At 61.3% G+C, this 115,343-nt stretch carries 99 protein-coding genes and 8 pseudogenes (1 of these 107 running past the window's edge); 75 read left to right on the top strand and 32 right to left on the bottom strand.

Annotated elements, in window-relative coordinates:
- From AC0L25_RS05205 to AC0L25_RS05185, 5 genes are all read left to right on the top strand, one after another.
- On the top strand, positions 1 to 1,196 hold the 3' portion of the coding sequence (locus tag AC0L25_RS05205) for a MacB family efflux pump subunit (protein ID WP_473594496.1). It extends 796 nt beyond the left edge of the window; only the last 1,196 of its 1,992 coding nucleotides appear in the window; its start codon lies beyond the left edge, outside the window; it ends in the stop codon at positions 1,194 to 1,196.
- Between the two features lie 606 nt (positions 1,197 to 1,802).
- Entirely contained in the window at positions 1,803 to 2,879 is a 1,077-nt protein-coding gene (locus AC0L25_RS05200) for a sigma 54-interacting transcriptional regulator (RefSeq protein WP_473594495.1), read from the top strand.
- A gap of 222 nt (positions 2,880 to 3,101) precedes the next feature.
- Positions 3,102 to 4,421, top strand: coding sequence for an ABC transporter substrate-binding protein (locus AC0L25_RS05195; protein WP_473594494.1), 1,320 nt, complete (start codon positions 3,102 to 3,104; stop codon positions 4,419 to 4,421).
- A 147-nt stretch (positions 4,422 to 4,568) separates the two neighbouring features.
- On the top strand, positions 4,569 to 6,281 hold the full coding sequence (locus tag AC0L25_RS05190) for an ABC transporter permease (RefSeq protein WP_473594546.1): 1,713 nt from the start codon (positions 4,569 to 4,571) through the stop codon (positions 6,279 to 6,281).
- A gap of 13 nt (positions 6,282 to 6,294) precedes the next feature.
- Positions 6,295 to 7,392, top strand: a complete 1,098-nt coding sequence (locus tag AC0L25_RS05185) for an ABC transporter ATP-binding protein (protein ID WP_473594493.1) — start codon at positions 6,295 to 6,297, stop codon at positions 7,390 to 7,392.
- A 388-nt stretch (positions 7,393 to 7,780) separates the two neighbouring features.
- On the opposite strand, the gene nadC is transcribed toward AC0L25_RS05185, so the two are convergent.
- The 4 genes from nadC to AC0L25_RS05165 all read right to left on the bottom strand — a co-directional run bounded on the left by nadC (position 7,781) and on the right by AC0L25_RS05165 (position 12,180).
- Positions 7,781 to 8,635 carry a carboxylating nicotinate-nucleotide diphosphorylase gene (gene nadC, locus AC0L25_RS05180; protein WP_473594492.1) on the bottom strand — a complete coding sequence of 285 codons (855 nt, stop codon included), beginning with the start codon at positions 8,633 to 8,635 and terminating at the stop codon, positions 7,781 to 7,783.
- Position 8,636: 1 nt separating this feature from the next.
- The gene (locus AC0L25_RS05175) at positions 8,637 to 10,184 is read right to left on the bottom strand and encodes an L-aspartate oxidase (protein ID WP_473594491.1); all 1,548 of its coding nucleotides are present in this window, start codon (positions 10,182 to 10,184) and stop codon (positions 8,637 to 8,639) included.
- Positions 10,181 to 11,155 carry a quinolinate synthase NadA gene (nadA, locus tag AC0L25_RS05170; protein WP_473594545.1) on the bottom strand — a complete coding sequence of 325 codons (975 nt, stop codon included), beginning with the start codon at positions 11,153 to 11,155 and terminating at the stop codon, positions 10,181 to 10,183. The genes AC0L25_RS05175 and nadA overlap by 4 nt, the downstream gene beginning before the upstream one ends.
- 65 nt (positions 11,156 to 11,220) lie before the next feature.
- Positions 11,221 to 12,180: an NUDIX hydrolase gene (locus tag AC0L25_RS05165; protein WP_473594544.1), complete on the bottom strand. Its 960-nt coding sequence runs from the start codon at positions 12,178 to 12,180 to the stop codon at positions 11,221 to 11,223.
- A gap of 23 nt (positions 12,181 to 12,203) precedes the next feature.
- Here AC0L25_RS05165 and AC0L25_RS05160 point away from each other — a divergent pair, with 23 nt between their 5' ends.
- Positions 12,204 to 12,575, top strand: a complete 372-nt coding sequence (locus AC0L25_RS05160; protein WP_473594490.1) for a hypothetical protein — start codon at positions 12,204 to 12,206, stop codon at positions 12,573 to 12,575.
- A gap of 3 nt (positions 12,576 to 12,578) precedes the next feature.
- Here the strand turns inward: AC0L25_RS05160 and AC0L25_RS05155 are convergent, their stop codons facing one another.
- Entirely contained in the window at positions 12,579 to 12,863 is a 285-nt protein-coding gene (locus AC0L25_RS05155) for a DUF982 domain-containing protein (RefSeq protein WP_473594489.1), read from the bottom strand.
- 56 nt (positions 12,864 to 12,919) lie between these two features.
- Between AC0L25_RS05155 and AC0L25_RS05150 the strand changes: the two genes are divergently transcribed.
- From AC0L25_RS05150 to AC0L25_RS05125, 6 genes are all read left to right on the top strand, one after another.
- Positions 12,920 to 13,084 carry a hypothetical protein gene (locus AC0L25_RS05150; RefSeq protein ID WP_473594488.1) on the top strand — a complete coding sequence of 55 codons (165 nt, stop codon included), beginning with the start codon at positions 12,920 to 12,922 and terminating at the stop codon, positions 13,082 to 13,084.
- Between the two features lie 567 nt (positions 13,085 to 13,651).
- A complete protein-coding gene (locus tag AC0L25_RS05145) occupies positions 13,652 to 14,524 on the top strand; it encodes a 5'-3' exonuclease (RefSeq protein WP_473594487.1) in 873 nt (290 codons plus the stop codon).
- Positions 14,525 to 14,917: 393 nt separating this feature from the next.
- Complete coding sequence (locus AC0L25_RS05140; protein ID WP_473594486.1) at positions 14,918 to 15,205, top strand: hypothetical protein; 288 nt, start codon at positions 14,918 to 14,920, stop codon at positions 15,203 to 15,205.
- A gap of 680 nt (positions 15,206 to 15,885) precedes the next feature.
- Positions 15,886 to 16,116 (top strand): hypothetical protein, encoded by a 231-nt coding sequence (locus AC0L25_RS05135; protein WP_473594485.1) that lies wholly within the window; start codon positions 15,886 to 15,888, stop codon positions 16,114 to 16,116.
- A 275-nt stretch (positions 16,117 to 16,391) separates the two neighbouring features.
- Positions 16,392 to 16,574: a hypothetical protein gene (locus tag AC0L25_RS05130; RefSeq protein WP_473594484.1), complete on the top strand. Its 183-nt coding sequence runs from the start codon at positions 16,392 to 16,394 to the stop codon at positions 16,572 to 16,574.
- Between the two features lie 73 nt (positions 16,575 to 16,647).
- The gene (locus tag AC0L25_RS05125; RefSeq protein WP_473594483.1) at positions 16,648 to 20,076 is read left to right on the top strand and encodes an acyl-[ACP]--phospholipid O-acyltransferase; all 3,429 of its coding nucleotides are present in this window, start codon (positions 16,648 to 16,650) and stop codon (positions 20,074 to 20,076) included.
- A 48-nt stretch (positions 20,077 to 20,124) separates the two neighbouring features.
- Here the strand turns inward: AC0L25_RS05125 and AC0L25_RS05120 are convergent, their stop codons facing one another.
- The 3 genes from AC0L25_RS05120 to AC0L25_RS05110 all read right to left on the bottom strand — a co-directional run bounded on the left by AC0L25_RS05120 (position 20,125) and on the right by AC0L25_RS05110 (position 21,551).
- Positions 20,125 to 20,370: a hypothetical protein gene (locus tag AC0L25_RS05120; RefSeq protein ID WP_473594482.1), complete on the bottom strand. Its 246-nt coding sequence runs from the start codon at positions 20,368 to 20,370 to the stop codon at positions 20,125 to 20,127.
- A 12-nt stretch (positions 20,371 to 20,382) separates the two neighbouring features.
- Positions 20,383 to 20,616: a hypothetical protein gene (locus AC0L25_RS05115; protein WP_473594481.1), complete on the bottom strand. Its 234-nt coding sequence runs from the start codon at positions 20,614 to 20,616 to the stop codon at positions 20,383 to 20,385.
- A gap of 242 nt (positions 20,617 to 20,858) precedes the next feature.
- Positions 20,859 to 21,551, bottom strand: a complete 693-nt coding sequence (locus AC0L25_RS05110) for a cytochrome P450 (protein ID WP_473594480.1) — start codon at positions 21,549 to 21,551, stop codon at positions 20,859 to 20,861.
- Between the two features lie 613 nt (positions 21,552 to 22,164).
- Here AC0L25_RS05110 and AC0L25_RS05105 point away from each other — a divergent pair.
- Together AC0L25_RS05105 and AC0L25_RS05100 are read left to right on the top strand one after the other, a co-directional pair.
- Positions 22,165 to 22,285 (top strand): annotated as a pseudogene (locus AC0L25_RS05105) (transposase); the annotation flags it as partial.
- Positions 22,286 to 22,440: 155 nt separating this feature from the next.
- Positions 22,441 to 22,863, top strand: a complete 423-nt coding sequence (locus tag AC0L25_RS05100; RefSeq protein WP_473594479.1) for a hypothetical protein — start codon at positions 22,441 to 22,443, stop codon at positions 22,861 to 22,863.
- Positions 22,864 to 23,183: 320 nt separating this feature from the next.
- Here the strand turns inward: AC0L25_RS05100 and AC0L25_RS05095 are convergent, their stop codons facing one another.
- Positions 23,184 to 23,366: a hypothetical protein gene (locus AC0L25_RS05095; RefSeq protein ID WP_473594478.1), complete on the bottom strand. Its 183-nt coding sequence runs from the start codon at positions 23,364 to 23,366 to the stop codon at positions 23,184 to 23,186.
- A 131-nt stretch (positions 23,367 to 23,497) separates the two neighbouring features.
- Here AC0L25_RS05095 and AC0L25_RS05090 point away from each other — a divergent pair, with 131 nt between their 5' ends.
- Together AC0L25_RS05090 and AC0L25_RS05085 are read left to right on the top strand one after the other, a co-directional pair.
- A complete protein-coding gene (locus AC0L25_RS05090) occupies positions 23,498 to 23,644 on the top strand; it encodes a DUF3072 domain-containing protein (protein ID WP_473594477.1) in 147 nt (48 codons plus the stop codon).
- A gap of 22 nt (positions 23,645 to 23,666) precedes the next feature.
- Positions 23,667 to 23,711: pseudogene (locus AC0L25_RS05085) on the top strand (hypothetical protein); the annotation flags it as partial.
- Positions 23,712 to 24,383: 672 nt separating this feature from the next.
- Here AC0L25_RS05085 and AC0L25_RS05080 read toward each other — a convergent pair.
- Positions 24,384 to 24,989 carry a TetR/AcrR family transcriptional regulator gene (locus AC0L25_RS05080; RefSeq protein WP_473594476.1) on the bottom strand — a complete coding sequence of 202 codons (606 nt, stop codon included), beginning with the start codon at positions 24,987 to 24,989 and terminating at the stop codon, positions 24,384 to 24,386.
- Positions 24,990 to 25,076: 87 nt separating this feature from the next.
- On the opposite strand from AC0L25_RS05080, the gene AC0L25_RS05075 reads away from it, so the two are divergent.
- Positions 25,077 to 25,574 (top strand): cupin domain-containing protein, encoded by a 498-nt coding sequence (locus AC0L25_RS05075; RefSeq protein ID WP_473594475.1) that lies wholly within the window; start codon positions 25,077 to 25,079, stop codon positions 25,572 to 25,574.
- A gap of 2 nt (positions 25,575 to 25,576) precedes the next feature.
- Here the strand turns inward: AC0L25_RS05075 and AC0L25_RS05070 are convergent.
- A pseudogene (locus tag AC0L25_RS05070) lies at positions 25,577 to 26,136 on the bottom strand (helix-turn-helix domain-containing protein); the annotation flags it as partial.
- A 442-nt stretch (positions 26,137 to 26,578) separates the two neighbouring features.
- Between AC0L25_RS05070 and AC0L25_RS05065 the strand changes: the two are divergent.
- On the top strand, positions 26,579 to 27,484 hold the full coding sequence (locus tag AC0L25_RS05065) for an alpha/beta hydrolase (RefSeq protein WP_473594474.1): 906 nt from the start codon (positions 26,579 to 26,581) through the stop codon (positions 27,482 to 27,484).
- A 357-nt stretch (positions 27,485 to 27,841) separates the two neighbouring features.
- Positions 27,842 to 29,728 (top strand): adenylate/guanylate cyclase domain-containing protein, encoded by a 1,887-nt coding sequence (locus AC0L25_RS05060; RefSeq protein WP_473594473.1) that lies wholly within the window; start codon positions 27,842 to 27,844, stop codon positions 29,726 to 29,728.
- A gap of 225 nt (positions 29,729 to 29,953) precedes the next feature.
- On the opposite strand, the gene AC0L25_RS05055 is transcribed toward AC0L25_RS05060, so the two are convergent.
- The 4 genes from AC0L25_RS05055 to AC0L25_RS05040 all read right to left on the bottom strand — a co-directional run bounded on the left by AC0L25_RS05055 (position 29,954) and on the right by AC0L25_RS05040 (position 34,527).
- Positions 29,954 to 31,153: a mandelate racemase/muconate lactonizing enzyme family protein gene (locus AC0L25_RS05055; RefSeq protein ID WP_473594472.1), complete on the bottom strand. Its 1,200-nt coding sequence runs from the start codon at positions 31,151 to 31,153 to the stop codon at positions 29,954 to 29,956.
- Between the two features lie 17 nt (positions 31,154 to 31,170).
- Positions 31,171 to 32,532, bottom strand: coding sequence for a mandelate racemase/muconate lactonizing enzyme family protein (locus AC0L25_RS05050; RefSeq protein WP_473594471.1), 1,362 nt, complete (start codon positions 32,530 to 32,532; stop codon positions 31,171 to 31,173).
- A gap of 62 nt (positions 32,533 to 32,594) precedes the next feature.
- Complete coding sequence (locus AC0L25_RS05045; protein WP_473594543.1) at positions 32,595 to 33,761, bottom strand: mandelate racemase/muconate lactonizing enzyme family protein; 1,167 nt, start codon at positions 33,759 to 33,761, stop codon at positions 32,595 to 32,597.
- 58 nt (positions 33,762 to 33,819) lie between these two features.
- On the bottom strand, positions 33,820 to 34,527 hold the full coding sequence (locus AC0L25_RS05040) for a GntR family transcriptional regulator (RefSeq protein WP_473594470.1): 708 nt from the start codon (positions 34,525 to 34,527) through the stop codon (positions 33,820 to 33,822).
- 213 nt (positions 34,528 to 34,740) lie between these two features.
- On the opposite strand from AC0L25_RS05040, the gene AC0L25_RS05035 reads away from it, so the two are divergent.
- The 6 genes from AC0L25_RS05035 (at position 34,741) to AC0L25_RS05010 (ending at position 41,202) form a co-directional block, all read left to right on the top strand.
- A complete protein-coding gene (locus AC0L25_RS05035) occupies positions 34,741 to 36,219 on the top strand; it encodes an ABC transporter substrate-binding protein (protein WP_473594469.1) in 1,479 nt (492 codons plus the stop codon).
- A gap of 67 nt (positions 36,220 to 36,286) precedes the next feature.
- Positions 36,287 to 37,246, top strand: coding sequence for a carbohydrate ABC transporter permease (locus AC0L25_RS05030; protein ID WP_473594468.1), 960 nt, complete (start codon positions 36,287 to 36,289; stop codon positions 37,244 to 37,246).
- Positions 37,243 to 38,133 carry a carbohydrate ABC transporter permease gene (locus AC0L25_RS05025; protein ID WP_473594467.1) on the top strand — a complete coding sequence of 297 codons (891 nt, stop codon included), beginning with the start codon at positions 37,243 to 37,245 and terminating at the stop codon, positions 38,131 to 38,133. The genes AC0L25_RS05030 and AC0L25_RS05025 overlap by 4 nt, the downstream gene beginning before the upstream one ends.
- Before the next feature lie 10 nt (positions 38,134 to 38,143).
- Complete coding sequence (locus AC0L25_RS05020) at positions 38,144 to 39,241, top strand: ABC transporter ATP-binding protein (protein ID WP_473594466.1); 1,098 nt, start codon at positions 38,144 to 38,146, stop codon at positions 39,239 to 39,241.
- A 24-nt stretch (positions 39,242 to 39,265) separates the two neighbouring features.
- A complete protein-coding gene (locus tag AC0L25_RS05015) occupies positions 39,266 to 40,429 on the top strand; it encodes a mandelate racemase/muconate lactonizing enzyme family protein (RefSeq protein ID WP_473594465.1) in 1,164 nt (387 codons plus the stop codon).
- 23 nt (positions 40,430 to 40,452) lie between these two features.
- Positions 40,453 to 41,202 (top strand): ribonuclease activity regulator RraA, encoded by a 750-nt coding sequence (locus AC0L25_RS05010; protein WP_473594464.1) that lies wholly within the window; start codon positions 40,453 to 40,455, stop codon positions 41,200 to 41,202.
- 369 nt (positions 41,203 to 41,571) lie between these two features.
- Here AC0L25_RS05010 and AC0L25_RS05005 read toward each other — a convergent pair whose 3' ends face one another.
- On the bottom strand, positions 41,572 to 42,450 hold the full coding sequence (locus AC0L25_RS05005) for a GNAT family N-acetyltransferase (RefSeq protein WP_473594463.1): 879 nt from the start codon (positions 42,448 to 42,450) through the stop codon (positions 41,572 to 41,574).
- A 250-nt stretch (positions 42,451 to 42,700) separates the two neighbouring features.
- On the opposite strand from AC0L25_RS05005, the gene argE reads away from it, so the two are divergent.
- The 5 genes from argE to AC0L25_RS04980 all read left to right on the top strand — a co-directional run bounded on the left by argE (position 42,701) and on the right by AC0L25_RS04980 (position 47,845).
- Positions 42,701 to 43,825 (top strand): acetylornithine deacetylase, encoded by a 1,125-nt coding sequence (argE, locus tag AC0L25_RS05000; protein WP_473594462.1) that lies wholly within the window; start codon positions 42,701 to 42,703, stop codon positions 43,823 to 43,825.
- A gap of 17 nt (positions 43,826 to 43,842) precedes the next feature.
- The gene (locus AC0L25_RS04995) at positions 43,843 to 44,766 is read left to right on the top strand and encodes a 2-hydroxyacid dehydrogenase (protein WP_473594461.1); all 924 of its coding nucleotides are present in this window, start codon (positions 43,843 to 43,845) and stop codon (positions 44,764 to 44,766) included.
- Between the two features lie 14 nt (positions 44,767 to 44,780).
- The gene (locus AC0L25_RS04990; RefSeq protein WP_473594460.1) at positions 44,781 to 45,137 is read left to right on the top strand and encodes a cupin domain-containing protein; all 357 of its coding nucleotides are present in this window, start codon (positions 44,781 to 44,783) and stop codon (positions 45,135 to 45,137) included.
- 168 nt (positions 45,138 to 45,305) lie between these two features.
- Entirely contained in the window at positions 45,306 to 46,349 is a 1,044-nt protein-coding gene (locus tag AC0L25_RS04985; protein WP_473594459.1) for a tartrate dehydrogenase, read from the top strand.
- A gap of 20 nt (positions 46,350 to 46,369) precedes the next feature.
- A complete protein-coding gene (locus AC0L25_RS04980; protein ID WP_473594458.1) occupies positions 46,370 to 47,845 on the top strand; it encodes an NAD-dependent succinate-semialdehyde dehydrogenase in 1,476 nt (491 codons plus the stop codon).
- Positions 47,846 to 47,955: 110 nt separating this feature from the next.
- Here AC0L25_RS04980 and AC0L25_RS04975 read toward each other — a convergent pair whose 3' ends face one another.
- On the bottom strand, positions 47,956 to 48,645 hold the full coding sequence (locus AC0L25_RS04975) for a haloacid dehalogenase type II (protein WP_473594457.1): 690 nt from the start codon (positions 48,643 to 48,645) through the stop codon (positions 47,956 to 47,958).
- 319 nt (positions 48,646 to 48,964) lie between these two features.
- On the opposite strand from AC0L25_RS04975, the gene AC0L25_RS04970 reads away from it, so the two are divergent.
- Positions 48,965 to 49,807, top strand: coding sequence for a GNAT family N-acetyltransferase (locus tag AC0L25_RS04970; protein ID WP_473594456.1), 843 nt, complete (start codon positions 48,965 to 48,967; stop codon positions 49,805 to 49,807).
- A 13-nt stretch (positions 49,808 to 49,820) separates the two neighbouring features.
- Complete coding sequence (locus AC0L25_RS04965; protein WP_473594455.1) at positions 49,821 to 51,197, top strand: aminotransferase class III-fold pyridoxal phosphate-dependent enzyme; 1,377 nt, start codon at positions 49,821 to 49,823, stop codon at positions 51,195 to 51,197.
- 40 nt (positions 51,198 to 51,237) lie between these two features.
- On the opposite strand, the gene AC0L25_RS04960 is transcribed toward AC0L25_RS04965, so the two are convergent.
- From AC0L25_RS04960 to AC0L25_RS04950, 3 genes are all read right to left on the bottom strand, one after another.
- A complete protein-coding gene (locus AC0L25_RS04960) occupies positions 51,238 to 51,714 on the bottom strand; it encodes an Lrp/AsnC family transcriptional regulator (protein ID WP_473594454.1) in 477 nt (158 codons plus the stop codon).
- Between the two features lie 10 nt (positions 51,715 to 51,724).
- Positions 51,725 to 52,798: a tartrate dehydrogenase gene (locus tag AC0L25_RS04955; RefSeq protein ID WP_473594453.1), complete on the bottom strand. Its 1,074-nt coding sequence runs from the start codon at positions 52,796 to 52,798 to the stop codon at positions 51,725 to 51,727.
- Between the two features lie 83 nt (positions 52,799 to 52,881).
- Positions 52,882 to 54,207, bottom strand: coding sequence for an NAD(P)/FAD-dependent oxidoreductase (locus AC0L25_RS04950; protein ID WP_473594452.1), 1,326 nt, complete (start codon positions 54,205 to 54,207; stop codon positions 52,882 to 52,884).
- Positions 54,208 to 54,367: 160 nt separating this feature from the next.
- On the opposite strand from AC0L25_RS04950, the gene AC0L25_RS04945 reads away from it, so the two are divergent.
- From AC0L25_RS04945 to AC0L25_RS04910, 8 genes and pseudogenes are all read left to right on the top strand, one after another.
- Positions 54,368 to 54,556 carry a hypothetical protein gene (locus AC0L25_RS04945; protein ID WP_473594451.1) on the top strand — a complete coding sequence of 63 codons (189 nt, stop codon included), beginning with the start codon at positions 54,368 to 54,370 and terminating at the stop codon, positions 54,554 to 54,556.
- Between the two features lie 418 nt (positions 54,557 to 54,974).
- Positions 54,975 to 56,639, top strand: coding sequence for an ABC transporter ATP-binding protein (locus AC0L25_RS04940; protein ID WP_473594450.1), 1,665 nt, complete (start codon positions 54,975 to 54,977; stop codon positions 56,637 to 56,639).
- Between the two features lie 38 nt (positions 56,640 to 56,677).
- A complete protein-coding gene (locus AC0L25_RS04935) occupies positions 56,678 to 58,348 on the top strand; it encodes a peptide ABC transporter substrate-binding protein (RefSeq protein WP_473594449.1) in 1,671 nt (556 codons plus the stop codon).
- Between the two features lie 66 nt (positions 58,349 to 58,414).
- Complete coding sequence (locus AC0L25_RS04930) at positions 58,415 to 59,365, top strand: ABC transporter permease (protein WP_473594448.1); 951 nt, start codon at positions 58,415 to 58,417, stop codon at positions 59,363 to 59,365.
- Between the two features lie 35 nt (positions 59,366 to 59,400).
- Positions 59,401 to 60,279: an ABC transporter permease gene (locus tag AC0L25_RS04925; RefSeq protein ID WP_473594447.1), complete on the top strand. Its 879-nt coding sequence runs from the start codon at positions 59,401 to 59,403 to the stop codon at positions 60,277 to 60,279.
- A 123-nt stretch (positions 60,280 to 60,402) separates the two neighbouring features.
- Positions 60,403 to 61,653, top strand: coding sequence for an NAD(P)/FAD-dependent oxidoreductase (locus AC0L25_RS04920; RefSeq protein ID WP_473594446.1), 1,251 nt, complete (start codon positions 60,403 to 60,405; stop codon positions 61,651 to 61,653).
- A gap of 60 nt (positions 61,654 to 61,713) precedes the next feature.
- Positions 61,714 to 62,463, top strand: a pseudogene (locus AC0L25_RS04915) (transposase family protein); the annotation flags it as partial.
- A 270-nt stretch (positions 62,464 to 62,733) separates the two neighbouring features.
- Complete coding sequence (locus AC0L25_RS04910; protein WP_473594445.1) at positions 62,734 to 64,056, top strand: NAD(P)/FAD-dependent oxidoreductase; 1,323 nt, start codon at positions 62,734 to 62,736, stop codon at positions 64,054 to 64,056.
- A gap of 347 nt (positions 64,057 to 64,403) precedes the next feature.
- On the opposite strand, the gene AC0L25_RS04905 is transcribed toward AC0L25_RS04910, so the two are convergent.
- Positions 64,404 to 65,348: an ornithine cyclodeaminase family protein gene (locus tag AC0L25_RS04905; RefSeq protein ID WP_473594444.1), complete on the bottom strand. Its 945-nt coding sequence runs from the start codon at positions 65,346 to 65,348 to the stop codon at positions 64,404 to 64,406.
- Between the two features lie 297 nt (positions 65,349 to 65,645).
- Here AC0L25_RS04905 and AC0L25_RS04900 point away from each other — a divergent pair, with 297 nt between their 5' ends.
- The 11 genes and pseudogenes from AC0L25_RS04900 (at position 65,646) to AC0L25_RS04850 (ending at position 76,883) form a co-directional block, all read left to right on the top strand.
- On the top strand, positions 65,646 to 66,509 hold the full coding sequence (locus AC0L25_RS04900; RefSeq protein ID WP_473594443.1) for a GNAT family N-acetyltransferase: 864 nt from the start codon (positions 65,646 to 65,648) through the stop codon (positions 66,507 to 66,509).
- Positions 66,510 to 66,529: 20 nt separating this feature from the next.
- Positions 66,530 to 67,699, top strand: a complete 1,170-nt coding sequence (locus tag AC0L25_RS04895) for an alanine racemase (RefSeq protein ID WP_473594442.1) — start codon at positions 66,530 to 66,532, stop codon at positions 67,697 to 67,699.
- Positions 67,700 to 67,969: 270 nt separating this feature from the next.
- Positions 67,970 to 68,203, top strand: a complete 234-nt coding sequence (locus tag AC0L25_RS04890; RefSeq protein WP_473594441.1) for a hypothetical protein — start codon at positions 67,970 to 67,972, stop codon at positions 68,201 to 68,203.
- Positions 68,200 to 69,654 (top strand): aldehyde dehydrogenase family protein, encoded by a 1,455-nt coding sequence (locus AC0L25_RS04885; protein WP_473594440.1) that lies wholly within the window; start codon positions 68,200 to 68,202, stop codon positions 69,652 to 69,654. The genes AC0L25_RS04890 and AC0L25_RS04885 overlap by 4 nt, the downstream gene beginning before the upstream one ends.
- Before the next feature lie 294 nt (positions 69,655 to 69,948).
- Positions 69,949 to 70,197: pseudogene (locus AC0L25_RS04880) on the top strand (IS21 family transposase); the annotation flags it as partial.
- A gap of 229 nt (positions 70,198 to 70,426) precedes the next feature.
- The gene (locus AC0L25_RS04875) at positions 70,427 to 71,095 is read left to right on the top strand and encodes a haloacid dehalogenase type II (protein ID WP_473594439.1); all 669 of its coding nucleotides are present in this window, start codon (positions 70,427 to 70,429) and stop codon (positions 71,093 to 71,095) included.
- Positions 71,096 to 71,137: 42 nt separating this feature from the next.
- On the top strand, positions 71,138 to 71,503 hold the full coding sequence (locus tag AC0L25_RS04870; RefSeq protein ID WP_473594438.1) for a phosphotransferase: 366 nt from the start codon (positions 71,138 to 71,140) through the stop codon (positions 71,501 to 71,503).
- A gap of 298 nt (positions 71,504 to 71,801) precedes the next feature.
- Positions 71,802 to 72,755 (top strand): DUF6600 domain-containing protein, encoded by a 954-nt coding sequence (locus AC0L25_RS04865; protein ID WP_473594437.1) that lies wholly within the window; start codon positions 71,802 to 71,804, stop codon positions 72,753 to 72,755.
- A gap of 796 nt (positions 72,756 to 73,551) precedes the next feature.
- Positions 73,552 to 74,232: an HAD family acid phosphatase gene (locus tag AC0L25_RS04860; protein ID WP_473594436.1), complete on the top strand. Its 681-nt coding sequence runs from the start codon at positions 73,552 to 73,554 to the stop codon at positions 74,230 to 74,232.
- Between the two features lie 719 nt (positions 74,233 to 74,951).
- Positions 74,952 to 75,173 carry a DUF1127 domain-containing protein gene (locus AC0L25_RS04855; protein ID WP_473594435.1) on the top strand — a complete coding sequence of 74 codons (222 nt, stop codon included), beginning with the start codon at positions 74,952 to 74,954 and terminating at the stop codon, positions 75,171 to 75,173.
- A gap of 3 nt (positions 75,174 to 75,176) precedes the next feature.
- Entirely contained in the window at positions 75,177 to 76,883 is a 1,707-nt protein-coding gene (locus AC0L25_RS04850; protein WP_473594434.1) for a tetratricopeptide repeat protein, read from the top strand.
- 264 nt (positions 76,884 to 77,147) lie between these two features.
- Here AC0L25_RS04850 and AC0L25_RS04845 read toward each other — a convergent pair whose 3' ends face one another.
- The gene (locus AC0L25_RS04845) at positions 77,148 to 77,858 is read right to left on the bottom strand and encodes a response regulator (protein ID WP_473594433.1); all 711 of its coding nucleotides are present in this window, start codon (positions 77,856 to 77,858) and stop codon (positions 77,148 to 77,150) included.
- 69 nt (positions 77,859 to 77,927) lie between these two features.
- Positions 77,928 to 81,617, bottom strand: a complete 3,690-nt coding sequence (locus AC0L25_RS04840; protein WP_473594432.1) for a PAS-domain containing protein — start codon at positions 81,615 to 81,617, stop codon at positions 77,928 to 77,930.
- Between the two features lie 455 nt (positions 81,618 to 82,072).
- Here AC0L25_RS04840 and AC0L25_RS04835 point away from each other — a divergent pair.
- The 13 genes and pseudogenes from AC0L25_RS04835 to AC0L25_RS04775 form a co-directional block, all read left to right on the top strand.
- Positions 82,073 to 82,585: pseudogene (locus tag AC0L25_RS04835) on the top strand (FAD-binding oxidoreductase); the annotation flags it as partial.
- A gap of 210 nt (positions 82,586 to 82,795) precedes the next feature.
- Entirely contained in the window at positions 82,796 to 83,455 is a 660-nt protein-coding gene (locus AC0L25_RS04830; RefSeq protein ID WP_455849619.1) for an FAD-binding oxidoreductase, read from the top strand.
- 711 nt (positions 83,456 to 84,166) lie between these two features.
- Positions 84,167 to 84,433: a hypothetical protein gene (locus AC0L25_RS04825; RefSeq protein ID WP_473594431.1), complete on the top strand. Its 267-nt coding sequence runs from the start codon at positions 84,167 to 84,169 to the stop codon at positions 84,431 to 84,433.
- A gap of 60 nt (positions 84,434 to 84,493) precedes the next feature.
- Positions 84,494 to 84,766, top strand: a complete 273-nt coding sequence (locus tag AC0L25_RS04820; RefSeq protein WP_473594430.1) for a winged helix-turn-helix transcriptional regulator — start codon at positions 84,494 to 84,496, stop codon at positions 84,764 to 84,766.
- A 475-nt stretch (positions 84,767 to 85,241) separates the two neighbouring features.
- Entirely contained in the window at positions 85,242 to 86,273 is a 1,032-nt protein-coding gene (locus AC0L25_RS04815; RefSeq protein ID WP_473594429.1) for a substrate-binding domain-containing protein, read from the top strand.
- 108 nt (positions 86,274 to 86,381) lie between these two features.
- Positions 86,382 to 87,920 carry a sugar ABC transporter ATP-binding protein gene (locus AC0L25_RS04810; protein WP_473594428.1) on the top strand — a complete coding sequence of 513 codons (1,539 nt, stop codon included), beginning with the start codon at positions 86,382 to 86,384 and terminating at the stop codon, positions 87,918 to 87,920.
- Positions 87,921 to 87,939: 19 nt separating this feature from the next.
- Positions 87,940 to 88,929 (top strand): ABC transporter permease, encoded by a 990-nt coding sequence (locus tag AC0L25_RS04805; protein WP_473594427.1) that lies wholly within the window; start codon positions 87,940 to 87,942, stop codon positions 88,927 to 88,929.
- 28 nt (positions 88,930 to 88,957) lie between these two features.
- Entirely contained in the window at positions 88,958 to 89,938 is a 981-nt protein-coding gene (locus AC0L25_RS04800; protein ID WP_473594426.1) for a sugar-binding transcriptional regulator, read from the top strand.
- The gene (locus tag AC0L25_RS04795; RefSeq protein WP_473594425.1) at positions 89,935 to 90,930 is read left to right on the top strand and encodes an aldo/keto reductase; all 996 of its coding nucleotides are present in this window, start codon (positions 89,935 to 89,937) and stop codon (positions 90,928 to 90,930) included. Before AC0L25_RS04800 ends, AC0L25_RS04795 begins: the two co-directional genes overlap by 4 nt.
- 18 nt (positions 90,931 to 90,948) lie before the next feature.
- A complete protein-coding gene (locus AC0L25_RS04790) occupies positions 90,949 to 92,685 on the top strand; it encodes a glycerol-3-phosphate dehydrogenase/oxidase (protein WP_473594424.1) in 1,737 nt (578 codons plus the stop codon).
- Positions 92,658 to 93,500 (top strand): class I fructose-bisphosphate aldolase, encoded by an 843-nt coding sequence (locus AC0L25_RS04785; protein WP_473594423.1) that lies wholly within the window; start codon positions 92,658 to 92,660, stop codon positions 93,498 to 93,500. Before AC0L25_RS04790 ends, AC0L25_RS04785 begins: the two co-directional genes overlap by 28 nt.
- A 26-nt stretch (positions 93,501 to 93,526) precedes the next feature.
- The gene (locus tag AC0L25_RS04780; protein WP_473594422.1) at positions 93,527 to 95,041 is read left to right on the top strand and encodes an FGGY-family carbohydrate kinase; all 1,515 of its coding nucleotides are present in this window, start codon (positions 93,527 to 93,529) and stop codon (positions 95,039 to 95,041) included.
- A complete protein-coding gene (locus AC0L25_RS04775; protein WP_473594421.1) occupies positions 95,038 to 96,660 on the top strand; it encodes a GMC family oxidoreductase in 1,623 nt (540 codons plus the stop codon). Before AC0L25_RS04780 ends, AC0L25_RS04775 begins: the two co-directional genes overlap by 4 nt.
- A 92-nt stretch (positions 96,661 to 96,752) precedes the next feature.
- On the opposite strand, the gene AC0L25_RS04770 is transcribed toward AC0L25_RS04775, so the two are convergent.
- Positions 96,753 to 97,541, bottom strand: coding sequence for a class I SAM-dependent methyltransferase (locus tag AC0L25_RS04770; protein ID WP_473594420.1), 789 nt, complete (start codon positions 97,539 to 97,541; stop codon positions 96,753 to 96,755).
- Positions 97,542 to 97,704: 163 nt separating this feature from the next.
- Here AC0L25_RS04770 and AC0L25_RS04765 point away from each other — a divergent pair, with 163 nt between their 5' ends.
- The 4 genes from AC0L25_RS04765 (at position 97,705) to AC0L25_RS04750 (ending at position 101,379) form a co-directional block, all read left to right on the top strand.
- On the top strand, positions 97,705 to 98,787 hold the full coding sequence (locus AC0L25_RS04765; protein ID WP_473594542.1) for an ABC transporter substrate-binding protein: 1,083 nt from the start codon (positions 97,705 to 97,707) through the stop codon (positions 98,785 to 98,787).
- Positions 98,777 to 99,844, top strand: coding sequence for a FecCD family ABC transporter permease (locus tag AC0L25_RS04760; protein WP_473594419.1), 1,068 nt, complete (start codon positions 98,777 to 98,779; stop codon positions 99,842 to 99,844). Before AC0L25_RS04765 ends, AC0L25_RS04760 begins: the two co-directional genes overlap by 11 nt.
- Positions 99,838 to 100,623: an ABC transporter ATP-binding protein gene (locus tag AC0L25_RS04755; protein WP_473594418.1), complete on the top strand. Its 786-nt coding sequence runs from the start codon at positions 99,838 to 99,840 to the stop codon at positions 100,621 to 100,623. The genes AC0L25_RS04760 and AC0L25_RS04755 overlap by 7 nt, the downstream gene beginning before the upstream one ends.
- Before the next feature lie 501 nt (positions 100,624 to 101,124).
- Positions 101,125 to 101,379, top strand: a complete 255-nt coding sequence (locus tag AC0L25_RS04750; protein ID WP_473594417.1) for a hypothetical protein — start codon at positions 101,125 to 101,127, stop codon at positions 101,377 to 101,379.
- A 37-nt stretch (positions 101,380 to 101,416) separates the two neighbouring features.
- Here AC0L25_RS04750 and AC0L25_RS04745 read toward each other — a convergent pair whose 3' ends face one another.
- Positions 101,417 to 102,361, bottom strand: a complete 945-nt coding sequence (locus tag AC0L25_RS04745; protein WP_473594416.1) for a lipid kinase — start codon at positions 102,359 to 102,361, stop codon at positions 101,417 to 101,419.
- 162 nt (positions 102,362 to 102,523) lie between these two features.
- Between AC0L25_RS04745 and AC0L25_RS04740 the strand changes: the two genes are divergently transcribed.
- The gene (locus AC0L25_RS04740) at positions 102,524 to 102,757 is read left to right on the top strand and encodes an AbrB/MazE/SpoVT family DNA-binding domain-containing protein (RefSeq protein WP_027156398.1); all 234 of its coding nucleotides are present in this window, start codon (positions 102,524 to 102,526) and stop codon (positions 102,755 to 102,757) included.
- Positions 102,754 to 103,158 (top strand): type II toxin-antitoxin system VapC family toxin, encoded by a 405-nt coding sequence (locus AC0L25_RS04735; RefSeq protein ID WP_473594415.1) that lies wholly within the window; start codon positions 102,754 to 102,756, stop codon positions 103,156 to 103,158. Before AC0L25_RS04740 ends, AC0L25_RS04735 begins: the two co-directional genes overlap by 4 nt.
- 155 nt (positions 103,159 to 103,313) lie before the next feature.
- Here AC0L25_RS04735 and AC0L25_RS04730 read toward each other — a convergent pair whose 3' ends face one another.
- The 7 genes from AC0L25_RS04730 to AC0L25_RS04700 all read right to left on the bottom strand — a co-directional run bounded on the left by AC0L25_RS04730 (position 103,314) and on the right by AC0L25_RS04700 (position 108,581).
- On the bottom strand, positions 103,314 to 104,297 hold the full coding sequence (locus tag AC0L25_RS04730) for a branched-chain amino acid ABC transporter permease (RefSeq protein WP_473594414.1): 984 nt from the start codon (positions 104,295 to 104,297) through the stop codon (positions 103,314 to 103,316).
- Positions 104,297 to 105,184: a branched-chain amino acid ABC transporter permease gene (locus tag AC0L25_RS04725; protein WP_029355907.1), complete on the bottom strand. Its 888-nt coding sequence runs from the start codon at positions 105,182 to 105,184 to the stop codon at positions 104,297 to 104,299. The genes AC0L25_RS04730 and AC0L25_RS04725 overlap by 1 nt, the downstream gene beginning before the upstream one ends.
- Before the next feature lie 70 nt (positions 105,185 to 105,254).
- Positions 105,255 to 106,451 carry an ABC transporter substrate-binding protein gene (locus AC0L25_RS04720; protein ID WP_473594413.1) on the bottom strand — a complete coding sequence of 399 codons (1,197 nt, stop codon included), beginning with the start codon at positions 106,449 to 106,451 and terminating at the stop codon, positions 105,255 to 105,257.
- Positions 106,452 to 106,497: 46 nt separating this feature from the next.
- Positions 106,498 to 107,244: an ABC transporter ATP-binding protein gene (locus tag AC0L25_RS04715; protein WP_473594412.1), complete on the bottom strand. Its 747-nt coding sequence runs from the start codon at positions 107,242 to 107,244 to the stop codon at positions 106,498 to 106,500.
- Positions 107,237 to 107,992: an ABC transporter ATP-binding protein gene (locus tag AC0L25_RS04710; protein WP_473594411.1), complete on the bottom strand. Its 756-nt coding sequence runs from the start codon at positions 107,990 to 107,992 to the stop codon at positions 107,237 to 107,239. Before AC0L25_RS04710 ends, AC0L25_RS04715 begins: the two co-directional genes overlap by 8 nt.
- 175 nt (positions 107,993 to 108,167) lie before the next feature.
- Positions 108,168 to 108,368, bottom strand: coding sequence for a hypothetical protein (locus tag AC0L25_RS04705; protein ID WP_473594410.1), 201 nt, complete (start codon positions 108,366 to 108,368; stop codon positions 108,168 to 108,170).
- A gap of 57 nt (positions 108,369 to 108,425) precedes the next feature.
- Complete coding sequence (locus tag AC0L25_RS04700) at positions 108,426 to 108,581, bottom strand: hypothetical protein (protein WP_473594409.1); 156 nt, start codon at positions 108,579 to 108,581, stop codon at positions 108,426 to 108,428.
- 180 nt (positions 108,582 to 108,761) lie between these two features.
- On the opposite strand from AC0L25_RS04700, the gene AC0L25_RS04695 reads away from it, so the two are divergent.
- The 5 genes and pseudogenes from AC0L25_RS04695 to AC0L25_RS04675 form a co-directional block, all read left to right on the top strand.
- Positions 108,762 to 109,856 (top strand): glycosyltransferase family 4 protein, encoded by a 1,095-nt coding sequence (locus AC0L25_RS04695; protein ID WP_473594541.1) that lies wholly within the window; start codon positions 108,762 to 108,764, stop codon positions 109,854 to 109,856.
- A 77-nt stretch (positions 109,857 to 109,933) separates the two neighbouring features.
- Positions 109,934 to 112,102 carry an amylo-alpha-1,6-glucosidase gene (locus AC0L25_RS04690; RefSeq protein ID WP_473594408.1) on the top strand — a complete coding sequence of 723 codons (2,169 nt, stop codon included), beginning with the start codon at positions 109,934 to 109,936 and terminating at the stop codon, positions 112,100 to 112,102.
- 262 nt (positions 112,103 to 112,364) lie between these two features.
- Positions 112,365 to 112,742 (top strand): annotated as a pseudogene (locus AC0L25_RS04685) (malonyl-CoA decarboxylase domain-containing protein); the annotation flags it as partial.
- A 22-nt stretch (positions 112,743 to 112,764) separates the two neighbouring features.
- Positions 112,765 to 114,285 (top strand): malonate--CoA ligase, encoded by a 1,521-nt coding sequence (locus AC0L25_RS04680; protein WP_473594407.1) that lies wholly within the window; start codon positions 112,765 to 112,767, stop codon positions 114,283 to 114,285.
- A gap of 112 nt (positions 114,286 to 114,397) precedes the next feature.
- Positions 114,398 to 115,269 (top strand): annotated as a pseudogene (locus tag AC0L25_RS04675) (SLC13 family permease); the annotation flags it as partial.
- Between the last annotated feature and the right edge of the window lie 74 nt (positions 115,270 to 115,343).

Genomic DNA, 115,343 nt, shown 5'->3' with positions numbered 1-115,343 from the left:
CCCTGAGCGACGATCTCTGGCAGGCAGTCATTCAGGCCTTCCGCTCGATGCGTGCCAATCGTTTCCGAACGGCACTAACGCTTCTTGGCGTGGTAATTGGCGTCGCTGCAGTCGTGGCGGTGCTCGCGATCGGAAGCGGTAGCACCAAAAACATCATGGACCAGATTGCCGCGATGGGCACCAATGTCCTGAACGTGCGCCCCGGAGCGCCAGGAACGCGGGTTTCTGGCGATGTTGCAACGCTGACAGCGCAGGACGCCGAGGCAATTGCAGCAATGCCCAATGTGGCCACCGTAGCGCCGACCAGGGCGGCACCTATGACCATACGGGCCGGAAAAATCGACCACCGCACCCAAGTTCAGGGAACCTGGCCTGAATTCGTGGCGGCCGGGAACTGGGCGATGTCAGACGGTGTATTTTTCGATCAGGACGACCTGAGGAGCTTTTCCCCCGTCGTCGTTCTGGGCGCTACAGTCGCCAAAAATCTCTTTCCAGAGCGCACCAGTCCGGTCGGCAAGTACGTTCTTCTTCGCAATGTTCCTTTTGAAGTCATTGGTGTCCTTGCTCCCAAGGGAGCCTCGCCAATGGGCAGCGACATGGATGATACAGCGGTCGTCCCACTCACCACAGGTTTCATGCGCTTGTATGGGCAGCGCTATTTGAGCTCGATCACCGTAAGCGTCGAAGACGTGGAGCAGATTCAGGTGACGGAGACCGGCCTGCGGGAGCTCCTGCTCTCTCTTCATGGGACCGAGGATTTCCAGATCCGCAATGCGACCGCCATATTGGACACCGCTCAGTCCATGCGCAGCACTATGGCGCTTTATCTCGGGGCAGTCGGTTTTATTTCGCTCGTAATCGGTGGCATTGGGGTGATGAACATCATGCTTGTGAGCGTCACCGAGCGCACGCGCGAGATCGGCGTTCGCATGGCAACCGGCGCGCGACGGCGAAATATCATGCTGCAGTTCAACACCGAAGCAGTCGTGATTTGCGGGATTGGCGGGGTCATTGGGATCCTCAGTGGCCTCGCCATCATAGGGACGCTGTGGTTCGCGGGTATCAGCGTTGTCGTTGCGCCGATCCCGGGTGTAATTGCATTCGGCTGCGCATTTCTGACAGGCCTGCTTTCTGGTTTCCTACCGGCCCGAACGGCCTCGCGGCTCGACCCAGTCGCTGCGCTTGCATCCGAGTGATCCTTCGGCTCATTCCCTGGACTTTCCTTCCCGTCGTTCGTCTCGCGGCCTATGTGAGGTCGTACAACGCGTGGTTCCCATTTGTCGAAATGCCGCCGTGCTCGACCGGCTCAGCAATATTTCTTCATTTCAATTAAAACCGACGCCCTCACTAAGCGGGTATGTCAGGCGTGATCATCAACAAGCGAGACTTTCAATGAAAGATACAGTCATTCTGGTTGCCTCTGTGGTCCTCTTTTCACAAGGCGCTTGGGCCCAACAGCAGCAACACGAAAAGGTGGAGGTCCCATCAGAATTGCGGCTTATGTGCCGGGACGAAATCCGAAAGATATGCGGCCACTCCTCTTCGAGCCGTGACGCGATACGGCGCTGCGTTGCGGAAAAGCAGGAAAAGCTCCCGGATGAGTGCGTTGCCTTATTTTCTCGGCGATAAGGTCGAGTCCGGCTGCCGGACGATGCCCGGCGCGCAAATACGGAAGCTAGTTGTCCCCTGTTGCTCTTCCACGATTCACTAGCAGCTTTGCCCCTGGCAGCGGGTTTGCTACCCCGCCTTGCGTCGCTGCGGCGTGTCAGGGGCTGTCCAGAGCGCTCCCCCGCATCGATGCAATGGTGAAAAATATATCCAACATGTCTTCGACGAGAAGGCCGCGTTGTCGGCAAGGAATGCCTCCAAGTAGGGCACCTCGAAATGTCGCCCGAACGGCGGTTCACACACAGCATAATTGCTGCATCCAGGCTGAAACCAAAGACAATGACAATTGGGAAACGCGCATCCTGGGCGATGCGGCTGCGACTTTGGTCATGCGGCGGCAGCTTATGCGCCTGGCCGAAGTCGAGACCGACATATTGATCATTGGCGAAACTGGTACCGGCAAGGAGGTCGCAGCGCGCGCGGTGCATGATTTCAGCGCGCGAGGCCAAAGTCGGTTCGTCGCGGTGAATTGCGGGGCAATCCCGGAGACCATGCTCGAATCCGAGCTTTTTGGGCATGAACCAGGATCGTTCACAGGTGCGAAGGAGCGACGGATCGGCAAGATAGAGCACGCAAACGGGGGCACCCTGTTTCTGGATGAAATCGAGTCGATGCCGCTTAGCGCCCAGGTTAGGCTGTTGCGGGTGCTGCAAGAGCGGACACTTGAAAGGCTCGGGTCTAACAAGGAAGTTGCGCTCGACATACGCGTCGTCTCTGCGGCCAAGCAGGATTTAGGTGATCTGGCCCGTCGAGGGTTATTTCGAGAAGATCTCGTGTATCGCCTCGACGTTGCGCGCGTCGAACTACCACCGCTGCGGGAGCGCAAGAGCGACATTTCTCTACTGTTCATCTATTTTCTGGGTCATGCAGAGCGGCGTCTTGGGCGGACGGGGCTACAGGCCAGCCCCGCCGAGCTAACACAACTCGAAGCCCGTCCTTGGCCGGGTAACATCCGACAGTTGCGCAATGCGGCCGAACGCTATGCCTTGGGCATCTACGACTCCCCACAAATTGCTGACGCACACGCCGCCGGACCAGCCGTTGACACGCTCGAATGGCAGATCAACCTTCACGAGCGGGCGATCATCCTAGAACGGCTGTCACGCAATGACGGCAAGATAGGCGCAACTGCAGAAACACTCGGCATCTCACGCAAGACACTCTACCTCAAGATGAAGAAGCTCGGGATTTCCAATATGGACCCTGACTGAAGTTCAATGACCTGACGTTCCTCTGCGTGCAGTGACTGCGTCGCGCCCAATCGGATGTTACGATTTCTTCCCATCCCTTTCTGCCGGCGTTACTTGTGTTGCCCAAGACAGCGCCGCTCGACTAGTGCACTTCTTTGAAAAATCTCAGCATTTTCCTATTGGCATGAACGTTGCTCTTGTCACTCACAGTCGTCTGCCAAGGGCGGCAGTGGAGGGAAAAAAATGATCAAGTCATTCACGGTGGCAGTGCTGTTCGCACTGGCCGCCACGTCAAGTGCGTATTCTCAGGAGACCAGCAAGGTCACCGTCGTCACATCGTTCTCGAAAGACGTTACCGACCCTTTCAAGTCGGCGTTCGAGTCTGCCAACCCCGGTCTCGTCCTCAACATTCAAAACAAGAGCACCAGCTCCAGTGTGAAGTTCCTCGCCGAGACGAGCTCGAACAACCAGGTCGACCTGTTCTGGGCGTCCGCGCCCGACGCATTTGACAACCTCAAGAGCCGCGGCCTGCTGGTAAAACTCCCGTCGTCCGTAACCGGCCTGCCCGACAAAGTCGGTCCCTACAACGTCAATGATCCCGACGGGTTCTATTTTGGCTTTGCCGCCTCGGGCTATGGCATCATGTGGAACGAGCGTTATCTCGATGCCAATGGGCTCTCACGACCAGCCGAATGGGATGACCTCACAAAGGCGGAGTATTACGATCATATCGCGATCGCCGCTCCGTCACGCTCAGGAACTACGCATCTGACGATTGAGACGATCCTTCAGGGCAAAGCTTGGGATAAAGGCTGGGCTACGCTCAAGGCCATAGGCGGCAATCTGCAACAGGTAACAGAGCGTTCGTTCGGCGTGCCGGACGCAGTCAATTCAGGGCAGACCGGGATCGGAATAGTCATCGATTTCTTTGCCTTCTCTGCTCAGGGCAGCGGATTCCCCGTCGGCTTCGCCTATCCTTCGGTAACGACCGTGGTGCCGGCCAATGTCGGTATTGTCACCAACGCGCCAAATCCAAAGGGGGCTGCCAAATTCGTGGACTTCTTATTGTCGGACGAGGGCCAGACGATCCTCCTCGAGCCGTCGATCAGACGTCTTCCAATCAACCCTGCCATCTATGCCAAGGCTCCCAAAGGCTTTCCCAACCCCTTCACCGATGCCCGCTTCCAGTCGATGGTCGCGTTCGACGCGAAAATTTCCAGTGCCCGAAGGGACGTCGTCGACGCACTCTTTGATCAACTGATCTCCTTTCAGCTCGACAATCTCAAGAGCGCAACCGCTGCCATCCATGCCGCAGAAAAGGCGCTTCAGGGCAATGATAACGCCAGCGCAAACGCCAAGGTGGTCGAGGCAAGAGGTCTTGTGGCCACGATGCCGATCACGGTCGAACAGGCTGCAAGTTCAGAGATCAGAGATGCTTTTACCGGCGGCGATCAAAAGACCGCCCGTCAGGCCGAGCTTGAGCAGCAATGGGCAGCTTTTGCTCAAAAAAACTACGCCGCCGCTAAGGTCAGGGCCGAGGAAGCAATAGCACTCTTGAACTAGGGACGATGGAAATACCCCTACGCGTGCCAGCGCACCAACTCATGGTGCCGCCAGTACGCGTAGCCGCGCGATGCGTGGATCGCCTGGCTGATATCCAGCCTATTCCACGCGTTTTCTGCAAAATTCTGGAGCGGACCTATGACCCACATGACCGCCGGGCGGGCGGCAAAGATTCGGCTCTCTGCGGGACAGTTCGTCACGGCTGGCCTGATCGCCACTTTCCTTGGCCTGTTCCTGATAGTGCCGTCGGCAACAGTCATCTACGTCGCCTTCACGGAGAAGGGAACGGGCGCGCTGACGCTGATCAATTTCGTCGACTTTGCCCGCACGGACTTGTTTGTTCGATCGTTCAGGAACTCCGTCTACGTCTCGGTTATGTCAGTCTTATGGGGCACCGTCTTCGCATTGCCGCTGGCGCTGCTGACTACACGATTCGACTTTCGCGGCGCCATTCTCGTGCAGACACTCGGTTTCCTTCCTTTGATAATGCCGCCCTTCGTCGGTGCGGTCGCCATGCAACTGCTGTTCGGCCGCAACGGTACGATTAATCTTCTTCTAAATGACGCGTACGGCTTCAAGGTCCCGTTTATGGACGGTCTTAACGGCGTCATATTCGTGCAATCGCTCCACTACTTTCCTTTCATCCTGATCAATCTCTCAGGAAGCCTCAGGAACATCGATCAGTCGATGGAGGAGGCGGCGCAGAATCTCGGCTCATCAGGCTTCAGGCTGCTGCGCAGGATTGTCCTGCCTTTGGCAATGCCAGGCTATCTCGCCGGGGCATCGCTGGTCTTCGTCAAGGTATTCGATGACCTGGCCACGCCACTGCTCCTTAACGTCAAGGACATGCTGGCGCCGCAGGCCTACCTGCGCGTCACTTCGCTCGGTATATCGGACCCGATGGGCTATGTGATTTCGGTGATCCTAATCGCGGTGTCCATCTTCGCCATGTGGGCCTCGGCGGCAGTGATGCGTGGCAAGGACTATTCCACAGTACAGCGAGGCGGCGGCGGCCTCGCACGCCGCAAGCTGGGGACCGGGGAGAGCATCATCGCCTATGGCGTTGTTTTGCTGATCTTGTTCCTGGTGCTGTCGCCGCATATCGGCCTGTTCCTACTTTCTGTGGCAACGGTGTGGTCGTTCAGTCCTTTGCCGGATGGCTTCACGACAGCTCATTACAGTAGGGTCGTGGTCGAGAGCTCGGTCTACATCAAAAACACACTGATCTATGCATCGCTGGCCGGGCTAATCGACGTCGTCTTGGGTAGCGCGATCGCGTATTTGGTGCTGCGAACGAAGCTCGTCGGGCGGCACTGGCTCGACTGGGCCGCAACCGCAGCACTGGCGGTCCCGGGAGTGGTGCTTGGCATTGGCTATCTGCGCACCTTTTATGGCGTAAGCCTGCCAGACGGAACCCCACTGGCCACGCTCTGGGTGATGGTGGTGCTGGCGCTCGCAATCCGGCGCCTGCCTTACGCACTGCGGGCATGCCATGCAGCGCTCATGCAAATTTCCACCTCACTCGAGGAAGCTGCGGAAAACCTTGGCGCAACAAAGGTGCGGACGGTTCGGCGCATCGTCCTGCCCCTGATGATGGGCGGTCTTGTCGCTGGCTTCGTGACAAGCTTTGCGACTGCTGCTGTCGAGCTATCAGCAACCTTGATGCTGATACAGAGCAACGCGGATGCGCCAATAGCTTACGGTCTATACGTCTTTATGCAGTCGCCCGCAGGCCGCGGCCCCGGCGCGGCACTTGGCATCATCGCCGTCATCATGATCGCGCTTTGTACTTTTGTTTCTCACTACGTTCTCCAACGCTCGCACCGGGTCCGGAACGAAGTACGGGGATCGCAGCATTGAAAGGTTTTCAGCAATGAACAGGATGGTTGTCCAGCCAGGTGAGCGCAGCCTCTCGAAGGATATCCAAATCAAGCAGATCCATCTTTATTATGGTGATTTCCACGCCCTCAAAAACATTAATCTCGACATCCGAGCCGGCGAGTTTTTTGCATTTTTGGGCCCGTCCGGATGTGGAAAGACCACCCTGCTGCGCTTGCTCGCCGGTTTCAATACAGCCCGGGCCGGCAGCGTTCACGTCGATGGCGTGGAAATACTCAGCCTGCCACCGTGGAAGCGAGATATAGGCATGGTTTTCCAATCCTATGCACTTTGGCCGCACCTGACGGTCTGGAAAAATGTGGCGTTCGGCCTTGAGGAACGCCGCTTTCCGGCCGACGAAATCAAGCGGCGCGTAAAATCCTCTCTCGACCTTGTTGGGCTCACGCATCTGGCAGATCGCCGTCCATCACAGCTTTCAGGCGGCCAGCAACAACGCGTAGCCGTAGCGCGCACCATCGCCATCGAGCCCAAGATACTGCTCCTCGATGAGCCACTTTCGAACCTGGACGCCAAAATGCGCGTCCAAGTGCGCAGAGAGTTGCGCGAACTCCAACAGCGGTTGGGTCTCACCACGGTATTCGTCACGCATGACCAGGAGGAGGCAAACACGATTTGTGACCGGATAGCTGTCTTCAAAGAAGGCGAGATCCAGCAAGTGGGTACGCCGATGGAACTCTATGACAATCCACGAAATCTATTCGTTGCGGGCTTTCTCGGAGCGGCAAACATTCTGACTGGGAAGGTCATTCAAAATGGGAGCCAGTACGCTTTTTCCGTGGCGGGTGAGGCGCCTATCGCCATCCCACCCTGGGTCCTGGCACCAGAAGACGCAAAGCTGGTCTTCCGACCGCAAAACGCCTCATTCGGAATATCCGACGCCAGCGATATGGTCTTGCCGGGAACAATCATCCACCGAGAGTTTCTAGGGTCCAGCGTGCGGTATAGCGTTAAGGTCGGTGTCAATGAAGTTCTTGTCGAGATGCCTTTCCGAAATGGCACGATCCTGAAGGAAGTTGGGACAACCACAAAGGTCGCACTTTCAAAGCACGCAATGCTCTGGCTGAGTCAGTGACCGCCTGGCGATGAAAAGTCCGGGGAACCACACTTTCTATTCCGCGGCCATCTCATCTCCCCGGGGGACCTCCGGCGACGCGCACAAAACAGCGCTTCTGTCCGAAAGGAATAACGCAGAGGTGGCTGCAGGGCTTCGAATCCATGCAGGGGTCCAAAACGTTTTTGGCACATCCTCAGGCGCAAAGGGTCCATCAGTAGCAGAAGCAGTTCGCGTCGGCGGGTCCTCGGCACTCGGGGGCGGTGGGCGTCCGCAGCGCGAAGAAGCGGTGCGGCTGCAAGCTTTGGCCGGCCGCGTGGTCAAAGCTGCGTAAGATGGGTTGTCGTACTGGCATTCCCACGACTGAACTTTGTGCTTTTTCTTATCGTGATCCTGAAGCCCTGCTCACCTATGAGCTATTCCAGTCCAGTCCGATATCAAGGATCGGCGCGCTGTGCGTCAGCCAGCCGACAGAAATGAGGTCGACGCCGGTGGCAGCAATGGCGGGTGCCGTCGCCTGTGTCACGCGACCAGAAGCCTCGGTGATCGCGCGGCCGTCTACCATCGACACCGCCTGGGCAAGTTCCTCGACGGACATGTTGTCCAGAAGCACCGCGTCGACACCGGCTGCAAGGGCAATTTCGAGCTGGTTGAGCGTGTCGACCTCAACCTCGATCTTGACCAAGTGGCCGGCGCTGGCATGTGCCCGGTCTATTGCCGTGCGGATGTCGCCGGTGATCGCGATATGATTGTCCTTGATAAGCACGGCGTCGTCGAGACCGAAGCGGTGATTGCAGCCACCGCCGGCGCACACCGCATATTTCTCCAGCGCGCGCAGGCCCGGCGTCGTCTTGCGCGTGCACGCGATCTGCGCCTTGTTGCCGCGCACGGCCTCGACGACTGACGACGTTGCCGTGGCGATGCCGCTCATGTGGCACAGGAAGTTGAGCGCCGTCCGCTCCGCCGTAAGCAGGGTGCGAGCGGAACCGTGTACCGTTGCGATAACCTCTCCGGCGGCAGTGCTGCTGCCGTCCGGGTAAGCCATGTCGACTTCGATCGCCGGGTCGATGAGACGGAAGGCGAGGGCGGCGACATCGAGGCCCGCTATCACGCCAGGCTGTCGAGCCGCGAGTACCATCGTCGCGGTGGCGCCTGCGGGGACGATCGCATTGGTTGTGAGATCGCCGGCTCGTCCGAGATCCTCTAGTAATGCGGCGCGCACGAGCGGCTCGAACATGATCTGCGGTATGACTGCCAAAGCCATGTCAGGCTCTCCTTGCGAGCGGCGCCGCCATATCGGCGAAGCTGGATGTCGTCTTGAAGGCCTCGTCCAGCGTCAGCCGCGACGAGCGGGGCTGCGCGCTGTGCCGAGGGAAATCGGAACGAAAGTGCGCGCCGCGGCTTTCCTCGCGACGAAGGGCTGCGACCGCGATCATCAGCGCGACCATAGCGGGATCGGATCCAAGGTCGCCACCGGCGGCGAGAGGCAGTAAGGTCGCCGCGGCGTTGCGCAGGCTCTCGCCGTCGCGCACGATGCCGAGGGACCGAGAGACGATCGGACGGATTAGCGATGCGTCTGCCCGGGACGGCACGATCGCGGGGAATGGCCGCCATTGTTTGTCCGATGACGAAGCGGCGACGCTCCGGGCCACCCAGGCCGCGCACACCACGGCTTCGATGAGCGAATTGCTGGCGAGTCGGTTGGCGCCGTGCAATCCGGTGCAGGCTATCTCGCCGCATGCCCACAGGCCCGGCACCGAGCTGCGCCCTTCTGCGTCCACGGCCACGCCACCCATGTGATAATGGGCCGCGGGGCGCACCGGGACGGGCTCCACAGCCGGGTCTATTCCCGCCTGGCGACACAGCAAGGCAATCGCCGGAAAACGCTCCGCGAATCTCGGCCCGAGGCTTTGCCGTCCGTCGAGGAACACGCGGCGCCCGGCCTCGAGCTGATGCCACACGCCCCGCGCTACGACGTCGCGCGGCGCGAGCTCGCCGCCCGCTGTGTCGGCGAGGAAGCGCCGGCCATGATCGTCAATGAGAACTGCGCCTTCGCCGCGCACGGCTTCGCTGACCAGCGGCATCGGGCGCTGCGGGCCGTCGAGGGCGGTCGGATGGAACTGCACGAATTCCAGGTCGGCAAGTTGCGCGCCAGCACGTGCTGCAAGCGCCAGCCCTTGTCCAAACGAGCCCATCGGGTTCGTAGTGTCGTGAAACAGACCGCCGATACCTCCGGTGGCGAGCACCACACGGCTGGTAGACAACGCGGCCGTGCCCGCGCTTCCGACCGCAACCACACCAAAGATGGTGCCGTTCTCAACGAGCAGGCGCCGAACTTCCATACCTTCCAGGACGGTGATCGAAGGTGCCCGTCGCACCGCATCTCCCAACGCCCGAACTATCTCGCGGCCGGTCGCGTCGCCGGCAGCGTGGACGATTCGCCGACGCGAATGTGCGGCCTCCAGCCCTAACCGTAGCGTCTCGTCGGGTGCACGGTCGAAGTGCACCCCCAGGCGCTCGAGATTTGCGATCGCTTGGGGGGCAGCTTCGACGACGCGCCTGACAACTGCTTCGTCGCAAAGCCCGTCGCCGGCCGACACCGTATCCACAAAATGCAGGTCGGGGCTGTCGTCGGCGGCCAGGCTGGCTGCAAGGCCGCCCTGGGCCAGCGGGCTCGACGCCTCTTCGCCCAATGGCGCCTTGGAAAGGAGGATGACCGGTTTGGGAACGAGATGAAGCGCTGTCATCAGGCCGGCGATGCCGCCGCCGACGATCACCGGGCGGTCGCGGAGATCGTGGACGTCGGAGCTCATACTGCGAGCATCCGCTCCACTGCCTGTCGAGCTCGGTCCGCAACCTGCGGATTGATGGTCACGAGGTGGCGGTTTTCTTCGAGCGAGGCACGGATGTTGGCGAGTGTGATGCGCTTCATGTGGGGGCACAGGTTGCAGGGGCGGACGAACTCCACCTCGGGATGCTCGACCGCGACATTGTCGCTCATCGAGCACTCGGTCATCAGCACGACGTGCGCCGGCTTATGGCGACCGACATAGTCGGACATCGCCGCTGTCGAGCCGGCGAAATCCGCTTCGGCGATGACATCCGGCGGGCATTCGGGATGAGCGAGCACGGTGATGTCCGGGTGGGTCTCGCGCAGCTCGCGGATGTCGGCGGGCGTGAAGCGCTCATGCACCTCGCAGTGCCCCTTCCAGGCGATGATCTCCACCGAAGTCTGCATGGCGATGTTCTTCGCCAGATATTCGTCTGGCAGCATGATCACCCGTGACGTGCCCAGGGATTCCACCACAGCCAGCGCATTGCCCGACGTACAGCAGATGTCGGACTCGGCCTTCACCGCGGCGGCCGTGTTGACATAGGTGACGATCGGGACGCCCGGATAATGCTGCCGCATCAGACGCACGTCTGCGGCGGTGATGGAGTCGGCCAGCGAACAGCCGGCGCCGAGGTCCGGGATGAGCACCGTCTTATCCGGGTTGAGGAGCTTGGCCGTCTCGGCCATGAAATGCACGCCGGCGAGCACGATGATGTCGGCGTCGACCGTCATTGCTTTGCGCGCGAGCGCCAAGCTGTCGCCGACGATGTCGGCCACACCGTGGAAGATCTCGGGCGTCTGGTAGTTGTGCGCGAGAATGACGGCGTTGCGCTCATGCTTCAGCGCGAGGATGGCGTCGATGTCGTCCGAGAAGGCCAGCCATTCGATCGGCGGGATTACGCGTCGTACACGTTCATAGAGGGACGCGGCAGGCGACGATGAGCCGGGCATCAGCATTCCAATTTATGCTCTTCATGAGTATAATCGGCATATGCTTACCCTGAGCATAATGGTTGTCAAGCCCGCGCCAGCGGCAATTTTGTTCCTGCGGCTGCCCGTTCGTCGAGAACGGCGTGCCGGAAACGGAACAGCTTCGCCGGCCGGCCAACGGTGTCGGCTGTCGTCTCTCCCGTCTCCTCAACCAGCTCCTGCTGCTCAATCAGGCGGCGGAAGTTCTGCTTGTGGACGAGCCTGCCGGCCAGCGCCTCCACCGCGCGCTGCAACTGGAGCAGCGTGAAGACCGGCGGCATCAGTTCGAAAACGACCGGCCTGTATTTGATCTTGGAGCGCAGCCGCGCGATTCCCGTGGCCAGGATGCGGCGATGATCGGCAATCATGGCGCCGCAGGTCGACGCGCCGGACGCGGCGCGTCCACGCGTGGCCTCTTCCACCAGACCGGCCTCATACAGCAGCTCGTAACGCTGCAAGCAGAACTCCTCGTTCCAGGGATGATCGTCAAAGCCGAAGGCGATTGCTGCTCGCCGACGCCTCTCGCGGCGCGCTGCAGCTTCAGGGACGTTCTCCGCCCACGCGACAAGGCGCGGCTGCAGAATATCGGTCGCGATGGACGAGATGCCGGAACGACGGTCTTCCCATGGGAAGAAGTCGTACCAGCTGCGCCATGCCCGTTTGGGCGAGCCTGCAGCATGGTCCATGCGGGTCAAAGCCAGATAGCTGATCGAAATTACCCGCTCCTGGCGTTCATCGCCGATCCGGTCGCGGTCGGCGAATGTGTAGAGCTGCTCGATATAGCCGAGCAGGTGGCCGGTCTGGTGCTCCACCCATGTCCTCAGCCCGAACTGTAAGGAACGGTGACCGAGCTCGAACGGACCTGAGGGCAGGGCATTTGCCTCGCCGATGGTGAGAACGCAGGGCTCCTGGTCGGCCAAGGCCACGACCACCGCAATGAGGTCCACACTCGCTTCGTGGGCCTTGGCCGCCTTGTCTTTCCTTGTCCCTGTCGCCTGGCCCTGCATGTTTCCCAAAAAAGGTTCGGTTCGTGCTTCGCTGGCGCCGGATGGATCGGCGCCGGCTCGAAGGTGGACTGCGCCCGACTGCCCGTCAACGCTGCACCGCGCTGCGACCAGTTTGGCTCTTCGCACCTGCATTAACGCACCTTATCCTTGTGCGGGCCGCGCTGGAGAAGCGGACCGCTTTCATCGTCACACTGTTCATTCACCCGAAGCGGTTCAACAGCGCCACCGACCTCGCGGCCTGTCCGCACGGTGGGCGCCGCTCTGTCCAGCGCTCCGCCGTCGAGCGCAGCCGGGTTCTCAAGATCGACGTGAAGAATGCGGACCCCGCGGAAGCGGTCGGCACAGGGGATGGCGGGCCAGGCATGTCAGCAGTTCAAGATGGCGAGGCGGCATGACCATCACATCAGGTCTTCAGCAACCCAGTCAAATTTCTTCAGGCCGATGCTTGGTGGCTTTCGCTTAAGAAGCCCCTGTTCAGTTGCGGCCGTCTGGAAGGCAGCGATCGCAGCGTGTTGGCTGCAGTGTCCGGCCAGGCACTCCTCAACCATTCGGATTGCTTCAAGTCGGGACGGCTTGCCCATGACTGGCCATGGTTGCTGAAGCGCTGTCTTTGCGTCGGCTATCGACGCGACCACTACCGGTTTGTGATTCAGGTAGATTGTAATCGGAATAAACGCCGTCATTTCTATCGCTCGCCAGGATTGAAGGTGGCTAAACGCGAAGGCACGGCAGTGGTTGCATGAAAGCGCATCATCGTGAATTCAGAGTTCCGCTGCCCGATGCCGTCGAGGCTGAACTGAGCATCTCCAACCGCAAAGTCCGTCTGCCGCGCCTGCTTCGCGACTGTGCGCTGTGGCATAGACTGGCGCCATGGCTAGCGCAGCAGCGCCGGAAAACCGGCTAACCCGGACCTGCAGACTCGACGGATACCGAACGTCCTCGCCCGAGTGACCGCGGCCCTTCCGGCTTCCTTGAGCACAAGCGCGAACCAATTTTCGGGAATATTCCAGCCACCCGAGGCATGAACAACCAGACCGCGCGCGCCCTGCGCTGCGATCTGAGATCACGCCGGCCTTCGCGCTGGTGCACCATTTCACCACTTCGTCCGCGGCGATTTGGTCGGCGTTGACCGGCTTGCGGTGTCGTGATTCATCCACCTTTTGATTCTGGAGGAATGGACGATGATGGGATCGCGGGTGGCGCGCCGGCGCAGTTGTTCTCACGATTTCTGTCTCGACGATAATGTTCCCAATGACCACCTCCTTCGAAGGATCGACCGGTTCTATCGGAGCCTCCAAAGGTCGCCATTCCCGTCCTGCGCACGCAAGTTGCGAGATCACGCAAACCGTTTTTCGCTGGGTTTGGAAGAAGGGATATTCCCGCGAACCAAATGGTCCCCCGTTGCAAAAGCGAGTAAGCGGAGAAAGAAGTATCCGCCTGCGACTGGAAGGTAAGCGGCGAGAGACATGGCGTGCGGTTGGCGTACGGGACGGCCGAGCGCACCAACATCAAGGTTTGGAGAAGGCCAACTGTCGGTCTAGCTTTGCAGACCGGGCCGGATGCAGTTTCATCGAGGATTGCGATGATCGTTCATTTAGTAGACGGCACATACGAACTGTTTCGCCACTTCTATGGCCAACGCCGGTTCAACAACGGCCAAGACAAGCCTTTTGGCGCCGTCGTTGGTGTGCTGAACACAGTGCTGGAGATGATCGAGAATGGCGCCACACACATTGGGGTGGCTACCGATCATGTAATCGAATCGTTCAGAAATCAGCTCTGGCCCGGCTACAAGACCGGGGATGGCATCGAGCCGGCATTGCTCGCCCAGTTCCACCCCCTCGAGGTCGCCCTGGCGGCGATGGGAGTGGCGGTCTGGCCGATGATCGAGCTGGAAGCCGACGACGCGCTGGCATCTGCGGCACACAGCGCGGCTGCCAATGAGGGCGTGCAGAAGGTGTGCATCTGGACGCCGGACAAGGATCTCGCGCAGTGTGTGCGCGGCGACCATGTGGTCCAGGTAGACCGCAGGACCCAGAAAATTCGCGATGCCGCCGGCGTACGCGAGAAGTTCGGAGTTGAGCCGGCCCTGATTCCAGATTTCCTCGCGCTCGTGGGTGATGCCGCCGATGGCTACCCGGGTCTCGAAGGCATCGGCCTGGTCTCGGCCGCCCGGCTGCTTGGCCGCTACGGCCCTCTTGAAAGCTTTCCGCCTGAAGCCCTCGGCAAGCGTAGAGAGCTCGCGCTTTTGTTCAAAAATCTGGCGACGCTGCGCACCGACTTTTCGATAACGTCGAAGAGCTGCGCTGGCACGGCCCGACCAAAGAGTTCGAGACGTGCATGATCCAGCTAAATGACACCCGGCTCCTCGCACGTGCGCTCAAGGCTCGCCGTAACTGAACTTCGGAGGCGAGGTCTGGAAGCGGCCTTTGGAAGGCCCAAGCGCCGATTCCCCAATCGCACACGCTGTGCAGACCACGCGTCGTTATGCGCTCATAAACGGATCCTCGCGATCCAGAATCGGCAACCGGGTTGACCGGCATCCGCGCCGAGCCGCAGACGCAAGCCAATTTTCCGGCTTCCGCGCTCCACGCTGTTTCAAGACGTTCAAATTTGAGCTTCCGCATTCATGCTCTGTCGAGCGTATCTCTTAGAGTCGCTTAAACCTTATGCGCCGTAAGTTTTTGCCGTGCTGAAACGCCGTCAGCGACGATGACGACGAAATAGGAGAACGCAAATGCCTCGCAATCACGTTGAACGACTTGAAGAGTTCAGGGAAATCCTGGTCGCGACTCGACGCGAAGGAGTCCGTAACGTGCACCACACTCGGGATGCTATGCGGGCAAGTGGCTTTCAGATCGGGGACAGCGACGGCTCCAGCTACGGAGCCGAGCTGAAGGTGCTCCAAGAGGAAATCGAAGCAGTCGATCGCGCCATCGAAGATGAGAAGCGGTTGGCCATGGCGCCCGAGAGCGCGGCTCAATCCCGCCGACCGATTAAGCCCAGGATCGTGAAGGGAACATAGAGTCAGGTACGGCCCTTGGCACCCGTCGCAACCAACGGCGCGACTACTCAGATGGAGTCCTATTGGGGCCGATATGAAGTTCACCCAAGTGCCTGAAGGTCGTTAAATCCGGTTTCCGCGGTTCACAGCCAACCCGACTGTTCAACTCGCACTTTTGAGGCCGGCCACGAGGGTGTCGACAAAATCAGCAGGTTCGCTTTCGACATCGATGGGGCCAGTCCGATGAACCGGTCTTCGAGTGAAATGAGACGATGCCATGCACCGCGGAAAACAGCGTGCGCACGAACACCAGGAGGTGCGGCGTGTTAGCGTCGGAAGCAGCATGGCGAGCGGCTCGACCAGATGCTGGATGAGACCGCATGTTCGGCCAGGTGCCATTCGGACACCGGCACGCCCGGCGCTATGTAGTGTTCGAACGCGCATTCCATTCATGCGATTGTCGCGCGCAATGCGCAGATACTCCTTAGCAACCGCCTCCAGCCTTGCCCTCGGCTCGCCGGTCGCCTCTTGCCGCAAGGCCGCTCCGAGCCTGGCGAGCGTTGCCGAATTGACGTGCAGGATGAGCTTGTCCAGGTCGGCGGAGGCGGTCTAGAGCTCGCCCAGCACGCAGCCGGCATCGGCCGTGATGTCACGTGCACGCAAGCCGACGAGACCCGAGCCGGATATGCGGCTGCGCCGCCTTGATCAGCCTGCCCTTCCGATCCTTGCGCCCGGCGTCCCGTTTTGTCGTCATTAAACCTTCGCTAACGAAACCTCCGAACACCGCGGGGCCAGCGCAAGGTGGCCGCGGCAACACCACCCAGCTGTCGTCGCTCAAAGATGCAGAGGAGACGCTTTTGCGCCTGCGCAGTAGGCAAAAGCAGATCGACGTCACCGCCGCCGCTATGGCCGAGATGGAACAAGTCGGGTGACCCCGCCGCTGTTAGCGAACTCGCCGCCGCCGGATGCGGCACGCCGCTGAAGAGCAGTGCCGACGCTGTGCTCGATCCTGGCCAGCAGGATTGGCAAACCAGCCTGATTGTATCCGGCCTGAAACAGCCCGCCACCGACCCAACCTAACCCTGAAACAAAACGATTATACCGATGTCCCCCAACACTATTCCCCAAAGGACTGAAGCCCCTGGAATACATTCACCAAGGCCAGTTCGCCGTTGCCGCCACGATGATGGCTGGCGGCGTCTACTTCATGGAGGCAAGCATCGCTGCCAAGGGGTTTTACGCCATGGCCGCAATCATGCTCGTGCATGCCTCGATCACCATCACCAAGACGCTGCCTGACTCGGAAGAGGCAAGCCGTTGCATCAACCGGCTGGAAGATGCCAAGACCGAAAAGCTGCTGATGGAGGTCAGCCGCAGTAACGAAGTGTAACCGCGTTCCCGCTACAACAAGGCTCAAACCGCAAGACAGGATGCAACGGTCTTGCCCAATGGAAGTCGCCGCTATGGAAATCGCCTCGATCAATCGGAAAAACAGCCATCTGATGAGGTCACGGCGCTTTGCGCCTCTCTTCTGGACGCAGTTCCTGTCCGCCTTCAACGATAATTTCCTTAAGAACACGCTGGTGTTCCTTATTCTATTCACGCTGGCGGCGGACCAGGCGGCGTCACTGGTCACCCTGGCGGGCGCCGTCTTCATGGCCCCCTTCCTGCTTTTGTCGGCGCTTGGCGGCGAGATCGCCGACCGCTTCGACAAGGCTCTCATCGCCCGCCGGCTGAAATTCACCGAGATTGCCGCGGCTGCCGTCGCCGTCGTCGGTATCGCGCTGTCGTCGATCCCGGTACTGATGACGGCGCTACTCATGTTCGGCATCATCTCGGCGCTGTTCGGACCGATCAAATACGGCATCCTGCCGGATCATCTCGAGCGCAAGGAATTGCCGCGCGCCAATGCCTGGATCGAATCGGCAACCTTCGCCGCCATCCTCGGCGGCACCATTGCTGGCGGCGTCGTCTCGGCCGACGGCATAGGCGTCGCGGTGTTCGGGCCGATCATGATGATCCTCGCCATCGCTTGCTGGTTTGTCAGCCGCTACATTCCCCGCACCGGCTCGGCGGCGCCCGACCTTGTCATCGACAGGAACATCTTTCGCTCGACCTGGCGTCAGGTCAACGGATTGCGTGACGACAAGCGGATCTGGCGCGCCGGCCTGATGACGTCGTGGTTCTGGCTGATCGGCGCCATCGTGCTTTCGATCCTGCCAACATTGGTCAAGGATTCGCTGGGCGGCAATGAGATGGCGGTTACCGTCTACCTCGGGGTCTTCGCCGTCTCGATTGCCATCGGTTCGGCAATCGCCGCGTGGATGTCGCAGGGGCGTATCGTGCTCTTGCCGGCACCAGTCGGCACGGCGCTGCTGGCGCTGTTCGGCCTCGACCTGGCCTGGATCATCTGGAGCATGCAGCCTTCGCCGGGCGCCGAAACTCTTGGCCTCTTCTTTGCCGGACAGTACACCTTCCGTGTTGCCATCGACCTCGCCGGCATGGCGATTGCCAGCGCCTTCCTTGTGGTGCCGACCTTTGCCGCTGTGCAGGCCTGGTCGCCTGAAGCACGCCGCGCCCGCATCGTCGCCGCGGTCAGTATCGTCAATGCAGGCTTTATGACGGTGGGCGGACTGCTCGTCGCGGTGATCCAGGCAACCGGCGTCTCCCTTGGCGTTATCCTGTTCGGCCTCGCCGCGGCCAACGCCGTCGCCGCATGGCTGATGCTGAAATTCCTGCCGACCAACGCTTTCCGCGATTTCGTCTCCATCCTGTTCCGCGCCTTCCATCGCCTGGAAGTCGAGGGCATGGACAACCTCAAGAGGGCCGGCGTCGCACCCATCCTGGCGCTCAACCATGTCAGCTTCCTCGACGGCCCGCTGGCCCTGACGCTGACAGATGAGGAGCCCGTCTTTGCGATCGACTACACCATCGCCCAGGCCTGGTGGATGAAGCCGTTCATGAAACTCGCCCGGGCATTGCCTCTCAATCCGGCCAAGCCGATGTCGACCCGCACGCTCATCAAGATCGTGCAGGGCGGCGACCCGCTGGTCATCTTCCCGGAAGGGCGCATCACCGTCACCGGCGGCCTGATGAAGGTCTATGACGGCGCCGCCATGGTGGCCGACAAGACCGGCTCGATGGTCGTGCCGGTGCGCATCGACGGGCTGGAAAAGAGCTACTTTTCGCGGCTGACCTCGCAGCATGTGCGCCGCCGGCTGTTCCCGAAGGTCAAGGTGACCATCCTGGAACCGGTCAAGCTCGAAGTGCCGCAAGAACTGAAGGGCCGCAAGCGCCGCGCCGCGGCGGGCTCCGCCCTCTATCAGGTGATGTCGGATCTCGTCTTCCGCACCCAGGACATCAACAGGACGGTGCTGGAAAAGGTTATCCAGACGGCAAACGAACGCGGCATGAGAGAGCTCGCCGTCGAGGACCCGGTCACCGGCTCGCTGAGCTACGGCAAGCTGTTGACGGCTGCCGCCGTGCTTGGCGAGAAGTTCGAGCACCTCTATGCCGGCCAGCAGACGCTCGGCATCATGCTGCCCAACGCCAACGGCGCCTGCGCCGCTCTCCTCGGCGTCATGTCGGCCGGCAAGGTCCCTGCAATGATGAACTTCACCGCCGGTGCGGCCAACATCCTGTCGGCCTGCAAGGCCGCGGAGGTGCGGACGGTCCTTACGTCTCGCGCGTTTGTCGAACAGGCAAAGCTCGGCCCGGTGGTCGAGGAACTCGGCGGCTCGGTCGAAATCGTCTGGCTCGACGATCTGCGCGCCACCATCGACCTCAAGGACAAACTACTCGGACTGCTGCGCAAGAGCACGCCGCGCGTTGCCCGAAAGCCCGACGATCCGGCGGTGATCCTGTTCACCTCGGGTTCGGAAGGGACGCCCAAGGGCGTCGTGCTGACCCACCGCAACATCCTGGCCAACGCCGCCCAGGCCGCCTCGCGCATCGACTTCCATTCGGGCGACAAGGTGTTCAACGTGCTGCCGATCTTCCACTCGTTCGGCATGACTGCGGGCACCGTGCTGCCGCTGATCTCGGGCGTGCCGGTCTTTTTCTACCCGTCGCCGCTGCACTACCGCATCGTGCCGGAACTGATCTATTCCTCGAACGCGACGATCATCTTCGGCACCGATACCTTCCTCGCCGGCTATGCGCGAACCGCGCATCCCTACGACTTCCGCTCGATACGCTATTGCTTTGCCGGGGCTGAACCGGTGAAGCCGTCGACGCGCATGACCTATATGGAGAAGTTCGGTGTCCGCATCCTCGAGGGCTACGGCGTCACCGAAACAGCACCGGTGATCTCCATCAACACGCCGATGTACAACCGCTCCGGCAGCGTCGGCAAGATCATGCCGGGCATGGAATATCGCCTCGACCCGGTGCCCGGCGTCGACGAAGGCGGACGGCTTTTTGTGCGCGGCCCCAATGTCATGGCGGGCTATCTCAGGGCCGAGAAGCCCGGCGTGCTGGAACCGCTCGAGGACGGCTGGCATGACACCGGCGACGTTGTCGTGATAGATGAGGCCGGCTTCATCACCATTCGCGGCCGCGCCAAGCGCTTCGCCAAGATCGGCGGCGAGATGATCTCGCTGGCGGCAGTCGAGGCGCTGGCAGGCGAATTGTGGAAAGGCTCGCTCTCGGCCGTCGCCACCGTGCCGGATGTCCGCAAGGGCGAAAAGCTGATCCTCATCACCGAGGCCTCCGGCGCCACGCGTGCCGAATTGCTGGCGTTCGCCAAGGCCAGCGGCGCTATGGACCTGATGGTGCCGGCCGAGGTGCGCGTCGTCGCCAAGGTGCCGGTGCTCGGCTCCGGCAAGCTCGACTTCGCCGCTGTGACCAGGATGGTGCGCAGCGAAGAAGAGATGAAGACCAGGGCCGCCTGATCGGAACGCACCTAAACGGGCCGGCCAAGCGCCGGCCTGTTTATACGCTTAGCCTTGAACCGGCAGCCACGCCCGTTTCGGCACTGCCCCGGCAATTCCGGCCCGCAGCACATTGATCAGCCGCCGCTCGGCCGGGATGGCGAAATGCCGGCTGCCAACCTCGGCACTTTGCGAATGATCGGCCACCGCCGCCACCGGCCAGGCTGCAAACCCGGGCCGGCTCAGGTCAAGCCAGAACCGGTAGAAAGCGCGGCTGGAGGCGACAGGCGTCTCCGCTCGCGGACGGTGTAGCACTTTTTTCGCCGGTCAGGGGCTTGCCGAGACCCAGCCCGTCGATCGCGCCTCGAACAGGCCTCTGCCGAGGACAACCTTGGCGCCAAATCCTTCCAGCGCGCTCATACGCAGCGCATCGCGATTGAGACCGTGGGCGTCGTAGCGCGGATGCGAGCGCGTCAGCCGCATCCAGCCGAGCAATTCGGCGCGGAAGGCGCGGTCGCGCAGGAACGGCATGCCGGCATCGTCATGCAGTGCCGCCAGCATGGCGATGTCGTCGGACGCATGCGGAGCGTCACATCCCCCGTGTCCTTCGCCCAGGCCTGCAGGGTCTGACTCGCCTCCACCGCCGACGCTTGAGATGCGAACGCCAGGTGAAGCGGTTTGCGACATGGCCGTTCGACGGCGACGATTGCGCAGCACCGGGCACGATCCGCGGCGCCAGCCGGAAACCCGGAAACGCGACCGTAGCGCGGTGACGTTGGATGCAGTCGACCGCGGCACAGACCTCATGCCACAAGTCGTACGGGCAACTGTGCGAGGGAGCGGATGCCAAGACGCTTGCGCCACTCGATTTTCCGCCCGCTAGTGTCGAGGCGCATGTCTGGAAAGCGCGTGACAAGGCGTTCGAACGCTACTGCGGCTTCCGCCCGAGCGAGTTGGAATCCGAGGCAGAAATGTACGCCTGTGCCGAAGGAGAGGTGCGGATTCGGGTGGCGCGTGATGTCGAAACGGTGGGGATCCTCGAACTTGGCAGGAACCGGTGATACGTAGCGCAGACACTCCCCGACGCAGGTGGGCATCAGGCTTGGTTCGCTCTGCAGCCTGCGGCGTTGATCTTCATGCGATACCAGTGCGAGGAGCCCGCCGGAAATCAGATGAGTTGTGGTTTCCTGCCCAGCGCCGAAGAGCAGGAAAATCATCGAGACAAGTTCGTCCTCGCTGAGCCTCTGCCCGTCGGTCTCGGCATCGCGCAACGCGGCGATCAAACGGTCAGGCAGTGCACTGCCCCCCGATCGCGAGACGCTGCGAAGATAGCGGACAAAGCGGATCACGCCCGGAATGGCGCGGATGATCGCGCCGATATTGGCAGTGTCCTTCAGCCCGCCTAACCAGTTCTTGAACCGATCGTGATCCTGCTCCGGCAGGCCGAGCATCGCGCAAATGACCGAAAGCGGCAGATCGCGACAGAATTCGGCCATGAGATCGACCTCCGGTCTTTCCTCCATCTTGTCGAGAAGCCGATCGGCTATTTGCGTGATCCATCGGCTTCATGGCCTCGATCGTTTGGCGCTGAAACGCCTGGTCAACGAGGCCGCGCAGGCGGCGGTGCTCAGGGTCGTCTGGCCGAGCATATTTCTGCGCCAGAAGGCTGAAGGTCCTCGGCGGGAATCTGAGTATCCGGGCCTGTGTTCTGCTCCCTGCGTTGGCAGGGTCGCGAGCGAAGCTCTCGTGAGGGCGAGTCCGAAGCGAGAAACGCGTCGCTACGGTCCATTGTATTGTTTTTTTGAGCCCGTATCGACTGATAAGGATTGGACTCTTAAGATCGCAGGCTATGGAGATTTTGCGATAGTGTCGGAAATCAGCCGGCGCCCGCAGGCCAAGGCAAGACCGATACCGGCCGATTAAGGCTATGTGCGCGATCACGTCGGCGGCGCCGATCCGCCGGCGGTAGTGTTCTACTATTCCCGTGATCGCCGAGGGGAGCATTCCGCGGCGCATGGACAGCGCACTGCCGTTCTCAAAAACCTGATCGTTATATTCTCGGCCCTCGGGGCACCAGTGCTCAACCCAGCACAGTCGCTGATATTCCCGGTGACCGATCTGTGCCGCAAGCACGGCGTCAGCGAGGCCAGCATCTACAAATGGAAAGCGAAATACGGAGGTGTCGGAGGCGAAGCGGCCGAAGACGCTGGAGGAGGAGAATGCGCGACTGTTACTGGCAAAGCCTGGCACTGGGAAATATGTCAGTTCGACCTTCATCAGATTAGGCTCAAAACCCAACGGAAGATCAGTTGACTTTGGGCCGCAACGGCTCATCCTTGATTTGTTGGCCTACCTTTCCGACCAACTTTTGATAGGGAGGAAGCAATGGAAGCCGTCAATCGTAGATCCACATTTGCACTCGGTCTTACAGTGGCCGCAACGCCACTGATCGCTTGGGCGACCCCAGCCGCCGCACAGACTTACGGCCCCGATGAGGGTAAGGAGGTCGGCCCGGGCGTCAAAGTTGTAGCGCTTGGTGAGCGGGCTTCGGTCATACCAGCTTATAAAACGGTCATGCTACGCGACGTTGTTATCCAACCCGGCGCGAAGACGCCAGACAACATGATGACGAACGACATGCTCTGCCACATGACTGAGGGAGAACTTTCGGTCGTTCACAACAAAGAAACGTTTACAGTCAAGAAGGGTGATGTTTGGGCCTGCGCTAAAGGCGCTACGACAGAAGGCACTCAGAACACGAGCAGTGCGGTCGCGATCATGCGGGTCATCGATTTGATGCCCGCATGAGGTAAGCAACGCGGTGCTCGAAACAGAACCAGCGTGGGGTCTGCCGCGGCTTCGCAATGCCCCACGCCACAATGCTTGCCACAGCCGGGATGCTCGCACCGGCGGTGCTGAATGCCAGGGCGCGTGACTGGCTCCATTGCTCCGGGTAGGCAGATCAGCTCGTCGCTCATCGGAATTCTCACTTCAGATTGTGCAAGGACTCCACAAGCCGTCTTGACGTTCAAGAAGTGTTCCTTATTCGTTCTCATAGGCGCACGATTCGATCGACACGCTGGGGAAGGCAACCCGGCACAACATGCTGGTCAGGGCGAGGGCGGCTATCAGTTGAGGGCGCCGATCGAGCGCGTCTGCTCCCTTCCTGTCTCGACCTCGGTGAACTCCAGGACGATTGCAATCCCCGGTTTCGGCGAAGCGGGCAACGGCAGCGCGTTGCGCCTCGATGCCGAGGCCAGACCGACCCTCCTTTGTGTTGAGACCCGATAGTAGGCGATCGCGCTCGACATGGTTCAAATTCCCAGCGTGTGCAAAATGCAAACCACCATTTGCAGTGTGCTCACAACGGTCAAAAAGCCAAGTCCGCTAAGGAATAAAAAGAGATCAAAGGCATTTCCTCCTAATACGATAGGAGATTGCCATGGGAGACCCGCGCGCCAAAACTGATGCTTCGGCCAATGTCGACAAAGATCCCGATGAATGGGTGAGCGGCGAGGATCCGATGACCCCGTCGCAAGCATCGTACCTAAAACCCTATGTGAGCAGGCGGAGGATGAGGAAAGCTTGAAGAGAACCTCAGCAAGGCAGAGGCTTCCAAGCGCATCGACGCATTAAGGGCAAAGCTGAAGCTCTAGCCCACCGGCATACCCGGTCGACCGCGATCACCAGACAAACGCCCCCGAAAAGGCAGCCCGTTGAAACTACAGTCGGGCTACGCCCTCCCAGCGCTCTAACCCGCCAGCATTCTCATCTTGATTGACGCAACGCTCGCAGCTTCATTGTCGCGCCGCAAAAGCAGGTTGCTCGCTCTCAAGCGCTCAATTGCCGGAAGGCATGGGCGACCGGGAAACCCTCCTCTCCTTATGGGCAAAACGCCACAAAAGCCCGCCGTGCCGTGAGGTGCCAACCGCCGGTTGCTAGACGCCACGCAGGCGGCAACAACTATAATTTTTCACGACCCCGCACCGGCGCCCCCACCCCCGACGCACCCCGCGCTCGGTGACCGCCTGATCGACCCGTCGCTCTCCTGTGCGGCGGGTTTTTTTGTTTCATATGGAGCACTTGGCTGGAGGCACTTCGGTGCCTGCGGCATCTCCGGTGCAGAAATGCTGCAAGCTGGGGAAGGTGGATGAGCATCGTCAAAGGGTCGGTCCAGTGCTAGATCAGGCAATCGCGGCAATCCTTACCCGGGCGGACCGTGGGGACACCGTTTCGACCAAAGCGACGTTTCATATTCGGCACGCCGCGTCTGATCTGTCATTACGACGCGAACAGGTGCGGCCCGATACGCGCACGAACTGTAATATTCAGCGCGCCGATGATGTCACGAGACTGACGGCAAGCTCAACGGCTTCAGCATCGGACAGGCCTTGTCCCTCGGCGAACGACAACCAGGTCGAGAACTCGAGGGTGTGGGCGAGGGTTGCGCTGAAGAATCGGAGCCGGGCTGGACTTACCTTCCAGCCGGCATGCAGTATTTCCGCTGCTCGCTGGAGAAGCGTACGCCTCCGCTCCAGCGCAGCAGCTACCACTGGCATCTCGGCGTCGCGGTAAAGGTTGGCGAGGAGTTGACGCTTGCGGCGGTAGTAACCGTAGAGCTGCTTGAGCGCCGTCCGATGGCGCTCCTGCGGGTTCTCAATGCCGATCCATGTATCTGGCCTCGGCGGGGGATCGAGCTCGAACGAATAGGCGGTGCAGGCGGTGAAGATCGCCTCCTCGTCGGGAAAGTGGCGATACACCGTGAGGCGCTGCACCCCGGCCTTTTCGGCTATCGCGCTGATCGTGGTTCGCGAAGGCCCCACGGTATGGTGCAACTCGGATGCCGCGCGCGTGAGTGCCCGATGCGTTTCAGCCTGTTTGTCGGCCCGGGACTTGAGGGTGTAGCGCCGAGGTGGCACTTTCGGTGAACGCACGTGAATACTCATCTTGACGAGAGCCGAATCCGAGTTTATCGATGAGTGAACATAAACGTTCACCGATCATCAGCCAAGGAGGGAGCCATGGCTGCCCCCATCACTATCCCGCATAGTGCCGGCGACTCTTTCGCAATTGGCGGTTTCGGTATCCACTGGAAAATTGACGGCGCAGCGAGCGACAAGCGCTTCTCAGTGGTTCACCACCCTCTTGCCCCTCATGCGCTGGCGGCGCCGCTTCATCGGCATCATCGGGAAGACGAGTATTCCTATGTTCTCACCGGCCGGCTCGCGGCTTTACTTGGCGATGATGTCGTCACCGCTGAACCAGGTACCTGGGTGTTCAAGCCGCGCAACCAGTGGCACACCTTCTGGAACGCTGGTGACGAGCCGTGCGAGATCATCGAGCTGATCTCTCCTGCGGGATTCGAGAACTACTTCCGAGAGCTCGCGGCGATGTGGCCCGATCAAACCAAGATGCCCGGGCTACTCCGGAAGTACGAGCTCGACATGGATCCCGGAAGTGTGACCGAGCTCTGTGCCCGGTATGGGCTGGTTTCGGCCCGCCGCGAAGCTGCCACCTAAGGCTCCGTCACCGCTATGAGGCGAAAGGCGATGCGGGAGGCATCGTCAATGCAGACGTGGACGAACTCCCAACCTACGCCGCCTTTACGGGAAGTCCGGTCATTGCTTTGGTGCGATCGCCGGTGATGCGATGGCCGATGCGGTCGAAACGGCCAAGCTTCTTGATATCGATGTGGATCATGTCGCCCGACTCGTCACGCTCATATCGACGCACCGGCTCTGCTGGCTCAAGATCCTTCAGCCGCGACAGTTCGGCCCCGCGCCAGCACCCGGCTCACCGTCGCCGGCGAGACGGCGACCACACTTGCAATGTGCTTGCCCGTAAGGCGCTGGCGACGCAACGCAATGACCCGATCGGCCACAGCCGCCTGGGCCGCGACGAGCGGTCGACCATGCCGGCACGGCCTTCGGCCTTGTAGCGCTCGACCCGCCGCTTCACAACCTTGGCCGTCACCGCGAATTTCAACGCTGCTTGGGCTTGGGAGAGGTCGCCTTTCACGACCGCAAGCGCCATCTCCTCTCGACGCAGCGGCGTCAGAAGGGCATTCTTATGAATGTTCATTCGGTCCCCCGAGGAATCTGAAGCGTGGCAACTCCAGTCTCCTCGGTCGCGCCCGAATGGACCACCTTCTGAAAACTCAAATTTAAGGAGCAGACGCTCCCGCCCTGCAACCCATTGCCTGCCTCCCCGGAGACAGCTCAAGCGTCCTCGCTCCGGCTATGGTAGGTGAGAACACGTCACCGCCGCGGCGTCCGATGCTGAGTGCGGTGTTGCGCCCGGGCCCGCTGCAGGCGCCAGTAACGAGGAGGATCTTGGTCCGATAAGGGGTCGTAGAACGAACCCGAAGCGGCATATTCGACCATGTGCGGGGCGCAGTGCTAAAAGATGACGAGCGGGTTTGTGGGCGACCTGTCGTCCGTGTATTCGCCATGCCGCAATTGTAACGAAAAACTCATATGGCTGCTGCTGTCCGCCGGTTTTCTTGATGGGGTAGGAATGCAAAATGAGCGATGTGGATGAACAGCTCGATCTGACGGAGATCAACGCCGTCCGCAGGTTGTTGACGTCAAAGCCACGACCGGTGGGCTGGGACGAACGCCGGGCACGGCTCGATGAGGTTGGTTCGGTGTGGCCGATTGCGGACGACATCCGATGCGAGGATGTGGTTTTCGATGGCCTCGGGGGCGAGTGGTCCCTAGCGCCTGGGAGTGACAGCGATAAGGTTCTGATCTTTTTCCACGGTGGTGGCTACTGCTCCGGCTCTCTCAAAAGTCATCGTCGAATGGTGACCGAGGCAGGTCGAGCAATGGGAATGCGCACCCTCGCGATCGACTATCGACGCGCACCGGAACATCCTTTCCCTGCGCAACATGAAGACGCACTCACCGCGTGGCGCTTTCTGAGCCGGCAAGGGATCGCGCCGGATCGCATCGTGGTTGGCGGAGACAGTGCGGGCGGCAACCTCACCCTGTGCTTGGTCAGTATATTGTGCGCGGCAGGGGAGCGGTTGCCGCGATGTCTTTGGCTGGTTTCCCCCTGGACGGACCTTTCGATGTCCGGCGCGACACTAACAACTAAGGACGCGATCGACCCTATCATCCACCGGGCGTATTTGGAGGAACTGGCGACCGCCTATGCCTCCCATGTCGTTGGCCGGCGCGATCCCCGGATCTCGCCGTTGTTCGCCGATCTGAGCGGATTTCCCCCAATGCTGATACAAGTCGGTTCGGCCGAGACGCTGTTGTCGGACGCAACTCGGCTCGCGGCAGCCGCTGGCGCGGCTGACGTCAATGTACGCCTCGAAATTTGGCCGCATATGATTCATGCCTGGCCGGTTTGGAATGCAGGATTGAGTGCCGGTTGGCGCGCTCTTCACAGCGCGGGCATGTTTGTCCGCGACTATTTATAGCCCTCGGGTGAGGCAACTGCTGGCGAAATGTTCCCGTTCAGCAACCGGAAGCATTGACCAATCTCGGTCGCATAGGGCAGCTTTGCCGTTTCCTGAAAGCTGGCATCGCGGGCGACCGCTTGGTCGAGGTCATGGCGCCCAAAAGCGGACGCTACTGTGGCGCATGAGGCGCGGTAAAACGGCTCCTGTGGACGAAGGCTCCGCAGCGCAAAGTTGCGGCAGTGCGGAGCGTTGCCATGATGAGCTCGGACCAGAAACCAGCGTCGGCGTAGCGAACCGCCTTACCTGCGCAATGTCGGTCTCCTTTACGTTTCGACGGATGCCGTCTACTATTCAGTCGAAGGCAGGGTCTGAGAAATGGACCGCAAGCTTGCTGCCATTCTGGCTGCCGATGTGGTCGGCTATTCCGCTCAAATGGAGCGTAATGAAGCGGGCACTTTTGCGCGGCTGAAGGCCGGTCGCACAGAGCTTTTCGAACCAGAGATTGCGCGGCACCACGGTCGCATTTTCAAGCTCATGGGCGACGGCTTGCTGGCTGAGTTTGCCAGCGTGGTAGATGCCGTGGAATGTGCCGTGTCGTTGCAGCGTGGCCTAGCTGAGCGCAACGCCTCGCTTCCCGAGACCGAGCAGATCTTGGTGAGGATGGGAATAAATCTTGGCGAAGTAATAATTGACGGTAACGACTGCTACGGTGAGGGGGTCAATATTGCCGCCCGCCTCGAACAATTGGCAGAACCCGGTGGTATCTGTGTCTCAGGTAAGGTGGCCAAGGAGGTCGAGAAGAAGCTTGCCTTCGGTTTCGAGCCTCTGGGCGAAAAGAAGGTCAAGAACGTCACCGAACCGGTGCAGGTTTTCCGCATAACACTGGTAAAAAAGGGCATCCGCCGTCGCTCAATACGGTCTCCCCCGCGATGGGTGCTAGTGGGGATGGCGGTGGGCGTGGCCCTTCTGCTTGGCGCCGCAGCGGCCTTGCAATTCTGGCCGGCGGTAACAGAGAGTGCTAGGCCATCGGTGGCTGTGCTGCCATTTGATAATTATGGGGGCGACGAGGCTACTGGAAGGCTGGCCGACGGCCTCACCGAGGACATCATCTCCGACCTCGCGCGCTTCCCGGAATTCGAGGTCGTGGCGCGCAATTCGACGGAAGTGTACAAGGGCAAGCCGGTGGATGCCCGGGAGGTCGCCAAAGCGCTCCATGTCGGCTATGTGCTCGAAGGTTCGATCCAGCGCCAGGGCGGTCGCGTCCGGATCACTGCGCAACTGATCGACGCGCAATCCGGCAATCATCTGTGGTCGGAGCGGTGGGATCGGCCTACCGAGGGTGTGTTCGCCGTCCAGACCGAGATATCCGAACAGGTCACCAACCGGCTCGGCGGCGGCGCGGGGCTGATCCAGGAGGCGGGCCGGGCCGCGGCCAAACGCAAATCGCCCAAAAACCTAAACGCCTACGAGCTATATCTGCTTGGCACCGAGAAGCTTGAGCGGGTCACCAAAGCGGATATCGAGGAGGCCATCACGCTCCTCACCCGCGCCGTCGAACTCGACCCCGGGCTCGCCCGGGCCTGGGTCGAACTTTACCATTCGCACAGCCTGTTGGCGAATTTCGGCGTCAATCCCGAGGCTGGGACAAAGGCGGCTGCCGATGCGGCCGAACGTGCAGTGCGGCTGGATCCGAGTGACGCTGAGGCTCACGCCGCGCTCGGCATGAGCTTGGGCGATCGGGGCGACATCGCGCGCGCCAAGGCCGAGTTGGACACGGCCGTACGCCTTGCCCCCGGTTCGGCAGAAATCTTGACCTTCTATGCCGGCTGGGCGGCAGCTTTCGGCGAACCGGAACGTGGTGCCGAATTGGTCGATCGGGTGATCCGGCTCGACCCGAACTATCCGATGTGGACCTCAGGTCCCTTTTCTTATGCTTACTATATGGTCGGCCGATACGACGATGCTCTGAAGATGACGGAAGGCCTGACACCTGACAACTTTAACAAGTGGCGGTGGATGGTGCGTAGCGGTTCGCTCGCAGGCGCGGGCCGGATCGAAGAGGCGCAAGCCTCGGTCAAGGAGGCGCTCAAGAGCTACCCTGATATGACCGTCGAGGGCATGGTCAACGCACCTGGGATCAGCGCCGCCGAGCGCGAGCGCTACCTGGCGACCTTGCCTCTGGCCGGTTTCCCGCCATGCGCCTCCGACGAGCAATTGACTAAGATGACTGATCCAAAACGTCTTCCCGAGTGTCTCAAGTAGCCTTCAGCGAGCTTTCCTGACGACTGCGGTAGTCCGATCGCAGTGGCGTAAATTCAGATGTATCTGCTCAATCGCTGTTTCCGTATCCGTCAGGTCGGTCCAATGTCCGCTTCCGAACCTCCGAGGCTCGAAGTTGCCCGTCCGCTTTCCGGCCCCGAAACGGTCATTCCGGATGCCAATTTGCGTGAAGAGGTCCGCGTGGTGCAGGGTGGCGCAAGAGGAGGTTCAGTCAAAGAAACCCGCATCGTCTTCCCCGAGGTACCTCCTGGCTGCTTCCGCGTCGATATCGAGGCCCAGCCCCGGCGCTTCCAGCAGGTCCACCATGCTGTCCTTCACGATCTGCGACGGTAGGCCGATCACAAGGTCCTCCCACCAGGGATCGGAGGCGCTCGGGTATTCGAAGGCGATGTAGTTGGCGGGCAAGGTGGCGCAGACATTGATCAACGCGCCGAGACCGAGCAGGCCGTTCGCCGTGCCGTGCGGCGCCATCAGGATCGAGTGCATATGGGCGTGCTCGGCGACCCATTTGAGCTCGGCGATGCCGCCAATATCGGCAGGATCGGGGCCGATGACGCGCACCGCCTGCGTTTCGATCAGCTCCTTGAAATTATGGCGCAGGTAGATCTGCTCGCCGGTATGGATTGGCGTCGAGGTGGAGGTGGTCAGCTCCCGATAGGCCTGCGGATTGACCCACGGCACATAGTCGCCAGTCAGCATGTCCTCGAGCCACATCAAATTGTACTTCTCGACCGCGCGAGCAAACTTGATCGCATCGGGCAGCATCCAGCCGGGGCCGCAGTCGAGCGCCAGGCTGACCTTGTCGCCCAGCACTTCCTTCATCGCGATCACGCAGTCGAGCATGTGATTGAAACCCCGCTCGCTGATCACGCCTTGATCCATGGCACCGTGATAGCCGGCCTTCTTCTGCGTCACGCCGTAATGGAAGCCCTCAATGGTGTCCTTCATGTTGGAGTGGAACGAGATTCCTTGCTTGACCATGAAGAAGTTTTCCGGCCGCTCCCTCATCCATTTGACGTCGGCCGCATAATCGTCGGGCTTGTCGCCGGTTCTCTTCTTGCGAATGGAACCGTTGTAGACCCGCACCTTGTCGCGCACCTTGCCGCCGAGCAGCTTGTAGACCGGAACGCCCGCAGCTTTGCCGGCGATATCCCACAAGGCGTGCTCGATGGCGCTGACGGCGGCGCCATAGGGCTTGAACGAACCCCGCTGCCGGATCTTTATCATCACGCGCTCGACGTTAGTTGGGTCCTCGCCGATCAGCGCCTCGCGAAAATGCAGGACCCAGGGCTTGAGGTAGGGCTTGGTGTACTCGACCTCGCCCAGGCCATAGAGGCCCTCGTCGGTGACGACGCGAACGATGGGATGTTTGCCGATGACGGCGCAGCGGAGATCGGTGATCTTCATCTTCAGTTCTTTTCGCCTCAGCTCCAGGTGCGGTCCCAGGAATACTCGTTGTCCCAGTGATCCGTGGGCTGCCAGATGCCGGTGACACCCGGCTGCAGATGCCGCGAGATCACCTCGTCGACGACGTCGTCGATCCCCAGGCCTGGCTTATCTGAAACAGTGATAAAGCCATCCTTCACAAGCGGCTTGGGAACGCCGGTGACGATATCGTCCCACCAGTCGACATCGGCAGAGTGGTATTCGAGCGCCATGAAGTCTTCGGTCGCGGTCGCGACATGTGCCGCGGCCATTGCGGCGATTGGACTTTCTGCCATATGGATGGCCATAGCGACGCCGTGGTCCTGCGCCATGTCGCCGATCTTCTTGGTCTCGAGAATGCCCCCGCTGGTGAGCAGGTCTGGGTGGATAACGGAAAGGCCGCCACTCTTGAGCAGAGGCTCGAAGCCCTCCTTGAGGTAGATGTCCTCGCCGGTGCAGATCGGCACCGTGGTGGCGCCTTGCAGTTGTCGGTACTGGTCGGTGTACTGCCATGGGATCACATCCTCGAGCCAGGCTGGCACGTATTTTTCAATTCGCCTGGCCAGGCGAATACCGTTCTGCAGCGAGATGTGGCCGACGTGGTCGATGGCGAGCGGAACATCCATGCCGATTACGGCGCGAACTTCGGCAATGTACTGTTCAAGCAGATCGAGGCCCTTGTCGGAAAAGTGGAGGCCGGTAAATGGGTGGGCGACGTTGTGCAAATCGTACGCGGCGTTGCGGGCGCGCCGCTCTTCAAGGCTCTTGACCGGGCCGCGGCCGGGATGAACGCGGTACCCTTCGAGTGAGCCGGCAGGGGAGACGACCGCACCGGGGACATCGGCGATCTGCATCAGCCCCAGATCCATCTTGAGGAACGTGAAGCCGAGCGCCATGCGCTGCTTGAGGCGCTTGCCGGTCTCGGTGCCGCTCGGCACGGTAGCGTCGGTATCGCAATAGAGGCGCACCTTCTCCCGAAACCGGCCGCCGAGCATCTGGTAGACGGGCACGCCATAGGCCTTGCCGGCGAGATCCCACAACGCGATTTCGATCGCCGAGACGCCGCCGCCTTGCCGGCCGTGTCCGCCGAACTGTTTGATCCGGCGAAACAGGCGGTCGATGTTGCAGGGGTTCTCGCCAAGCAGCCGGCTCTTCAGCATCAGCGCGTAGGTGGCGCTGGCGCCGTCGCGCACCTCGCCAAGCCCGACGATGCCCTGGTTGGTGTAAATCTTGATGAGCGTTGAGGTGAACGGCGCGCCGACGATTTCGGCTACCCGCATGTCGGTGATGCGAAGGTCGGACGGCTTGGAGTTGGTGTTTACCCGATTAAGCGCCTCGTCGGCCCCCCGCGTTTTTGGCATGGCTTATCCTCGTTGTGGTCGGCAGGGTTTGTCGCCAGCATGCTTGGCCGGCATAGAGGTTGCTAGCCTAGCTCAATCTCATGGGCCTGCAGGTAATCGCGGTTCATCTCAATACCGAGACCAGGCCTCGACGTTAGCTTGAGGCTGCCGTTCGAGACGTCGAGTGGTCTGTCGATGAGGTGATCGTATTTGCCCAGGTTCCACTCCGACGTTTCGAGCTTGTAGAAGTTAGGAACGGTCATCATCACCTGCGCTCCCGCAACCACGTTGATCGGTCCCGCGGCGTCATGTGGCGAGACCGGGACGTAGTAGGCCTCGCATAGGGCAGAAATCTTCTTGAGTTCGGTAATGCCGCCGGTCCAGGTGACATCCGGCATGATGTAGTCAGCGAGCCTGTTCTCGAGTACCGGCACGAAATCCCATTTCGTGTGGCCGCGCTCGCCCCACGAGATGGCGGCACTGACCTTTTCACGCACCTGCTTGAGGGCGTTGAGGCTCTCGGGCGGGCAGGGCTCCTCAAACCAGTCGATCTGGCCGGCTTCCTCGAGGCTCCGACAGAGGCGAATGGCGGTGGGAACGTCGAAGCGGCCATGCGCATCGATGAGAATGTCGACATCAGGCCCCGCCGTTTCGCGGATCAGAGCCGTGAGTTCGGCGGCTTCGCGCTCGTCCTTGCGGGTCATGCTGCCATCGAGGTAGCCGTCTCGCTGTTCGCGGGGCAGGCCATCGGCGCTGCGGCCCTGGTGGGGGTAAGGATCGAACTTGAGCGCAGTGTGTCCGGACTCGACGATGTCTAGAATTTCGCGGACCACAGCCTCCTTGCTGGTAAATTTGGCCTGGTTGGGATGGGTGTAGAGTGCGATTTCATCGCGTACTGGTCCGCCCAGCAACTCGTAAATCGGCTTACCGAGGACTTTGCCCCGGATGTCCCAGAGGGCTATATCGATGGCGCTCACGCATTCGACGGCGGCGCCGCGGCTGCCCATATAGGTGAAGCTGCGAAAAATCTTGTGCCAGAGATGCTCGATGCGCGCCGGATCCTCGCCTGTCACGGCGACACCGATCTGCCGCAGGATCGTGCAGAGCGCGCGGTTGGCGAGCCTTGTAGTGGTGGTGATCTCTCCCCAGCCACTCACCCCCTCGTTGGTCGTCACTTCGACGAACAGGAACTCTCCCCAATAAGAAGCATCGGACTTGATCAGCCACGGCCGAATGCTCGTGATTTTCATCTCAATTCCTTTATCTGAAATGGTCAGGCTAACGATGCTCGAGACTGGACCTTCGTACCTATCCGGCCCGAGCGGCGTTGCGCGCACGCATCTGTTCGAGAATATGTCGGCCGGAACCCTCGACATGGCGGGAAACGAGTTGGGCCGCCTTGTCGGCTTCTCCCGCTTTTACGTGCGCGATGAGTTCGCGGTGCTCGCGAATGATCGCGGCACGCCGCGCGAGCGTGAAATTGAAACGCCGGCTGACGGCTCGCAACACTTCGCGATGCTTCCACCAAAGTTCGGCGGCATGGCGGTTATAGTGCCGCTGGTACATCACGGTGTGGAAAGCGGTATCAAGTTCACTGTGCCTGAAGGTGTCGGCAAAGTTGTTCTCTTCAATCAGGCCTTGGAGACGTTCGAGTTCGGCCATGTCCTCGCCGGTGGCCATATTCACAAACCATCGCGTCAGGGCCGGCTCGATCAGAACACCGATTTCATAGATATCCCGGACAAAATCCTGATCTATGGGTCGGACGCGCGCCCCGCGGTTGGGGAGAAAGGTGACAAAACCCTCCCCGCGCAAAAGCTGCAGGGCCTCGCGCACGGGGTTGGTCGAGGTGCCGTGACGCCGGGCGAGATCGGTGACCACAAGCCGTTCGTTGGCGGCGAGCCGTCCCTCAATGATGTCTTCCCTGATCAGTTCATAAAGCGAGGCGCCCTCGCTGGAGGCCATGGGGTCAGTCTCCACCGGTGGCATGGCTTTAAAATCATCTATTTCGGCCAAGGCCGGCTCCCCTGATCAATGCATACCCCTGCCCGATATCACACACGGTTTTCACAAACAATGTACGATCCAGCGCGTTGACAGGCAATCCACGATCTGAAAACGTACAAAATGATCGAAGGGATACATAGAACAGAAAGGCGTCCCGCGGTCGAACGAGCTAGACCGCTTTGCCTCGGCGCAGGGCGGCATGGAGAACCAGGGAGGATATCTATGACGAGGATTACGCTCGGCAGTGCGGTCCTGCGCGGCACTGTCGCCACTGCTTTGATGGCATCGCTGATGTCCACATCGGCGCTGGGAGCGCCGCCCGTCGACCTCAGCAAGTGGTCGCCGGAATATGTGCGCTCCATTGCGGGCACACAGGATTTCGACACGGCGGCCGATTGCGCCAAGGTCACCCCGCTCGACTACAAGGGGCGACTGACCTTCTGGTATCAGGGCGTGTTCGAGGGCGACCCCGACCTTTTGCGCCAGTACTACAAGGATTTCTTCGAGACCTTCCGCAAGACCTATCCGAACATCCAGCTCGAGGAACAAGCCCTCACCTATAACGACCTTCTTGACAAGTTCCGCACGGCGCTCCTGGGCAATGCCGCGCCGATGGCGGTCCGCCTGCAAATCCTGGGTGGTACCGAGTTCGCCTCAAAAGGCTACCTGGAGCCGCTCAAACCCGAGGATGTCGGGTATTCCACCGAGGACTTCTGGCCCGGCGCCATGAAGGCCGTGACCTGGGAGGGGGTGACCTACGGCATTCCAACCAACAACGAGACGATGGCGTTCATCTGGAACGCCGACATCTTCAAGCGTGCGGGCCTCGATCCGGACAAGGCTCCGGCAACCTGGGACGACGTCGTCAAGTATTCCAAGCAGATCCACGACAAGCTCGGCATTGCCGGTTACGGCCTCGTGGCTCGCAAGAATGCCGGCAATACGCCGTACCGCTTCATGCCGCAGCTGTGGGCCTATGGCGGCGGCGTCTTCGACGAAGCCACCGCGAACCCGACCTATGAACAGGTCAATCTCGATAGCCCGCAGAGCAAGACAGCGCTGCAAGCCTCGTACGACATGTATGTTCGTGACAAGTCGGTTCCGGTTTCGGCACTCACCAACCAGCAGGCCGATAACCAGCCCCTGTTCCTCGCCGGCCAGCTCGGCATGATGATCTCGCATCCGTCCGACTACGATGTCATGCTCGACCTGCAGAAGAAGGCAACGGGCGCCGACAAGGATAAGGCGCAGACCGTCATCGACAACATGCGCTACGGCCTGATTCCCACTGGCCCCGACGGCAAGCGCGCAGTCGTGTTCGGCGGCTCGAACATTCACATCCTGAAGCCTGAATATGTCGAGGGCGGCAAGGTCGACGAGCCGGCTGCAAAGGCTATCATCTGCATGTGGACGAGCCCTGAATGGTCGCTGAAGATGGCCTACGCAGGCTCGAACCCGGGCAACCTTAACGGCTTCAAGACCAAATGGATGAAGGAACGTCTAGACAACATCAAGTTCCTCGATGTGACGACCTCGATGCTACCATATGGCATCCCGTTCCCAGCGCTGCCGCAGGCCCCCGAGATCATGAACATCATCGTCCCGGACATGCTGCAGAATGCCCTGACCGGAGCGATGACCGTCGACCAGGCAGCGGACGACGCGGCCAAGAAGGTAAGAGACCTGATGGGCGGACTCTAGTCCAAGCCTGACCGGCTGCACCGATAGTGCAGCCGGTTCGTCCAGAAAAAAATAAGGGCGCGCCACAGTGACGATCGTGACCGGCAAGGCCGAGGCTCGCCGAAGATTGCAATCCGGCAGGTCCGGCGTGCTACGCCAGATATGGGAGCGTCGCGCCGACTACGCGTACGTGCTTCCCGCGATCGCCGTGATGCTCGTCGTCATCGCCTATCCGATCTACTACACGATCGAGCTGTCGTTCTTTAAGACGCCGCCTGGCCTGCAACTTCGCGACAAGACCTTCATCGGCTTCGACAATTACGCGACCATCCTCACCAGCGAGGTGTTCTGGAGAGTCACCTGGAACACTCTGATCTGGACGCTGGGCTCCACTTTGATTGCCTTTGTCCTGGGGTTTGCCACCGCGCTGGCGCTCCACCGCGAGTTTGTTGGCCGCGGTGTGCTGCGCGCAATCCTGATCATTCCCTGGGTCATCAGCGCGGTCGCCGCCTCCTATATCTGGAAGTGGATCTATCATTCGGACTTCGGGATCATCGGTGCGGTACTGGTCGGCCTCGGATTGGCCGACCGGCCGCCGAATTTCATCGACAGCGTCAACACGGTGCTGCCTTCCCTGATCGTCGTCAATATCTGGCGCGAGTTTCCGTTTGCCATGATCATGATGATGGCCGGCCTGCAGACCGTGCCCGAGCAGTTGCTGCGCGCCGCGCAGGTCGACGGCGCCAGCGCTTGGCAGCGCTTCTGGCACGTCACCTTTCCGCACTTGCGCAACGTCTCGACGGTGACGATCCTGCTGCTCGCGGTGGCCAACTTCAATTCCTTCATCATCCCCTGGATCATGACCGGCGGCGGGCCCTCCAACGCATCGCATATCTGGATCACCCACATTTATGAGCTCGCCTTCGGCCGGCAGCGCTGGGGCGTGGCATCTGCCTATTCGGTGCTCCTGTTCCTCACCCTGATGACGCTCGGCTACTTCTACGTCCGTGCGCTAAGCGGTAACGAGCGGCAAGAGGGGAGCGCATGAGCACGACTGCCGACACAACCCCGCGAGCCTTGAGCCGTCGCCGGATGCGCGTCGACGGATGGCGGTGGACCGGGCGCATCTTCCTCGCGTTCATGCTGCTTTACACCGCGGTGCCGATGATCTGGATGCTGATCACCTCGATCAAGTCCGGGTTCGCGGCGTTGCAATTCCCGCCGCAATGGTGGCCGGACGAACCTACCCTCGCCAGCTACGAGAAGCTGCTCGATCCCCAGAACAGCGTCGGCCAGGACTTCCTCCGCTTCTTCTGGAACAGCCTTTTCGTGTCGACCGTCACGACAATCCTCTCGGTGATCGTCGCCGTCCCTGCCGCCTACGCGTTTTCGCGCTTCAGTTTCCCCGGCCGGAACTTCCTGTTCTTTGCCGTGCTGCTGCGCAACATGTTCCCGGCGGTGATCTTTCTCGTGCCGCTGTTCATCCTGATGCGCCTGCTCGGGTTGATGAACACGCATGGCTCGCTGATTCTCACCTATCTCACCTTCGGCCTCCCGCTGGCGATCTGGTTGCTCAAGGGCTTTTACGACAACATTCCGGTGCAGCTCGAGCAGGCCGCGCGCATCGATGGGGCGACGCGGTTCCAGGCCTTCATCTTGATTGTGATGCCGCTCTCGGCGCCGGGGATCATCGCCACCGCGATCTATTCGTTCATCGGCGCGTGGAACGAGTACATCTACGCCTACACCTTCCTCACCAAGAACGACCAGTTGACACTCCCGGTCGGCATCCAGCGCTTCTTCTCGGAAAACACGACGGACTTTCCGGGCCTGATGGCGGCCAGCTTCATGATGAGCGTGCCCGTCGTGGTGCTGTTCCTCGTCCTGCAACGATACTTCGTACGCGCCCTTACAGAAGGCGCGGTCAAGCACTAGGGAGTTGCCGATGGCCCACGTGGTCCTCAAAGATCTCGTCAAGTCCTATGGCGGCTTCAAAGCCGTCAACGACGTGTCGCTGACGGTCAATGACGGCGAGTTCGTTGCGCTCGTCGGCCCTTCAGGCTGCGGCAAGACAACCACGCTCAATCTCGTCGCGGGGCTGATCCCGATCACATCGGGCGACATCGTCATCGGCGACCGGGTGGTCAACGACCTCGACCCCAAGGACCGCGACATCGCCATGGTGTTCCAGAACTACGCGCTCTATCCGCAGAAATCGGTCTACAAGAACCTGGCGTTCCCGCTGCAGATGCGCAAACTGCCCAGCGACGAGATCGACAAGAAGGTCAAGGAAGCGGCGCGCGTGCTCGACATGACGCACCTGCTCGAGCGCAAGCCGCGCGAACTTTCGGGCGGGCAGCAGCAGCGGGTGGCGCTGGGCCGTGCACTTGTCCGCGACCCCGCCGTGTTCCTCATGGACGAGCCGCTCTCCAACCTCGACGCCAAACTGCGCGTGCAGATGCGATCTGAGATCAAGCGCTTCCACCAGGACCTCAAGGCGACGATCATCTATGTGACGCACGACCAGCTCGAAGCCGTGACCATGGCCGACAGGATGGCGGTGATGAACGGCGGCTACCTGCAGCAATACGATTCACCGGCGCAGGTCTTTGCCCATCCCGTGAACATGTTCGTCGCCAGCTTCATAGGCAGCCCGGCGATGAGCCTTATTCCGCTGCAGGCATCGACGGCAAACGGCAACGCTGTGTTGACCAGCGCGGAGGGCTGGAGCTTTGAGCTCTCGCCGCGCAACGCCCGGAAGATCGCAAGCGCAACGACCAGGAAAGTCGTGCTCGGCGCACGTCACTCGACGATCAAGCTGCGCAACAGCGCGGTCCCCGGCGCCATTCCGGCCAAGGCCTACACGGTGGAGCCGACTGGAGACGTCACCTTCGTGCAGGCGTTCCTGTCCGGCGCCATCGTCAACGTCAGCGTGCCTCCGAACATTGCCGTGGCGCCCGATGAACAGATCTGGCTCGAGTTCGACCAGGAGCGGATGCATCTGTTCGACGGCGAAACCGAAATGGCCCTCAACGCGAACTGAGAGAGGGCGGATGCGTGGGCGCGGATGACTGAGAAGCTTAAGATCACCGCGATCAAGCCCTACCCGGTGTGGGTAGGAACGCGCAACCAGATGCTCGTCAAGGTCGAGACCGACCAGGGCATCTTCGGCTGGGGCGAGAGCGGCTTGAGTGGTCGCGAGAAAGCGGTGGCCGGCGCGGTCGAGCACTATCGCGAGTTTCTCATCGGCCGCGATCCGATGCAGATTGGCCGGATCTGGCAGGAGCTTTATCGCAGCCAGTACTTCGAAGGCGGACGTGTTCTGCAGGCGGCGATTTCCGCCATCGATATCGCCCTTCACGACATCAAGGGCAAGGCGCTGGGAGTGCCGGTCTACGAGCTGCTAGGCGGCAAGCAGCGCTACCGCATCCCCACCTTCGCCTCGACCGGAGACGAGGCCGAAGGTGATGCTGCCATCGAACGAGCCCGCGAGCTATGCGCACAGGGGTGGCAGGCGATCCGCTTCTTCCCCGCCGGGCAAAACAGCAGCGACATCTTCGAGCCGCGCCAGTCGATCGGCGCTACCGCGAGTATGCTTAACAAGGCGCGCGAGGCGCTGGGTGACGACGTCGTCCTCGGCATCGACTATCATCATCGGCTGTCGGTGGCCGAGGCGGCGAGCTTCTGCAACAAGCTCGGCCGCGGCGTGCTTGATTTCCTCGAGGAGCCGATCCGGGACGAGACACCGGCGGCCTACGAATCCCTGCGTACGATGACCGACATCCCCTTTGCCATCGGCGAGGAATTTGCCAGCAAGTGGCAGTTCCTGCCCTACATCGAGCGTGGCATCCACCAGTTCAACCGGCTCGATGTTTGCAATGTCGGCGGGCTTACCGAGGCGATGAAAGTCGCTGGCTGGAGCGAGGCGCACTATGTGGATCTGATGCCGCACAATCCCCTTGGCCCGGTGTGCACGGCCGCGACGGTGCATCTCGCCGCTGCGGTACCCAACTTCGCCTGGCTGGAGACCAGGGAGCCCGAAACAAAGCTGGGCTTCGACAATTCCGACTTCTTCCCCGTGCAAACACGGCTCGACGGGACCAATTATCCGGTCGGCGATCTGCCGGGGCTCGGCGTCGAGGTCAACGAGGAGGCGATCCAGGCGGCGAGCTTTCGTTTTTGGGAAGCGCCTCACCTTAAGCGCCGCGACGGTTCTGTTACCAACTGGTAGTTCCCTTTCAACCGGAGTCCACCATGACACATGCTCCCGACATCACGCGGCCGCCAAAAGACCTGATCGACGCGCTAAGGGAGATCGGCGCCGCGACGGTTGCCGGCACGCTCGGCCACATGGGCTTCCGCAATCCTCACATGGTCGGTCCGGTGGCGCAGAACCACGGCAAGTCGATCGTCGGGCCGGCGCTGACGCTGCAGTTCATGCCACAGCGGCCGGACCTCTTCACCGAGGGAGAATATGCCGATCCGGAGACGCAGCTGCATCGGCATGTGCTTTATCACACGCAGGAGGGCGACGTCGTCGTGGTCGACGCGCGCGGCGATATGAGCTCGGGCGTCTTCGGCGATATGATGTCGACGTATTTCAAGGGCAGAGGCGGCGCGGGCATCGTCATCGATGGATGCATGCGCGACCGGCCCAATGTTGAAAAGCTCGATCTGCCTCTATGGCTGCGCGGCTGGACGCCAAATTATCATGTGCAGACCAGCATCTATCCCAATGCCGTCAACGTTCCGATTGCCTGCGGCGGTGTCACGGTGATCCCCGGCGACATCATCGTCGCCGACGACGATGGGGTGGTGGTGCTTCCCGTCGCAATGGCCGCAAAGGTGATCGAAGAATCACAGAAGCATCACGATTGGGAGGAGTTCTCACGAGTGAAGCTCATGGAGGGCGCGCCGTTGCAACGCTACTATCCGCTGCATGACGACGCCCGCGGGGAGTACGAGGAGTGGCGCAAAACAAACCGCTTGGAGAGCCCAAGTTAGCGCATGGATTACCCTGCGGCGGGCGGCAGACCTTCTGGCGGTATCGCCGGGTCGACGCAAAAAGTGGAGGAGTCGAATTTCGCCGCGGGCGTTCGCTTTCGATCTTGCAGCCGGGACGGCTCTTGGCCGACTGTGTTGATCCGTTCGCGTTGATTGATTGGCGGTGTCGTGATTCCATCCACCTGTTGATTCCAGAGGGAATGGGACGATGAAGTGATCGCAGGTGGCACCGGCGCAGTTGGGGGATCATCCTGTCCCCGCAGACCCCCTCGGGCAATCCCATTGCGCCGGTTTTTGGGCTTCCGTTGCAATTGGGGCGCGCTCTGATCGACCTACACCTCTGACCGCTGCTTGAGGGCGGAGCGTGCTTCAGCTCAGGGCGTGGCCGGCCAATCCATAGACCCGAGGCTCGTTGCTTTCCCGGTTCAGGAAGCTGCGGCCTTTGGACATTGTCGTCACGGTCTCGTCGATCCCGAGGCCGCTGTGCTGCAGAAACTCTGCATATAAGCCATCCCTCTCGCGCGAATCGACGCGCGCGAATCGACCCGCCAACTTCTTCAGATGGACGGCTGTGAGATGGACCGCGTCCTGGTCGCTCCGAGCCACAATGGGGCCAATCACATGGCCGCGCCCGAACTCGCGACACATGGAATAGCCAACGACCTCGCCGCCACGACTCAAAGTGGCGACTGAAGCATCCTCCGAAAGCAACGTAAGCAGCCTTGCACGGTTTGTCCCAAATGCGCGCGCGTCCAGCGCGGTGATGTCACCGAGCCTGTCGCTGGGCAGGTCACTTAGTTCACCATCGAGAACTGGCATCGGCGGGAGTGTTTGGGGGACCTGTCCCTGGCGCATGTAGACGATCGCCTCGCTCGTGAAGCCGAGTGAAACATACAGGGGATAGGCGGCATGGGTTGCGTTCAGGGCGAGATTTCGATCTCCGCATCGCTCAAGGACCTGGTCCATGAGCCATCGGCCACCTCCCTGGGCCTGGGTGCGGGGCGTCGTGATCACCAAGCCAATAGTGGCAAAATCGTCCCCGTGGGGAAACCACATCGCGCTTCCGAAAACGCGTCCAATACCATCAACAGTAACGATACCGTGGCCAGCGCGCCGCAGTAGATCCCAGTCCTTGGGCCGATGCGGCCAGCGGACAGAAATCGATAGTGCGTGCAGCAACTCGACGTCGACATCATTGATGTCGCGCGCGAACAGTTCGAAGGATTTCAGGCGCACTGATCTTTGCATGTCGGTTGATCCGCTCCTTCAACCAATGCCCAGCGTCGCGAGCATGTGGTGTTTGATCCCGTCGTCGACGCCATGTCGCGACATGCCTCTTTTGCCGCAGCATTACACGGGAAAGCCAGCAGGTTTCGCTGGTTCGAGGCGCTTTTTCGCAATCTTCAGCCAAAGCACGACGCGATTCGGCAGGGAACACTGCTGCCTACGGATAGGCTGGTTCGCACCCGATGATAGTATGCAAGCAGAGCGGACCGCCATGAACGTGGAACAAATCCTCGCTACCCTGATTGCATTTCCCTCTGTTGTGGGCACGCCAAACGGCGCGATCGTCGATTGGATCCGCGACTACTGTCGGGGAGCGGGAGCCCAGGTGACGGTTCTCCCTGGTCCCGAGGGCGACCGGTCCAACCTCTTCGTCACGATCGGCCCACGCGAGGGTCGGGGCTACATCATCTCCGGACATGTGGATGTCGTGCCGGCCGGCGAGCCCGAATGGAGCTCGGATCCGTTTGTCCTGCGTCGCGAGGGCGGCAGGCTTTACGGCCGCGGCGCCACCGACATGAAGGGCTTTCTCGCCTGCGCATTGGCCGCGCTCCCAGGACTTGCGGCGATGAACCTGCGGCAACCAATTCATCTCGCATTCTCCTACGACGAAGAGGCGGGGTGCCGTGGCGTGCCGCATCTGTTAGCTGCGTTGCCAAGCCTATGCGAGAGGCCGCTTGGCGCGATTGTCGGCGAGCCGAGCGGGATGCAGCCGGTGCGCGCGCACAAGGGGAAGGCCGCCGCGCGCCTCGAAGTGATCGGGCGATCCGGCCATTCGTCACGCCCCGACCTCGGACTCAATGCCGTGCATGCCATGGCCGGAGTCATCACGCACGCCGTGGCCTACAGCCAATCCCTCGCCGACGGGCCGCTCGATCAAGATTTCGAGCCCCCATATTCTTCGTTGCAGGTGGGCGTCATCGCCGGTGGACAGGCGGTCAACATCATCGCTGGCCACTGCACCGCCGATATCGAGGTTCGTGCCGTGCCGGGCGTTTCTCCATCCTCCCTGCTTGAGCCGGTCAAGGCCGGGCTTTTTGCCCTGCGCGACAGCGGCTTCGAGGTAATCTGGCACGAGTTGAGTTCCTATCCCGCCCTTGCACCCGCGAAGGGGAGTGAGCTAGCGGCGGTTCTGACCGAGCTGACGGGGCAGGAGCCGCTCACAGCGGTCAGTTACGGCACAGAGGCCGGGCTTTATCAGCAGGCCGGTATCGATGCGATCATTTGCGGCCCCGGCGACATCGGCCGTGCTCACCGTGCCGACGAGTATATCGAGACCGGTGAACTCGCCGCTTGCCGGAAGATGATCCACGGGCTCGGCGCGCGTCTCGCGGCCTGAAGGAAGAGGCGGGTTCCATGGCATTTCTTTTCAATTCCGATGCGGCACGTGCTGCGGTGTTCCGCGAGATCTTCGCGCGCGAACTCCCGGATCTGGAATTCTTCCATTCCGGCGAGGAGATGGAGCCGGAGAAGGTGCGCTATCTCATCACCTGGACGGTGCCGGACGAGATCTCGCGCTACCGTAATCTGGAAGTGCTGTTTTCCATCGGCGCGGGCGTCGACCAGTTCAAGCAGGACGTCGTGCCAAGCCATGTGAAGCTGGTGCGCATGGTCGAGGATGGCATCATACGCATGATGCAGGAATACGTCGCGCTCGGCGTGTTGGCGCTCCACCGGGAGATACCCACCTATCTCGAGCAGCAGAAAAGGTGCCTCTGGCAGCCGATTGCCGCTCGACAGGCGGCCGAACGCCGGGTTGGCTTTCTCGGCCTTGGCATGCTGGCTCAGGCGGCTATCGAGCGCTTGAAGCCGTTCCAGTTTCCGCTGGCCGGGTGGAGCCGCAGCGAAAAGCGGCTAGAGGGCGTCGCCTGTTTTCATGGCGCGGGCCAACTCGCCGGCTTTCTGAAGCAAACGGATATTCTTGTCTGCCTGCTGCCGCTGACGGAACAAACGCGCGGCATGCTCGATGCAAAGCTCTTCGACCTACTGCCCTCAGGGGCGCGGCTGCTGCATCTCGGCAGGGGTCCGCAACTCGACCAGGCCGCGCTGATCGACGCGCTCGACACCGGTCACGTATCTGCGGCGATGCTTGATGTAACTGATCCAGAACCGCTCCCGCAAGACCATCCGCTGTGGTCGCATCCGAAGGTGATGATAACGCCGCACATTGCCTCGGTGACGCAACCGCATACGGCGGCGCAATCCGCCGTGGACAACATCCGGCGCCACCGCGCCGGGAAAGATCTGATCGGCCTCGTCGATCGGACGCTCGGCTACTAACCAGGAAACCTCACATGTCACTGCTGATCACGATCGACACAAATCCTGCCTTCACGCCGAAGGAGGCATTGCCGCTGCCGGAGCGGCTCATTTCCGGCACTCCATCCTTCAAGACCTGGGCGCAGGATGCCTCGAAAGGTGAGAAGGTTCTGACCGGCGTCTGGGAGGCGACGCCCGGTGAGACGCATTCGATCAAGGGCACTACCTACGAGTTCTGCCATATCATTTCGGGTCTCGTCGAAATCGAGGAGAAGGGCGGTGAGACCAAGACTTACCGCGCCGGCGACAGTTTCGCGATGAAGCCCGGCTTTGTCGGCGTCTGGCGTACGATCGAGACCGTGCGCAAGATCTACGTCTGCGTTTATGACTGAGTTCAATGCTCAAGGTCCGGCCGAATAGCGCGCGCGGCGGTTCCAGAACAATCGACTTTCCAAGTCCCACCTGACGCGATTCGACGCCGTCGGGCCGCTCATCCTCGACGAAAAATGCGGCGCGCGGTCCACTATTGTTTCGCTAGTGCGAATGAGGACCTCCATCAAATGAAGACCTACAAGATAGCGCTCATCCCCGGCGACGGCATCGGCAAGGACGTGACTGGGGCCGCATGGCAGGTGCTGCAGGCGGCGGCAAAACGGGGCGGTTTCGCCCTTGATGGCACAAGCTTCCCATGGTCGTGCGCCTATTACCTGGAAACCGGCGCAATGATGCCGCCAGACGGCATCGAGACACTTCGAAAATTCGATGCGATCTATCTCGGCGCCGTGGGGTGGTCCGCCGAAGTGCCCGACTCAGTGTCGCTTCACGGACTGCTCCTGCCGATCCGGAAAGGGTTCACGCAGTACGCCAACATACGACCGCACAGGCTGTTGCCGGGCGTTCAGGGGCCCCTCCGCTCCGATGGATTCGACATCCTGTGCATCCGCGAGAATACGGAAGGCGAATATTCCGGCGCCGGCGGGCGCGTCCATTCCGGCACGGCCAATGAGGTCGCGATTGAGACAGCAATCTTCACGCGTGCGGGTGTCGAACGGATTATGCGTTTCGGTTTCGAACAGGCGCGGGCGCGCCGCAAGAAGCTCGCATCTGTGACCAAATCCAACGCGCAGAAACATTCCATGGTTTTCTGGGATGAGGTGACGTGCGAGATAGCGAAAGACTATTCCGATGTAGAGGTCTCGCACTACCACATCGACGCCATGGCTGCCCGCATGGTGCTGGCGCCTGACAGCCTCGACGTAATCGTCGCCTCGAACCTGTTTGGCGACATTCTCACCGATATTGGAGCGGCCATTCAGGGCGGGCTGGGTTATGCCGCCTCTGCCAATATCAACCCCGATCGCAGCGCACCTTCCATGTTCGAGCCGGTCCATGGTTCGGCGCCCGATATCGCGCATCTCGGCGTCGCCAATCCGATCGCCGCGATCTGGTCCGGTGCGATGATGCTGGAGCATCTGGGCGAGCGGCATGCTGCGGCCGAAGTGATGTCGGCAATCGAGTCCGTAACCGCGCAGGGCATAGGCACGATCGCAGGCAAGGACCGGACTGAAACAATCACGCGAGCCGTGCTTGCGGCATTGAGCTGAAAGGGCAGAGGAAAAAGACCATGAATGCGATCACGAAGATTGGCACCTTTAACGATGCGGACCTGTTCCGCCAGCAGGCGTTGATTGGCGGTGTGTGGCGGGAAGCCGACACAAAGGCCGTCGCCGAGGTTACCAACCCTGCCAGCCTGAATGTTCTCGGCACCGTTCCCGACATGGGGGGCGACGAGACCAGGGCCGCGATCGGCGCTGCGGCCGAAGCGTTCAGGAGTTGGAAGAAGAAGACTCATGCCGAGCGCGGGGGACTGCTGGAACGCTGGCACGACCTCATTCGCCGGCATGAACAGGATTTGGCGCTTCTGCTGACGCTGGAACAGGGTAAGCCGCTTGCCGAGGCGCTCGCGGAGATCCGCTACGGGGCGTCGTTCGTGAAATGGTTCGCGGAGGAGGCGCGCCGGATCGGTGGCTCAACCATTCCGTCACCCACTGCCGATCGCCGCATTCTGGTTCTCAAGGAAGCAGTCGGCGTCTGCGCCGTCATCACCCCGTGGAATTTCCCCAACGCGATGATCACGCGCAAAGTCGCCCCCGCACTGGCTGCCGGCTGCACGGTGGTGATCAAGCCGTCCGAGTTCACACCATTTTCGGCGCTCGCGCTCGGCGTCCTGGCGGAGCGAGCGGGTATCCCGGCAGGCGTCATCAACATCGTAACCGGCATGCCGGCGCAGATCGGCAAAGAGCTGATGGCCAACGAAACGGTGCGCAAGATCTCGTTCACAGGTTCAACCCGCGTCGGCGCGCTTTTGATGAAGGGCGCCGCCGACGGTATCAAAAGGCTCAGCCTCGAGCTTGGCGGGAACGCGCCTTTCATCGTCTTCGATGACGCAGATCTCGATCTCGCCGTCGAAGGGGCGGTAAACTCCAAATTTCGCAATGGCGGCCAGACTTGCGTCTGTGCCAACCGCATTCTCGTGCAGGCCGGCATCTATGAGGCGTTTGCTGCCAAGCTCGCCAGCCGAGTTGCACAGATGAAGGTTGGCGCCGGTACAGAGGAGGGCGTCGTCATCGGGCCGATGATCAATGGTGCCGCCATCGAGAAGATCGAGCGGCATGTCGCCGATGCTTTGGAGAAAGGCGCCCGGATAATTGCCCGGAGCGAAGCAGTGCCGGAAGGTAAGCAATACGCCCGGCCTATTCTGCTCGGCAACGCCACGACCGAAATGCTGCTGGCGTCGGAAGAGACATTCGGGCCCGTTGCGCCGTTGTTCCGATTTGAAACCGAGGAGGAGGCCATCGCGATCGCCAATGGAACACCCTTCGGCCTTGCCGCATATTTCTACACGGAAAACCTCAAACGATCGTGGCGTGTCGCCGAGGCGCTGGAGTTCGGCATGGTCGGACTCAACACCGGTCTGATCTCGACAGAGGTCGCGCCGTTCGGCGGTGTAAAGCAGTCGGGGCTGGGGCGCGAAGGATCGCAGCTGGGGATTGAGGAATATCTGGAGGTCAAGACGCTTCACGTCGGCGGCTTGAATTAGAGGCTTTTCCGGAATCTCAAGAGCGAGACCAGCAATGAGAAAGGGGCGGTCTAACCGCCCCTTTCTCATTCGATACTTCGGATGCCGCGAGGCCGGAGGCCCCGCCAGCCTCAAGCAACTTCCCGAACGGGCTCCAGTCCGACGGCGGCGGCCAGCCCGCCAATGTCCTTTACCTCGGTGTATTCGTAGAAGGGGTTCGCGGGCTCGTGGCCGCGATTCACCCAGACCTTGCTCTTGATACCGAGATCATAGGCGGTCATGAGATCGTAGCGGAATGAGGACGACACATGAGTGATGTCCTCCGGGCCGCAGCCGAGCTTGTCGAGCATGTATTCAAAGCCCTTCATCAGCGGCTTATAGGCGCCAACCTCTTCGGCGGTGATGACGGTGTGAAAAGGCGCGCCGAGCTTTTCCACATTCGACATGATCAGGCTGTTCATGGAGTTGGACAGGATCACCAGTGGGATTTCCTTGGCCACTCTCGACAGGCCAGCCGGGACGTCGGGGTGCGGACCCCAGGTCGGCACTTCGTCATAGATGCGTTGGGCATCTTCGGGTTTGAACTGGATACCGATGCGCTTGCAGCTGCGTTCGATGGAATTCTGCACCACCTCGAGGAAGGGTTTCCATGGCCCCAGCACCTCGTCAAGGCGGTAGCCTCTAAAAGCCTCCACGAAGCTGGCCATTGCCTCTGGGGAGAGGCGCTCGCCGTAGACGCGCCGCGCCGCGCCGGCCATATCGAAATTGGTGAGCGTGCCGTAGCAGTCGAAGGTGATGTATTTCGGTCTGAACGTCGACATGGCGACCATCCTCCTAGTTTCTCGGCACAGCGAGCCTGTACCACAATCACCATAGTCGGAGATCTGGAAGACTAACGGCCGCATTCGCCGCGACCTGAAGCAGATCGTTTCGTATTGCATCGCCGGTTTGGCAGAGAGTTGCGCCAGGTGTCTTTCGAGCTTGGGAGCAGCGCGGCCTGTCGGCCATGCTTCGGCAGAAGATGCGGCGCGAGCGGCGAAGGATAGTGAAAACGCGTGGCGCGTGGCTGCCGGTCGGGAGGAACTGCTGTCTTTGGTGATCTACCTTTAGCACCTGAAGACGGAAGGCCGGAAATTCATCATGACCACACAACAGATCATCCTTGAAGAGATGACACCGGGGCACCTGAAAGGTGCTGTCGAGTTGTCTCGCCAAGTTAAATGGCCGCATCGCCGCGAGGATTGGGAGCTGGTCCAGTCGGTCAGCCGGGGGATCGTCGCTCTGGAAGAAGAACGCGTGGTGGCGACCATCATGATGACCCCCTACGGCAACGATGCCGCCGCCATCAACATGGTGATCGTCGATGCGGCCATGCGCGGCCGCGGGCTCGGCCGCAAGATGATGGAAGAGGCGCTTGCCAAGGCGGGTGAGCGCACCTGTCGCCTGACGGCGACACTGAAAGGCCTGCCGCTCTATGAGAAGCTGGGCTTCGTCACGACTGGCGAGATCGTACAGCATCAGGGCGAGGCATTGTCTGTTCCCGCGCCGGCCCGTGTATCCTGGGCCGAGAGCGGCGATCTTGCCCGCCTCGGGGTGCTGGATCGCGAAGCATTTGGCCATGACCGTTCGGCGCTGATGAAGCTGCTTCGCGAGCGCGCGAAATTCGCTGTCATTCGCGATGAAGGCGATACCCAGGCCTTTTCCGCCATCCGGCCATTCGGCCGGGGGCTGGTCATCGGGCCGGTGGTGGCGAGAAACGGTACCGAGGCCAAAGCCCTGATCGACTTTTTGCTCGCCCATCATCAGGGCAAGTTCGTCCGCGTCGACACCGACGTTTCGACGGATCTTGCTGAATGGCTCACCGGGCGCGGGCTCGCGCACGTCGGCGGCGGGATCACGATGCGACGCTCCATAGCCACGCACAAAGAAAGCAAGCCCGCGCATCACCGCACATATGCGTTGGTCAGTCAGGCACTCGGTTGAATCGGAGGAAGAAATGCTGGCAAACTCACTGATCGAACTCGATCGCGCGCATCTGGTTCACCCGTTTTCATGCTATCGGGGCCACGAGGAGATGGGCGTTCGGGTGCTCAAATCCGCCAAGGGTGCAACGGTGACCGATGCAAGCGGGAAAACCCTGCTGGATGGATTCGCCGGTCTATGGTGTGTGAACGTCGGATACGGCCAGGAAAGTGTCGTTGAAGCAGCCGCAAAGCAGCTAAGAGAGCTTCCCTATGCGACGGGATATTTCGGGCTGGGATCCGAGCCCGCCATTCGCCTTGCTGCCAGGCTTGCCGAACTGGCGCCCGGCGATTTGAACCATGTCTATTTCACGCTTGGCGGCTCCGACGCAATCGACAGCACGATCCGGTTCATTCGCTATTACTACCATGCCAAGGGCACGCCGCAGAAGGACCAGTTCATCTCGGTCGAGCATGGCTACCATGGATCCTCGACGGCAGGGTCAGGTCTGACCGCGATCCCGGCCTTCCATGCGGGTTTCGGTGTCCCATACGACTGGCAGCATAAAATCCCATCGCACTACGCCTATCGCAATCCGGTCGGGTCCGATCCGCAGACGATTATCGACGCATCGGTCGCGGCCCTGCGCGCCAAGATCGCGGAACTCGGCGCGGACCGCGTTGCGGCCTTCTACGCCGAACCCATTCAGGGTTCGGGCGGTGTCCTCGTTCCACCGACAGGCTGGCTGAAGGCCCTGCACGCCGTGTGCAAGGAACACGACATTCTGTTCGTTGCCGACGAAGTCATCACTGCCTTTGGCCGCACCGGTCCGCTCTTCGCCTGCGAAGAGGACGATGTAGTGCCGGATTTCATAACCACGGCGAAGGGACTGACCTCGGGCTACGTGCCTATGGGCGCAGTCTTCATGTCAGACCATGTCTACAATACGATCGCGGACGGAGCCGGCAAAGCGCCTGTCGGCCATGGCTACACCTATTCAGCCCATCCCGTGAGCGCGGCGGTGGGGCTGGAATGCCTGCGTCTCTACGAAGAGGGCTTGCTCGAGAACGGGCGGAAGGCCGGGAAGCGTTTGATGGAAGGCCTTCGCTCGCTCGCAGACCACCCCCTGGTTGGCGATATTCGCGGTCGCGGCATGCTGGCCGCGGTCGAGTTGGTCACTGACAAGGAGCGCAAGACGCCCCTGCCGGCGGCAGCCGATCCGGGTCGCCGTATTTTCGAGCGCGCATGGGCGAACGGCCTCGTCATCCGCGCCTTCAACAGCGGCATCCTGGGCTATGCGCCGCCGCTCTGCTGCACGGACGACGATATCGATGGAATCCTCGAACGCACGCGGATGACGCTGGATCAAACCCTCGAAGACAAGGACGTGCGGGCGGCGATGAACAGATGATCGTCCAGATTGCCGCCGCATGCGCGCGGCAGCCCCTTTCTCATCCGTCGAATATGGCGTCGAGCGGCAGGTGAGATTTCACGATAGGGGATTTCAGCACGACGAAGCTGAAATATTTGTCGATGCCGATGTCCATTTCGACGAGGCGCTCCATGACCGTCTGGTATTCGGTGATTCCCGCTGTGACAAACTTCACCAGGTAGTCGTAGCCACCTGAAACAAGATGGCATTCGATGACGGAATCGATCTTCTCGACGGTGGCAAGAAACCGCGCGAAGTCGTTCTGCCGATGGTTCCTGAGCGTGATCTCGGTGAACACCGTCAACGTCTGCCCGAGCTTGGAGACGTCGATCTGGGCGGAATAACCGGTGATGAAGCCTTCCGCCTGAAGCTTCTTGACCCGCATCAGGCAGGGGCTCGGCGACAGATACACCAGCTCGGCAAGCTCGACGTTGGATATCCGCCCGTTCTTTTGCAACTCGGACAGAATTTTGATGTCGATCTTGTCGAGCTTCATCAGAAACCTGTCACACGTTCGAACCGCGGATCGTCCGGCAAACGGCGTCCGTTACTTCCTGCGTGGTCGCGGTGCCACCAACGTCCGGCGTCAGCACGCCTTCGCTCGTCACCGATTCCACTGCGCGCATCAGCCGGGCAGCCGCGTCGTTCTCGCCCAGATGGTCGAGCATCTGGGCGGCGGTCCAGAAGGTGGCGACAGGGTTGGCGATCCCTTTGCCGGCAATGTCGAATGCCGAGCCGTGGATAGGCTCGAACATCGAGGGATAGCGCCGCTCGGGATCAATATTGGCGGTCGGTGCTACGCCGAGACTGCCCGCAAGCGCGCCTGCAAGGTCCGACAATATGTCGGCGTGAAGGTTGGTGGCGACGATCGTATCGAGGCTCCGTGGTTTCAGCGTCATACGCGCTGTCATAGCATCAACCAGCATCTTGTCCCACGTGACGTCAGGAAATTCCCGTGCCACCTCGGCGGCGATTTCGTCCCACATTACCATGCCGTGACGCTGCGCGTTGGATTTCGTGACGACTGTCAGGAGCTTTCGCGGCCGTGAGTGCGCCAGCCGGAATGCATAGCGCATGATGCGGGTGACGCCGACGCGCGTGAAGATCGCGACCTCGGTTCCGACTTCCTCGGGAAGGCCGCGATGGGCGCGGCCGCCGTGGCCCGAATACTCGCCCTCGGAATTCTCCCGCACGATCACCCAATCCAGATCGCCAGGGCCAACGCCCGCCAGCGGCGAAGCAATACCCGGCAATATCCTGGTCGGCCGCACGTTCGCGTACTGATCAAAGCCTTGGCAAATCGGCAGCCGGAGGCCCCACAGAGTGATGTCGTCAGGCAGATCGGGAGCACCGACCGCGCCAAAGAAGATAGCGTCGAAACGCTTCAGCTGCGTCACACCGTCCTCGGGCATCATCCGACCATGGGCCTTGTAGTAGTCTGAGCCCCAGTCGAAGTGCTGGACGCGCAGCTTGAAGTCGCCGCAGCGCTCTTCAAGCGTCTCAAGCGCCTGGAGACCGGCGGCAATGACCTCTGGGCCGATCCCGTCGGCCGGAATGGCGGCAATCTCATATACGCGCATCGTCACTTTCCCTGTTTGCGAGCTGGCCGCCTCGCGGCCTCGATCTCGTGTGCGACCGGTTGGACGGTGGCAAATCGGTCTTCTTAGAATTCAGCGACCTTGCCCCACGCAGCGGTCTTCAGACGCTCCGGCCTATAGGGACGCGGATCGACGATCGGCTCGCTGCCGGTGATGATGTCGGCGATCATATGCCCGGCGCCGGGGCCGATCCCGAAGCCGTGGCCGCTAAATCCCGCCGCCAGGATGAAGCCCGGAATCCCCTCGATTTCACCGACTGCCGGGATGCCATCGGGCGTGCTGTCGACATAGCCCGCCCAAGCATGAGAAATCGCGGTGCGCTGGAGTTCGGGCAGCAATTCGCAGGCTCGTTGATATATCAGGCGAATCTGCCTCACGTCAGGTTTGGGGTCGAGAATCCGATTCCGTTCCATTGGTGTCACGTGGTCAAGTACCCATTTCCTCAGGCTTTCATGACCTTGACGCCAGCCCTCGAACGCTCCCGGGGCCAGACTGCGCCAGCGGCGGGCGAACATGGGCACGAACTCGCGGCTGAACCTGAGCTGCTGCGCCGTTGGATCGACTCGTGCCCGCCCGCTGATCGCCAGCGTGAATCCACCGTTGCCGCGCCGCGTCAGCGAGACGTGCGCGGTATGCAGGGCATCCGGCAGGCCATTTGCGCCCGGCGCTACGGCTAGAATGGACTGACGCACGGCAGCTTGCGGGAAACGAATACCAAGCTGGTTGCAGAAGGAAGAAGCCCACGCGCCTCCGGCCATGACCACGGTCGTTGTCCGAATGGTTCCCGCTTCTGTAACGACGCCGCTGACCCGGCCGGCGCTCAACTCTATGCCGCGAGCCGCGCAATATTGATGTACCGTGCCGCCGGCCGCCATGATGCCGCGCGCGGCAACGGGCACCGCCTTTGAAGGATCCGCCGTTCCGTCAGTTGGCGAGAACACGCCGCCCTTCCATTTGCGGCCGGTCGCCTTGCCCCGTTGGGTGGCTTCCTCCGCGCTCAACACATACGTCGTGACGCCGACCGTCCTTGCAAAATCGCGCCACTTTGCCCAGCCTGCCAACTCGTTTTCGTCCTGCGAGAGATATAGCAGCCCACAACGGCGGAAGCCGGTGTCCTCGCCCGTCTCCTGCGCCACTTTTTCCCAGAGATCGAGGCTCTTGGTTGCCATCGGCAACTCGCGCGCGTCCCGGTTCTGCTGGCGGCACCAGCCCCAGTTGCGGCTGGACTGTTCGGCGGCAACGCGCCCCTTCTCCAGCAGGGCAACGCTGACGCCGCGGCGTGCGAGATAATATGCTGTGAATACGCCTACCACGCCGCCGCCGATGACGACGACGTCCGCCTCGCGAGGCAGGGATGGGCTGGAATCGATGTGAATGAGCGGCGCGGGCATGGATGGAACTCCGGTAATTGGAAGCATCCTAACCTGCCGCCGGCAGAGGCAGGCTACGGAGTTCATGCCTGGACGGAATTTCCTGCGGTTAGCGGCCTCTAGGACGGCCAATTGTTGCGCGAAAAGCTCGCTGTCACCGGGGCAAGCAGGAGTACACTTCATGCAGTCGCGTCATCCACGGCATGGCTATTCAGGGCGCGGCGCACAGGCGCCGACCCTGATCGGCAGTGCCTTGGCCGACATTGCTATTGGCCGCACGCCGATCCGCTCGACCGCATCCTGGCACACGGTGCGATGCACACCGGAAGGCCCTGGTTCCTGCCCGTCGTGGGGGCGTATTGCCGCATGAAGGATATGGTTGCCTGATCATGTCGCGGGCGCCGAACAGCTGCAGACTGAAATGCCGAACTGGATGTTCTTTTCAGAAGTTCCTGCCGCCCGAGGGCCAAATTTCGACGACTATGCGGAAACAAAACAGTCAAACTGGCTGAAAGAACGGAGCAACCCTTCCTTATGGCAGGCAAGCTCCAGAGGACTTCCGATAGGCTGGCTTACGCCTTCGGAGATTTCTCCAAGAAAAGGGAACAGTGTCCGGTACACGGACCGGATTTCATCAAGGGAGCCGCCAGGATGAGCAGAATCCGTTTCTCGCAGCCTCAGGGCGCGAAGCGCCGAGATGGCCAGACGACGAGGCGCTTCTGCTCAAAGGGCGATGATGCGGTCCGCAACAGCGTGGACCCGCTCGGTTGAAAGGGGAGGTGATCTCGATGATCGCAAGCATTCAGGCCGTAGCCCCCCATGATGTGGCGCTTTCGATACGCGACCTCACGGTGAATTTGCCGCAAGGCATGGAACGGACCCATGCCGTCGAGAACATCTCCTTTGACCTGAAGCGCGGACAGATCCTGTGCATCATCGGCGAATCCGGCTCGGGAAAGTCTGTCACAGCCAATGCGATCATGGGGCTTCTGCCCAAGGTGATCCGCGTCTCCTCGGGCGCCATCCAGCTGGATGGGATGAACATCATAGGCCTGTCGCCCGACAAGCTGCGCAGCCTACGCGGCCGGGTTGTCTCGATGATTTTCCAGGACCCGCTCTCGGCACTCAACCCGCTGATGACGGTGGGCGCGCAGATCGACGAAGTCATGGCGGCGCATGGCGTCGGCACCCCGAAATCCCGTCGCGGCCGCGCTGTCGAGTTGCTGACCGAGGTGGGGCTGCCCGACCCCGAACTCATGTATCATCAGTATCCGTTCCGGCTTTCTGGCGGGCAGCGGCAGCGGGTGATGATCGCCATGGCGCTGGCACTCGAGCCCACGATCCTGATCGCGGATGAACCGACGACCGCGCTCGACGTGACCACCCAGGCACAGATTCTGGACCTGATCCGCGACATTCAGCGCCGCAAGGGAATGAGCGTCATGTTCATCACCCACGACTTCGGGGTGGTGGCCGAGATCGCAGACAGTGTCGTCGTGATGGAGAAGGGCCACATCGTCGAACAGGGTAGCGCCCAACAGGTCCTGAAGTCGCCTAGCCATCCCTACACTCGGCGCCTAATCGCAGCCGTCCCGCGCCTGACCGGCGAGGACCGCGTTCCTCTGGAGACGGCCGACAAAGCGCCGATCCTGAAGGTCGAAGGCCTGGTGAAGACCTACCGCAGCGGCAGTTCCCTGTTCAGCTCGCAGCGCGTCGTGCCTGCGGTCAACGAAGTCTCGTTCGATCTGGCGCCCGGGCGCACGCTGGGCGTTGTGGGCGAAAGCGGTTCCGGCAAATCGTCGCTTGGCCGGCTCCTGATCAAGCTGCTGGACAGCGACGGCGGCGGGATTCTGTTCGAGGGCCGCGACATCGCCAAGCTTTCCGAAGCCGAGTTCCGCCCTCTGCGGCCGCGGGTCCAGATGATCTTCCAGGATCCGTTCGCCTCGCTCAATCCGCGCTCGACGATCGGCCACATCCTGACCGTTGGCCCGGTCGCGCACGGGACGCCCTATGCCCAGGCGCGTGAAGAGGCGAAGGCGCTCCTGGCCCATGTCGGACTCGATGCCGGCGCCTTTGGCCGCTTTCCGCATGAATTTTCCGGTGGGCAGCGTCAGCGCATCGGCATCGCTCGGGCACTGATGTTCAAGCCGAAGCTGCTGATCGCCGATGAGGCGGTGTCGGCGCTCGATGTGTCGATCCAGGCGCAGATCCTGCAGCTTCTCGACCAGATCCAGCGGGAGACCGGCGTATCGATGATCTTCATCACCCACGATCTTCGCGTCGCCAGCCAGATCTGCGACGAAATCGCGGTGATGCAGAAAGGGCGGATCGTGGAACGCGGTCCCCCCTCGCAAATCTTCCTCGACCCGCAATCAGCCTACACACGAGAGCTGGTGGCGGCGATTCCTGGAGAGCAGCCGGGACCTAAACGCCCGGTTGCAGCAAATGGGTAAGAGCCACGGCGGATACCGCCAGAACAAGGGGAATTCCAATGACTGAACGCTCAAACACCAAATCAAACTACTCGCGGCGCGACGCACTGCGATTGATGGCGATAGGCGGGGCTGCAGGCCTCATTGCGCCCAATCTGTTGGGCAAGCCCGCCTTCGCCCAGAACCCTCCAGCGAGCCCAACCGGCCGCGTCGTCGTCGGATTTTCGCAGGAACCCACCGTCTTCAATCCACTGATGCCGCATACCGAGTGCGACGACGCTGTGCATTTCTCAGTGTTTGATGCACTTGTTCGAATGGACTCTAAGGGCGTTCTCCAGCCCAATCTTGTGGTCGAAGTGCCAAGCCAAGAAAACGGCGGCATCTCGGAGGATGGTCTTAAGTGGCGCCTCCGCCTGCGCGATGACGTCCGCTGGCACGACGGCGAACCCTTCACGGCCGAGGACGTGAAGTTCACTCTTGAGCTCATCACCAATCCGAAATTCCGCGCGTGGCGCACGGCGGGCCATTCGCTGGTGCGCGACATCAAGGTGGTCTCGCCGACCGAGCTCACCTGGCGGATGGAGGAGGCTTTCGCCCCCTACCTGTCGTTTCTCGCCGAAACCTTCATGGTGCCCAAGCACATACTGGAGAAAGAGGCCGACGCCAACGCCGCCGCCTTCAATCAGGCGCCTGTCGGCACTGGCGCATTCAAGTGGGCGCAGCGCATCGCCGGCGATCACATCGAACTCGTCGCGAACACGGACTATGCAGGGGAGGGTCCCTATTTGGAGCGGCTCGTCTTCAAATACATCCCCGACATGACAGTGCTCTACACCCAGTTCAAGAGCGGCGACATTGATCTTGTCGACCAGGCATTCATAACCGCCGACCACTACGCGGAAGCCAACACACTGTCGGAGCGCGTGGTCATGTTGGAGCGCGGCGCATCGGTCGAGTCGATCTATCTCAATCTTGAGAAGCCTCAATTCAAGGATCCGGCGGTCCGCCAGGCGCTCTACGCCGCAATCGACAGGAAAGCGATTCTCGAAGCACTTTATTATGGGGTCCACAAACCGACCGAGACGTTCATGCCGCAGAATTCCTACTACTACAATCCGAACCTGCCGGCACAGGAGTTCAACCTCGAGCGCGCGGCCCAGATCCTCGATGAGGCCGGCTGGGTACCCGGAGCCGACGGAATACGGGCAAAGGACGGGGTGCGTCTGTCGTTCGCCAACTCCACCACCTCCGGCAACCACCTGCGCGAGCAGACGCAGCAGTTCCTGCAGCAGACATTCGCCGAGATCGGGGTGGAGATGACCATTTCGAACCTGCCGGCCGCCGTCATGTGGGGGGATTTCTGGCTCAAATCGCAGTTCGAGTCAGCCATCTCCGGTGTAACCAATGTCATCGCGGGCGACCCCGACGTTTCCAACCGCCTGCACACCAAGGCGATCGTCGCGAAGGGCGGAAAGGGCTCGAACACAGGCCAATACTCCAACCCGGAGGTCGATGCGCTGCTCGATAAGGGCACCCGCACCTTCGACCGGGAAGAGCGGCGCGCCATCTATCTGCGTGTGCAGGAAATTGTTCGTCAGGATCTGCCGTTCCTGCCTCTGTTTGCCTACGCCAATGTGTTCGGCCGCAAGGAAGGGCTGGAGGGTTTCGAGGCAAATTCCAACGCCCGCGTCGCATCCTGGCATGCCGCCGGATGGCATTGGAAGGGCTGACATACTAATGCCGCCGCCTTGCGGCGGCGGCCAATCATCGGCGCTGTCTTGACAGAGGAGAGTTGAATGCGCGGCTTCCTGCTCAACCGGCTCTCACAGAGCCTCATCCTGCTCCTGATCGTCTCGGTCATCGGGTTCCTCGTCCTGAACCTGCTACCCGGGGGTCCACTGGCGCAATTTGGGCTCGATCCCGGCATGACGCAGGACGATCTCGATCGCCTGAAAGAGCAATTGGGGCTCAATCGGCCGCTGTGGATGCAATATCTCGACTGGGCCTGGCGGCTTCTCCAGGGCGACTGGGGCCACTCCTTCCGCGATGGCGCGCCTGTGCTGGCAGTGATTGGCCGGCACGTCTTCGCCACGCTGCTGCTGATGGGGACGTCCACCGCGATTGCGATCGCGATCGGCACCTGGATCGGTATCCGTGGCGCCACGCACCGCTATTCGCTGTTCGACCATGTTGCGACGGTCGGAGCTATGGTCGCGCTGTCGATCCCGACCTTCTGGTTCGGGCTCGTCGGCATCTACATCTTCTCGCTGCGACTAGGCTGGGTGCCTGCAGGCAACATGTACACGATCGGCGACGGTTCGGTTCTGAACTACCTGCATCACCTGATCCTGCCAAGCATCGTGCTGTCGCTGGTGCATGTCGCGATCTGGAGCCGCTACATGCGCACTGCGACGCTCGACGCAATCAGCCAGGATTTTGTCAATACCGCCCGCGCCAAGGGCCTGAGCGAGCGCCGAGTTATAATGAAGCACGTCGTCGGCAATGCGCTTTTGCCGATGATCACACTGGCCGGGGTGCAGCTTCCCAGCATCCTGACCGGCGCGCTGGTGACGGAGACAGTGTTTACCTGGCCGGGGATGGGTCGACTGTTCCTGGACAGCCTCGGCTACAGCGACTACCCAGTCGTGATGGGACTGCTGATGTTCTCAGCCATCCTCGTCATTCTGGGCAACCTGATCGCAGATATTGCCGTGGCGATCGTAGACCCGCGCATTCGTCTGGGTTGAGCGCGTAACCTCACGCCCAACAGGAGGCACCCGAAATGACCGCTCTCGCCGCAAATGCAGGACCAAGCCGCTGGTGGCGCAGCCGCACCGTGCGTCGTTTCACCAGCCATCATCTGGCGTTGCTGGGGGTGGCGATGATCACCGTTCTTACGCTGGCATGCGTCTTCGGCCCTCATCTCCTGCCTTATGATTCCCTCTACATCGATTTGCGCGCCCGCTTTTCACCGCCGCTGACCGGCGACCACTATCTCGGGACCGATCCTTTGGGGCGGGACGTGGCGGCGCGACTGTTCATGGCGGGGAGGACCTCACTGCTGGTGGCTTTCTTTGCCATGCTGCTGTCGACCCTGATCGGAACTTTCGTCGGCGTGATCGCGGGCTACCGCGGCGGCTGGATCGGTGCAGCGCTGATGCGCACGGTCGACGGCTTCCTGTCATTCCCCTCCATCTTCCTGCTGCTGGCCCTGGCCGCGGCACTGAAGCCGAGCCCCGCTATGGTCACCGTCATCGTCGCTATCACGAGCTGGATGGAGGTCGCCCGAATTGTCGAGGCCGAGGTACGGTCATTGCGCGAGCGCGAGTTTGTGCTGGCCGGGCGCATGCTGGGGCTGAGCGGCACGCATATAATGTTCCGCGAAATCCTGCCCAACGCCATGGGTCCGATCATCGTGGCCGCTACGCTGACAGTGGCGCGCGCGATCCTGCTGGAAGCCTATATCAGTTTCCTGGGTTATGGCATTCAGCCGCCGCTGCCCAGCTGGGGCAACATGCTCGAGGGCGCCCAGCAGTATCTGGACAGTGCGCCTTGGCTGGCGATCATTCCCGGCGCCGCCATCACGATCGCCGTGACCAGCTTCAATTTCATCGGCGACGGGTTGCGCGATGCGCTCGACGTGCGGGACGACCGTGTCTGATCTCGCCGGCAAAGGCGGACCACTCCCGATCCCGAAAACCAAGCGAGAAGTGACGTGACTCAAGTACACGAGCCGAAAGTCGCCGACAAGAACACACCCTACTGGTGGGAAGCGGCATCCGTCATGCCGCTGCCGCCGCAGCCCCTGGTCAAGAAGGTCGATGTAGCGATCGTCGGCGCCGGCTATGCGGGACTTTCGGCCGGGCTAGTGCTGGCGCGCGCGGGTCGGTCCGTCGCGGCGTTCGATGCGATGAACCCCGGCGAAGGGGCATCGTCGCGCAATGGCGGAATTACCAGCGGCAGTATCCGGCTGGACTACGTCACCATCACCCGGCGCTTTGGCGAAGAGAAAGCCATGGCAATCGAGGCCGAGGGCAAGATCGCGCGCGAATTCCTTTACGATTTCATCAGCACCGAGAAGCTCGACTGCGACTTCAAGCTGGTCGGCCTTTTCAAAGGGGCTCTCGGATACGAGCAGTACGAGAAGATGGCCCGCGGCGCCGAGGCTTTGGCGAAGAAACTTGCGGTCGAATCTTACCCCGTTCCCCATGCGGAGCAGCGCAACTACATCGGCACCGACTTCTACCGCGGCGGCACTGTCCGGATGGACATCGGCGGACTGCACCCGGCGAAGTTCCACGCCGAACTCCTGCGGGTGGCGTTGGTTTCGGGACTGGTGGTGCATTCCAACACGCCCGTGACGTCGATTGAGAGGCATGGGTCGGGGTTCCGCGTCGCCACTTCGGCCGGAACGGTGCAGGCGCGGCAGGTTCTGGTCTGCACGGACGGCTATACGGACGGTGCCACCCCCTTCCTGCGCCGCCGCCTGGTGCCGGTCCGCAGCCGGATCATTGCCACCGAGGAACTCGCGCCTGAGATCATGGCCCGCCTGATGCCGAAGCTGATGATGATGGGCGAGGGCCGCGAGCTTGGCTTCTATTACCGCCCTTCGCCAGATGGCAGGCGCATTCTGCTGGGTGGCCGAGACAGCTCCCGTGTAGGTGATCCGGCAGCCCCGATACTCCGTCTGCGCAACGGGTTAGTCGAACTTTTCCCGGAGTTGGAGAATGTTCGCCTGTCGCACAGCTGGTTTGGCAACGTGGCGATGCACCGCGACATGCTGCCCCGCATCTTCGAGAAGGACGGCGTCGTCTACGCCACCGGCTTCTGCGGTTCGGGCGTGGTCTGGGCGCCATGGGTCGGCACGCGTGCGGCCCACAAGCTGATGGGACATGGTGAGCAGGCGCGCTCCTCGTTCGATTTCCGGCCGCCTGCGGCAATCCCGTTCTATCGCGGCAATCCCTGGTTCATGCCGGCCGTCATCAAGGGCTACGCCCTGCAGGACCGTATTGCCTGGTGGCGAGCCAGCCGCTGACGGCCAAAGGTGACGGCCTTTTGACCATTCGTCGCTGTGGCCCGGCTGGAGGCACCGCGGAGCTTGAGGGCGCTGGCGAAGCGCTATGGAATCAACCAGAAGACCGTCGCGAAGTTGCAGAGTCGGATCTGTGTCCTCGATCTACCGACTGGGCCGAAGAAGGGGCGGTCGACCGTGCCCGCGGTCGAGGAAGAGGCCGTCATCATCGCCTTTCGAAGCTATACGCTGCTGCCGCTGGATGACTGCCTCTATGCGTTGCAGCCGACGATCCCGCATCTGACACCCTCGTCATTGCACCGCTGCCTGCAGCGTCACGGCGTCAGCCGCTTGCCCGATGTCGAAGGCGACCGGCCGGCGAAGAAGAAATTCAAGAGCTATCCGATTGGCTACTTTCCATATCCACATCGCCGAGGTGAGACCCAAACAGGGCAAGCTGCGCAGGTTGGTCCCCATCGATCGTACCTCGAAGTTCGCCTTCATGGATTTGCATGAGAAGGCCACCACTGCCGTCTCCCGAGAGTTCCTGCTCCGGCTGATCGCGGCCGTTCCCTAAAAGGTCCACACCGTGCTCACCGACGATGGAATCAGTCCACCACACCCGATGCCGAAGGCTCGGCCGTGCCGCTGATCAAAGAGGCTATCGCCAACGGCGAACGCTTCTGGGCGCATGCCTTCGAATATGCCTGCGGCGCGAACGACATCGAGCACCCTACGACTAAGGCCACCAATGGACAGGTCGAGAGGATGAACCGCACGATCAAGGACGCCACGGTCAAACGTTTCTACTACGAGAGCCACGATCAGCTCGGGTAACACCTCGCCGACTTCGTTGCCGCTTACAACTTCGCTCGCAGGCTCAAGACCCTCAAGCGCGATCCGACGCACTCGCGAGCAGGTGCCGCCCTGCGCGGAACTGGCACTGGATCGGGCTTGAGCAGCTCGTGTCGATCAAGGGATCAAAAACCAGCACATCTGGCGAAGTCCTAGATGATTTCGGCACATTCTTTCGAGCGCACGATGCGATGAAGGGCTGATCGGAACTTTGCTTCCGCATTCTTGGCAGCCGAGGTTGATTGGAACATGTCGCCCCGAGTCGAACGCATTCACAGCGATGAGCGTCTCCCGGCCGAGGTCGACGTCCTCATTGTCGGCGGCGGCATCCTCGGCTCTACGGCCGCCTATTTCCTGGCGAAGCGTGGCATCTCTGTGGCTTTGCTCGAGAAGGGCCACGTCGCCTGTGAACAATCGAGCCGAAACTGGGGTTGGTGCCGCCAGCAGAACCGCGATCGGCGCGAACTGCCGCTCTCGGTGCTCTCCATGCGACTGTGGGACGAGCTGACACGCGATATCAATCGGGACCTTGGATTTCGACGCTGCGGTCTCGTCTATGCGACTCACGACGAGGCTGTGCTCGCCGGCTGGGAAAGGTGGCGCGAGATCGCCCGGGAGTACGACGTTGACACCCAGGTGCTGAGCCGGGCGGAAGTGGCCGAGCGCGTCCCCGAAGCGCGCGGCAAGTGGGTCGGCGGGACCTATTCGGAACGAGACGGCAAGGCCGAGCCTGCACTTGCTGCGCCGGCTATTGCCGAGGGGGCCAGGGCTCTGGGCGCGACGATCCACCAGGAATGCGCCGCACGGGCAATCGAGCTGGCCAATGGCAGGATTGCGGGCGTGCACACGGAGATGGGCTATATCAAGACCAGCGCCGTGCTGTGTGCCGCGGGCGCCTGGTCCTCGCGCTTCCTTCGGCCGCTCGGTGTCAGTTTCCCTCAGGCGAGTATCCGGCAGACCGCGCTGCGTTCCACCCCGACGATCAACATAGGCGAGGCGGTCTCCACACCTTACTGCACGATCACGCGCCGACTGGATGGCAGCTATACGCTTGCGATCAGCGGCAAGGCGAACCTCGAAATTACGCCGCAGGCTATCCGTTATAGCCGTGAATTCATGCCGCAGTTCTTGCGTCGCCTGAAGAACGTGAGACTTGGCGTCGGCCGATCGTTCGTTTCGGGGCCGGATTCAATGCAGGCCCTGCTGACCAGCGACGATCGAATCTTCGAACAGAATCGCGTGCTGGATCCTCCACCCTTGAAATGGCTGGTGAGCCAGGTGGTGGAGAGTGTGCGGAAAACCTTTCCCCAACTCGGCGAAATCGAGATTGATAGTGCCTGGGGCGGCTTCGTCGATTGCACGCCGGACGCAGTGCCTGTCGTATCGAATGTAGACGGGGTGGATGGCCTCGTCCTCGCGGCGGGTTGCTCGGGTCACGGCTTCGGTTTGGGCCCGGGGCTTGGCCATCTGGCCGCAGAGCTTGTCGCAAACGACACGCCTTGCATCGATCCCGCACCGTTCCGCCTGTCGCGACTGGTCGACGGATCGAAGCTGGATATTGCCGCTATCTGAAGGTCAGCCGGAAGTCAGGCCTGACGCGCACCAACCATCCACTCCTCGGCGCCGCGCCCAACGGAAATTCGCTTCTACGACCGTCACTTTACTGATCGTTGAAGCCGCATCGGCGGGTTTGGGCGTTGTCCTTAGTCCATGGTCCTCGCAACCGACGACATAGATAGAGAGCGGCTCATTGCACCCGTCGGCCTCGATCCCGACGGAAGCCACTACGGGCTCATATGGACAGGAGAAACTGAACTGTCTGGGAAAGCCCTCGATCTTGCTCGATGGCTGGAAGCAGAATGCAAGATTTCGTTTGGCTAAGCAGGTATGCAGTAGATGTCGGTCAAATCCCACGTGCGCTAGATAAACGGGGGGGACGCTTTAGCGCGAATCAGCGCCTCGGCCATGTAGAGATCCTGTAGGGATATGCCGGAACTGTCGAAGACGGTGATCTCCTCGTCGGAACGGCGTCCCGGCGCACGGCCTTCGATCACATCGCCGATTGGCGTCACGATGAGCGTGCCCGCTTCGACCGACTCGCGCACATGCTGGAACTCACCGATTTGAAGGGACTGGGAAGCCAGGTCGCAAAACAGGCTTGCCCTCGACAACAATTCGGTCGCCAATTCGCGCTTGCCCGGGGCATCCGAACCCATGCTCACGATATGAGTCCCGGGTTTCACCCACGTCGCATCGAACAGCGGTTGGCGCGAGGGTGTCGCCGTTACCACGATGTCGGCCGCGCGTACCGCTTCTTCGGCCGGTACGGCGCGTGCAGTCAGGCCGTGGTCCCCGATCCGGTCTACGAAAGCGTCGCGGCGTGGTGAGGGACTGGCCACGACCAACACGGTCTCGATGGGGCGGATGCGAGCAAGGGCTGTCACCTCGAAACCCGCCTGATTGCCTGCGCCGAAGATCGCCAGAACCTTGGCTTGTCGGCGCGCGAGAAGCTCCGCCGCAACCGCGTCGGCGGCGGCGGTCCTATAGGCATTGACCTTGCCCGCCTCGACCACCGCGCCGAGGCGTCCTGTGTCCTGGTCGAGCAGCACGATGGTGGAGTTGTGACGGGGAAGGCCACGTGCCGGATTGCGCGACCAGAAGGAGCCGATTTTCACGCCGGTAAGGTCATTCGACGAACCGGATTTGATTGAGAAGGTATTGGTCGCCTCCCGTGCGCGCCCGAGAACCGCGGGAAAGACCAGGCTCTGTTTCGAAGCGGCAGCAACGAGAGCTCTCCGCACGGCTTCGAAAGCCAGTTCATGGGTGACCAGGGCGGCTGACTCCTCTTCGCTGATGTAGATCATCCCGAATACCTCCTGAGCAACAAGCGGTTCATCGTTGGGGAGTGTTGCGACTGCGATTGCGAGGGCTTGGATCGCATTCATTGTGAACCGTATGGGCGCGACATGGATCGCCAAAACGGTCAAGCGAGGCGATACGAGGTGCGGGATATACCTCGCCCACTTTGCGTAGTTTGGTATGCTGTGGAATAGCTCAAAACGAATGATCCCGCTGATCTGAACGGGCAAAACAGCAGCGAAATCTGCTCACCGGACGCCACCTTGAGCTTCGATCTCTGGGTGAATTGAAAGCGTCTCGCAATGGCCGTTGGGCATGACACAGATATCGTCGACCTGACCGAGCTTACCGCGTTCGAGGCCCGCCATGTGCCCGGCGCGCTGAGGCTGTCGCAGGAGATGGGCTGGCCCTATCGCCGCGAGGACTGGGAGTTTGCCGCGACGGTGGGCGAGGGCCTTGTCTTGCAGCAGAAAGGCGAGGTTATTGGCTCGGCCATGTGGTGGAACTACGGGCAAGCCTATGCCACGGCCGGGATGATCATCGTCACCGCCTCCGCGCAAGGCGGTGGCTACGGCTCGCGGCTCTTCAATGGACTGCTTGAGTCGACGGACGGTCGCAACGTGCTGCTCAATTCCACCGAAGAGGGGCTCACGCTCTACAGACGGCGCGGTTTCACCGAGTGGGGCACCGTGCTTCAGCACCAGGGCCAACTAAACGTCCCCGTGCCTGCGAAGGCCTGCGCCGACATCAGGCCGGCGACGGTATCGGACCTGCCGGCACTCCGCGCTTTCGACGAACGGGCCACCGGAATGCCGCGCGGGCCGATGATCGCTGCGCTTGCCGATGTGGGCGACGTGGTGGTGATCGACCGCCGTGGACGGGTCACCGGTTACGCGATCGCCAGGAAGTTCGGGCGCGGCTACGTTGTCGGCCCAGTGGCCGCCGAAAGCGCCGAAGACGCGCAAGGCTTGATCCTAGACCAGCTTTCGAGGCTCCACGGCCAGTTCGTGCGCATCGACGTCTATGCCGAGCATGGGTCGGGCGACTGGCTGGAAAGCCTGGGCCTTGTCAGGGTCGGCGGAGCCACCGCCATGGTCAAGGGGCGGCGACCAATGCCCGACGGTGCGGCCTGCATGTACGCCCTGGCGAACCAGTCCTTCGGTTAGTGATGAGGAACATCGAGAACATGGAAACCAACGCGAAATCGCTGGAACCGGTCCAAAAGATCGATGGCCTTGTCACCCCGTCGCTGCTGCTGGATCGCGGGAAGCTCGAGCGCAACATAAACCGTCTCGCCGACCACGCCAGGAAGCTTGGCGTTGTGTTGCGCCCGCACATGAAGACGGCCAAGAGCATTGACGTCGCCCGACAGGTCTTCCCCACTGAACCCGGCCCGATCACGGTCTCGACCATCGCCGAGGCGGAATACTTCGCCAGCCACGGCTATCGCGACATGACCTATGCGGTCGGCCTGTCGCCGGCCTCGGCTCTGCGTGCCTCGGAACTCTGCCGCCGCACCGGCGTCGACCTAAAGCTGCTGCTTGATACCGTTGAACAGGCCGATGCCCTGGCCGATGTGCGCAAGGCCACCGGCGTTACTCCATCCGTGTTCATCGAACTGGATTGCGACGACCATCGCGGTGGACTGAAGCCGGACGATCCCAAGCTCATCGAGGTCGCCGACCGGGTGGTCGCGGCGGGCGCCCACCTCGTCGGCGTCCTCGCCCATGCGGGCGAGTCCTATGGTTTAAGCACGCCCGAAGCGCTGGTGGAGGCGGCAGAGAACGAGCGTTCGGCCACCGTGCGAGCCGCCGAAATTCTGCGCGCTCGAGGCCACGCGTGCCCGATCGTCAGCCTCGGCTCGACGCCCACCGCACACTTCGCCGAAAATCTCGATGGCGTCACCGAACTGCGCGCCGGTGTCTACATGTTCTTCGACCTTGTCCAGCACGGAGTCGGGGTCTGTGCCGTCGACGACATCGCGATTTCAGTGCTGGCCACGGTGGTCGGCGTCAAGCCGGAGAAGGACTGGGTGCTTGTTGACGCGGGGTGGATGGCGCTCTCGCGCGATCGCGGCACCGCGAGCCAGCGGGTAGATCAGGGTTACGGCCTGGTATGCGACGAGGCGGGTCGCGTGCTCGAAGACGTGATCGTGTCACAGGCCAGCCAGGAACACGGCATCCTGGCGATTCGCAGCGGCTCGGCCAAGAGCATGCCAGACCTTCGGGTCGGTGCCCGGCTGCGGATTCTGCCAAACCACGCCTGCGCGATGGCCGGCCAGCACGATTTCTACAGCGTCGTCAACGGAGGAAGTCCGGAGATCGACGCGCGGTGGGAGCGGATCCGCGGCTGGTAGAAGTTCCGATCTCCACGCTTTTCATGGCGTCGATGCAAGCTGACGCTCAGGTGGTGTAAAGATGAAACCGACCTCCTGCTACTGGCTGGACACATCTCAGCCGTTCGATCGCGGCTCGTCCAATCCCCTCGACGGCCGCTACGACGTGGCAGTGGTGGGTGGCGGCATGACCGGATCCTCCGCCGCGCTAGCCCTTGCCAAAAGGGCGCGCGGGTCGCCCTGCTTGAGGCCGATACAATCGGCAACGCTGCGTCCGGGCGCAATGGCGGCATGTGTAACAACGGGTTTGCCCAGAACCATGAGGTCATGGCCGGCAAGGATGCCGTCACCGCTCTTTACAAGGCTTTCGATGCCGGCGTCGACATGGTCGAGGTCATGGATGGGCGCCCCAATCTCAAACCCTGGAAGGATTTCGACTGGCCGGAGATCACCCGATATTTCGGGTGCCCCTGGTCCCTGCCGATCCTCGGCGCCTACTGTCGGATGAAGGACCTGGTGACATGACCACGCCCCTCGAGCACCTGTCTCGCAACGGCCGCCTCGGCACATTCTTCATCGACGGCGAATGGCTCGTGCCCAGGGGCACTGGCCATGCAGCCGTCACGAATCCGGCGACGGAAGAAGTGGTAACGCAATTTCCGCTCGGAAATGGCGAGGACGTGAACGCGGCCGTTTCCGCGGCCCGCCGGGCATTCGCCACCTGGAGCCGGACCGAGCCGGATTACCGCGCGAGCTTGCTCCATCGTCTGCAGGCCCTGCTCGAGGAGCGCCGTGAACTCATCGCACAATGTCTGACCCTCGAAATGGGCGCCGCCATCGGCTATGCGCGCACGGCGCAGGTTCCGCTGGCGATCGCCCATGTGAAGACCGCGCGCGATGTCCTGACAGCCTTCACCTTCGTCGAGCAGCGCGGCCACACCGCCGTCACCCGCGAACCGGTCGGTGTCTGCGCACTGATCACACCCTGGAACTGGCCGCTCTACCAGATCACCGCCAAGGTAGCGCCGGCGCTCGCCGCAGGCTGCACGATCGTCTTGAAGCCAAGCGAGCTTTCTCCCTTGAGCGCCCTTCTGTTCGCCGAGGCAATTGAGGAAGCCGGGTTCCCGGCCGGTGTGTTTAACTTGGTGAATGGCGACGGGCCAGGCGTGGGTACAGGGCTTGCCTCCCATCCGGATGTGGACATGATCTCCATCACCGGCTCGACCCGCGCGGGCATCGCAGTTGCGCAGGCGGCGGCGCCGACGGTGAAGCGCGTCGCGCAGGAACTCGGCGGCAAGTCGCCGAACGTGATCCTGCCCGACGCCGACCTCGATCGCGCCGTCTCTCTGGGCGTAGCCGCCGGCTTCCGCAATCTCGGCCAGTCGTGCAGCGCGCCGACGCGCATGATCGTGCCGCGGGCGCGGCTTGCCGAGATCGAGTTGATCGCCGAGCGCGCCGCGGACGAGATCGTCGTCGGCGATCCTCTCTTAGAGACCACCACCCATGGTGCAATCGCCAACCGTGCCCAGTTCGACCGTATCCAGACTATGATCGGCGTGGGGATTTCGGAATGCGCGAAGCTTCTCACCGGCGGAGAGGGTCGTCCAGGCGGCCTAAATGTCGGGCTCTACGTCAAGCCGACGATTTTTTCCGAGGTGCGAACGGGCATGCGTATTGCCCAGGAGGAAATCTTCGGCCCGGTGCTTTGCATCATCCCATACGAGACGGTGGAGGAGGCCGTCACCATTGCCAACGACAGCGTCTATGGCCTCGGGGCGCATGTGCAGGGCAGAGATATGGACCGCGCCAAGGACGTCGCTTCGCGGATCCGCGCCGGTCAGGTGCATCTCAACTATCCGGCCTGGGATCCCCACGCGCCGTTTGGCGGCGTCAAGCAATCAGGAAACGGACGCGAGTACGGTCTCGAGGGCATGTTGGAGTATCTCGAGGTCAAATCTATACTCGGTTATTTCTAGGCGACATCTTCGCAAGCGCAGAGGGCGCGCCAATGGCGCCATTTATACCAGTAGGCCGGGCCGGATCGCTAACCAGGTAATAGTGAAGACTGCGCGGTTCGCTGCGCCAGTCGCCGAGCTCTACGAAAGGCGGCAGCTCGGTTTCGGCAGGCTGACGTCGCTTGGGCCGAACAATATTGCGGCAAGACTCGGCATCCGGCAAGTGACGGCGATTTTTCGTCGTCAGAGCTGCGGCGCTGCCCTTTTTGACGCTTTAAAGTCAATGTCATAATCTCTTGACGAAGTTCCATAATCGCCTTCCGCGAGTTCAGTGGCATTCGGCGGCGCGGTATCCACGACAACATGAAGACCGCAATCGACAAGGCCGGCCGTGGCAAGGAGCGCGACGACCAGGTCCGCTTCAAGGCCATGGCCAGCCACTAACTCTTCGAGCCCGCGTTCTGCAATCCGGCATCGGGTTGGGAGAAGGGACAGGTCGAGAAGAGCGTCCAGGATGACCGCCACCGCCTTTGGCAATCCATCCTACGCGCCCCAGTCGTTGAGGCGGCCTTTCTCGTCTCCCGAAAGCGGCCCTTTCTGCTCCTCTGTCTTCTTCACCAAACCGAGGCCACGCTTCAGCTGGCAGGGCGAAAGAGGAAGCCCAGCGAAAGGGCGTGCTGGTTTTGCGGTCGACCGGAGGGCCTTCTGCTGAATGACTAAGCATTGCGGCACATTCTGCCAAACGCCTGCGGCTATGCTCGGCTGATAAGGCAGATTGACAGGAACCAGGGACATGGATCGCTTCCGGCCGAAATACGTGACTTTTGATTGCCACGGCACGCTCATCAATTTCCAAATGGCGGAAGCCGCCAGGGATCTGTTCGGTCATCTTGTGGATGGGCCGCGCATGGACGAATTCATCAGAAACTTCCAGGGCTACCGCCTCGATGAGGTGCTGCAGGACTGGAAGCCTTATGCAGATGTCGTTCACAACGCACTGGAACGCACCTGCCGCCGCAACAGCGTCGCATTCCGTGCCGAAGACGCCGAAACGATCTACAACCGCATCCCCACCTGGGGGCCGCATCCGGACGTACCCGAGGGATTGGCTAAACTGGCCAAGGAAATTCCGTTGGTCACCCTGACGAACTCCATGGTGGCCCAGATTCCGTCGAACGTGGCAAAGCTCGGTGCGCCCTTTCATGCCGTCTTGACCGCTGAACAGGCCGGTGCCTACAAGCCACATTTCAAGGCGTTCGAGTATATGTTCGACATGCTGGGATGCGGACCAGAAGACATAACGCATGTGTCCTCGTCTTTTCGCCACGACCTGATGTCCGCCTATGATCTGGGGATCAAGAGCAAGGTCTGGGTTAATCGCGGCCATGAGCCTGCCAACCCCTACTACGAGTACACGGAAATCCGAGATGTGACGCAGCTACCGGGCGTTTTCGGAATCTGAGGGCTGGTCCCCGCTGACAAGCAGGGTCAGCTCAGTGGCTCTATGACGGCAGGATGCGCCCATCTGTCTTACGCGGCAGCTTCAACCGAAGCCTATTTTCGCGCTGCCGCCGCAAGCCTAGCGATGCGGCCGGGCTCCTCCGAACCGGACATGTCGGCGGCACTACTGGCGTGGCAGGTAACTCATAATGATCCCAGCCCATTCAATATGATGGTGACTGGCCAGGAAATGGGTTTTATTGATTTCGGCGATGGCTGCTGGAGCCCCAGGAACCAGGACCTGGCGATCGCAGCAAGTCACGTCGTAGGGGATTCGACCCTTCCTTTGGGTGGAGCGGAACATCTTAGCGCCGACTCGCCTCGGTCACTACGCTTTCGGCACTGGAAGCAAAACTGCTCATCGGACTGATGCGGGCGCGACAAAGCGCGTTGATCCTGGTCAACTACTGGCGATCCCGCCTTTTTCCGGCCGATGCCCAATACATCAAAACGAATGTCGCGCGTGCCGAGCAAGGCCTTTCTATCCTGCGCCTCTCGCCCGCGCGCTTCACGACCGTTGCAATCGTTTGCGCTGATAGGGGGTAGCGTACCATCGTGTGATGCCAAGCCGGTGTGTGAGCAGATGCGGGCAACTTTAGCAAGTGGAACAATCCGACAGCCGGTGAGTTTCCAAGATGAAGGGCGATCTGTTTCGGAGGAAGATTAGGATGAAACGCGTCCTTGCCCAAAACGCTGTACGGCTGATGCTGGGCGGCGTAACTGCCTGCCTGCTCACCGTCGTCGAGATTCCCAACCCGGTTGCGCCATTGACGCTTGTGTCCGAGGCGAGGGCTGCCACCGATGTTTCCATTTCGATCAGCACATTCTACGACGACCTGTCTTCCCATGGTGATTGGGTCTCGTACCAGGGAGCGACCGTATTCGTCCCGGTTGATGTACGTGACGATTGGCGTCCGTATACCCTTGGACACTGGGTCTATACCGAGCAGTATGGTTGGCTCTGGGTGTCCGACGAGCCGTTCGGCTGGGCGACCTACCATTACGGCCGGTGGGGCTATGCCGACGACATCGGCTGGTACTGGGTTCCCGGCACTCGTTGGGCGCCAGCATGGGTGAGCTGGCGGCGTGAAAGAGAGCACATCATCTGGGCTCCGCTGCCGCCGCGCCGCGATCCGGATTTGATTTCAATCGAGGTGACCTTCGACACCACGCCGGATTTTTACTGGGTCGTGGTCCCCACTCGCGAATTCCTTGCTGAGGACATTTCTGTCGTCGTTATCCGTGACGAGCCGGAGTTTGTGCGCATTGTCGAGGCGGCCGAGCCGGCCGGCGACGTGACGATCCAGAACAACGTGGTGATCAACAAAGTCATTGATGTTGATGTGATCGAGAAGGAGACGAACCAGCAGGTGACTGTCGTCGAGGTCAGCGAGACCGAGACGCCCGATCAGGCCGGCAAATTGGAAAACGATACGGTCACGGTCTTTGAAGGTGAAGTGAAAGCCGATCCCGATGCCAAACCAGCTGAGCTCAAAGACATTGAGGAGGTGAAGCAGGTTCAGGCAGGCCGGAAATCGAAGCCGACCGAAGGTGCAGCAACGACCGAACAGGCGCCGGCGACCGACGAAGAGGTTAAGCCGGAAGAGACCGCCAAGCCTTAGAAGTCGACGACCGAGGAGCAACCCGCCGCCGAGCAGCAGCAGGCCGAGCCGGAAGAGACCGCCAAGCCTGAGAATCGGAAGGCCAAGGAGCAGCCCGCCGCCGAGCAGCAGCAGACCGAGCCGGAACAGGCGGCCAAGCCTGAGAAGCGGAAGGCCAAGGAGCAGCCCGCCGCCGAACAGCAGCAGACCGAGCCGGAACAGGCGGCCAAGCCTGAGAAGCGGAAGGCCAAGGAGCAGCCCGCCGCCGAGCAGCAGCAGGCCGAGCCGGAACAGGCTGCCAAGCCTGAGAAGCGGAAGGCCAAGGAGCAGCCCGCCGCCGAGCAGCAGGCTGAGCCGGAACAGGCGGCCGAGCCCAAGCCACAGAAGCAAGAAAACAAGGCGTGCGATCCGCAGACTGGGGCGAACTGCTAGGTGTGCGGGTACAGACTACGGCACCGCGGTCGTTCCACCGCGGTGCCCGCTGAACGACAACGCGCGCCAAAGCTGCCAACCCTCGCCATGCGGACGATCGCGTCCCGACCGGCTCGGTGCGCCGGCTGAACGGCAATCGGCGGCCGTCGGTACCCCGAACCTGTCTTCAAGAGGGTTGGTGGTAGTTCTCGCGAGGTCGACTTCTAGCGTTCACCTCAAGCACCCCGAAAGACCGCTATTGGGGCACTTGCCGACATCGCTCAGTTTCGAGGACCTGTGGTTTGCCTCGCTTGACAGAGCACTCTCGCGACCGCAAGGTCTCGTGATGCAGACGATTGGTTGGAATAGAATTGCGCGTGGTGCGGCCGTCGGGGCAATCCTGCTGATGACTGGCACAAATGTGCCTGGGTCGGCTCGTGCCGACGGCTCACTCCTTCTCACAAGCCCGTCTCAGCCAGCCAATGTCGGCGACGCGATGCTGGCGGCCGCCAGTTATCATGATTCCGGTGCATATGGTCGCGACCTTGCCGCCGTGGCGAAGCAGGCCGGCGATTGGGTCGTCAAGCGCGCAATGGAGGTGCCTCGCCCCGCACTGGTGCTCGATATCGACGAGACGGCTTTGGCCAACTGGGAAGTGATCACACGTGACAATTTCGGCCGCCCGATCGGCGGCGCCTGCGACATCGCAATCGACGGTCCCTGTGGCTGGGCCGCCTGGGACCAACTCGCGAAGGATCCGGCCATCGACCCCGTGCTGGAGGTCTTCCGGCAGGCGCTAACGGCGAAAGTCGCAGTATTCTTCATCACCGGACGCCCGGAGGACCAGCGTCAGGCGACCGAACAGAATCTGCAATCGGCGGGCTATGCCGGCTATGAGCAACTTTATATGGTCCAGCCGGGAACCAAATATGGTTCCGCCGCTGATTTCAAGGCACCTACAAGAGCCGAAATCGAAAAGGCTGGCTACACGATCATTGCCAATGTCGGTGACCAGCCATCCGACCTGTTCGGGGGACACGCCGAGAAGCTGTTCCTGCTGCCGAATCCGTTCTACAGGGTTCGCTGACGGCCTGTACTGCGCAAGCCGGGACGCTAGCTAGGCTCCTTGCCGTGCAACCATCTGCGCTGCCCAACGAAATGCACGCTAACCTTCGCAGCATCACTGGGGAAGATCCAGAATTGGCGCATTGTGCCGTTTCGGAAGGCAGCAGATAATCGGCGATTAGATCGGTAGGCGGCTGCATTATCTCTGGGGCCGTTCCAGGCCTGAACAGCACGGAGCTAATTCGCAGAATTTTGCCGTAGCAGACGTTCGGCGGATTGCCTGGCAAGGCAAATCATCGACTTCAAAGGGCAGGGCGCCGGCGATGCCTTCTCCAGCTTCAACCTGCCTTAGACGTTCTGGGTGACGCTATGGCCGAGACCGTAGTCGTCATCCGCCGCCTTGTAGCATCCGCTGGCTGAGTTCCGCCGCGTCCTGAAGCTCGGCGGGCGCAGGTGTTCATGGAACATGGCGGCGGAGAGACTCTGATCCCCGAGCACGCTGCAAAGGCATCTTGTCGGACTGACGGGCTGGCTCCCGGTGCCGCCATCTGACGCGCGAGCCAACGTGGCTGATCGCGGACGCCGGTTTCACTATCGAGCGCCAAGAAAGAAGGCGGTTTCCCGCGCGACTCCGGCAGCTCGGAATTCACACCGCGCGGGAGCGCTCCCCGGCGCTGAAACAAACGAAACACTTCGCGTTCGGCGCGGAAAAACGCCTGAAACAGGGATGGTTTAAATGCAATGGCAACCGCTGCATCCCGCGGCGCCAATCAATGGAGTGTTGCAATGTCGATAATGCGAGCAGCTTACCGCTCTTTCCGGGACTTCCGGGTTCACCGTATGGCGGAACGGACTCTGGCGGCAATGGACGATGCCTTCTTGAGGGACATCGGGATCAGCCGGTCCGAAATTGGTTTGGTGGTCCGCGGCTTGAATCGCGGCCAAGAAGACAAGGCGGGCTGAACCATGAAGCTCTCATTTAGGCTCCCGCTACTGGCCTGTGCGAGCGCGGCCGCCCTTCTGGCGGCGCCCGACGCCTATTCCCATGAAACGGGCGTTCCCCATCGCCAGGCCGAGGCGGCGGTTGGGGAGGATTCGACAAGCGTCCCGCTGTTGGAAAACCTCGGCAGTCATTCCTACCCTATCACCACCGCCAACCCGCTGGCGCAGGCCTATTTCAATCAGGGTCTGCGCTGGGCGTGGGCATTCAACCACGCCGAAGCGCAACGCGCTTTCAGGGCCGCGCAGAAGCTGGACCCGACCTGCGCCATGTGTTTCTGGGGCGAGGCTTACGTGCTCGGCCCCAACATCAACGCCGGCATGGGCCAGGAGGCGGCCGCGAACGCCGCCGAAGCCGTCGCGCAGGCGCGCAAGCTAGCGCACCTTGCCACCAGCCGGGAAAAGGACCTCATCGCCGCGCTCTCCAAGCGCTATAGCGCCGATACTTCGGCCGACCAGGGCGCCCTGAACCAGGCCTATGCCGCGGCGATGGCGGAACTGGCAGACCGCCATCCGCAGGACGACGAGATCGCCACGCTCTACGCTGACGCGCTTATGAACCTGATGCCTTGGGACTACTGGCTTGACGGCGGAGCAACGCCAAAGCCGGACACGGTCAAGCTTGTGGCCTCGTTGGAGCAGGTGCTGGCGCGCAATCCGGATCATGCCGGCGCGATCCATCTCTATATCCATGCCGTCGAAGCATCGACGACGCCGGAAAGGGCCGAAGCCCATGCCGACCGGCTTGCCGCCCTCATGCCCGGCGCCGGACACATCGTGCACATGCCAGCGCACATCTATCATCAGGTCGGCCGGTGGATCGACAGCCTGGAGATCAACCGCGAGGCGGTGGCAGCGGACGAGGCCTATTTCGAGCGCGTCGGCATAGCGCCGGAGAGCACGCCCGGTGTCTACACGGACGGCTATTACCCGCACAACCTGCATTTCCTGATGACCTCCGCACAGATGGCGGGCGACATCGAGGCAATCGCCGAGGCGGCCAAAAAGCTCGAATCCCTGGTCTCCAACACCACGGCCGAAAAGGTGGCCGGGCTGCAGCCGATCAAGGCGGCTCCCTATTTCGCGCACGCCCAGTACAGCGATCCCGAGGTCATACTCGCGCTGCCGGTGCCGGCAAACGCCCTGCCTTATGTCGAGGCAACCTGGCGATATGCGCGGGGCGTCGCCTTCGCCGCAAAGGGTGCGAGCGAGGCGGCGCGCGCCGAGACCGCCGCAATCCGCAAGCTCGCCGCCGAGACCGATTTTTCCACGGAGACGGCGGGGGGACTTCCGGCGCCGGACCTGTTGGAATTGAGCGCGCTGATCGTGGAGGCCCGCATTGCCCAGCACCAGGGCAACCTGCGGCAAGCGCGCAATAAGCTTGAGGCGGCGGTCGCGATCGAGGATGGCCTTGCCTATATGGAACCGGCCTACTGGTATTATCCGGTCCGGCAGACCCTCGGCGCGGTCTACATGGCCATGGGCGAGCACGAGGCGGCCGCGGTAGCTTTTGAGCACGTGCTGGAGCAGACTCCAAACAACGCCTGGGCGTTGTGGGGCCTGCGCGAGGTTTTCCGCCGGACCGGCAGGACAGCGGACGCCAAAGAGATGGATGCGCGTTTCAAGGCCGCCTGGGTGGGAGCTCCGGACTTTTTCGGCATCGAACGGCTCTGACCCGCGCTTAAGTTGCCGGCGTCGTTGTCGGCTCAGGAAACGTGTCGCAGCCTCGCAACCCCGGCTGCGACACACAATCCAGGTGCTGAGAAGGCCGGCTTGGCCTGCACGCCAGCCTTTCAGCGCCCGCACGTGATAGTGGAAGCCCAGGGCAACGCAGATGAATCCCGAAAATCAGACGTTGAGCGGGCTATCACCCCTCGAGCCACAAAACCGCATAAGCCGCAAGGGCTGGGGCGCTGGTCCAACCCGGCGGCGGCGCACTCAAGCGTAGAGGTAACCCATGCCGCGGATCGTCCTGATCACCTCCGGCTTGGAGGGATCGACCTCGATCTTCTTCCGCAGGCGCGAAACGCGAATGTCGATGCTGCGATCGAAGGGATCCCATCCGCGGTCATGGGCGAGTTCGAGCAGTTGATCGCGGTTGAGTACTCGTCCGCGATGTTCGCTGAATACTTTCAGAAGCCGGAACTCCATTGCGGTGATCGCTATTTCGGCTCCCTCGGCGTTGTATAATTTGTGTGCGTCCGGGTCGAAGCGGCACTTGCCGAACTGGACCTGGGGAGGGCCCGGAGTACTCGCTTTCTCCGCGGCTCGTTCGCTCGCCGATGTCCTGCGCAGCACGGCCTTCACCCGCGCCAGCAGTTCCCGCAGGTCCACGGGCTTCGCGACATAGTCGTCGGCGCCAATCTCCAAGCCGACAACGCGGTCGACGATTTCCGCCGACCCGGTCAGCATGATAATGGCAACGTCTGAGTGCTCTCGTAAATATCGCGCCAGGGAGAGGCCATCCTCACCTGGCATTCGGATATCCAATATGACCACATCGACGTGCTGGCTATTAATAAGTTCACGCAGGGCAGGCCCCGCGTTGGCCGTCGTCACGGCATAGCCATGATGCTCCAGATATTCCGCCACCGTGTCGCGGATATCCGGTTCGTCATCGCAGACAACTATATGTGCGTGCGTCGTCAAAATCGACCACCGAGCAACTAGCCTAATGGATAAGCTGCCCCTGAAGTGACGTGCAAATCCACTGATCTGTCAAGTATTGTTGTTGACCAGATTCGCGACAAACGTACGGAGCTCGTTCGGTTTGATCGGTTTCTCAAGATAGGGCCGTTTCGCGGCGCGCAGGAACAACTGCGCGTCCGGGCTGATCGTGTCCCCTGTCAGGAAGGCTAACCTGTCGAGCTCGGCCGGATAGAGCTTGGCAATCTGGTTGAACAATCCCCGTCCGTCCATATCAGGCATTTTCAGATCGCTCAGGATCAGCGCGAAAGTGCGGTTCTGGAGATGCAGCAGCGCTTCTTTGCCCGATCTGGCAATGGTGACCTTAAAACCATCCCGCCTGAGCACCTCAGCGACCAACTCACCCACTTCCTCTTCGTCGTCCACCACCAGACAAGCAATGCCGGTTGAATTCGGGAGCTCGTCTTCGGCCGTTTCGGCTCGTTCCTCGATATGGTCCGAAGCAGGCAGCGAAAGTATGAAGGTCGAGCCACCCCCCTCGGGGGATTCGACCTCGATGGTCCCTCCATGGGATTGAACGATCCGATGACAGAAGGACAGCCCGATCCCAGTCCCTGCCCCAATCTCTTTGGTCGTGAAGAACGGCTCGAAAATGCGGGGAAGTATCTCTTTGGGAATTCCCGGACCCGTGTCGGCAACGCTGACGACTATGTTGCCGGTCGTGGGATGAAGCCGCGTTGAAACCGTGATTTTCCGTCGCCCTTCCCAGCCGTGCAGCGCCTGTTCTGCATTGACAAGCAAATTAATCAGCACCTGGCCAAGCTGATCGGGATCCGCCCAGATCGGGGGAAGGCCAGGTTCAAGATGAACTGAAAGCGCAATGTCCGACGATCGAATCGAATAGCTCGCCACTTCCACCGCTTCGGAAATAATGTCATCGATTGCAACGTTTGAGGTTCGCGTCGGCTGCTGTCTGGCCATAGCCAGGAAAGTCTTGACGATCCTGGCGCAGCGTTCGGCTGCCTTGCTCATCTTGTCGGCGCGTTCAACGACCTTGGCGTCGGTAGCGGTCTCCCTCAACAGCGATGACAGGCCAAGCACCACCGAGAGCGGATTATTCAGCTCATGCGCCACCCCGGCCAGCAATCCGCCGAGCGCCGACATTTTTTCGTTCTGGTGCAGCGTCTCGCGCTGCCGCTCCAATTGCTGCTGCATTTCGATACGGTCGGTGAGATCGTAGGCGTGGGAAACGATCACCTTCTCACCGTGGTAATCGATCAGTCGAGACGAAATTGAGCACCAGCAAGTTCCACCATCCTTGCGTTTGAGCTGGGTTTCGAAATCGTCGACCGACCCCGTCGCGAGCAGCCGCTCAACGTATCGCCTCCGCTCTGAAGGATCGACATAGTAATCGACGGCGCTGGTGACGTCGCCGAGCAGATCAACGGTGGCGGGGCTGCGGTAGAGCAGCTTCCCGTCATGTGCGCGGGTCATCTGAATGTTGACGGGGCAGGCTTCGAGGACTTTACGGACCAGTTCATCCGCTTCCTTGGCGGCCTCCTCGGCCCGCTTGCGCTCTGTAATGTCGACACGGGTGACCACGAACCCGCCTTCGCGGGTCGGACAGTTCGAGACGAAAAACCAACGCCCGTCCGTGTGACGGAATTCCTGTTGCCGGAATTCGCGGCGGTCCCTTGCCCTCTCGGCAAGCCAGTCGTCGATCTTGTCCCGTGGAACCGGAAACTGGTTGCGCTCTGCGGTCACGCGGAGGAAATCGAACCAGTTCACCCCGGGAACGAGCGCATCCGCGCTTATCGCGTGCATCTGGCGGTACCTGCTGTTGGCCAGCACAAGGCAATCGTTCCTGTCGTAGAGGGCAAACCCTTCGGCCAGAGATTCGATCGCGTCGATCAGCCGCTCGTTGGCCTTGCGCGTTTCTTGCTGGGCGGTGATCATGTCGGTGATATCAGTCGTGTTCGACACGATCACCTGCCTTCCCTGGAAATCGATCAGGCGAGCGGAAATCGAAGCCCAGAAGGCCTTGTTCTCTGTGTCGTACTGCTGGACCCGAAAATCATCGATCCTGCCCTTTTCGACCAGGGTGCGCTCCAATATTGCGCTATAGTCTGGATCGACATAGTGGTCGGTTATTCGAGGGCGATCTGCATAGAGATCTCTGGTAGCAGGATTGCGGTAGAGCGTTTCTCCCTCGAACGTGGTCATGTGTATCGGCGAAGGGCAGGCATCGAGCACCTTTTGCAGCAGTGCCGTGGCGTCGCGCTCGGCAGCCTCGGCCTTTTTGCGCCCGCTGATGTCGGCGCGCGTTACGACGAAGCCGCCAAGATCGGTGGGATGTATCGAAACCGAGTGCCATTTGCCGTCGGAGAGGGGGACCTCGAAATGGGAGTGGAACTCGATCCGGCCTTGAATCCGCTCGTCGAGCCACTCGTCCTCGCGCCCAACCGCGTTGCGGTACACGCCGCGCCTGGCGGATTCGCGAAGGAGCTCGTTCCATTCCACGCCCGGTTCGACGAGATCCCGCACCGGGTGGTTCAGCTCGCGGTAAAGACTGTTGCACATGACCAGGCGGTGATCTTCGTCGTACAGTGCGAATCCCTCGGAGAGTGATTCAACGGCGTCTGCGAGCATCTCCCGCGCCGCAGCGACTTCGCCGTCACGCTTCTTCTGCTTGGTCACATCGGCGATGCCGGCGAGAACTACTCGCCGGCCCTGAAACTCGACGATCCTGAGATTGCCCGTGGCCCAGAACTCTTGGCCGTCGGGTCTCTTAAGAAGCACCTCGCAATTTTCGACGACGCCCTTTTGCATGAGCTCTCGATTGATTTCCCGGTGTTTCTCGGGGTCGACAAAGTAGTCGCCGAGCCGCACCGTCTCGCGTTGCGCCTTCTTGCTCCATCCAAGCAGCCGTTCGGCAGCATTGCTCTGGTAGATGAGTTCCCCCGAACTTGCATCGTTCATCCATACCGGCAGCGGATGATGCTTGATCAGGAAACCGAACAGATCCTCGCGCTGCTTCCGTTCCGTGATGTCCAATACCCCGATGATGAGCGAGGAGCGCCCGCCATAAACGCCGCGGCGGCAGTTGCTCGAGCACCATACGGTCGATCCGCTTGTGTTTCTAAGCTGGATTTCGCGATCCCGCACGATGTCGCTGTTGCTGGCGAGAGAACTGATTTCATCGAATTCGCCATTATTCACGAAATGATCCGTCAGGAATTGCGGCTCGTTCTGGGTCCATTTTCGGCCAAGCAGGTTCGACGCATCGAGGCTTTCGTAGAGGATTTGCCCGCTTCCCGCGTCCACCACCCAAACGGGCAGCGGGTGACTGTCCGTGATGCAGCGGAATATCTCCGCGTTTTCCAAGTGCGCGATCTGCGCTCGCTTCATGTCGGTAATGTCGACGCTTACCAGGGCCATGCCACCATTCGGCCGAGGATGTGCGGTGAGTAACTTCCACCGCCCATCCAATGTCTCAGCTTCAACTGGACCCTTGTCGATTTGCGTCCATCGCGCCGCGGCGCTTTCAACGAACGTGTTGCCCGGTTCGATGGGGCGGCCGTCGAAACTTTTCAGATATGCGAGGGCGTCGGCGACTGCGGCAATGGCGTCCATCGGCCGCATCTCGCCGCGGTCGAGCCGCTGGCTTCCGAATATCTCCGGATTGCTGTCGACGAGAACATGATTGGCGTCAAAAAGGGCATAGCCTGTGTGTGTGGATGGCACCGGATGATCAGGCCGCATGGTCGTTCCCTCTGTTCACGTCATCTCCCGAGGGCGGATACTAGCCCCTCTTTGTTTCAGCATACATTCAGACGCTGCGTGATTTGTTTCAACTGTTTCGGCTCGTGGGAGTCATCGCCAGCGCTGACGTGAAAACGAAACTCTATCCGATCCTCCGGAAAAACGGCCGAAACACGAATGGCCTAGGTTGCACGACCGACATTACGGATCGAGCAAACGACTCGGACCATAGCCAGCCACAAAATGCCGCCTGTCATCCGTGGGGCGCGCGCTGAAACAAACGAAACACTCCCACCGCACCACAGAAAAACGTCTGAAACGAAGGCGGTGTATGACAAGAAGGGCCGCAGATGCGGCAAATCAACCGGCGAAACGCAAGTGTCCAGCGCTCAGGACGAACAATCTAGTCTTGGCGAGTTGCCGACGCGTCTTGCTCTGAAACCTGAGGGTTCAATATGGATAAGCCAGTTACTTCGTACGATTTTCCCAACCGGCTCCGCGCGAGCCTTATTGACCAAAACCATCCGGCCTATGAAGAGGCGCGCGGGCTCTACAACGCTATGATCGACAAGCGGCCGCGCTGGATCGTTCCCTGCGCCGAGGTCGCCGACGTCGTCGCGGCAGTCAATCATGCCCGAGAGAAGCGTTTGCTTCTTGCCATTCGCGGCGGCGGCCACAACGGTCCAGGCTTCGGCAGTTGCGACGGCGGAATGGTCATCGACATGTCGCCGATGAAACGGGTCGATATCGATCCCAGGACCCGCACGGTCCGCGTCGAGGCCGGCTGCACCCAAGGCGATGTCGACCGCGCCACCCGCGCTCATGGGCTGGCGGTGCCGGCGGGCCTCGTCTCGACCACTGGCATTGCCGGACTGACGCTGGGCGGCGGCACCGGCCATCTAACGCGCAAACACGGCCTCACCATCGACAATCTGCTTGCGGCCGAGGTCGTGCTGGCCGACGGCAGCGTCGTGACGGCAAGTGAGGACGAACACCCGGAGCTGTTCTGGGCGCTGCGCGGCGGCGGCGGCAACTTCGGCGTCGTGACGCGCTTCACATTTCAGGCGCATCCGGCGAAGGATGTCTATGCCGGGCCGATCTTCTTCGACATCGCACATGCCGCAGAGATCATGCGCTGGTACCGCCACTTCCTGCCCGGAGCGCCGCGAGAGCTCGGGATGTTCTTCGGCATCAAGACGGTGCCCTCCTGCGACCCTTTCCCGCGCGAGATTTGGGGAAGGCGCATCTGCGCGCTGATCAGTTGCTACAACGGCGCGGAGGAGGACGGCATCCGGGCGATGCAGCCCGTGCGCGACGCGCTTCCCAAGCCTCTGATGGACGGTATGATGCAGATGCCCTTCGTCGATCTGCAGGCGTTATTTGATCCGCTGCTGCCGAAGGGCTTACAGTGGTACTGGAAGGGCGATTATGTCGACGAGCTGTCCGATGCGGCCATCGCTGCCCATGCCGAGCACGGCTCGAAAACCCCGAGCGAACTGTCCCTGATGCATCTCTACCCCATCGACGGAGCGGTCCAGGAAGTGGCTCCGGACGCCACCGCCTGGGGAGCGCGGCGAGCGCGTTGGTCCATGGTTATCGCCGGCATCGACCCCGACCCGACGAAGGCGCCGGAGCTGAGGCGCTGGGCAAGCGAGTATTGGGCCGCGGTGCACAAGCACAACCCGCATGGTGGCGCCTATATCAACTTCATGATGGATGATGAAGGCGAGGCGCGCGTACGCGCCGCCTACGGCGCCAACTATGAGCGGCTCGTCGCGGTCAAGCGCAAATACGATCCGGCGAACCTCTTCCGCGTCAACCACAACATCCGGCCATAAGCCGAGGCTGAGCCTGTCCGTCCTTGGGTCGCGCCGAGCCGGACAGGCCTGTGGCATGCGGAAGCCGGTGTCGCGCCATCGAGGAAGACTCTCGTCGGAATCTCCGACGAGCGGCCCGCCCCGTCGCGCGTGCCGCTGAAACAAACGAAACACTCCCACCGCACTACAGAAAAACGCATGAAACGAAAGCGATGTATGACAATAAGAACCGCAGATGCGGCAGATTCAGCGGGCGAGATGCAAATATCCAGCGCCATCTAATCTTGGCGAGGTGTCGACGCGTCTTGATCCGAAACCTGAGGTTCACCATGCATAAGCCAGTTACGTCGTACGATTTCCCCGACCGGCTCCACGCGAGCCTTATCGACCAAAATTATCCGGCCCATGAAGCGGCTCGCCGCTCTTACAACGCCATGATCGACAAGGGGCAGACGTCAACCCCACCACGCGACGGCTGATCGGGAACAGCCGCCATTCATACAGGCCGCGTTGACGCCGCCGAACGGTGGTGATCTCGGCTGCTATCAAGCAGCCCCTGAACAGCGCACGAACGTAACAAGACAACCGTGCGCTGAACAACCTGCCGCCGCAAATCCAGAAGGATAGCGGTTGGTCGGTTTGCCCAAAAGGCACGAAAGAACGGCTCATCGATGCGGTGCGGGGCACGGCGCGTTGAGGCCAAACGCTAACCCTCAAAGATGGAGAATTGAAATGCTTAAGAACGTTCTTACCACTGCCACCTTCCTGTTTGCCTCCGGCATGGCTTTTGCCGGCAGCGACCACTATGGCTCCGACTACAGCCATGGCTCCGGCTCTTCGAACACCGGTCGCCATTCGATGGTGTCCGACAATGGCTACGCGGTCGACCTGAGCGGCACAGCGAGTGTCAACACGGCCGACAGCGCACCGACCTCGGCAGGAAACTCGATCTTCGATATCCCCGGGCCTGGTTATGGCCAGGGGATCTGGGGCCGCTGATAACCAGCGTTCGGCGGCACGGTCGAGATTACACTTCCAAGCGGCGGGCGCGCCCGCCGCTTGGAAGTGCGTGTGCCCGGCATAGCTTCTCACAAGCAACTCCGGGATTTGGAGGAGGCAGGACTGGTCAGCAGGACGGTCTATGCCGAGGTTCCACCGCGGGTGGAGTGCCGCGTCAGCGAAGAAGATGAAAGTCTCCGGCCTATTGTGGAGATGCTTTCGAAGTGGGCGAGGCGCGGCTCGAACGACAGCTACGAAGCAGCCTGCAACTCACGCCCGCCGGACTGTTTCGCGGAACTCATAGATGGCGGCAGCATACGGAAATTGAGATAGCGTAAGGTGACCTTTTGGTTGGTGTGTTTGCCAAGCGCAGCGACTGCCCGCGCAGACCACCGCCTCAAATGTTTTCGCTAACTGCTCTGTTAGCCAGCCAAATCCCGGGCGCTCAGCCCGTCGCCACGCGTTCGTCAGCCTCGAAGCCCGCCTTCCCTCCCGCACGTTCATATTTGTCGCTTCGCCAACTGGGTCGTGAGCCGCGCCGTTGTTGCCTCCCTGAGAGTCTTAATGGCAGCGACTCAAGGGCATAGTGCGAGTCGCGCTAGGGGCCATGCTCCGGCACCGAAGCGAGTGGTTTCGCTCGGCGGGTGTGAAATATATTTCTGCATGTGAATTTTATTGACACTCAAACCAACTCCTGCGAATGATCAGCTGCTGAGCCTCGGGAGGAGGTTCGGTCTCATCAACCACAAGCGGCGGCACGTAAGTGTCAGGCCGCCCAATTGACCAGGCTTCGGCCGAGGGAGGACTCTTGCGCAAATTTTTGAGCATGCTCGCCATTTCGGCAGCAGCCACCACTGTGTTGGGGGCAAGCCACGCCGCGGCCCAGGCCGCTAACCCGTTCAAATGCGAGCCGGGGGAAAAATACGTCATGAACGTCATGGTTTCCGGCGTCGAATATTGGTTCCCGGTCTACGAGATGTTCAAGCAGGCTGGACAGCAGTTCGGTTGCGAGACCGAATACACCGGAACGCCCGAATACGACGTCAACAAGCAGATAGCGACATTCGACCAGGCGCTGGCTCAGAAGCCGGCTGGCATCCTGGTGCATCCGATGAACTCCGATCCGTTCATCGAGCCAATCAACCGGGCCATAGACCAGGGAACGGCAGTAGTCACATTCGCCGCAGATTCGCCCAACTCCAAGCGAGTGTCCTACATCACCTCCGACAACGTCGCCGAAGGCACCTATGCCGCCGATGCAGTCGCCAAGGCGATGGACGGCAAGGGCGAATACGCGGTCCTCGAAAACCCCGGACAGGATAATCACGACAAGCGCATCGCCGCCTTCATCGCCCGCATGGAAGCCAAATGGCCTGAGATGAAGCTCGTCGGCCGCGCGGCGTCGAACCAGGATGCGACGAAGGCCTATCAGGCCGTGCTCAGCCTTGCCCAGGCGCATCCCGAACTGGGCGCAGTGTTCATGCCGGAAGCCAACTCGGCAATCGGCGCCGCGCAGGCCGCGAAGGAAGGCGGCGGCAAGATCCGGGTTATGCTGGCCGACGTCAACGCCAAGATCCTCGACATGATCAAGGCCGGCGAAATCTTTGGCTCGGTCAACCCGAACCAGGGCATGCAGGGTTACATGGGATTCATGCTGCTGTGGCTGGCCAAGCATCCAGAGCTGATCGATCCGATGAACGACGCCCGGCGGTCGGGATTCAATAGCATGGGCGTGCCTTTCGTCGACAACGGCTTTTCCATCGTCACTGCGGAAAATGCCGACGATTTCTATTGGGATGCCTACCTCAAGCGGCGCGGCACCAAGGGCATCGAGGAATAAGGGCTCACCGGGATCTCTTCGGGACTCTTCGAAGATGCTCGATCCGGGACGGGGCGCGCTCGCGCCCCGTCGACCCAACCGTCAACATCAACGCTGCAGGGGGACGGAGTGACCGCCGCCATTCTTGAAATCCGCGACATATCGAAATCTTTCGGCGCCATCAAAGCGCTGACCGGCGTCGATTTCACGCTGCAGCGGGGCGAAATTCACGCGCTGTGCGGCGAGAATGGCGCGGGCAAGTCCACGCTGATGAATATCATCGCCGGCATTGTGCAACCCGACGATGGCGCCATTCGTCTCGAAGGCAAGGACGTCACCATTGCATCGCCATCCGCCGCGCAGCGGCTTGGCATCGGCCTCGTCCATCAGGAAATCGCGCTCTGCCAGGACGCTACGGTCGCCGAGAATATCCTCATGGCGGCCATCAACAATCGACGCGCGCCGCTGATGAATTTTCGCCGGCTCTACACCGATGCGCAGAAGATAATGGACCTGCTGGCGCCGATCCCGGTCGAGACGCCGGTCGCCGACCTTTCGATCTCCAACCAGCAACTCGTGGAAATCGCCAAGGCGTTGACGCTCGAATGCCGGGTGCTGATGCTCGACGAGCCGACGGCCGCCCTGACCGAGACCGAGGCGCAGCGCCTTTTTGCAATCCTCCGCGATCTCAAGGCGCGCGGAATTTCAATCATCTACATCAGCCACCGCATGGCCGAGATCTTCAGCCTGTGCGACCGCGTCACGGTGTTTCGTGACGGCAGATATGTGGCGACCGATTCTATCGCTTCGGTCACTCCCAATGATGTCGTGCGCAAGATGGTCGGGCGCGAAATCACGCAGCTCTATCCGCAAAAGCTCTCGCCTGAACGGCGCACCGGCCGCCCTGTCCTGTCGATCGGGAATCTCTCCCATCGAGAGGGTTCCGACGGCGTCAGCTTCACGCTTCGTGCAGGCGAAATTCTTGGCATCGGCGGGTTGATTGGCGCTGGCCGCAGCGAGATGGTCCAGACCGTTTGCGGCTTGCGCCCGAAGGTGTCGGGATCGGTCGAACTCAATGGCAAGCCGGTCAGCATCAGGACCTACAGCGATGCGGTGCGCGCGGGCCTGGTCTACCTCTCTGAGGACCGCAAGGCGTCTGGCCTGTTCCTGGACCTGTCGGTTGCCTCGAACATTTCCGCGCTGGACCTTCGGAAACTCACCACCCCGCTTGGGCTGCTCGATCGCCGCGCCGAGGCAAAGCAAGCCACCGCCCTGGTCGAGCGCCACGGAGTGCGCATGGGCGGCATCGAGACACAGGTGTCGACGCTTAGCGGCGGCAATCAGCAGAAAGTGGCCATCGCCAGGCTTCTTTCGGTCGGCCCCAAAGTGGTCATTCTGGACGAGCCGACACGCGGGGTCGATGTCGGCGCCAAAGTGGAAATTCATCGCCTGCTTCGCGATCTCGCCGAGCGGGGCGTCGGCGTCATCGTGATTTCATCCGAGCTTCCGGAATTGATCGGGCTCAGCGATCGGGTGCTTGTCATACACGAAGGTGCCATCGCCGGCGAACTGGGGGCGGACGAATTGACCGAAGAGGCGATCATGCTGCTGGCTTCGGGTCTCCGGCAGCAAAGATCAAACGCAAGGCAGGTTCAGAATGTCGCTTAGACAGACCGGAGGAACCCTCATGGACGCCGAAATCAAGGCGAGCGCCTCCGGGCTTGGCGGGCGCAACTGGCTGCGTTTGGGGTCAATGCGCGAGGCGGGGCTGATCGCAATCATGCTGGCGCTCTGCATCGCCATGACATTCGCCTCGCCGCATTTCCTGACCTGGGGAAATTTCCGCGCGATGCTGATGAGCTTCTCCATTGAAGGCATCGTCGTGGTCGGCATGACGATACTCCTCATTGTCGGCGGCATCGACCTTTCCGTCGGATCGGTGGTCTGCTTCTCCATGGTCGTGTCAGGCGCTCTCTTCCTGATGGGATTGGACCCGTGGACCGCGAGCCTCATCGGCATAGGCGCCAGCGCCTTGGTCGGCGCGACGATGGGCTTCTTCGTGACCGTCGTCGGGCTCAATCACTTCATCACCTCGCTGGCGGCGATGGTGATCGTGCGCGGTCTTTGCCTTGTCATCACCAAGGGAACCCCGCTGTCGCTGTTCACCCTGCCGCCCGGGTTCAAGGCGATCGGCCAGGGCAGCTTCGGCAATGTGCCTTATGTCATCGTCATCTTTGTCGTGGTCGTGGCCATCTTCGATTTCCTGCTTCGGCGCGCCACCGCCTTTCGCAAGGTCTTCTATACCGGCAGCAACGAGAAGGCGGCCCAATTTTCGGGTATCAAGACCAAGCAGGTCAAATTCTGGGTCACGGTTCTCTGCTCCACCCTCGCGGGCTTTGCCGGCGTCATCTACATGTCACGCTTTGGCGCTGCCACCCCGACCTTCGGCGCCGGTATGGAGCTCAACATCATCGCTGCGGCGGTGATTGGCGGGGCATCGCTCAATGGCGGCTCGGGCACCATCTTCGGCGCCATACTGGGCATGGCGCTGCTCTCGGTCGTCACAAGTTCGCTGATCCTGCTCGACGTTTCAGTCTATTGGCAGGACATGATCAAGGGATGCATCCTGCTCGCGGCGGTATCGATCGACCACTTTCTGCACCGCAGGAAATCCTGAGCAGCAGCGCAAGAGTTGAGCATCCATCATGTCACCACCCAATTCGCGGGACGACATCACAATCGTCCGCCAGATGTATCAGGCGCTTGTGCTTCACTACATGGAAGCCAAGACGCAAGCTGAAATCGCCAAGGAGCTCGGCATCTCGCATGCGACCGTCAACCGTCTGATCAAACGCGGTCATCAACTCGGGCTTGTCGAGATCAAGATCAAGTCGCCGATCGAGCAACTGGTCGACATCGAGACACGCCTTGTCGCGATAGGTGGACTCCAAAAGGCCGTCGTCGTCCCTTCCGTTTCGGACAACCCGCAGACTGCGCTCCAGCGCGTCGGCGAAGCCGCGGCCAGGCTGGTGCTCGAGACGATCAAGGACGGCGACACGATTTCCATTACCGGGGGCAAGGGGGTGAGTGCCGTCGTCGCCGGCCTCAAGCCGAACCGCAGCTTCGACGTCGAGGTTGTTCCCGCGACCGGCCTGGTCCAGGGCAAGCATTACACCGACGTTAATCATGTCGCATCTCTGATGGCCGACAAACTCGGCGGCCGCGCGTATCAGGTTCACGCGCCGCTGTTTGCCGACAGCCCGGCCCAACGCGACATGCTGATGGGCGTGCGGGCGGTTTCGGATGTCTTCAGCAAGGCGCGGGAAGCAACGCTTGCGGTGGTCGGCATCGGCTCCATCCTGACCGACGATTCGAGCTACTACGATCTGCACCCGTCCTCGAGCGCCGACCGGCTGGCCATCGAACGCTCGGGCGCGGCGGGCGAGTTGCTCGCCCATCTCATAGACCGTAACGGCAAGCTCGCCGACTACAGCCTCAACCACTCACTGGTTTCGCTGACGCTCCAGGAATTCGCGACCATTCCGCAGTCGATCGGGGTCGCAAGCGGCGCAAGCAAGGTGGTCCCGATCCTCAGTGCCATGCGCGGCTCTCACCTCAATATCCTCGTCACCGACGAAACCACCGGCCTGAAGATCCTCGAGCTCGCCGAAGGAAATGCAGCATGAATTCTCGACAAATCACCCGCTCAATCGGCAAGTCCGGCGTTGTCACGTCGGCAGTCGGACTCGGCACCTGGGCCATCGGCGGCTGGATGTGGGGTGGCACCGATGAAGCAGAATCGATTGCTGCGATCCAGGCGTCCATCGATGCCGGCGTCTCGCTGATCGACACCGCGCCGGCTTATGGTCTCGGCCGCAGCGAGGAGATCGTCGGCAAGGCCATCAAGGGCCGGCGCGATCGCGCCGTCATCGCCACCAAATGTGGCCTGAACTGGCACTCGAAAAAGGGCAACCACTTCTTCGATCAGGACGGAACGCCGGTGAACCGATATCTGGGTGCCGACGGCATCGCTTATGAAGTGGAACAGAGCCTGAGGCGGCTCGGCACCGACTATATCGATCTCTACATCACCCATTGGCAGGACCCGACGACACCCATTGCCGAAACAATGGAAGCGCTCGAACGCCTCAAATCAGCTGGCAAGATCCGCGCCATCGGCGCAAGCAATCTCAACGCCTCCGAGCTGCAGCAATATGTAGGAGCTGGCCAGCTCGATGCGATCCAGGAAAGATATTCGATGCTGGATCGCGAGATCGAGCAGACCTTGCTGCCGATCGCGCGCCAGCATCAGGTCGCTGCGCTCAGTTATTCGTCGCTTGCGCTCGGCCTGCTTTCGGGCGCGATTGATCCGGCGCGTGAGTTCAGCGGCGACGACCAGCGCAAAGACAACCCGCGCTTCTCTCAGGCCAACCGGCGCAAGGTAGCCGCTTTGAAGCATGCCCTGGCCCCGGTCGCGGAGGTCCACCAGGCAAGCATGGCGCAGATCGTCATCGCCTGGACGCTGGCGCAGCCCGGCATCACCTTCGCGTTGTGTGGAGCGCGAAACGCGACGCAGGCGCTCGACAACGCCAGGGCAGGGGAGATTTTACTGAGCGCCGCGGAACTGTGGACCATCGATGCGGCGGTGGCCGGGCATCTCGTAGCGATAGATGCGTGATCGAAAGCGCATCCTGAGATGAATCGCATCCAGACGATCGCCGGCTTGCGCGAGACCCCGGAAGTCGAGGTGCTCGTCATAGGCGGCGGCATTAATGGCATCAGCGTGTTTCGCGAACTCGCTTTGCAGGGCGTCGATGTGCTGCTGGCAGAAAAAGGCGATTATTGTTCCGGCGCAAGTGCAGCCCTCTCGCGCATGGTTCATGGCGGTTTGCGTTACCTTGAAAACGGCGAGTTCAAGCTGGTCCGCGAATCTCTGCTCGAACGCGATCGGTTGTTGAAGAACGCGCCGCACTACGTTGCGCCACTGCCAACCACTGTGCCGATCTTCGACCTGTTGTCAGGTGTAGCAAATGGCGCAGTCCGCTTCCTTGGGCTAAGCCGCCGTCCGGGCCGGCGCGGCGCATTGGTCATCAAGACCGGCTTGGCGATGTATGACTTCTTCACCGCCGCACGGCGTGTCGTCCCGACGCACAAATTCAGGAGCCGCGCTGAAACACTCAAGGTCTGGCCTGCAATCAATCCTGCTATTCGCAATTCGGCGACATATTATGACGCGTGGGTCAGCCATCCCGAGCGGCTGGGTACCGAGATGCTGCGCGATACCATGAAGGAAAAGCCGTCCGCCCGGGCGCTCAACTATGCACACGTATCGCTCGATGGCGCGAGCCTGGTGCTCAACGACGGACTATCCGGCGAAACGATAGCCGTGAAGCCAAAGCTGGTAGTCAACGCCACAGGCGGCTGGATTGACCTGACCAATTCGGCGATCGGAGCCGCTGCGCCAAAGCTTATGGGCGGCACCAAAGGTTCGCATCTGATCGTCGACAATCGCGAGCTTCATGACGCGCTCGACGGCCACATGATCTACTACGAGAACGAGGACGGACGGATCTGCATCCTGTTTCCCTATCTCGGCAACGTGCTGGTCGGCTCGACGGATATCCGTGTCGACGATCCCGACCAGGCGCGCTGCATGGATGACGAGCGGCAATACATCCTGCAGTCCCTGTCCTTCGTGTTTCCTGCAATCGAGATCGCCGATACCGACATCGTCTTTCAGTTCACCGGGGTGAGGCCGCTGCCGATAAGCCAAGACAGTTTTACCGGCCGCATACCCCGCGATCATTTCTGCGAACTCATCGAGGGCGCCGGTACACTGCCGCCGACGCTCTGCATGATCGGCGGGAAATGGACGACCTTCCGATCGTTCGGCGAACTGGCCGCCGATATCGTGCTTGAGCGATTGCGCCGACAGCGCGTCGTCGGCACCGAAAACATGCCGATCGGCGGCGGCTGGGATTTTCCCACTGCCCCTGCAAAATGGTGCGCAGATCGCGCGGCGGCGCGTGGCCTGTCGCTGGATCGCATGCGCAGCCTCTTCGAGCGCTACGGCACCGCGGCGGATGCCGTCGCCTCCTATTTGGCAGCGGGACATGACGAACTCTTGCCCGGCAGCGACTACTCGGCCCGGGAGATTAAGCATCTCATCGCCAACGAATATGTCGAGCAGCTGGAGGACCTGCTGCTCCGCCGCACGACAATCGCCATCACCGGTGCTCTCTCGGCCGACCTTCTCGATGCGATTCTCGATATTCTCGCTGTCGAAAAGAACTGGGACGCCGCGCGCAAGGCATTCGAGCGCACCGATTTCCTCGCCATGTTGCAACGCCGGCACGGCGTCGATCTCGACCAGTTATCCCGAAAAGATCAAGGAAGGAGCGCCGAATGCGCATCAACAAGAAAGTCCGCATGAACCGGTTGTTCGGCGAAGCGCGCTGTCTCGACGTCGCAATCGACCATGGCGTGTGCAACGAGCCGTCGTTTCTGGAAGGACTGGAGGACATGGCCGGCGTCGTCACCCAGCTGGTTGCCGCGGGACCGGACGCCATTCAGATGAATTATGGCCAGGCCGATCTGCTGCAGTCCTTGCCCGGCAAGGACAAGCCAGCATTGGTCATGCGCATAGACATGGGCAATCCATATAACAAAACCCGCCACCGCTCGATGTGGGCCATCCTGCAGAATGAAGCCGAGCCACTGATCGGCGCGCTGGAAATGGACGCGGCCTGCGTGGTCGTCAATCTGTTCATGTTGCCCGATGAGCCGGACCTGTTCCGGCAATGCGTCCACAACATTGCCCGCGTTCGCGCCGACTGCGAAAGATACGGCCTGCCGCTGATGATCGAGCCGCTGGCAATGCTGCCCAACTCGGAGCGCGGGGGCTACATGGTTGACGGCGACCCAGAAAAGATCGTCACCCTAACCCGGCTCGCAAGCGAGATGGGCGCCGACATCATCAAGGCGGACCCAACCACCGATCCGAACGACTTCCACCGGGTCGTGGCGGCGGCGCGCTGTCCTGTCCTGGTGCGCGGTGGAGGCAGGGAGGATTTGCGCGCCGTCTTCGACAAATCGGCGGCGCTGATGGCGCAGGGCGCGGCTGGCATGGTCTACGGCCGCAACATTTACCAGCATGCCAACCCCCGTGCCGTCGTGAGAGGATTGATGGCGATCATCCATGAGAATGCGGACGGCGCTGCGGCCTGGGAGCTCTACCAACAAGAATAATCTTTGGCAGCTTGGGAGGAGCTTCAATGCAGCAATACATTCTGGGTCTTGATGCGGGGAACACCGTCATCAAGGCCATCATCTTCGACACCACCGGTCGCGAGCTCGCACTTGCCGCTCGGGACGGCCGCTCCTGCATGCCAAAGCCCGGTCATGTCGAGCGGGACCTCGGCGAATTGTGGCGCAACGCCGTCGAGGTCATCCTTCAGTGCCTCGACCAGTCGGGCATCGATCCCCGCCACATCGCGGTAATCGGCTGCGCCGGGCATGGTAACGGGCTCTACGCACTAGACCGCGGCGGCGACCCGCTGCTCGGCATCCAGTCGCTCGACACGCGCGGCGTCGGCATCGTGAGCGAATGGACGGCCGCGGGCGTTGGCGACCGGACTTATGTCCACTGCCTGCAACGGCCCTGGGCGGCGCAGACGCCGACCCTGCTGGCGTGGCTCAAGCGTCATGACCCGGCGCTTTTTGCCAAAATAGGCACCGTCTTCCTGTGCAAAGACTTTATCGTCAACCGCCTCACTGGCTCACGCTCGACCGAGACCTCGGATATGTCGGGCTGCGGGCTTTTGCATCTGCCCGGCCGACGCTACGAGCGTGAGTTGCTGGCCGCCTATGGTCTCGACGATTGCATGGAACTGCTGCCGAACGTGCTGGAGGCCTCCGACATCGCCGGCCATGTCACGCGCGATGTCGCCGCGGCCACCGGCCTTCGGGCGGGCACGCCTGTGGTGGCCGGCCTGTTCGACGTCGTCGCCAGCGCCATTGGTTCGGGCGTCACCAGCACCGGCGCCGCCTCCATCATTGCCGGCACCTGGAGCATCAACCAGGTTATTACCGAAGAGCCGATCCGCGATCCGTCGATCTTCATGCTGTCGACCTTCGATCCAGTGCGTTACCTCGCCATCGAATCGAGCGCCACTTCGGCCGCAAATCTCGAATGGATCGTGCGTGAGTTCTTCGAGCATGCGCCGCCGGCAGGCGCATCGCCATTCGAGATCTGCAGCGAGCTTGTTGCTTCCGTCGACCCCGCGGGAGACATGCCGATCTACCACCCATTCCTTTACGGTTCGCAGCAGAATGGCAAGGCGCGTGCAGGTTTCTACGGCATCGCCGGCTGGCACACGCGGGCGCATATGCTGCGCGCACTGTTCGAGGGCGTCGTCTTCGAACACCGGCGTCACGTCGAGACGCTTCGTCGAGCAGGAGCGACGGTCAGCCAGGCGGTTCTTTCGGGCGGGGGCTCGCGCAGCGCAATCTGGCCGCAGATATTTGCGGATGTGCTGGACGTGCCGGTGACCGTGGCGCGCAGCCGCGAGACGGGGTCGCTGGGCGCTGCAATTGCAGCCGGGACAGCCGTCGGCCTGTTTGCCGACTTCTCTGCAGGCGCGGCCGCGATGACCGCGCCCGACCGCTGCTACCAGCCCAATAGCGAGATCGCACCGGTTTATGAGCAGCGCTATCGTCTGTATGGCGAGATCAACCAGGCCATGGGTCCGCTATGGGACAGGATGGCAAGCGAACGGATGTCCAATTGACACAGACCGCTGCCGATTTTGGACAATACGACTTCATCATCGTCGGCGCGGGTTCAGCCGGCTGCGTGCTGGCCAACAGACTGTCGGCCAATTCAGGCACGCGCGTGCTGCTGCTGGAAGCCGGCGGCAGCGACCACTATCGCTGGGTCAACATTCCCATCGGCTATCTCTACTGCATGGGCAACCCGCGCACCGATTGGCTGATGAAGACCGAGCCGGAGGCCGGGCTGAACGGTCGTGCGCTCAACTATCCGCGCGGCAAGCTTCTGGGCGGCTGCTCGTCGATCAACGGCATGATCTACATGCGCGGCCAGGCGGCGGACTATGATGGCTGGCGGCAGGCCGGAAATCTTGGTTGGGGCTGGGATAACGTGCTTCCATATTTCCGCAAGTCCGAGGACCATTTTGGTGGCGCCAACGACCTTCACGGCGCCGGAGGCGAATGGCGCGTCGAGCGCCAGCGCCTGTCGTGGCCGATCCTGGACGCCTTCCGCGATGCTGCCGAGGAACTCGGCATCCCCCGGACGGAGGATTTCAACGGCGGGACCAACGAAGGGTCGGGCTATTTCGAGGTCAACCAGAGGAAGGGCGTGCGCTGGAATACCTCGAAAGCGTTCCTGCGGGGCGTGCTCCGGCGGCCGAATTTGCGCGTCGTCACCGGCGCAGAGACCGAGAATCTAAATTTCGACGGAGCTTGCGTCACCGGCGTTGTCTTCCGCGTGGGCGGCCAGTTGCATCGTGCGCGGGCAGGCGAGACGATACTTGCCGCCGGCGCGATCAATTCGCCGAAGCTGCTCGAGCTTTCCGGTGTCGGTCGGCCTGCCGTGCTTGGTGCAGCAGGAATCCCGGTTCGCCACGCGCTGGAAGGCGTCGGCGAGAACCTGCAGGATCATCTGCAGATCCGCACAGTCTTCAAGGTCGCCAACGCCTCGACGCTAAACCAGCGCTACCACAATCTGTTCAGCCGCGCGGCCATGGGCGTCGAATACGCCATCCGTCGCACCGGACCGCTGTCGATGGCTCCGAGCCAGCTTGGCATCTTCGCCAGAAGCGACCCACGCCTGGAAACGCCCGATCTCGAATACCATGTCCAACCGTTGAGCACTGACCGGCTGGGCGAGCCGCTGCATCGCTTCCCCGCGGTCACGGTTTCGGTCTGCAACCTCAGACCGGAAAGCCGCGGCACCGTCCACATAGAGGCGTCCGATCCGCAGACTGCCCCGAAGATCCGGCCGAACTATTTGTCTACCGAGGGAGACCGGACCGTGGCTGTAGCCTCGCTCCGCCATGTCCGCCGCCTGATGAAAGCGCGCGCCGTTGCCCGTTTCGCGCCTGAGGAAATGCTGCCCGGTGCACACTATGAAAGCGACGAAGATCTCGTCCGCAAGGCCGGCGATATCGGCACGACGATTTTCCACCCGGTTGGCACCTGCCAGATGGGCGCAGGCTCGATGGCGGTGGTCGACGGCCGGCTGCGGGTGCACGGCATTGCGGGCCTGCGCGTCGTCGACGCTTCGATTATGCCGACAATCGTTTCCGGCAACACCAACTCTCCAGTGATCATGATCGCGGAGAAGGCATCGGAAATGATCTTGCAGGACGCCAGCCAGGAGAAATAATCCTAGGCGGCGCATCTGAGTTAACACAGACCGGCAGCTATTCGCAGTCGTGCCGCCCCATGGAGCGACCGATGCCGGCAGCGTCGAGGAGTTTACTGCGGCTTTGTCGCGCAGATCGCGAAGCGATGTTGAGTGGCGCGTTCGAGCGCCTTGGGCCAACTCATCTGTCGAGTCTGAGCGCGATGGATCGCTCCCAGTTTCCAGTCGACGACAGGCTGATCGAACCCGGCTTCGGCCAGCAAGCGCACTATCTCTTCCGCCCGTGCGCCGCCCGAGAAATAGACACGAGCAAGAATGTTCTGGTGGCGTCTGGCCAGGGAGGAGGCGTCATTGTCCGAGACCCGGGGCTTGCCGGCCGTGAACTTCTCCCAAAGTTCCCGCAAACTCATCGCCCAGTTGCGGCTGACGAAATCGCCGTCGATGACCAGCAGCTTACCGCCGGGCTTCAGCAGCGAGCACCATTCGGCAAAGGCCGCCTTCGGATCCAGCAGCGTCCAGACCAGGTGACGGGTGACGATAACATCGTAGCTCGCCTTGTCCTCAAGCGTCCGTTCGGCATCCCCTACGATGAAGCGGATATCGGCGCCGCGTTTTTGTGCCTTGGCGCGCGACTTGGCGAGCATGGCTTCCGACCAATCGAGGCCTGTCACCACAAAGCCTAGATCGTGCATCAGATGCGAAAAAACGCCTGTCCCACAGGCGAGATCCAGAGCCGCCCGCCCGGCGCCTGGCCCAAGGTGCCTGCTTATGAACGCATGCCAGGCAGCGCGCTCCCGCTCGGAAAAAATCTCGTGACCGACCTGCAGGTCGAACGTCTCGGCGCGTTCGGACCAATAGTCCCGAATTTCGTCGCGCAGCGAATAGTTTGCGTGAGCCGTCATTGCCCGAAACGCTCTCCTCAACAGCGGTACATTGGAATTGCTCTAAAAAATAATACTTGATTACACAACTCACGTTTTCTAAGCCGGATCCGCAAAACCGAATTGCGAGAGCCCAATGATTTTGAAGTCGATATTTGCGGCCGCGGTCGCGCTTGCGGCCTTGATGCCGCTTACCCTCGGCGCGCGCGCCGAAACCGTCACCGACATCGCCGGCCGCAAGGTCGAGGTGAAGACGCCGGTCGAGAAAGTCATCCTCGGCGAAGGCCGGCAAATCTACCTAGTCGCCGCGCTCGATACCGACAACCCCTTCAAGCGCATCGTTGGCTGGCGCGAGGATTTCTCTCAGGCCGATCCCGACAATTACGCCGTCTATCTGGAAAAATTCCCCTCGATGGCCACGATCCCGACCTTTGGCGGTTTCAAGGACGGCACCTTCGACGTCGAGCAGGCTATCGCGCTTCAGCCGGACGTGATGATCATGAACATCGAGTCCAAGCAGGCGACCGAGGACGCGCAATATATCGAAAAGCTCGCCGCCGTTGGCATCCCGGTGGTCTATGTCGATTTCCGCGAGCATCCCTTCACCAACACCGAGCCGAGCATGCGCCTTATCGGCAAGCTCTTTGGCCAGGAAAATCGGGCCGAAGAGTTCATCGCCTACCGCGCCGCCCAGATCGCGCGCGTCACCGAGGTGATCGCAAAAGAAGATCCCAAGCGCCCGACCGTCTTCGTCGAGCGCGCCGGGGGCTATTCCGACGATTGCTGCATGAGCTTCGGCAACGACAATTTCGGCAAGTTCGTCGAAATGGCCGGCGGCCGGAATATCGCGGCGGATCTGATCCCAGGCACCTTCGGCGCGCTCAATCCCGAACAGATCATCGCAAGCGATCCCGACCAGGTCATTGTCACAGGCGGTAACTGGGAGGCCTACGTGCCGGGCGGCAAATGGGTCGGCGTCGGGCCCGGCGCCGACGCAGCGGCAGCACTGAAGAAACTCAAGGGCCTGACGGAGCGGCCCGCGCTAACCGGCATCAAGGCGGTGGAGAACGGGCAGGTCCATGCAATCTGGCACCAGTTCTACAACAGCCCCTATCAGTTCGTGGCCATACAGCAGATGGCCAAATGGCTGCACCCCGACCTGTTCGCCGACCTCGACGCCGAGGCCACCTTCAAGGAGTTGCACGAGAAGTTCCTGCCGGTCGAGTACAGGCCTGGCCATTGGGTCTCGCTCTCCGATGAGCAGTGAACCGGCCGCACTGTCAGCCAAACGAGGGCGCGGTCTCTACCGCGCCCTCGTCCTGCGCAAGCAGCTCATGCTCGCAGGGCTCGCCCTGGCGCTGCTCCTGAGCCTCTGCATCGACCTCGCGCTCGGACCCGCCAACTATAGCCTCGACCAGGTGGTGCTCGCCCTCGTTTCTCCCGGCAGTGTGCCGCTTCAGGTGCGCGTCGTGTTGTGGGACATTCGGCTTCCCATCGCGCTGATGGCAGTGGTCGTCGGCGCAGCACTGTCGGTCGCCGGTGCACAGATGCAGACCATCCTCAACAATCCGCTCGCCAGCCCATTCACGCTCGGCATTTCGGCGGCGGCCAGCTTTGGCGCAGCACTCGCGCTCGCCTTCGGCGTCGCACTGATCCCGGCCGCGATCGAATATATCGTGCCGCTCAACGCCTTCGTGGTTGCCATGCTGACCGCGCTCGTCATCCACCTGCTCAGTCTCAAGCGCGGCGTGACGGTCGAAACCATCGTGCTTCTCGGCATCGCGCTCGTCTTCACCTTCAATGCGCTGCTGTCGCTCGTCCAGTATCTTTCCTCCGAGCAGGCGCTCGCCGCGGTCGTGTTTTGGACCATGGGAAGCCTCACAAAGGCCACCTGGCCCAAGCTCATCATCACCAGCCTCGTCCTTCTCGCAACCCTTCCGATTTTCGTGCGCCGCGCCTGGGCGCTGACGGCGCTGCGGCTAGGCGAAGACAAGGCCGCGAGCTTTGGCGTCAAGGTCGCACGCCTGAGGCTCGAAACTATGATGATGGTAAGCCTGCTCGCCGCCATTCCCGTCGCCTTCGTCGGCACGATCGGCTTCATCGGGCTAGTCGGTCCGCACATCGCCCGCATGCTGATCGGAGAAGATCAGCGCTTCTTCCTGCCCGCTTCCGCGCTTGCCGGCGCGCTCATCCTTTCGGCGAGTTCGGTTGCCAGCAAGTCGCTCATTCCGGGCACGATCTTCCCGATCGGCATCGTCACCTCGCTTATCGGCATTCCCTTCTTCATCTCGCTGATCCTCTCGAATGTGAGGCGCTCATGGTAACGATCAGGCTCGATGGTCTCGGAGCCTTCCACGGGACGCGGCTCGCCCTTTCGGACATTTCAACTCCCATTTTTCGGGGTGGCGAGCTAGTCGCCGTTATCGGGCCCAACGCAGCGGGCAAGTCAACGCTGTTCAAGCGCATCGCAGGACTTTTGAAGGGCCCGGGCCGCGTCTGCCTCGAGGGAGCGGCGAAGGGGCCGGACGGCATCTGCTACATGCCGCAGGATACGGCAGCCAACGCAGTGTTGACCGTCTATGAATCGATCCTGCTCGCCCGCAAGCAGGGCTCGGCCTGGTCGGTTAGTGATGGCGACCTCGCACGCATAGATGGCATCCTGGCCGCGCTCAGCATCTCGGATATCGCCTTTCGCAACATCGGAGAACTGAGCGGAGGGCAAAGGCAGTTGGTAAGCATCGCCCAGACCCTCACTCGCGAACCTGAGATCCTGCTGATGGACGAGCCGACGTCCGCGCTTGACTTGCACCGGCAGGTCGAGGTGCTGAGCTTCATACGCGGGCTCGCGCGCAAGCAGGGGATTGCGGTGCTGATCGCAATTCACGACCTCAACCAGGCCCTGCGCTTCGCTGACAAATGTATCGTCATTGCCGAGGGGCGGATGATCGCCTGCGGCACCCCGGAAGATGTTGTCACCCCGGCGCTTTTGCGTGACGTGTACCGCGTCGAGGCGCGGATCGAGCGCTGCTCGCGGGGCATCGGTCATGTAATAGTGGATGGGGTCGCGGACGAAACGACAGCGACTGCGTCGATAGCAGCTTAAGGCATCTGTGGTCGAATGAAAAACCTAGAAATAGATCGAAAATTCTGGCGCAAATATTTGAATGAAAATGTTTTCCGTCTGCCTGACGGCTACTTTGGCGACGGATGGAGGTGTTCACTCACGACCGCTGCACGTCCCTCGACGAGCCGCTGTTGTACGAGACACCTTGGGTAGACAGAGGTCGTGAAAACGCGCGATAAGGTTAGCCTGCGCTAGAGATGGCTGGGGCACCGAAAGATGGCACGTCGAATGTGCAACGCAATGCTTGGCTTCGCGGCGCTTGCCATAACCGCGTGCCAATCGGCTCCTGAAACGCCGCGACCCACTCTCGAACCTGCGCTGGAACCCGGTATCATTCCCGCCCAAACTGCCTCGGATCCTGCCGCTGCTCCCTCCGGCTCAGCAACTATAGATCAATCCGTGGCGATCACTCCCCCTGATAAGGCCGTTCCGACAAAGTATGCTGCTTTTTCGGGTCTATGGGCCGGCCGCTTGGATGGGATGTATGACGCCAAACTTGCCGTTCAGACGATTTCTTCCAATGGCAAGGTGACAGTTACCTATGCGTGGGGAACTCTGGGCGACAACCATCCGGGAGAGGCCGCCGGCATTGGAAGAATTGTGGGGACCACGTTGAAGCTTGAGCGCCTGCCGAATGGCGCAGACCTCAGCTTTGTCATGCGGCCCGACAGAACCCTGGCCGGAACCGTTAGGCTTGCCGGCCAGACCTACACGGGCGCGTTCCTCAAGCAATGATCAAAGACGTCTCTGAAACGCGCGCTTGGTAGCCGGTCTACCCGCTGTTTGCGCTGACCGCACCATCAAGCACCCTTGTGCGGGGCTGCACGCGCGCGCCAGCAGGCGCGAATACCGAAATCGCCTTCGGGTGGACCTTGAAATGAGCGGGGGTCGAGGTGACGATCTCACCGTCGGTGTTCACCGGCATCGGCCTTTTCGTCTCGATGTCGAACTCGACGCATCTGGCCGTGCGAACCTCGCTCCAGGCGCCATGTGTGCCTGAGCGGAATGAGCGCAGCATAAGCGCCATTTTCCAGAGATTCGTCATTTCCAAGCTGTACAGGTCGAGATGGCCGTCATCGATCTCCGCCGTCTCCTCGACGATGTTGCCGCCGCCATAGTGGCGGCCGTTGCCAACTGCAATCTGGTAGGTCTTGACTTCGGTCGCCACGCCTTTTTCGGTAATCCTTGCTTCGAAGAGGCGGGCCTTGGTCAACACTTTCATGGCCGCCAATGCATAGCCAAACCTGCCGAAACGCTTCTTCAGCGCCGGATCGAGACCCTGGGCAAGGTCGGTGCTGAGGCCAATGCTCGCAACGTTGAAGAAAGCGTGACCATTGACGGTCCCGATATCGATCAGTCGCCTTCCGCCTTCTGCGATCACGTCGGCCGCTTTCCCAAGATCCAACGGTATTTCGAGGGTGCGCGCCAGATCGTTCGCCGTCCCCATCGGAATGATGCCCATCGGCAGCCCGCTTTCCATAACCGCGACCGCCGCCGAGGACACCGAGCCATCGCCGCCGCACACGATCACAAGATCAGCCATATGGCGAAGGCGCACGATGTCGCGTGCTATCTCGGGCAGTGCCTCAAATGTCTCGACGCTGACGCGGAGCCCACCGGCTTCCAGCCGCTCGACGACCGGTGCGATAGATTCCTGCCCGCGTCGTGCCTTTGGATTGATGAGTAGAAGCGCGCGTCTGTTCGTGATGTCATTCATGCGGCGTAGATAGGGTGCGTGCCTGCGGATTACGACGTCGACAGGCGCGCCTGGGAAAACAAGTCACCAAAATCACGGCTTTGGCAGCCGTTGCGGAGGTTGAAATTCGGCCGACAGCGTAATACCTTGTGGAAAATGGGTATTACCGAGGTGCAAGATGAGATGACCAACACGGTCACAGCCAAAGGACAGGTGACCATCCCGAAGCCGGTCCGGGACCTGCTCGGAATCGTTCCGGGCAGCAAGGTTGATTTCCGCCGCACCGATGACGGCAATGTGGTGATTGTGCGTAGTGACAAGAAGCAGCCCGCGAGCCGCTTCGCGAAATTGCGCGGCCATGCCGGCAAGGGACTCGACACCGACGCGATAATGGCACTGACGCGTGGCGACGCGTGACGCTGGTCGACACCAATGTTTTGCTCGACCTTGTCACCGACGATGCGAACTGGGCGGATTGGTCGATCGCCCAGCTTGAGGCGGCAAGCCTCAATGGGCCGTTGTTGATCAACGATGCAGTCTATGCCGAACTTGCCGTCCGCTATGACCGCATCGAGAGTATCGACGCGTTTCTTGACGAAGCCGGTCTCCAATTGACTCCGATGCCCCGGGCAGCACTGTTCCTCGCCGGAAAGGTCTTTACGCGGTATCGCAAATCTGGCGGATCGCGCACTAGTGTGCTGCCTGACTTCTTCATCGGCGCCCATGCAGCCGTCAATGGATTGCCGTTGCTCACCCGCGACGTCGGCCGCTACCGCACCTATTTTCCATCGCTGAAACTGATCGCACCGGACTCCTGAACAGCCCGCCGGCCGAGAAACACGCTTAGGCAGAGGCCTTTTGCCTCTTAATCCTGAAGTCTTGGTAAGATGGTTCCGTGCAAAATTGTCGTCTGGCTATAGGACTGAGTGGCTGCATGCCTAACCGGCGACCGGTCGCTGGTTTCATCACCTGCTCAGAGCGGTTTCCGGATCCATTTTGCCAGGACGCCAATGATGCCCTCCCGGAACAACAGCACCGCGACAACGAAGATGATGCCTTGGCCGATCGTGACCCAGTCGCCAAATGTCGCGAGGTAATTCTGCATGGTGACGATGACTGCCGCGCCGACGATTGGTCCGAACACCGTGCCCATGCCGCCCAAGAGCGTCATCAGCACGACTTCGCCGGACATGGTCCAGTAGACGTCGGTAAGCGACGCCAACTGGAACACGATCGCCTTGGTGGCGCCGGCGACGCCGGCGAGCGTGGCCGACAGCACGAATACGGCGAGCTTGTAGCGGTTGACCCGATAACCCAGCGAGATCGCGCGGGGCTCGTTCTCGCGGATCGCCTTCAACACCTGTCCAAACGGCGAATGGATGATCCGATAGATCAGCAATATGCCGGCGAAGAAGATGGCGAGCACGAAGTAATAGAGGACTTCGCTCGAGCGCAGGTCGATCAGCCCGAACAGATGGCCGCGCGGCACGGCCTGGATGCCGTCCTCGCCACCGGTAAACGCCGCCTGCAGCGAGAAGAAATAGATCATTTGTGCAAAAGCGAGCGTCACCATGGCGAAATAGATGCCGTGGCGGCGAATGGCGAGGGAGCCGATGGCGAGACCGAGCACGGCTGCCACCAGCGTGCCCCCGATGATGGCGAGTTCGGGCGTCAAACCCCACACCTTTGCCGCATGGGCCGAGACGTAGCTCGCCATGCCGAAATAGGCAGCGTGGCCGAAGGACAGCAGTCCGCCATAGCCGAGCAGCAGGTTGAAGGCGCAGGCAAACAGCGCGAAGCACAGCACCTTCATGACAAAGATCGGATAGAGCAGAAATGGCGCGGCGATGAGGAAGACGAAGAGCGCGGCGAAGATCGCAAGGTGATGACGTGGCATGCCCGCGGCGCCAACCGACGTGATTGCCGCCATAGCGATCGGGTTGGTCTCGGTTGTCATCACACACTCCGCCCAAACAGACCCGCGGGCTTGACGAGCAGCACGAGCGCCATGATGACAAAGATCACCACGGCCGAGCCTTCCGGATAGAACACGCGGGTCAGGCCCTCGATCAGCCCAAGCCCGAAGCCGGTGAGGATGGAGCCCAGGATCGAGCCCATGCCGCCGATGACGACGACGGCGAAGACGACAATGATCAGGTCAGCCCCCATGTTCGGATTGACTGCGTATATCGGCGCGGCGAGCACGCCGGCAAAACCCGCGAGTGCGACGCCGAAACCATATGTAAGCGTGACCAGCAGCGGCACGTTGATGCCGAACGCGCCGACCATGGTCGGGTTCTCGGTCGCTGCCCTGAGATAGGCGCCAAGCCGGGTCTTTTCGATGATGAACCAGGTCGCGAGGCACACGATGAGGGAAGCCACAATCACCCAGGCGCGCGAATTGGGCAGGTACATGAAGCCGAGATTATGCCCGCCGGTCAGAAGCGGCGGCGGCGGGTAAGGAAGACCGGATACGCCGAAAAACTGGCGGAAGAAGCCGACGATGATCAGCGCCAGGCCGAAAGTGAGAAGCAGCCCGTAGAGATGGTCGAGGTGATAGAGCCGTCGGATCAGCACGCGCTCAAGCACGATGCCGGTGACGCCGACGATCGGCGGCACGATGAACACGGCCCACCAGTAACCGACACCGAGATAGTTGAGCAGCATCCAGGCGCCGAAGGCGCCCAGCATGTACTGCGCGCCATGCGTGAAATTGATGATGTTCAAGAGACCGAAGATGACCGCCAGCCCGAGGCTCAGAACCGCATAGAAGGATCCATTGATCAGCCCGAGCAGCAATTGGCCGAACAGGACCTGCGGCGGAATTCCAAGCAGTTCGAACATGGTCGCTCCAGCTGACTTATCGGCGAGACGACGCGCCGAGCGGTTCGGCGCGTCGTTGGCGAGGGATCGCTTATTTAACGAGCGAACAGCCGCCTTCGGCGAGCGGGCGGAACGCTTTGTCGGCCGGAATGGTGGCCACCGTCTCGAAATAATCCCATGGCCCCTTCGATTGGTCCGGCTTCTTGACGCGGAACAGATACATGTCGTGCAGCTTGCGCCCGTCCGCGCGGATCGTGCCCTTGCCGAACAGCGGATCATCGGTCGGCATTTCCTTCATCTTGGCCATCACCTTGGCCGCGTCCTTGTCGCCAACGGCCTCGACGGCTTTAAGGTAATGCAGGACCGAAGCGTAGACTCCGGCCTCGATCATCGAAGGCTTTTGCCCGGCATTCCGCTCCTGGAAACGGGCAGAGAATGCCCGCGTTTGATCGTCCTTGTCCCAGTAGAACGCGCTGGTGAGCACGAGGCCTTGCGCCACGTCGAGGCCAAGCGCATGCACGTCATTGATGAACATCAACAGGGCGGCGAGCGCCTGGCCACCCTGCGTGATGCCGAATTCCGACGCCTGCTTGACCGCGTTGATCGTGTCGCCGCCGGCATTGGCGAGGCCGACGACCTTGGCACCCGACCCTTGCGCCTGCAGCAGGAAGGACGAGAAATCCTGGCCGGGGAAAGGATGACGGACAGCGCCGAGAACCTTGCCGCCCGATGCTTCGACGACCGCCGACGTATCGCGCTCGAGCGCGTGGCCGAAGGCATAGTCCGCCGTGACGAAGAACCAGCTATCGCCGCCTTGTGCGACCATGGCCGAGCCCGTGCCGTTGGCAAGCGCCCATGTGTCATAGGTCCAGTGGACGGTGTTGGGCGAACATGCTTTGCCGGTGAGGTCGGACGAGGCCGGACCCGAGGCGAGGAAGATCTTGTTCTTCTCCTTGGTGATCTCGTTGACGGCGAGCGCCACTGACGAGGTTGGCACGTCGGCGATTACATCGACATTTTCGGTGTCGTACCACTGGCGGGCGATGTTGGAGCCGACGTCCGGCTTGTTCTGGTGGTCGGCTGAGACGATCGACACGTTGATGCCCTTGTCCGCCGCCTTGAAGTCTTCCACCGCCATCTGGGCCGCGATGACCGAGCCTTCGCCGGCGATGTCTGCATAGATGCCGGAACGGTCATTCAGAACGCCGATCTTGACATCCGTGGCGTAGGCCGCACCGGCCATCAGCAGGCTCGTCAGCGAAGCCAGAATAAACCCCATTTTTTTCATCGCTACTCTCCTCCGATTGCGGCGCAACGCGCCATTGCTAATTGCCTCAGACACCGAGATAGGCGTGCAGTTTGTCGATGTTGGCGTCGAGTTCGTCGTTGGGGATCGTGTCGATCACGCGCCCCTGTTCCACCACGTAGTGCCGGTCCGCGACCAACGCGGCGAAATGAAAATTCTGTTCGACGAGCACGATCGTGAATCCCTCCTCCTTGAGCCGGGCAATGGTGCGGCCGATCTGCTGCACGATGACGGGAGCAAGCCCTTCGGTCGGCTCGTCGAGCAGCAGGAGCTTCGCGCCGGTCCGCAAGATCCGGCCGATGGCGAGCATCTGCTGTTCGCCGCCCGAAAGCTTGGTGCCTTGGCTCGAAAGCCGCTCCTTCAGGTTCGGGAAAAGCTCGAAAATCTGCTCGACGCTGAGCCCACCGGGGCGCACCTGCGGCGGCAACATCAAATTTTCCTCGACCGAGAGACTGGAAAAGATGGCGCGTTCCTCCGGGCAGTAGGCGATGCCCATCTGTGCGATCAATCGCGACGGCAGCTTGATCGTCTCCCTTCCGTCATAGGTGACCGAGCCCGAGCGCCTGGAAAGGATGCCCATGACGGCCTTCAGCGTCGTCGTCTTGCCGGCGCCGTTGCGGCCGAGCAGCGTCACCACTTCGCCTTCGCCAACCTCGAAACTCACGCCGTGAAGCACATGGCTCTCGCCGTACCAGCCCTGCAGGCCATCGACGCGCAGCAGCGCTCTCGCCGAGCGGCCAGCAGCCGGCCTGCTTGCAAGTTCAACGTCAGACATGTCCGGCCCCGATATAGGCTTCGATAACGCGCGGATCTTTGGAAACCGCAGCATAGTCGCCTTCGGCGAGGACTTTGCCGCGCGCGAGCACGGTGATGCGGTTCGACAGCGAGGCTACGACCGACAGATTGTGCTCAACCATCAAAATGGTGCGGTTCTGGGAGATGCGCCGAATCAGCGCCGAGATACGCTCGATATCTTCTTGCGCCATGCCGGCCATAGGCTCATCGAGGAGCAGCATTTCAGGGTTCAGCGCCAGCGTCGTCGCGATCTCAAGCGCGCGCTTGCGGCCGTAGGACAGATCGCTCGCGCGGATATCTGAAAACTCGGTCAATCCGACATCGGCGAGAAGAGCCGCACCCTCGCTATTGAGCTTGGAAAGCACTTTCTCGGAGCGCCAGAAATCGAAACTGTCGCCGCGCCGGCGCTGCAGCGCGATGCGGACATTCTCGAGTGCCGTCATGTGCGGAAACACCGCCGATATCTGGAAGGAGCGCACAAGGCCCAGTCGCGCGATGTCGGCCGGCTGCATCCTGGTGATGTCGCGGCCTTGGTAGCGGATCGCGCCGCGCGTTGGTTGGAGGAATTTGGTCAGCAGGTTGAAGAGGGTTGTCTTGCCTGCGCCGTTGGGGCCGATCAGCGCGTGGATCGATCCTCGCTCCACCCTCAGGTTGACATTGTTGACAGCGACGAAACCCCCAAATTCCTTAGTCAATCCCGCGGCTTCCAGGATCGCTCCGGAATTCATGCGCGGGAGCCTTCGCCCGTCATCGGCATGAAAACGTGGAACCGCGCTGCGGGGCTGTCCACCCCCAGGGTGACTTCCATGGTTTCCTCCCGTGGCTCTCCCGTCCGCAACAAACGACCTAATGCACATCGCGTCAAGGCTGCAATTTTCAGAAGCGTTTAACTTCGCGAAAAGCTCAGCTGCGCTGGCTCGAGTTCGGGTTTTCCCGGTCTGCCCGGGTGATCTTGCCCTTCGACGCTTTCGATCCGCCTCCCCATTCCTGGGCATTCCTGGCTTTAGCGCCGCCCTTGGCCGGTTCCTTGGCCTTGTCGCTGCCGCTTGCCCTCTTTCCGGATACAGGCTGGTCGGCTTTCGTAGACGAGTTTGTCTTCGCCATGGTGTCACTCCTGTCGATGGTCGGGGATCGCAACCACTATGGTCCGCCTGCTGCGGGTTAATCCTTGCCGCCCTTGCCACGATTTGGATCCTTGCCGGCAGCCTGGCTGCTCTTTTGCGGCTTGTCCTTCTTGTCCTGATTGCCGCCGTGGTTGCCGCCATGTTCGCCGCTGGATCCCTTGACGGCTTTTGTGTCCTGAAGCTTCGTAGCCATCCTGGTTCTCCCTTTTGCTCCGTCTGCTTGAACTCCCCTGACGCGGTGATTGTTCCCGCCGGGAACATATCGGCGCTTCGAGAGTTGGCGCAGGAGGACCACACCGCAATGAACGCGAGGAAGGGAATTGCCGACGGCGCTTTTTGAAGGATGACCTTCGCTTTCGAGAAGGTATTGCAGATGAAAATTGCCCAGATCGCCCCCCTTACCGAAGCCGTGCCGCCGCGGACCTATGGCGGGACCGAGCGAATAGTTTCGTATCTGACTGAGGAGCTTGTTCGGCAGGGGCATGATGTGACTTTGTTCGCCAGTGGTGATTCACGCACCTCGGCCGAATTGGTACCGTGTTCCGATATTGCGTTGCGCCTGAATCCCAGGGTTCGGCACGATATTCCCCACCACGTGACGATGCTTGAAAAGGTGCGCAGGCGGGCCGATGAATTCGACGTGCTGCATTTTCACGTTGATATTCTCCACTTCCCCGTAGTCCGGGATTTTGCCCAGCGGACCGTTACGACACTTCATGGACGGCTCGACCTCCCGGACCTGGCGCAGCTTTACGCGATGTTCGATGACATTCCGCTGGTCTCGATTTCCTACGACCAACGCTGGCCCATGCCGCCGGTCAATTGGGCGGGCACGGTGTATCACGGGCTGCCACGCGACCTTCTTCCTTTTCGCCCGAAAGCCTCGGGCTATCTCGCATTCCTCGGCCGCATCTCACCGGAAAAGGGGCCGGAAACGGCCATTCAAATCGCAGCGCGTACCGGTATGCCGCTGAAGATCGCCGCCAAGATCGACAAGGTAGACCAATCATATTGGAAAGAGAGGGTGGAACCCCAATTGCTTCGACATTCGAACGTGGAATTCATCGGCGAGATCGACGAACGGCAAAAAGCAGACTTTTTGGGTAATGCGGCAGCGCTTTTGTTCCCCATCGAGTGGCCGGAACCCTTCGGACTCGTAACCATCGAGGCGATGGCCTGCGGCACGCCTGTGATAGCCTTTAGGCGCGGCGCCGTTCCGGAGGTCGTCGACGATGGTGTGTCCGGGTTGATCGTCGACACGCTCGACGAAGCTGTGGACGCAGTACGGCGAATAAACGGCCTCGATCGTGGACAGGTGCGACGGACTTTTGAAGAGCGATTCACGGTCGAGCGCATGTGCCGCGACTATGCAGCGATCTATGGCTCGCTCTCGGACGACATAACGACCGCACTTGGTTCTCAGAACAAGCGCGCCAAAAATGCCGCAATGATGAGTATGTCTACCTGACCGAGCAAGGAAAACGGCTCGGCTGCCCGGATCAGCGCCTGAGCCGCCTTGGTCGCTTCTGAACCGGAGGGTTGACCATGACCACTCAACTCGAAGACCGCAAGATTGATCCAGCCGTGGCGCTGCCGGCAATCGACGAAACGGCACCGCGCGAGCCGCATCGGCAATTTGCGCTGAAACACGAGGATTGTTTCGTCGTCGCAGACAGCTACGGCGACATACGCGGCACCGGCGACGGGCTTTTCCGCGACGACACGCGTGTATTGTCGCGCTTCCGTCTGTTCATTGGCGGCCGGATGCCGTCGCTGCTCGGCGCCTCGCTGTCGCAGGACAACATCCTATTCACCGCCAATCTTACCAATCTAGCCACTATCGGGCCGAATGGCAGCGAAGCATTGCCGGGCGTCGTCCACGTCGATCGGACGCGGTTCATCTGGCAGGACCGCATGTTCGAACGCATCAAGTTCACCAACTACTCCGCGCGCGAGGTGGTTCTGCCGGTCCGGCTCGACTTCGACGCCGATTTCCGTGACATGTTCGAGGTGCGCGGCACTACGCGTAGCCGCCGCGGTCGCGCGCATGACGCACTGGTCGGCGAGGCGAGCGTAACGTTCCGATATGAAGGCCTCGACAATGTGGCTCGTCAATCGGTCATCGCATTCTCGATCAAGCCCGATCAGGTGCACCCCGATCACGCCGATTTCCTCATTGTCGTGGCAAGGCGTGACAGCAGAGCATTGTACCTGGAGGTCGGCCACAGCGAAGAAACCCCCTCCAGCGACCGCTTTCGCGGGGCCGCTGCGCGAGCCCGCTTCGCCATGCGCTCAAAGCGCCGGCAGGGCGCCACCGTCTTCAGCTCCGGGCGCGTGTTCAATGACTGGCTTACACGCACGCGCGCCGACATCGCGCTGCTGACGACCGATCTGGAGACCGGGCCATACCCGTATGCCGGCATCCCTTGGTTTTCGACGGCTTTCGGCCGCGACGGCGTCATTTCCGCCTTGCAGATGCTTTGGCTCAATCCGGACCTTGCTCGTGGGGTCCTGGCCTTCCTTGCCCACTATCAATCGACCGAGACCTCTGTATTCGACGATGCAGAGCCTGGCAAAATCATGCATGAGACCCGCAAGGGGGAAATGGCCGTACTGCGCGAGCTGCCGTTCGGCCGCTACTATGGCGGCGTCGACACCACGCCACTCTATGTCTATCTGGCTTCGTCCTACGCCGATCGCACCGGAGACGAGGCGTTCGTCGATCGCATGTGGAACTCGCTGGGCGCTGCCACTGCTTGGATGGAAGAGGTCGGAGCCCGCAACGGGGAAGGCTTTGTAACCTACAACAGGGCGGCCGACACGGGGCTGTTCAACCAAGGCTGGAAGGACAGTTCCGATGCCATCTTCCATGCCGACGGCACGATCCCCAAAGGGCCGATCGCATTGGTCGAGGTGCAAGGTTATGCCTTCGCCGCATATCAAGGGATGGCGGCGCTGGCCGCCAGGCGCGGCGACGACGCAAAGGCGGCGCACTGGAGCGCCCTGGCAGAAAGGATCCGTCAGGCGGTGGAGACGCATTTCTGGATGCCGGACCGCGATTTCTATGCTTTGGCCATCGACGGAGAAGGCAAGCAATGCGCGGTTCGCACGTCCAATGCCGGTCACCTGCTTTACGTCGGGCTGCCGTCTGCGGAACGGGCTCAGTCAGTCGCCACCCAGCTCCTCTCTGGTCATCTCCATAGCGGTTGGGGCGTTCGCACACTGGCCGACGACGAGATCCCATTCAACCCGATGTCATATCATAATGGCTCGATCTGGCCGCACGACACCGCGCTCTGCGCCTCCGGGCTCGCCCGCTATCACGAGCGCGACAGCGTCGTGAAGCTGATGAGCGGTATGTTCGAGGCGGCGGTCCGTTTCAATATGCGGCTGCCAGAGCTGTTCTGCGGCTTTACGCGTGCCGCCAGCGATTCACCGGTGGCCTACCCGGTCGCCTGTCTGCCGCAAGCCTGGTCGGCTGGCTCCGCTTTCATGATGCTCCAGGCCTGCCTGGGCATTCGGGTTGACGGCTGGAAACGCGAAATCACCGTCGAACGCCCGCGGCTGCCGATCGGCATCGACAACATCGTTATCCGCCACCTGGCCATCGGCGAGGCGAAAGTCGATCTCATCTTCGAGCGCATTGGCGACCGCGTTGTGTGCTATCTCGACCATCGCCATGAAGGTCTGGTGCCTCTGGTGGTGCGTTCTTAGCGCAGGCCGGCTCCCGTGCGGCATCTGCGAGCGCTGGATTGAGTCGCGCCTAGATGAGCCCTCGATCAGGGTAAGTCGCAATCCGGAGGAATGGCATACACAGCCAGCGTAGCGCAAAACCTGTACGGCGGTTCCGCCTGAAGCTTTGGCGACAAGATCGAGCCGACATGGCCGGCATCTCGTTCTTTAGCGATATGGTGCAAAGCAATCACCGATCGCGGCCGCAGGTTGCTTGCGTTAGGGGCGCGCAGTGAGCCGGAGCTGGGCGGACAATCCGCAGAAGGCACGGATCGTTGAAGCTGTGCTCCTCCCGCTCGCCGCACGCTATTTCATCAAGGAACGTGCCACCGGCAGACGGCCGGTCGATCCTGTGGCGCGTTTCCATTTGGGCAACGGCGCTCGCCTTGAACGGCTGAACTTCCTCGCCGATCGCTCCGCCAAGGCGATGCGGCAGTCCCACGGCTTGATGGTCAACTACTTTTACAAGTTGGACGACATCGAGGCGAACCACGAAGCCTTGGCGCAACATGGCGAGATCGCTGCTTCGCCGGAGGTCGGAAAACTGGCGGCAACCGCTTCGACCGACACCAGTATTGGCGCCCCGGTTCGTCGACGTCGCACCGAACTGCAGATAACCTAATAAGCAAATTGGGAGGAGTTCAATGAGCAATCACCTGTTCGACGCCATGCGAGCATCCGCCAAGTCAGGCGAGTCGATTTTCATCGAGACTATCGATGGTCAGCGTTGGACCTATGGAGATGCGCTGCGGCTCTCCGGACAGATCGCCAGCGCAATTGATGTGCTCGGCGTTCGCCCAGGCGACCGCGTCGCGGTCCAGGTGGACAAGAGCCCGCTGGCTCTGATGCTCTATCTCGCATGCGTGCGCTGCGGGGCGATCTATCTGCCGTTGAATACCGCCTATACGCTGGCTGAACTCGACTATTTTATCGGTGACGCCGAACCGCGGCTCGTCATCGTCTCCTCGAAGTCGCGAGCTGATGTCGAACGGATCGCGCACGGCCACGGCGCGATTGTCGAAACGCTCGATGCGGACGGCGCCGGGTCGCTCATGGAGTTGGCCAGGGACGAGTCTGCCGATTTTCTCGACTCGGCGCGCGCGCCTGACGATCTCGCCGCGATCCTGTACACATCTGGAACCACCGGCCGTTCCAAGGGCGCAATGCTGACGCACGACAACCTTTTGTCCAATGCATTAGCACTGCGCGAATGCTGGCACGTGACCGCAGCCGACCGGCTGATCCACGCGCTGCCGATTTTTCACACGCATGGGCTCTTCGTGGCGACCAATGTCACGCTGGTTTCCGGCGCCTCGATGTTTCTGCTGCCGAAGTTCGAGCCTGGCGAAATCCTTCCTCTGATGTCGCGGGCGACGCTGATGATGGGCGTGCCGACCTTTTATGTCCGGTTGCTTCAGCATGAAGGCCTGAACCGGGAGACGGTCGCCAATATCAGGCTGTTCATCTCCGGCTCGGCGCCGCTGCTCGCTGAAACGCACGCCGCATTCAAGCAGCGCACCGGTCACGCCATTCTCGAACGCTACGGCATGACCGAAACCAACATGAACACCTCAAACCCCTACGACGGCGAGCGAAGGGCAGGGACAGTCGGTTTCCCACTCCCGGGCGTGTCGGTGAGGGTCACCGACCCGGCCGCGGGCGAGACGCTCGGACCATGCGAAACCGGCATGATCGAGATCAAGGGCCCGAACGTTTTCAAAGGTTATTGGCGGATGCCTGAAAAGACTGCGGCGGAGTTCACCAAGGACGGCTATTTCATCAGCGGCGACCTCGGCAAGATCGATGAGGCGGGCTATCTCCACATCGTCGGCCGCGACAAGGACCTGGTGATCTCCGGCGGCTACAACATCTACCCGAAGGAAGTCGAGGGTGAGATCGATCAACTCGACGGTGTCGCCGAGAGTGCGGTCATAGGCGTTGCACATCCGGATTTCGGGGAGGGGGTCACGGCCATCGTGGTGCTCAAGCCTGGTGCCACAATGGACGAAAAGGCCGTGCTCAACGCGCTGCGCGACCGCCTCGCGCGCTACAAGCAGCCGAAACGGGTGATCTTCGCCGAGGACCTTCCGCGCAACACCATGGGAAAGGTGCAGAAGAACCTTCTGCGCGTCCGGTTCAGCAACCTTTACATGCCCGCCTCCTAGCAGGCGCTGACTACCCTGCGTTGGTGCTTGGGAGCGAGACCAACGCAGGCTGATCTACGAACCTATGGAAATGAGAACGGGCGCCTGAAGGCGTTTCCCGAGGGAGGAAGCTATGAACATCCAGATTCTGTCAATCGCGCTGCTGGTCGGCATGTTCGTGATCGCCACCATCCAGCCGATCAATATGGGCGCACTCGCCTTCGCATGCGCCTTTCTGGTCGGCTCGCTCATCATGGCCATGAAGCCGGCGGAAATATTTGCTGGCTTCCCGAGCGACCTCTTCCTGACACTGGTCGGCATTACCTACCTGTTCGCCATCGCCCAGATCAACGGTACCATCGATTGGCTGGTCGAGGGCGCGGTCAAACTGGTGCGCGGACATGTGGCGTGGATTCCCTGGGTCATGTTCCTGGTCGCCGCCGTCATCACCGGCTTCAGTGCGCTCGGACCTGCGGCGGTCGCCATTTTGGCCCCGGTGGCGCTGGGTTTTGCGTTCCAGTACCGCATCAATCCGGTCATGATGGGATTGATGGTTATTCACGGTGCGCAGGCGGGCGGCTTTTCGCCGATCAGCGTCTATGGCGGCATCACCAACCAGATCGTCGAAAAGGCGGGGTTGCCGTTCGCGCCGACATCACTGTTTCTCTCCAGTTTCTTCTTCAACCTGGCCAGAGCCGTCCTCGTATTCTTCGTCTTCGGCGGCTCGAAGGTGCTGCGTAAGTATTCGGTCCCGTCGGGACCGCTGCCTGACCTCCACCCCAAGGGCGTGACGCAGTCAATCGTCGGCCACGGCGGCACGCCGGCTACTCCGATCAGCCATTACGTCTTTGAGGAGCAGACAAAAATGTGTCGGCGCTTTCCGGCCTGACTACGGAAAGGTTGAGGACATTAATCGGCCTAACCGCGCTCGCGGTCGGCGCACTTGTGTTCAAGTTCAATGTCGGCCTGGTGGCGATCACCGTCGCGGTCGCGCTCGCGCTCCTAGAGCACGTCCTGTGGTCGATGAATCGATTGTGATGTGACAGCTGCGTCTTGTGCTGATTCAACATCCACCTCGA

The organism is Mesorhizobium sp. WSM4813, from assembly GCF_055811555.1.
This window is presented reverse-complemented; position numbering and strand designations above follow the sequence as displayed.

Bases quoted from the DNA above. Each gene is read 5' to 3' on its own strand.
- AC0L25_RS05095 (WP_473594478.1), bottom strand. From the start codon at position 23,366: ATGTCGAGCGCGATCGCCTACTATCGGGTCTCAACACAAAGGAGGGTC.
- AC0L25_RS05015 (WP_473594465.1), top strand. From the start codon at position 39,266: ATGACTGAGAAGCTTAAGATCACCGCGATCAAGCCCTACCCGGTGTGG.
- AC0L25_RS04690 (WP_473594408.1), top strand. From the start codon at position 109,934: ATGACCACTCAACTCGAAGACCGCAAGATTGATCCAGCCGTGGCGCTG.
- AC0L25_RS04805 (WP_473594427.1), top strand. From the start codon at position 87,940: ATGGACGCCGAAATCAAGGCGAGCGCCTCCGGGCTTGGCGGGCGCAAC.
- AC0L25_RS04695 (WP_473594541.1), top strand. From the start codon at position 108,762: ATGAAAATTGCCCAGATCGCCCCCCTTACCGAAGCCGTGCCGCCGCGG.
- AC0L25_RS04980 (WP_473594458.1), top strand. From the start codon at position 46,370: ATGAATGCGATCACGAAGATTGGCACCTTTAACGATGCGGACCTGTTC.
- AC0L25_RS04780 (WP_473594422.1), top strand. From the start codon at position 93,527: ATGCAGCAATACATTCTGGGTCTTGATGCGGGGAACACCGTCATCAAG.
- AC0L25_RS05185 (WP_473594493.1), top strand. From the start codon at position 6,295: ATGAACAGGATGGTTGTCCAGCCAGGTGAGCGCAGCCTCTCGAAGGAT.
- AC0L25_RS04890 (WP_473594441.1), top strand. From the start codon at position 67,970: ATGTGTAACAACGGGTTTGCCCAGAACCATGAGGTCATGGCCGGCAAG.
- AC0L25_RS04730 (WP_473594414.1), bottom strand. From the start codon at position 104,297: ATGACAACCGAGACCAACCCGATCGCTATGGCGGCAATCACGTCGGTT.
- AC0L25_RS04950 (WP_473594452.1), bottom strand. From the start codon at position 54,207: ATGCCCGCGCCGCTCATTCACATCGATTCCAGCCCATCCCTGCCTCGC.
- AC0L25_RS05025 (WP_473594467.1), top strand. From the start codon at position 37,243: ATGAGCACGACTGCCGACACAACCCCGCGAGCCTTGAGCCGTCGCCGG.
- AC0L25_RS04825 (WP_473594431.1), top strand. From the start codon at position 84,167: ATGCTTAAGAACGTTCTTACCACTGCCACCTTCCTGTTTGCCTCCGGC.
- AC0L25_RS04760 (WP_473594419.1), top strand. From the start codon at position 98,777: ATGAGCAGTGAACCGGCCGCACTGTCAGCCAAACGAGGGCGCGGTCTC.
- AC0L25_RS05020 (WP_473594466.1), top strand. From the start codon at position 38,144: ATGGCCCACGTGGTCCTCAAAGATCTCGTCAAGTCCTATGGCGGCTTC.
- AC0L25_RS05195 (WP_473594494.1), top strand. From the start codon at position 3,102: ATGATCAAGTCATTCACGGTGGCAGTGCTGTTCGCACTGGCCGCCACG.
- AC0L25_RS05165 (WP_473594544.1), bottom strand. From the start codon at position 12,180: ATGCAGGGCCAGGCGACAGGGACAAGGAAAGACAAGGCGGCCAAGGCC.
- AC0L25_RS04900 (WP_473594443.1), top strand. From the start codon at position 65,646: ATGGCCGTTGGGCATGACACAGATATCGTCGACCTGACCGAGCTTACC.
- AC0L25_RS04705 (WP_473594410.1), bottom strand. From the start codon at position 108,368: ATGGCGAAGACAAACTCGTCTACGAAAGCCGACCAGCCTGTATCCGGA.
- AC0L25_RS04785 (WP_473594423.1), top strand. From the start codon at position 92,658: ATGCGCATCAACAAGAAAGTCCGCATGAACCGGTTGTTCGGCGAAGCG.
- AC0L25_RS05115 (WP_473594481.1), bottom strand. From the start codon at position 20,616: ATGCTGGCGGCACTGCATGACGATGCCGGCATGCCGTTCCTGCGCGAC.
- AC0L25_RS05060 (WP_473594473.1), top strand. From the start codon at position 27,842: ATGGACCGCAAGCTTGCTGCCATTCTGGCTGCCGATGTGGTCGGCTAT.
- AC0L25_RS04790 (WP_473594424.1), top strand. From the start codon at position 90,949: ATGAATCGCATCCAGACGATCGCCGGCTTGCGCGAGACCCCGGAAGTC.
- AC0L25_RS04765 (WP_473594542.1), top strand. From the start codon at position 97,705: ATGCCGCTTACCCTCGGCGCGCGCGCCGAAACCGTCACCGACATCGCC.
- AC0L25_RS04715 (WP_473594412.1), bottom strand. From the start codon at position 107,244: ATGTCTGACGTTGAACTTGCAAGCAGGCCGGCTGCTGGCCGCTCGGCG.
- AC0L25_RS05010 (WP_473594464.1), top strand. From the start codon at position 40,453: ATGACACATGCTCCCGACATCACGCGGCCGCCAAAAGACCTGATCGAC.
- AC0L25_RS04945 (WP_473594451.1), top strand. From the start codon at position 54,368: ATGCAGTCGCGTCATCCACGGCATGGCTATTCAGGGCGCGGCGCACAG.
- AC0L25_RS04965 (WP_473594455.1), top strand. From the start codon at position 49,821: ATGCTGGCAAACTCACTGATCGAACTCGATCGCGCGCATCTGGTTCAC.
- AC0L25_RS05065 (WP_473594474.1), top strand. From the start codon at position 26,579: ATGAGCGATGTGGATGAACAGCTCGATCTGACGGAGATCAACGCCGTC.
- AC0L25_RS04840 (WP_473594432.1), bottom strand. From the start codon at position 81,617: ATGCGGCCTGATCATCCGGTGCCATCCACACACACAGGCTATGCCCTT.
- AC0L25_RS05090 (WP_473594477.1), top strand. From the start codon at position 23,498: ATGGGAGACCCGCGCGCCAAAACTGATGCTTCGGCCAATGTCGACAAA.
- AC0L25_RS05075 (WP_473594475.1), top strand. From the start codon at position 25,077: ATGGCTGCCCCCATCACTATCCCGCATAGTGCCGGCGACTCTTTCGCA.
- AC0L25_RS04720 (WP_473594413.1), bottom strand. From the start codon at position 106,451: ATGAAAAAAATGGGGTTTATTCTGGCTTCGCTGACGAGCCTGCTGATG.
- AC0L25_RS04800 (WP_473594426.1), top strand. From the start codon at position 88,958: ATGTCACCACCCAATTCGCGGGACGACATCACAATCGTCCGCCAGATG.
- AC0L25_RS04755 (WP_473594418.1), top strand. From the start codon at position 99,838: ATGGTAACGATCAGGCTCGATGGTCTCGGAGCCTTCCACGGGACGCGG.
- AC0L25_RS05200 (WP_473594495.1), top strand. From the start codon at position 1,803: ATGGTGAAAAATATATCCAACATGTCTTCGACGAGAAGGCCGCGTTGT.
- AC0L25_RS04870 (WP_473594438.1), top strand. From the start codon at position 71,138: ATGACGGCAGGATGCGCCCATCTGTCTTACGCGGCAGCTTCAACCGAA.
- AC0L25_RS05190 (WP_473594546.1), top strand. From the start codon at position 4,569: ATGACCGCCGGGCGGGCGGCAAAGATTCGGCTCTCTGCGGGACAGTTC.
- AC0L25_RS05140 (WP_473594486.1), top strand. From the start codon at position 14,918: ATGCCTCGCAATCACGTTGAACGACTTGAAGAGTTCAGGGAAATCCTG.
- AC0L25_RS05055 (WP_473594472.1), bottom strand. From the start codon at position 31,153: ATGAAGATCACCGATCTCCGCTGCGCCGTCATCGGCAAACATCCCATC.
- AC0L25_RS05155 (WP_473594489.1), bottom strand. From the start codon at position 12,863: ATGACGGCGTTTATTCCGATTACAATCTACCTGAATCACAAACCGGTA.
- AC0L25_RS04725 (WP_029355907.1), bottom strand. From the start codon at position 105,184: ATGTTCGAACTGCTTGGAATTCCGCCGCAGGTCCTGTTCGGCCAATTG.
- AC0L25_RS04885 (WP_473594440.1), top strand. From the start codon at position 68,200: ATGACCACGCCCCTCGAGCACCTGTCTCGCAACGGCCGCCTCGGCACA.
- AC0L25_RS04865 (WP_473594437.1), top strand. From the start codon at position 71,802: ATGAAACGCGTCCTTGCCCAAAACGCTGTACGGCTGATGCTGGGCGGC.
- AC0L25_RS05035 (WP_473594469.1), top strand. From the start codon at position 34,741: ATGACGAGGATTACGCTCGGCAGTGCGGTCCTGCGCGGCACTGTCGCC.
- AC0L25_RS04985 (WP_473594459.1), top strand. From the start codon at position 45,306: ATGAAGACCTACAAGATAGCGCTCATCCCCGGCGACGGCATCGGCAAG.
- AC0L25_RS04995 (WP_473594461.1), top strand. From the start codon at position 43,843: ATGGCATTTCTTTTCAATTCCGATGCGGCACGTGCTGCGGTGTTCCGC.
- AC0L25_RS04920 (WP_473594446.1), top strand. From the start codon at position 60,403: ATGCCGCTGCCGCCGCAGCCCCTGGTCAAGAAGGTCGATGTAGCGATC.
- AC0L25_RS04970 (WP_473594456.1), top strand. From the start codon at position 48,965: ATGACCACACAACAGATCATCCTTGAAGAGATGACACCGGGGCACCTG.
- AC0L25_RS04925 (WP_473594447.1), top strand. From the start codon at position 59,401: ATGACCGCTCTCGCCGCAAATGCAGGACCAAGCCGCTGGTGGCGCAGC.
- AC0L25_RS04860 (WP_473594436.1), top strand. From the start codon at position 73,552: ATGACTGGCACAAATGTGCCTGGGTCGGCTCGTGCCGACGGCTCACTC.
- AC0L25_RS05045 (WP_473594543.1), bottom strand. From the start codon at position 33,761: ATGAAAATCACGAGCATTCGGCCGTGGCTGATCAAGTCCGATGCTTCT.
- AC0L25_RS04710 (WP_473594411.1), bottom strand. From the start codon at position 107,992: ATGAATTCCGGAGCGATCCTGGAAGCCGCGGGATTGACTAAGGAATTT.
- AC0L25_RS04905 (WP_473594444.1), bottom strand. From the start codon at position 65,348: ATGATCTACATCAGCGAAGAGGAGTCAGCCGCCCTGGTCACCCATGAA.
- AC0L25_RS04855 (WP_473594435.1), top strand. From the start codon at position 74,952: ATGGCAACCGCTGCATCCCGCGGCGCCAATCAATGGAGTGTTGCAATG.
- argE (WP_473594462.1), top strand. From the start codon at position 42,701: ATGAACGTGGAACAAATCCTCGCTACCCTGATTGCATTTCCCTCTGTT.
- AC0L25_RS04795 (WP_473594425.1), top strand. From the start codon at position 89,935: ATGAATTCTCGACAAATCACCCGCTCAATCGGCAAGTCCGGCGTTGTC.
- AC0L25_RS04875 (WP_473594439.1), top strand. From the start codon at position 70,427: ATGGATCGCTTCCGGCCGAAATACGTGACTTTTGATTGCCACGGCACG.
- AC0L25_RS04895 (WP_473594442.1), top strand. From the start codon at position 66,530: ATGGAAACCAACGCGAAATCGCTGGAACCGGTCCAAAAGATCGATGGC.
- AC0L25_RS04680 (WP_473594407.1), top strand. From the start codon at position 112,765: ATGAGCAATCACCTGTTCGACGCCATGCGAGCATCCGCCAAGTCAGGC.
- AC0L25_RS05150 (WP_473594488.1), top strand. From the start codon at position 12,920: ATGAAAGCGCATCATCGTGAATTCAGAGTTCCGCTGCCCGATGCCGTC.
- AC0L25_RS04930 (WP_473594448.1), top strand. From the start codon at position 58,415: ATGCGCGGCTTCCTGCTCAACCGGCTCTCACAGAGCCTCATCCTGCTC.
- AC0L25_RS05050 (WP_473594471.1), bottom strand. From the start codon at position 32,532: ATGCCAAAAACGCGGGGGGCCGACGAGGCGCTTAATCGGGTAAACACC.
- AC0L25_RS04975 (WP_473594457.1), bottom strand. From the start codon at position 48,645: ATGTCGACGTTCAGACCGAAATACATCACCTTCGACTGCTACGGCACG.
- AC0L25_RS04850 (WP_473594434.1), top strand. From the start codon at position 75,177: ATGAAGCTCTCATTTAGGCTCCCGCTACTGGCCTGTGCGAGCGCGGCC.
- AC0L25_RS05005 (WP_473594463.1), bottom strand. From the start codon at position 42,450: ATGCAAAGATCAGTGCGCCTGAAATCCTTCGAACTGTTCGCGCGCGAC.
- AC0L25_RS04740 (WP_027156398.1), top strand. From the start codon at position 102,524: ATGACCAACACGGTCACAGCCAAAGGACAGGTGACCATCCCGAAGCCG.
- AC0L25_RS05125 (WP_473594483.1), top strand. From the start codon at position 16,648: ATGGAAATCGCCTCGATCAATCGGAAAAACAGCCATCTGATGAGGTCA.
- AC0L25_RS04960 (WP_473594454.1), bottom strand. From the start codon at position 51,714: ATGAAGCTCGACAAGATCGACATCAAAATTCTGTCCGAGTTGCAAAAG.
- AC0L25_RS04830 (WP_455849619.1), top strand. From the start codon at position 82,796: ATGTTCTTCGGCATCAAGACGGTGCCCTCCTGCGACCCTTTCCCGCGC.
- AC0L25_RS05175 (WP_473594491.1), bottom strand. From the start codon at position 10,184: ATGAGCTCCGACGTCCACGATCTCCGCGACCGCCCGGTGATCGTCGGC.
- AC0L25_RS04910 (WP_473594445.1), top strand. From the start codon at position 62,734: ATGTCGCCCCGAGTCGAACGCATTCACAGCGATGAGCGTCTCCCGGCC.
- AC0L25_RS04770 (WP_473594420.1), bottom strand. From the start codon at position 97,541: ATGACGGCTCACGCAAACTATTCGCTGCGCGACGAAATTCGGGACTAT.
- AC0L25_RS05100 (WP_473594479.1), top strand. From the start codon at position 22,441: ATGGAAGCCGTCAATCGTAGATCCACATTTGCACTCGGTCTTACAGTG.
- AC0L25_RS04940 (WP_473594450.1), top strand. From the start codon at position 54,975: ATGATCGCAAGCATTCAGGCCGTAGCCCCCCATGATGTGGCGCTTTCG.
- AC0L25_RS04990 (WP_473594460.1), top strand. From the start codon at position 44,781: ATGTCACTGCTGATCACGATCGACACAAATCCTGCCTTCACGCCGAAG.
- nadA (WP_473594545.1), bottom strand. From the start codon at position 11,155: ATGCCCGGCTCATCGTCGCCTGCCGCGTCCCTCTATGAACGTGTACGA.
- AC0L25_RS04935 (WP_473594449.1), top strand. From the start codon at position 56,678: ATGACTGAACGCTCAAACACCAAATCAAACTACTCGCGGCGCGACGCA.
- AC0L25_RS05130 (WP_473594484.1), top strand. From the start codon at position 16,392: ATGGAGGCAAGCATCGCTGCCAAGGGGTTTTACGCCATGGCCGCAATC.
- AC0L25_RS04750 (WP_473594417.1), top strand. From the start codon at position 101,125: ATGTATGACGCCAAACTTGCCGTTCAGACGATTTCTTCCAATGGCAAG.
- nadC (WP_473594492.1), bottom strand. From the start codon at position 8,635: ATGGCTTTGGCAGTCATACCGCAGATCATGTTCGAGCCGCTCGTGCGC.
- AC0L25_RS04700 (WP_473594409.1), bottom strand. From the start codon at position 108,581: ATGGCTACGAAGCTTCAGGACACAAAAGCCGTCAAGGGATCCAGCGGC.
- AC0L25_RS05110 (WP_473594480.1), bottom strand. From the start codon at position 21,551: ATGGCCGAATTCTGTCGCGATCTGCCGCTTTCGGTCATTTGCGCGATG.
- AC0L25_RS04745 (WP_473594416.1), bottom strand. From the start codon at position 102,361: ATGAATGACATCACGAACAGACGCGCGCTTCTACTCATCAATCCAAAG.
- AC0L25_RS04955 (WP_473594453.1), bottom strand. From the start codon at position 52,798: ATGCGCGTATATGAGATTGCCGCCATTCCGGCCGACGGGATCGGCCCA.